Genomic DNA, 115,343 nt, shown 5'->3' on the forward strand with positions numbered 1-115,343 from the left:
TTATCCTATGCGGGAGAAGGGTTTGAGGTGCGGGCGAACGGTTGGACAAACAGCTCGGAGGGTTCATACGGAATGCGGTCTGCACCAAAGAGGCAACCGTCATACGACTCCACACATGCGCCAATAGCTGCGAACGTTGTGAAAGACATCGGTTTTTTTCTCAGCAAGTTTATTATGTGCAACTTTTCAAAAAGCACTTGACATTTGCCGGGTAACCATTAAGATAGGAGATAACTGAATAAACTTTCTTATCAAGAGTAGGTGGAGGGACTGGCCCGATGATACCCGGCAACCGACATTGTAACCCCCGAGGGGCAATGCACGGTGCTAATTCTTGCGGGAGCCGTATGAATAGCGGCTTCTGGGAGATGAGAGAGGAGCATGTTGCATAGGGATGAACAGGCCTTTCTCAACTTTTTGAGAGAGGCCTGTTTTAATTTCTTTCGAGGAGGAATGACCGATGCCGATTAAAATACCTGATAATCTTCCGGCTAAAGAAGTGCTGAACCAAGAAAATATTTTTGCGATGGATGAGACGGTTGCCTACCATCAAGATATCCGCCCTCTGCGGATTGCGATTCTGAATCTGATGCCGACAAAGGAAACGACGGAAACCCAACTGCTGCGCCTCCTGTCCAATACGGCTCTTCAGGTCGAATTTGTCCTGCTGCATCCTAAAACCCACACCTCCAAAAACACTTCTCCCGAGCACCTGGAGATGTTTTATAAAACGTTTGAAGATATCAAAGACGAAAGATTCGACGGAATGATCATTACCGGGGCGCCCGTTGAGCAAATGGATTTCGAGGATGTTCATTACTGGGATGAGCTGAAGAACATCATGGACTGGAGCGTAGACAACGTAACCTCGACGCTTCATATATGCTGGGCTTCCCAGGCCGGACTTTATCATCATTTCGACGTGCCGAAGTACACGGTGGACAAAAAAGTGTTCGGTGTTTTCCCGCACATGATTGCGGAAGAGAACGTGAAGCTGCTCCGCGGGTTCGACGAGTTTTTCTTCGTTCCCCAGTCGAGACATACGGAAGTGCGCCGTGAAGACATCGAGAAGGATGAACGACTCGTGATTTTATCGGAATCGGAAGAAGCCGGCATCTATATCGTGGCGACGAAGGACGGGAAGCAAATTTTCGTAACGGGACATTCCGAGTATGATCCGCTGACACTGAAATGGGAGTACGACCGTGACGTCAATAAAGGCATGGACGTGGAGATCCCCAAAAATTATTATCCGAACGATGATCCGAGCAAGAAGCCGATGATCACGTGGAGAGCGCATGCGAATCTCCTGTTCTCCAACTGGCTGAACTATTACGTTTACCAGGAAACGCCGTATGATCTTAATGCGGGTCGTGAACTCAGCGCGCTTAGTGCCTGTCTATAGTATAGAACGAATGATACCTTAAAGGAGAGATTCCACGCATGAACATCGAAAGTCGATTGGCCCAAATCGGTTCGGTTTCCGAACCTGTGACCGGAGCGGTGAGCTTCCCCGTATACCAGTCAACGGCGTTCCGCCATCCGCGTCTTGGAGAAAGCACCGGATTCGATTATGCCCGCACGAAAAGTCCGACCCGCAGTGTGCTGGAGGACGCGATTGCCGATCTGGAATCCGGAGATGCCGGCTTTGCCTGTTCCTCCGGCATGGCTGCGCTGCAGACCGTTTTTACGCTGTTCAGCCAGGGGGACCATCTGATTGTATCTCTGGACCTTTACGGCGGTACATACCGTCTGCTGGAGCAGATCATGTCCCGCTTCGGCGTGAGCGCTTCCTATGTGGATACCAATGACGTCGAAGCGCTGGAAGAAGCCTACCGTCCGAACACGAAAGCGATTCTGATCGAAACGCCGACAAATCCGCTCATGATGGTCACGGACTTGAAGCTCGTCTGCGGCTGGGCCAAGAGTAAACAGCTTCTCTCCATCGTGGACAATACGCTGCTCACTCCTTATCTGCAGCGTCCCATCGAGCTTGGCGCGGATATCGTCATCCACAGCGCGAGCAAATATTTGGGCGGCCACAATGATGTGCTGGCCGGACTGATCGTGACCAAGGGGCAGGAGCTTTCGGAACAAATGGCGTTCCTGCACAATTCCATCGGCGCCGTGCTCGGCCCGCAGGACAGCTGGCTGCTCATGAGAGGGATGAAAACGCTCGCTCTGCGCATGGAGCGGCATGAACATAACGCAACGACGATCGCCCGCTATCTGCAGTGGCATCCGCTTGTAACGGATGTATACTATCCGGCGCTCGAATCCCATCCGGGATATGCGATCCAGAACAGGCAGTCGTCCGGCAACACGGGAATTTTCTCCTTTAAAGTAACGGATGCGCGTTTAGTGGAGCCGATTCTGAGGCACGTTAAACTTATTGCGTTCGCGGAAAGCCTGGGCGGAGTGGAGTCGCTTATGACGTACCCGGCCGTTCAGACGCACGCCGATATTCCGCTGGAAATCCGGGAAAAAGTAGGCGTTGACGACCGGCTGCTGCGTTTTTCGGTTGGCATCGAACATGTGGACGATCTTATTACCGACCTGGCGCAAGCGCTCGAACAGGCACAGGCTGAGGTGGAAGGGGACAATCAGGCGTGAGTACCGACAAAAAGCTAGGAACGAAAATCATCCATTTCGGTGGAGAAATCGATAAAACGACGGGCGCTTCAAGCGTTCCGATCTATCAGGCATCTACCTTTCACCATTTCTCGCTGGATAATCCGCCGGAATTCGATTATTCCCGTTCGGGCAATCCGACTCGTCAGGCGCTGGAAGACTATATCGCTCTGCTGGAAGGCGGAGCGCGGGGATTCGCGTTCGCTTCCGGAATGGCGGCCATTTCATCGGCCTTCTTCCTGCTGTCGAGCGGCGACCATGTAATTTGTACGGAGGATGTGTACGGCGGAACGTACAGGCTGCTTACCGCGATTCTGACCCGGATGAATATCGAGACGACGTTCGTCGATATGACGGATCCGGAGAAGGTCAAGGCGGCGCTGAAGCCGAACACGAAGGCGGTCTTCTTGGAGACGCCGTCCAATCCGACGCTGAAGATTACGGATGTCGCGGTCATCTGCGCGTGGGCGAAAGAAAACGGGCTGCTCACGATGCTCGACAACTCTTTTATGACGCCGTACTATCAGCGTCCCATCGAGCAAGGTGTCGACATTGTGCTGCACAGCGCCACGAAGTTCCTGAGCGGTCACAGCGACGTGCTGGCCGGCCTGGCCGTGGTGGCTAACGAGAGTCTCGGCCGCCGCATGAAGCAGATCCAGAACGGCCTAGGCAACGTGCTCGGCCCGCAGGACAGCTGGCTGCTTATGCGCGGCATGAAGACGCTCAAGGTGCGCATGGAAGGCTCCGAGCAGAACGCCCGCCGCCTGGCCGAATGGCTGGACAGTCATCCGGCGGTCGGGGCCGTGTACTATCCGGGGCTGCCGGACCATCCGGGCCGCGAGATTCACGAGAAGCAGTCGAGCGGCTACGGCGCCGTCGTCTCGTTCGACGTGAACGGGGGCGAGCGCGCCAGGAAGCTTCTAAGCGAGGTCAAGATCCCGCTGGTCGCCGTCTCTCTGGGCGCGGTTGAGAGCATCTTGTCCTATCCGGCGATGATGTCCCATGCCGCGATGTCGCGCGAGGTGCGGCTGGAGCGGGGAATTACGGACGGGCTCGTGCGTTATTCCGTCGGTCTGGAAGACATCGACGATATCATTGCGGACCTGGACGCGGCTTTATCTCATCTGCAGGGATAAGCGGCTGTCTGAGGGCTCGAAGGAAGCAAGCGCAAGCGGTATATTCCGTTCGGATGAACGGATGCCGCTTCGCTTGCTTCTTCTTTTTTACCGAAATCAAGTATGAAAGATAGCCGAAAGGCCTATTTTTCCCGTAGCCGGATTTGGGGCGTTATGTTACAATGGTGATAATGTTTTTTTATACATGTAACTTTTTTCACATAGTATATCGTGAGCCGCGAATTCATACCTAAATTCGTGTGCGGAAGTCAGAAAGGAGTGAATGCCATGAATCCGATCGACCGCATTCTGGATAAATCCCTTGCAGGCGGACGAATTGATCTGGAGGAGTGTGTCACACTGCTCGAATCCGACCAGATCGAGAAAATGGGTCATGTCGCTAACCAAATTATGCTGAAGCACCATCCTGAACCGATCACCACGTTTGTAGTAGGCCGCAACATCAACTACACGAACGTTTGTGACGTTTATTGCAGATTTTGTGCATTCTATAGAGCTCCCGGTTCTACGGAAGGATACGTACTTACCAATGAAGATATTTTCCGCAAAATTCAGGAGACGCTGGATGTAGGCGGAACCGAGATTCTGATGCAGGGCGGCACGAATCCGGATTTGCCGTTCAGCTACTATACGGATCTGCTGCGCGAAATCAAACAGCGCTTCGATATTACGATGCATTCTTTCTCTCCGGCGGAAATCTGGAAGATGAAAGATGTGTCGGACGGCCTGTCGCTGGAAGAAGTGATCCGTCAGCTGCGTGACGCAGGACTGGACTCTCTGCCTGGCGGAGGCGCGGAAATTTTGGACGACCGCATCCGTATGAAAATTTCCAAGAAAAAAGGCTCCTGGCGCGACTGGATGGATGCCATGGAGACGGCTCACCGTCTGGGCATGAATACATCGGCGACGATGGTTTACGGTTTCGGCGAGACGATGGAAGAGCGCGCCATGCACCTGCTCCGCGTGAGAGAAGCGCAGGATAAGTGTATCCAGAACGGCTACGATTCGCTGGGCTTCCTGGCCTTCATCCTGTGGCCGGTACAGCCGGACAACACGAATTTGCGCGTAGAGAAAACGAAGCCGGAAGAATATCTGAAAATGCTGGCCATTTCCCGCATTATGCTCGACAATATTCCGAACTTCCAGTCTTCCTGGGTAACGATGGGCCCCGAAATCGGCCGCCAGTCGCTGCATTACGGCTGCAATGACTTCGGAAGCACCATGATCGAAGAGAATGTCGTTTCGGCTGCGGGAACTACCCATAAAGTGAACATTTCCTCCACGCTGGAAATGATCCGTGCCGCAGGCAAGATTCCTGCCCAGCGCAATACGAAGTATGAGATTCTCCGTGTGTACGACGAGAACTCGGTCGTTGAAAAAGATTTCATTATGCAGAACTAATCGTATCTAACATAGATTTTCCCTTTTTCAAAAAAGGAAAGAAACCCGGAAGCCGTCTACAATGGTCTTCCGGGTTTCTTTTTGTGTCAGTGGAGTCTGGCAATGAAGTCGATCCTTTAGAAATAGGAGGTACTTAATACCGGCGAAGTTTCACATGGAACATGATCGATTTGCCGCGGCTCTCCGCCCAAATGCGGCCGTCATGAGCTTCGACGATGCTGCGGGCGATGGCAAGGCCTAGCCCGGAGCCGCCTGTATCCGAGGAACGTGCGGCATCCATCCGGTAAAACCGGTCAAACAGGCGATCAAGCTCCGCTGTTTCCGAAAGATCACTTTCGTTGATCACCGTCACTTTGACGTCGTGGCCTTCTTCCTGGACGATCACCTCGATGGTGCTCGGTTTGGGGCTGTATTTGACCGCATTCGTAAGCAGGTTTTCGAAGACGCGGATCATCTGATCCGGGTCCATGGAGACGAACAGCCGCAAAGGCGGGAGAACGAGGCGGAGGGTGAGGCCGTTCTGTTCCGCGATCGTGATATATTCCTCCGAAAGCTGGTAGATCAGGTCGTTTACGCAGACCGATTTTTTGGCGAGCGGCACGCCCTCGTTCGTCATCCGGCTGAATTCGAACAGCTCGTCAATGAGAATTTTAAGTTTTTCCGCACGCCCGTAAGCGATTTGCATATAATTCGCCGCTTGCTCCTCGTCTCTATAATCCTTGTCCTTCAAAAGCCGGAGGTAACCGATGATGAGCGTAAGCGGCGTGCGGAGATCGTGGGAAACATTGGTGATCAATTCGTTTTTCAGCCGCTGGGATTTGCGCTCTTCTTCCAGAGAATGCTGAAGATCGAAAGCCATGGAGTTCATATGTCCGGCGAGCACGCCGAGCTCGTCACGGCTTCTTTCGGGAACCCGGTGGGCGAGATTACCTTGGGACATTTGAACAAGACCCTGCGCCATTTCTTCGATAATCTGCATTTTTCGCCGGGTGATCCAATAGAAGAGTCCCAGAAAGGTAGCGAGCCCGGCGATCAGGGGAAGAGAGGTATCCTGCTCGTAATAAGAGATCTGAGCTTCCGGAATCGCCTTGGCTACGAGATACGACTGGGTCCCGTTCAGGGTAATCGGGTACATGAACGTGAACTCGCGGTTTTCGCGACTCTCCCGGAATGTTCCTCCCGAATCCATGGCGCTGCCGATCAGCTGCGGGATATCGAACCGGCTTTCTCCGCTTCCTTTTGTTCGGTACAGTACCTTGCCGGCCGAATCGATAATATAGAGCGATTTTCTTCCGGGCCTGTCGGCTTCGTCGTCCAGAAGAGACTGAATATCCGCCGGATTTACCAGGAAAAAGGAGGGCGCCGGCTGCTCGTCGGACTTGCCCGGTGTCGGCGTTTTTTTGTCCGCTCCCGCTGCGCCTGGACCGGCAGGCTCCGGAGCCGTTTTGCCGTTCGTACCCGTTCCATCCGGGACGACGGATTCCGGCATAGGAGACGGGGCAGCCGATTTCGGCACGGCGGAAGCGGCAGAGCTTCCGAAGTCCGCCTGTTGATCCGGTCCGGAGCCGGTCCCGGTATCTCCGGTCTCCTTCGGGTCTTGAACTTCCGGATCGGAGACCGGCGACTCCTTCAGGACCGGCTCCTTTTTAGCGGCAGGATACTTGTCGGCATCTCCGCCGTACTTTTGAATCTGTTCGAGGCGTTCCACAAGGCGGTGAACCTGGTTCTCCGTAATCTCTTTGTCCTGAATATACGAAATGCTGCTTGCCGTCCGCCAAGATTTAGTAAGCTCGGACACCAGCCCCCCGGCCGCGGCCGCGACCCCTATACATAGAGCGAACGCCAGAATAAGCTGCATTCGTATGCTGCGCATCACATTCTGCTTGCACAAAATAACGGGACGAACGATGCCGCGCACCAGCAGTCCCCATATCTTCCCGAACTTCCGGCTTCGATTAGGTTTCAATTTTGTGACCTACCCCCCAAACGGTTTTGATGTATTTCGGCTGCCTCGGGTTGCTCTCCACTTTTTCCCGGATTTTGCGGATATGCACCATCACGGTGTTATCCGATTCGAAGTACGGGGTATTCCAGACCGTTTCATAAATGCGCTCCGTACTGAACACGATTCCCCGGTTGCGCCCCAGCAGCTCCAGGATTGAAAATTCCCGGGGAGTCAGTTTGACCGGCCGCCCCTCGACATGCACTTCGTGCGTAGCCGTATCAATGATCAGATCGTCCAGTTCGATACGGTTTGAAAGCGTTTCGGATGGCATGGGGGCGTTTAATCTTTTATACCGGCGCAGTTGGGATTTCACCCGTGCCATCAGCTCGAGCGGATTAAACGGTTTCGTTAAATAATCGTCCGCCCCGGCGGTTAATCCGAGAATTTTGTCCATATCCTCGCTTTTTGCGGAGAGCATCAAGATGGGCATGTTTTTCTCCTTCCGGATTTCCAGACACGCCTGGACACCATCCATACGGGGCATCATAATGTCGAGGATAATCAGATCGACCTCCCGGCTTTTCAGCACATCCAAGGCTTCAAGGCCGTCCCCGGCCGAAACCGTTTCATACCCCTCGTTGGTTAAATAAATACGGATGAGTTCCACGATCTCTTTTTCATTGTCCACGACCAGAATCGTCTCTTTTCCCATAACCTTGCGATCCTTTATATGCCGGAAAACGGATGCCGCCGCGTTAACCGGACCCTGCTTTTCCTTTATTCCATTCGTATAAAACAAGCTATTGTGACGTTAGCACAGGAAGAAGGGGTTGGCAATTCCGTTATTCGGGGAGCGGCACCTCCATCAACAAGTTTTCATAGGGATGATTATAAGAGATTGTTCTTAACAAAACCGCGCTGAATTTCTTAAGGAATGTTTAAGATCGGCCTTATTTTCCCGAATTGAACGGCCATTGGACATGTCAAGAGTTGGTTGTATATCCGCCTCCGGCCGACCATATACTTTTAGAAGGAATTCAGCGTCAGGAAGGAGTGAGCCCATGTCTTTCGTACAGTTTGTATTCAACAATTCCGCCGTATTTGATATTTCTGCGCTGCAAAGCCGGATAGAAAGCCGCCTAGCGCTTCTGAATCAGGAAGGAAACCCGGTCCGGGTCGTCCGTGACACGTTGGAACAGTGCACGATACTGCGGATAGAGGGAACGATAGGCGGTAAAAAGCATCAGCCGAAGCCCGAATCCGTTATCGAAGCCGCGGCTGCGGCCGCCGCCGAGCAAATCGTGGAGGGTGAAGAAGAGAGGCTGATCCGGAAGCTGCTGGTGAATACCTTTCATTATAAAGATCCTGAAGAAGCGGCTAAAATCGGCCGTTACTGCCGCCAATTCCTGAACGGAGAGGAAGAGGGGGGAAGCGCCGCGGGCGAATACGGCCTGGACGATTACCTGGACTGGGGGCCGATCGACGGCATGAAGCTCCGGGCGGGCAAGATCAGCGAGCCTTTGAAAGCTCTGCTGCAGGAAGGGCAGCCCGTAAACTTGCCGGGTTTCATTACGTTCCGGCTGCAGGAATACATGGACGAGCTGAAAGAGGTCGTCGAGTACGCCATCGACGAATATGTAATGGACCAGCAGTATCAGGAATTTATTTCTCTGCTCCAGTATTTCGTCTATATCCAGGAAACGAAGACGGCAGCAGCTCATTTGATACATAAGGAAGGCGCCGAATTTACGATTCTGGATGAACATATGCAGCCGATCGACACCAGTAAGATGGAAGCGTCCTTTACACTGGAAATGATCGAGAAGGATATCAGCTTCGAAGATATGATCGTCTCGACGCTGATTTCGGTATCGCCGGCGACGATTTATATTCACACGCGGGAACCGGATCTGCCCGTTATCCGCACGATTATGCAGATTTTCGAGTCCCGCGCCACTATCTGCTCCTACTGCGGAATATGCCGCACGAAGCTGGCGGGGAACTCGGACAGCGGGTCTCCGTCCCCCTTGACCTGATTCCGCGGCAGGCTTATAATGAGGGAATCAAAGGCTTTGACCGAAGATACGAACAGCTTGTAACACTGCTGCCAGAGAATGGGGCCCCGGCTGAAATCCCCTGCAGATGTACGGCATGTTTACCCCTTCGAGAGCCGCAAAGCGGAAACCGAACAAGAGCGGACGCAGGACGTCCGGTCCGGAAGTAAGCTTGGCCGATTCATTCCCGTTACCGGATGCTGAATGAGGATTCGTCCGCTTAAATCTAAGCGATGAATCGAATGAGGGTGGAACCACGAGTCGAGCGCACTCGTCCCTTTCGGGATGTGTGTGCTTTTTTGCGCTCTTTTTTTGAAATTTATAGAGCTAAGGAGCTGACGAATCATGATTAAACTAACTTTTCCGGACGGTTCCGTGAAAGAATACGCCCCGGGTACAACGGTTGAGCAGGTAGCGGAATCCATTTCCACGGGCCTCAGAAAAAATGCGGTGATCGGCGTAGTGAACGGCCGCCAGGTCGATTTGAACGCTCCGATCGAAGAGGATGCCGAACTTAAAATCGTCACGCTTGATTCCGAAGAAGGAGTCGAAGTGCTGCGCCACAGCACCGCCCACTTGATGGCCCAGGCAATCAAACGCTTGTATGGGGAGCGGGCCGTGAAGCTCGGCATCGGACCTGTCATCGAAGACGGATTCTACTACGATATCGATATCGAAAATCCGCTGACGCCGGAAGATCTGACGAAGATCGAGAAAGAAATGGCCAAGATCGTTCAGGAAAACCTGCCGATCGTCCGCCGTGTGGTCAGCCGCCAAGAAGCGATCGCGATTTTCGAGGAGCTCGGCGATCCGCTTAAGCTGGAGCTGATCCGCGACCTGCCGGAAGACTCCGTGCTGACCATCTACGATCAGGGCGAGTTTTTCGACCTCTGCCGCGGACCGCATCTGCCTTCCACCGGCAAAATCAAGGCCTTCAAGCTGCTGAGCGTTGCCGGCGCTTACTGGCGCGGGGATTCCAAAAACAAAATGCTTCAGCGCATCTACGGCACGGCATTTCCTAAGAAAGCGGAATTGGACGAGCATCTCCATCTGCTTGAAGAAGCGAAGAAGCGCGACCACCGCAAGCTGGGCCGCGAGCTGAAAATGTTCACGTTCTCCAAAGAAGTCGGCCAAGGACTGCCGATCTGGCTTCCTGCCGGAGCCAAAGTACGCCGCATTATGGAGCGCTACATTGTCGATCTGGAAGAACGCCTGGGCTACCAGCACGTCTATACGCCTGTCCTGGCTAACGTGGAGCTGTACAAAACAAGCGGACACTGGGATCACTACCACGAGGACATGTTCCCGAAAATGGTCATGGACAACGAGGAACTCGTTCTCCGTCCGATGAACTGCCCGCATCACATGATGGTGTACAAGAGCGACATGCGCAGCTATCGCGAGCTGCCGGTCCGCATTGCGGAGCTCGGCACGATGCATCGCTACGAGATGTCCGGCGCTCTGACCGGGCTGCACCGCGTACGCGCGATGACGCTGAATGACGCGCATATTTTTTGCCGTCCCGATCAGATCAAGGAAGAGTTCGCCCGCGTCATCAACCTGATCCGTCATGTGTACGAGGATTTCGGCATCAAGGATTACCGTTTCCGTCTGTCCTACCGGGATCCGAAGGATACTGAGAAATATTTCCCGAACGATGAGATGTGGGAAATGTCCCAGCGCATGCTCCGCGAGGTTGTGGAAGAAATGAACCTGCCGTTCTACGAAGCGGAAGGGGAAGCGGCCTTCTACGGTCCGAAGCTCGACGTTCAGATCCGCACGGCGCTGAAGAAAGAAGAAACGCTCTCCACCGTTCAACTGGACTTCCTGCTGCCGGAGCGTTTCGAGCTTGAATACATCGGCGAAGACGGCCAGAAGCACCGTCCGGTCGTTATTCACCGCGGCATTATTTCCACGATGGAGCGGATGACGGCGTTCCTGCTGGAAAACTACGCCGGAGCCCTGCCGACCTGGCTGATGCCGGTGCAGGCCAAAGTCATTCCGGTATCGCCGTCTTACGAGGCGTATGCCAATGACGTGACGGAGAAGCTGCTTGCGGCCGGAATCCGCGCGGAAGCGGACAACCGCAACGAGAAGCTCGGCTACAAGATCCGCGAAGCGCAGCTGGAGAAGACGCCGTACATGCTCGTTGTAGGCGAGAACGAAATGAACTCCGGCACTTTGTCCGTCCGCAAACGCGGCGAAGGCGATCTGGGCGTTCACAGCCTGGCGCATGTGGTCGGCCTCATTCAAGAGGATGTCGCGAACAAGTCCAGATAAGCAGGCGGCTGCTATAGCGTTTTGGAGCCATACGGCCGCAGCGCCGGTTTTCTGAAAATAGGTCTATAAAACCGCAAAAACAGGGGGAACCTCAATAGAGGCGCTCCCTGTTTTTTTTGTCATTGGACATTATCGAGTAATTAAACTATAATTACTTACAAAAAGTAACTAAATATATTTTGTCTCGTTCGCTGTGTTTTCTAACTACTATTGAAAGAAGGGTGACTGTTATGACGCCTGTTATCGACCCCCGAACTGAAATCGGATATGTGCATCTTAAAGTCGGCAGTCTTGCCCGGTCTCTTCCGTTTTACCAGGACGTGATCGGACTTAAACTGCTGAAACGGGACGGAGCTTTCGCCGAACTGACGGCGGACGGCAAGAAGCCTCTCGTTATTCTGGAAGAGATACCCGGTGCCGCTAAAGCACCGAAACGCGGCTATGCGGGTCTGTATCACTTCGCCATTCTGCTGCCCGGCCGCAAAGAGCTGGGATTCGCGCTGCGCAGCCTGATCCGCAGCCGGATTGAGGTCGGCCAGGGGGATCATCTTGTGAGCGAAGCGCTCTATCTGGACGATCCGGACGGCAACGGCATTGAAATTTATGCCGATCGCCCCCGGGAGACGTGGCGGAAGGACGCGAACGGCCATTACGTGATGGCGACCGATCCGGTGGACTGGGAAAGCCTGCTGGAGCTTGCCGGTGAGGAGCCGTGGGGCGGAATGCCTGCGGGAACTCAAATCGGTCACGTTCATTTCCATGTGAGCGATTTGCGGGCGGCGGAGGCGTTTTACTGCGGCCTGCTCGGCTTTGAGATCACGCTCCGCTTCGGACCGGCGGCTCTCTTCGTGGCGGCTGGAGGCTATCACCACCACATCGGGCTGAACACGTGGGCAGGCGCAGGGGCGCCGCCCGCACCCGCCAATGCCGCCGGAATCCGCTGGTTTACCGTCGTGCTTCCCGATAACGGCGAGCTGGACCGGGTTCTGGCACGCCTCCGGGAAGGAAGCGTGGACGCCGTATCCCGGGAAGACGGATGGCTCGTGACCGATCCTTCGGGAATCGGCGTACTGCTGACGGTACGGGATTAGCGGGAGCTGAATCGGCGGGCATCCGGCCCGCCGACCTATGAACAGGCCACAAAAAAATCACCCTGCCGGAAAGATCCGGAAGGGTGATTTTTTTGCTTTTTTTGCGTCTTACATCGAGATGTTATCGTGGTCCTTGCTGTTCTGTTTCTTATCCCAGAAGCGTTTGACGGCCGGAATGCTGCCGATACCGACGGAGATAATAAAGGCGGCGCCGAGAGCGACCATGACGACCATGTAACCGGACGTGATAATGACCGAACCCAGTCCGATTTCCGTCAGACCGATGACGACGGCCAGAACGATGATAACCGGCTGGACGAACCCTTTGAGCGGGTTGCCCGGACGAATCATGCGTTCTGCAAAGCCGGCCAGGATAATGCCGATCAGAACGATGATGACGATCAGAATAAATTTCGGCAGCATCACCATCAGAGCGGCGAATGTGGCGGAGATGAATTCCAGATCCAGCACGTTCGTGGATTCGACGAGGAAGAAGCCGAATACGAAGACGGCGATCAGAGTCGCGATCCATTTCGTGATAGGCAGAGCGGAAACGGATGCGGCCGGGTTTAAGCTGCCCGGCACGCCCGTTTCGGCGCCGGCATCGGCGGCTTTGCGGCGGAACATCGGCATCAGGCTGTTCAGCTTGCTGTCGATATCCATCGGCGAAAGCAGCGTAATGATGAGATTGCGGACGATTTTGGCCAGAATGTAGCCGATGTAGAGCAGGAACGCCGCAATGAGAATCTTCGGAATCCACGCCATAACGAGATTCAGAATGCCTTGAGCCGGAACCCGGATGGATTCGATTTGCAGCAGGTTAAGCGCTTGTACCGCGATCGGGAACAGAATCAGGAAGTACACGATGCTGTAAACGAATTGGGATACGTTCATGCCTGCTCCGATCCAGCGCTGAAGATTCAGCGAGGACGTGAGGGTGGAAGCCAGTTTGGCCACGAACTTGGCCACATAATGACCCAGCACGACAAGCAGAATCGCGCCTGCGAGCAGAGGCAGATAGCCGATGACCATATTGATGACCGCGCTGATCGGCACGGAAATGGCCGGAATCTGAAGCGAGGACAGAATGCTCGGCGCGAAGAGCAGGATCACGATGGCATAGGCGATGTTGCCGGCCACTTCGCGGTAATGCACCAGATTCGGCATTTTGCTTTTAATCGTATGAGAACCGAAGAATCCGGAAACCACACTTTTCAGCATTGAGCCGAGAATATGAGCGACTGCCCCAAGCAGCGCCGCAGCCAGCAGGTGAGGTATGTAAGAAGTGATGATGGCGATGAAACCGACGAACGGATTCAGCACATTCGTGAAATTCAGAAGTTCAAGCACGACGAGAAGTGTTACGAGAATGATGAAATACTTGACTACCTTGGACACAATCCGGCTGACGGAGCTGTCCGGCGGGAAAAATTTTCTTCCGCGGGCATCCACGTTCGCCTTTAGAAGTCCTTTATAGACGGCTTTCGAAGCAGCGCCTGCTATCCATAAACCAATGATCAGAACAAGAACGGCCCCAATGAGCCTCCAAATGGAATTTCCGTTCATCATGAGAAAGTTCCATTCGCCCCAATTCCTTACGTCCATTCGATCATCCGCCTTTCTTTATTAGGTTGTGATGGGAGTTTATTTCCCACCCTATTTACCCGGCCCCCCGCAAGTTAAACCCTGTAAAAAAATAGGAATTATGGCGTGCATAAAATTCGTCTTCCAGGGAAAACCTTACTTTGCAAAGATTGGAGAATGTTTAAACTCTTTTAAAATTGGACAAACTCTTATAGTAGGGGGAGGTATCGAACAAATGTTGCCTGATTCAAGCAATCCGACCAAATGGTTCAGTATGGTTATGATGTTGAACATCGCTCTTGTCTTGTGCGGTCAAGATCAAACAAGTCTGACAGGATTAACAGATACAGCGGCACTCGAGAAAAAAATCGCTCCCGCGATTTCGGGATTGGCATCCCGCCAAACATCCGAAGCACCCGAGAAGCCGGCCCAGTCACAAAACGGAACCGCCGATGCTCAAGCGGCTTCCGGTCAGTCACGCAAAGTCAGCTACAAGCTGATGCCCGATTCCAGTCAGGATCTATCCCGGTACAAGGCGGTAGAAGTGGTAGCGACCGGCTATTACTCGGGTATCGAATCGACCGGCAAAAATCCGGGGCATCCGGATTACGGCATCACCAAATCCGGCATTAAGGTCAAACGGGACGAGCATTCCCTGTCGACGATCGCGGCGGACCCGAGAGTGTTCCCGATCGGAACGGTCCTTTATATACCGGGTTACGGATACGGAATCGTAGCCGATACGGGCGGGGCCATTAAAGGCAAAAAAATTGACCTTTATTATGAAACGAAAGACCAGATCTACAAAGAATGGGGCAAGAAAACAGTCAATGTCTTTGTCGTCAAAGAAGGTACAGGCAAAGTGACCCAGATGATCTGGAACCAGCTCGTACAGGAAATTTTCAAAAACAATCCTGTCGATACACCGGAAGCCTAAACATTCACATATACCGCGCAAGAAGTAAGTACCGCACAAGAAGCGTCTGCGATTTCCGCAGGCGCTTTTTCTCGGTCTCGGGACCGAGTAAGGAATCAACCCTTTGTCTCTTTTCAGAAAAGATGGACAGAGGTACACTTAATTCAGGAAAACGAAATTCAACGGGGGAATAAGTCATGAACGGTTCTATATGGGGAAGATTGGCGGGAGGCTTTATCCTGATTGCGCTCGGCCTGCTTTTTTTTCTGAAACAGCTCGGTTTTATCACCTTGAGCATCGGAGAGCTCATTTCGACCTTTTGGCCGCTGTTTCTGATATACGCGGGACTAATGAGCGTGCTCTTTAACAGGAGAAGGCAGGACGGAGCCTGGGGGCTTATCCTGGTTCTGATCGGAGGCATCTTTCAGCTCCGTAATCTCGGATGGGCTCCTTACTCGCTTGGAGAAATGTTTCAGTTTCTCATCCCGGTCGTGCTGATCATTTTCGGAATCAAAATGATTTTCGGCCGGAAAAGCTCCCACCGTCACGATTCGGAATACGGCGGAAGCCCGGAAGGGCATCGGCACGGGGACGGACACGGGCATTGGGGAAGCGAGTGGGAACGTAAACTGGAGGACAAATGGGAAGAAAAAGCGCGTAAATGGCAGGAGAAAATCTCCAGACGCGAGGCAAGACGCGCCAGGAGATCCGATTGGAAGAACGACGGCGTTTATCCGGGAGCCGGTGAGGAAAGCGGGGAATCCGGTTATGCACCACCGCCACCACCACCGCCTCCGGCGGGAGGTTCTTATCGACCCGGGCCGGACTACCACTATGTGAACTCCTACGCCCCTCCCCAGAACAAGTCGGGTTTTATCGGGGATGTGTACTTGGGACAGGATTACTGGGAATTGACGCCTCTTAACATCTCGCACTTTATCGGCGACACCTCGCTGGATCTGACAAAAGCGAGTATCCCGATGGGAGAGACGCGGATCAACATCTCGGCCTTTATCGGGGATGTGAAGGTATTCATCCCGAACGATCTCGACGTGGAGATCAGCGTCACCACGTCATCTTTTATCGGCGATATGAATGTGCTGGAGCGGCGCGAGGATGGAATCATGCGCTCGATGAATTACCGGACGCCTTATTACCAGGAAGGCGCCAAAAAAATCAATCTTCACGTATCGATGTTCATCGGAGATATCGTCGTGAAGAAAATGGGTTAGGAGGCCGGACGCATGGTAAAGCTGTGGAGCATGAAATGGCAGCTCATGCTGTATTTCCTGGCCTCCAGCCTTCTGACCCTCGGCATCCTGGGCTTTTCGCAGCTCTATATGCCTTGGGAAACGGCAGGCGGCGGGTGGAAGTTCGGCCTGGCCGTTTTTGCCGTGCTGTTGGGGCAGGCGGTCGGTTTCGTGGCCTCCCGCTCCTTCCAGCGCAAGGTGGATGTGCTGCACATCGCCATGCTTCAGCTGGCGAAAGGCAACTTGAAGGATCGGATACAGATCGATCCCATCGATTCTTTCCATCCCGTCTACAAATCGTTCAACGAGATGGCGGGGGCGCTTGAAGAGCGGACGCGGCTGCTGCAGGAAATGGGCGAGGAACGCTCCGTGATGGAGCGCGGCTCCGTCGAGACTGCGGTAGTCGAGGAGCGCCGGAGGCTGGCCCGGGATCTGCACGATACCGTCAGCCAGGAGCTCTTCGCGATTCACATGTCGGCATCCTCTCTGCCGAAGGTGATCGGACACAATCCCGACGTCGCCAGCCAATTGATGGAGCAGCTGATCCAGATGTCGCACCATGCCCAGAAGCAGATGCGAGGGCTCATTTCCCAGCTGCGGCCGATCGAGCTGGACGGCAGCACGCTGGAGCAGGCGTTGGAGAAATGGTTCCCGGAATACTGCCGGGCCCATGAGCTTCAGGGCCGCCTGGATGTTGAGACGGAGCAGCCGATTTCCGAGGCGATCGAGCATCAGCTGTTCCTGATCATCCAGGAGGGGATGGCCAACGTCGTCAAGCATGCTTCCGCTACGGAAATCGAGCTGCAGCTGCATGACTCCGGGCGCCAATATGTGCTTCAACTGGCGGACAACGGCAAAGGCTTCGAGCGGAGCGCGATATCGTCCGCCTCCCACGGCTTGTCCACGATGCGCGAACGCGCGCAGAAGCTGGGCGGAGATGCCGAGGTCCTCAGCGGATCGGGCAGCGGGACGACAGTCCGTGTACGGATACCGAAATTTGTGAAAGAGCCGAAAGGGGAAGCTTCGTTGTGAAAGAACAAATAAAAGTGATGGTTGTGGACGACCACGATATGGTGAGGGTCGGTCTGCGCACGTATATTATGCTCGATGAGGAGCTCAGCGTCGTGGAGGAAGCGTCGAACGGGGAAGAAGCGCTGCGCAAGCTCGGAGCGCTGGACGCCGAACGTATTCCCGATGTGATTCTCATGGATCTGACCATGCCGGTTATGAACGGAATTGAGGCGACCCGGGAAATTACGCAGCTTTTTCCTTCTATTAAAATCATCATGCTGACCAGTTTCCTGGAAGAAGACAAGGTCGTCCAAGCGGTTGAAGCGGGCGCGATTTCTTATGTGCTCAAAACCATCTCCTCGGAGCAGCTCGCTCATGCGGTCAAGGGAGCCGCCGCCGGCATGCCGGTTCTTAACCCCGAGGTCTCTCTGGCGCTGACCCGCGGGCTTAGGCAGCGGTCGGCGCAGACGGAAGACGAGGGGCTGACGGCGCGTGAGCGCGAGGTGCTTTCCCTCATTTCGGACGGCAAATCGAACAAGGAAATCGCCGAGGCGCTGCATATCAGCATCAAGACCGTGAAGACACACGTGAGCAACCTGCTCATGAAGTGCGAACTGGACGACCGCACCCAGCTGGCTATTTATGCTCACCGCAAGGGCTGGGCCGGCACCGGGGCTTAACGCGGACTTCTGCGCAGCCGGACCGGAGACGGTTCCGGTGTTTTGCCTTGTCCCGGCAGAATTTCCGGCGGGCCGAGGGGACTATGCAGCCGCCGGGCTGCGGCCCAGCCTCCTTGCCTGTCCCGATCGTAATGCGAGGGCCAGCCGGTCTTGCCCGTCCCCCGGGCAGCGGCCCCGCTCTCCCGTCCGGGCCGGACTGCGATACCTGCACCCCTCCGCTTTTTCCAACCGCTCATAAAAGAAGGCAGAAATACGCAACCTATTGCTGCGCGGGTTCATTTTCAACGGCGCGATGAAGAGGAGGTTGCCTTGTGAAAGCTTTGAATTCCTCACTCCAGGAAACGGTAGAAGCGTTCGACAATGTCCGGGACTATTTGCACACGTTCGAGTTTACATTAGGCGGGAACTGGGAGTACGATCACGGTTCGTTCGACCGTTATCTGGACGAGGCGCACAAAGTGTGGCTGCGTATCCCTTTTGAAGTAACGGAAGGGACTCTGGACGGCGATACGGACGAAACCGACGCGATGGTGAAAATCGGGGCGCCCTACGTGCTGAAGCACGTTTATAATGAAGGCAATGATCCCGAAGCCCATATGATGACGGTTTCCGCGCTGGTGAACCAGTTTCAGACCCCGCTCGATCCGGACGCCGAGATCGAAAGCGAGTGGATCGGTAAAGCGGAGAAACTTCTGCGGGATGTCGAACGGAAATGGCTGCACTGAGCGTCCCCGCCCCATGTTTTTAGTTAAAAGGACCCAGATCGACACGATGCCGGCCGGCGAGCCGGCTTTTTTAACTCCATTTTATTGAATTTTAAGGTTTGCTTAAGGAAGGAAGTCCATTATAAAAGTACAGAGACGGTGAACAACACGAATTACAAAAAAAGCCTTCATGTCAACCGTCCTTCGTTTTTTATACTCTTTTTCCTAACTTTTATAAATGGAGGAATTGCCATGGATGATTATAAAAAAGAATTCGGCCCTGACCGCAGCAACGATTCGGATTTGAACCGCGACCGTCACCGGGAGCGTGAACTGGAAAGACGGGAGGCCGGCTACGAACCCGGATACGACTCCGGGGGCGAGGAAGCGGCGGCGCAGGAGAAACCTTCCTACTACTATTCTTACGGTCCCCACAAGACGGGCATGACCGAGGAAACCCACCACACCGAATCGGACACGACCGCCTACTCGAACCGCGAAGGTTCGGCGCCTGTGGAAGTGACGCCTCCGAAGCCGGTAAGATCCTTCTCCTTCAGCAGAGACGGCGCCTCTAAGCCGGGCGGAGGCTGGAACGGCAGCGGACCCGCCAAGAAGCGCTCGTCCCTCCGCAGCGGATTTGCCGCTTTCCTGGCCGGTGCGGTCGTCGTGAGCACGCTCATGTTTGCGGCGGACAAAACGAACCTGTTCACCGGCAAACAGCCGATGACCCTGCCGGGCGCGCAGCCTAATTCTTCTCAGACGGTAGCGGCGGGCAGCGCAAGCAAAGTTTCGCTGGACTCGGCCCGTCCGGACAACATCGCTCAGATTTTCGCCCAGGCAAGTCCGGCAACCGTTAAGATCGAATCTTACGTCAAGACGAAAAGCAGCTCCCAGAAGAACCAGATGAACGATCCTTTCTACCGGTTCTTCTTCGGCGACCAGGGAGACTCCGGGAAGCAGGACAGCGGTTCGGGCAAAAGCGACGGCGCCCTTCAACTGGCGGGCAGCGGAACCGGCTTTATCTTCGAGAAAAGCGGCTACATTCTGACGAATGAGCATGTAATCGACGGAGCCGATGAAATCCGCGTCACCGTTCAGGGCTACGACAAGCCGTTCGTCGCCAAGCTTCTGGGCAACAGTTACGACCTTGACCTGGCCGCGATGAAAATCGAAGGCGACAAGGACTTCCCGATTCTGCCGATCGGTAAAGCGGACAGCCTGAACGTAGGAGACTGGGTGGTCGCGATCGGCAACCCGTACGGATTCGACCATACGGTAACGGTCGGGGTGCTCAGCGCCAAGGAGCGTCCGATCACGATTCAGGATGAGCAGGGCACGCGCAACTACAAGCATCTGCTGCAGACGGACGCGTCCATTAACCCCGGGAACTCCGGCGGCCCGCTGCTCAATATGAACGGCGAAGTGATCGGGATCAACACGGCCGTAAGCTCGCAGGCGCAGGGGATCGGGTTCGCTATTTCGGAAAGCACCTTCTCGACCGTTCTGGATAACTTGAAGAACAACGTGACGATTCCGAAGGAAAAAGCTCCGTATATCGGCGTGAGCCTTCAGAACGTGGATAAAGAATGGGTCAGCGAGCTGAAGCTGCCGAACGCCGAAGGCGCAATTGTAGCCGAGGTTACGCGCAAGAGCCCGGCCTTCCAGGCAGGCATGCGCCCCTATGACGTCATCGTCGACGTGAACGATCAGAAAGTGACGAATTCACAGGACGTGACGACCAAGATCCAGGCCCTGAAAGTGGGGGACAAAGCCAAAATCGGCGTGATGCGTGACGGCAAACGTGTCGAAATCAACGTCACCGTCGGAGACAAAAACGCAGCGGATACGACCGAGAAGAAGTAACGGTCGGACTGCCGCACCATGCGGAGCAGAGAACGGCAGCGATGCCGTTCTCTGCTTTTTTTTCGGCAGCTAGTCGTGCTTCAAGGGCGGAGGGCGTCCGAGATTTTGCTCCAACGCCGAATTTGATACAATAGAGGGTAAAAGCGTCCCGCGAGGCTGCCTGCAGCCCGAATCCATCTACAGAAGGGTGAAAACATTCATGCGTGAAACGATATTGGTAATAGATGACGACGAGAAAATTACGTCCATGCTGCGGCGCAGCCTGGCCTTCGAGGGCTATACGATCGTAACGGCCAACAACGGCAACGACGGCTTGAAAAAAATGCTCGAGCAGGAGCCCCATCTGGTCATCCTGGACGTGATGATGCCCGTCGTGGACGGGTGGGAGGTTTGCCGGCGAATCCGCGAAAGCGGAAGCGGCGTGCCGATTCTCATGCTGACAGCCAAAGACGAAGTCACCGACCGGGTGAAGGGGCTTGATCTCGGAGCGGACGACTATCTCATCAAGCCATTCGCGCTGGAAGAGCTGCTGGCCCGCGTGCGGGTGCTGCTGCGCAGACGGAACGAACGCGCCGAGCAGCCGACGAACCGGCTGCACTACGACAACGTCACGCTGGATATGGATACGCGCGAGGTGTTCCGCGAGAGCCAGCTTATCGAGCTTACGACGAAGGAATTCGACCTGCTGCACCTGTTTATGCAGAATCCGAAGCGGGTTCTCTCCCGGGACATCATCATGGAAAAAATATGGGGCTACGATTACAGCGGGGAATCGAATGTGCTGGAAGTGTACATTGCCCTGCTCCGGCAAAAAACGGAGGAGTACGGCCATAAGCGCATTATTCAAACCGTGCGCGGGGCCGGTTATGTGCTGAGAGGAGAGAACTAGATGTCTATCCGCCTCCGGCTGACGCTGTGGTATTCCGGCATTTTGTCGGTTACGCTGCTGCTGTTCGGCTTCGGCCTCTATTTATTTCTTTCCTTTTACATCTACAACGATCTGGAAAAACAACTGGGCCGCACTTGGACGGAGACATACGAGCGGATCAAGCCGCTTGCCGCCCCCTCGATCCGGGGAAGGGTTCCGATCAAGCTGGAGCTCGACAACGTGGACATGTTTTCGGAAAACACGCTCCTTCAGCTTGCCAGTTTGAACGATAAGGAAGGCCCCGTTATTCACGACCGGTCTTCCGTTCTTAAAAATTTGGAGCTGACGCTGCCCATTACAAACAATGCGGCCCAGAAGCTGCGGGGCAAAGATTCGCTTGTGGTCGAGCGGCTGAACTTGAAGGTGATGGACAAGTCCTATCCGATTATTCTGGTCAGCCGGGGGTTCGACATCACCGATCCGGTAACCGGGAATAAGCTGACTCGGGGCGTGCTACAGGTCGGAGCGACCATCAACTACTACGAGAACTTTTTCAACCTGCTCCAGTATACGCTGGCGATTCTGGCCATGCTGACGGTGCTGATCGCCGGAACGCTCGGCTGGTTCCTGGCGAGGAAGGCCCTGCGGCCGATTGAGCAGGTCATCGTGGCTACGCAGCAGATCGAGAAGGGCACGGACCTCGACAAGCGGATTCTGTACGACGGGCCCGAAGACGAGATCGGGCGGCTCACCGTCACGATCAACGGCATGCTCGGCCGGCTCCAGCTCGTGTACAGCGAGCTGGAGGAAGCTTACCGCGCCCAGCGTCGGTTCGTCTCGGATGCTTCCCACGAGCTGAGGACCCCGCTGACGACGATTCGCGGCAACGTGGAGCTGCTCGAGAAGATGTGGAGCCGCACGCTGACAAGCGGGCAGGGCGGCGGCCAGGACAAAGAGCAGATGGAGATGTCCATCGAGGCGATGCAGGATATCGCCGGAGAAGCTCACCGGATGAGCCGGCTCGTCAACGACATGTTGTCGCTGGCGCGGGCGGATGCCGGCTTCGAGATGCAGCGTCAGCCTCTTGAGCTGAGGCCGCTGGTCGAGGAAGTCGCCCGGCGCGCCCAGTTTCTGCCGCGCCAGGTGCAGTGGGAAGTGGGAGACCTGGACCCGCTGACGGATGTGGTCGTGGTCGGCAACAAAGACTATGTCCAGCAGCTTTTGTTCATTTTTATCGAAAATGCCTTCAAATACACCGAGCAGGGCAGCGTCCGGCTGGATGCGCTCCGCTCCGGGAATCAGATCGGTCTGCGTATTGCGGACACGGGGATCGGGATGGACAAGGAAGAGGTTCCGCATATTTTCGACAGGTTTTACCGGGCGGACGTTTCCAGGGGAAGGACGGCGGGCACCGGACTCGGCTTGTCGATCGCGAAATGGATTATCGACGAACATAAGGGCTCCATTGAGGTAAAAACCCGCCAGGGAGAGGGCTCGACCTTTATCATTTGGCTGCCCGTTGTCTTTCTTCCCGTCTCCTGATCGGCTATAATGAAGGTACGAACGACAAAAAAGGTGGTGCTTTCGTTGAAAGTCGTCAAAATTTCCCCAAGGGGCTATTGCTACGGCGTGGTGGATGCAATGGCGCTTGCAATGCAAACCGCCAAGAATCTGGATCTGCCGCGGCCGATTTATATACTCGGTATGATTGTTCATAACTCGCACGTAACCCGTTTCTTCGAAGACGAGGGGGTTATCACGCTGGACGGTCCCAACCGGCTCGAAATTCTGGAGCAGGTGACGGGCGGTACCGTTATTTTTACGGCACACGGCGTTTCGCCGGAAGTCCGCCGCAAGGCACGCGAGAAAGGCTTGACGGTTGTTGACGCAACTTGTCCGGATGTAACGAAAACACACGATCTGATCCGCGAGAAAACGGCGGAAGGATACGAGATTATTTATATCGGCAAGAAAGGCCATCCCGAGCCGGAAGGCGCCGTCGGTATCGCTCCCGAGCACGTTCATCTGATCGAGACGCTGGCGGACGCGGAGGAGCTCGATATCGCTTCGGCCAAAATTCTGATCACGAATCAGACGACGATGAGCCAGTGGGACATCAAGCATATTATGAAGAAGCTGCTGGAGAGTTTCCCGACGGCTGAAATTCACAACGAGATTTGTCTGGCGACGCAGGTCCGCCAGGAAGCGGTTGCGGAGCAGGCTAAGGAGACGGATCTAGTCATCGTGGTCGGCGATCCCAAGAGCAACAATTCGAACCGACTGGCCCAGGTGTCGGAAGAAATCTCCGGCGTCAAAGCATACCGGGTTTCGGACGTTTCCGAAATCGACAAGAGTTGGCTGATGGGCGTCCGTACGGTCGGCGTCACTTCCGGCGCTTCCACGCCGACTCCGATTACGAAGGAAGCAATCGCTTATCTGGAGCAATTCGATCCGGCTGATCCGGCTACATGGGGCGTTACACGGACCGTGAATATGAAGAAATTGATCCCGATGGCCAAAACAAAGGCTGCCGCCGAATAACCGGCCTAATTTACAGGATAGGATGAGGCACCATGCAGGTTAGTGAAGGGGCACTCCGAAAGAAAAAGTTTGATCTTAAACAGACGGGTCGCTGGTTTAAATACAAATATCTTCTGCTGCTTCGCGCCAAGGGCGGGCCTTCAATGGTCGCCACCGGATTTTCCATCGGACTGGCCGTCGAGATGTTCACTCTTCCGACGGTCGGGCTGGCTTTTTTTCTTATTTTTCCCCTCGTGTGGCTGCTGCGAGGCAATTTTGCGGGTGCGCTGATCGGGTTCGTGTTCGGTAAAATCATTTACGTGCCGATGGCGATCCTGTTTAACAAACCGGTGGGTTCCCTTGTCGTTCCTCCGGGCTTCAAGGAGTACCTGATTCACCACGTTCCTGCTTTTCTTGCGAATGTCCTGAAAGGAAGCCTGGAGCTGATCGTAGGCGGAATGATCGTCGGGGGCGTTCTCGGCCTGATCATGTACTTCCCGATCATGCTTCTGCTGAGGCTCCATGCCAGCCGGCGTAAGGACAGGCGCAGACTGCGCAAGGAACATCAGCACGCTATGGCTTCCGGGCTTCCGGGTGACGCGGATTGACGCCGGCCTCGCGGCTTAATACGATAAACAGACAGATGCAGGCTTGACGGATAATCGTCAAGCCTGTTATTATTATTTTAGCGAGTTACTTTAATGGATAAAAGCGTAGAAGCTAAAAAGCTTAAAAGCAAACAAGCGTTGAAGTGAGAAGGTAACCCATTACTCTACATTCAGGAGCGTGAGCGGAATGATCGTCATTCTTTCAAATAAGGTTGAAGAAGCGCGTATTCAGGAAATCGTACACATCATCGAGAAGCATGCAGTAAAAGCACACGTATCGCACGGAGAAGACCGTACGGTTATCGGCATCATCGGGCAGGCCGATCCGGTATTGGCCGAGCAGCTGCGCCAGCTGAAGGGAGTCGAGCAGGTGGTCAAAATCTCGAAGTCCTACAAGCTGGCAAGCCGCGACTTCCATCCGGCGGATACCGTCATCCGCATCAAGGATGTGGAGATCGGCGGCGATCAGCTCGTCGTTATGGGCGGCCCGTGCGCCGTCGAGACTTCCGAGCAGATCGACGAAATCGCCCGCCTGGTCAAGGCGGCGGGCGGTCAAGTGCTCCGGGGCGGCGCCTTCAAGCCGCGCACGGGCCCTTACAGCTTCCAGGGCGTCGGCGTGGAAGGGCTCGTCATGATGGCGGAAGCCGGACGCAAGCACGGTCTTCTGACGATTACGGAGGTCATGACGCCGGAATACGTGGATGTCTGCGCGGAATACGCCGACATTCTGCAGGTGGGCACCCGCAACATGCAGAACTTCGATCTGCTGCGCAAGCTGGGCTCGATCCAGACGCCGGTGCTGCTCAAGCGCGGCTTCAGCTCGACGTACGACGAATTCCTTAATGCGGCGGAATACATCCTTGCGGGAGGCAACCCGAATGTGATGCTCTGCGAACGCGGAATCCGAACATTCGAGACTTATACCCGCAACACGCTCGATCTTTCGGCGATTCCGGTGCTTCAGAGCTTGAGCCATCTGCCGGTCATCTCCGATCCGAGTCACGGAACGGGACGCCGTGAGCTGGTCGAGCCGATGACGAAGGCTTCCGTGGCCGCCGGAGCGAACGGCCTGATCATCGAAATGCATACGGATCCGGACAATTCGATGACCGGAGACGGCGTCCAGTCCCTGTTCCCGGACCAGTTCGCCAAGCTGCTTCAAGATCTGGAGAAGCTGGCTCCGCTTTGCGGCAAAAGATTCGATACCGCCAAAACCCCCGTACTTGTCTAATCCGACAGGTTGTCCGAAAATCCCCGAAAATCCCTCAGAAACAGCTTGAAAACCGGAGAAATCCGGTTTTTTTGTTTTTCATGTAACATTACCTAACATTCTTTAAAAAAATACCTGACATGAGTATTGACGACATTTCTTCGGCCGCTATATAATATGAAAAAAGATCGAATGAAAACTGGAACATTACACAGGGAAAGCATTGTGAATGTACGGAATTAGGAGGGTTTACACATGTCAGTACAGGACGTTTTGAACATCATCAAGGAAAAAAACATTGAGTGGATCGATTTTCGTTTTGTGGATCTTTTAGGTAAGGCGCACCACATTTCTCTCCCGGCTTGCGAAGTCGAGGAAGAAACTTTCGAGAACGGAGTTGCCTTTGACGGTTCCTCCATTCATGGTTTCCGCGGCATTGAAGAGTCGGATATGGTCATGATGCCTGATACGGAGTCGGTTTATGTCGATCCTTTCACGGCTCACCCGACACTGATCGTAATGTGTAACATCCACACGCCGGACGGCGAGCGTTACGAGCGCGATCCGCGCAGCATCGCACAGAAGGCGGAAGAATTCCTGCAAACAGCCGGCGTAGGCACGACGGCGAACTTTGCTCCCGAGTCCGAGTTTTTCATTTTCGACGATGTCCGTTACGAAAGCGGCATGAATACTTCTTACTACTCCGTTGATTCCGAAGAAGGCGCATGGAACACCGGACGCAAAGAAGAAGGCGGCAACCTGGGCTTCAAAATCGGCGTTAAAGGCGGCTACGTGCCGGTTCAGCCGGTCGATACCCAGCAGGACATCCGCAGCGAAATGTGCCGTCTGCTTCAAGAAGCGGGCCTTCGCATCGAGCGTCATCACCACGAAGTGGCGACAGCCGGTCAAGCGGAAATCAACTTCCGTTTCGATACGCTGACCAAAACGGCCGACAATCTCATGAAATACAAATATATCGTTCACAACACGGCGAGACAGTACGGAAAAGTCGCAACCTTCATGCCGAAGCCGCTCTTTGGCGATAACGGATCGGGTATGCACGTTCACCAAAGTATTTTCGACGGCGACACGCCTCTGTTCTACGACAAAAACGGCTACGCCAGCCTGAGCGAAATGGCTCTGCACTACATCGGCGGTATCCTGTACCATGCCCCGGCTCTGCTCGCTCTGACGAACCCGTCCACGAACTCGTTCAAACGTCTCGTTCCGGGTTACGAAGCACCGGTTAACCTGGTGTTCTCCAAAGGAAACCGTTCCGCGGCGGTCCGTATTCCGGTTGCGGCCGTAACGCCGAAAGGCTGCCGCATCGAATTCCGTACGCCGGATTCCACGGCTAACCCTTACCTGGCTTTCGCGGCTATGCTGATGGCCGGTCTGGACGGCATCAAGAAGAAAATCGATCCGCGTGCACTCGGCTACGGTCCGCTGGATAAAAATATCTATGAACTGTCCGACGAAGACAAGTCCGAAATCCGCAGCGTGCCGGGTACACTGGACGAAGCTCTCGACGCTCTGCAAGCCGATCACGACTTCCTGCTGGAAGGCGACGTGTTCACGCAAGATTTCATCAACAACTATGTCGACATCAAACGCGGCGAAGCGAAAGATGTTGCGATCCGCATCCACCCGCACGAGTACTCCCTGTATTTCGGCTGCTAATTAACCTCTTTTCTCCTCCCTCAAAGCAGGCAAAACTCCCGGACATTTCCCAAATGTTTCGGGAGTTTTTGTTTTCCTAACATTCTCTTAGCATGTTCCTAAATCCGATGTCATATTTTGGTTGTATAGTAAGTAGGAAGTAAAAGAATTAGGTGGTGTACAACATGAAACCCTGGACCGAAAAGGAAGTCCTCCATCTGCTGGGGAGAGCTTCTTTTTCCGCTACGCCGGGAGAAGTGGATAGATGTCTGAAGTTAGGCCGGGAAGAGACGGTTCGCAGGCTCACCTCGGGCCAGCCTCTGGCCGACGGAGCCGCTTCCGCCCTTGTGTTCTCGGAGGTAAAGGCCGACGACAAGCCGCTGATTGTCACGGGTGTGGGCGATCAGCAAACGTACTGGCTGTACCGGATGGTTGCTTCGCCGACTCCGCTGGTGGAGAAAATGACGTTGTTCTGGCACGGTCATTTTGCTTCGTCCCAATATAAAGTGAGCGATATCAAGCTCATGGTGCGGCAGAACGACCTGTTCCGGCAGCACGCCCTGGGCAGCTTCCGCAAGCTGACCGAAGAAATCGGCCAAGACCCGGCCATGATGCTGTATCTTGATTCTTACACGAATCAGAAGGGGAGTCCCAACGAGAATTACGCCCGCGAGATGATGGAGCTGTTCACACTCGGCATCGGCAACTATACCGAACAGGATGTGAAGGAAGCGGCAAGGTCCTTGACGGGCTGGAGCTATAACCGGAAAACCGATATCGTCCAGTATCAGGAAACGCGGCACGATGCCGGACATAAGGTTTTTCTGGGCGAAGCCGGATATTTCGATTCCGCCGATGTGGTGCGCGTCGTTTTCAAGCAGGCGGCGCTCCCAAAGTTTCTGGCGACGAAACTGCTCCAATATTTTGCTGCGGAAAATCCTCCCGATGCCTGGATAGACCGGGTCGCCCGCAATATCGCGAAGATGCCGACGATCGGGGACGTGCTGTACGATTTGTTCGCTTCCGACGAATTTTACGAGGAAGCCTACCGGCTGTCTCTTGTCAAAAATCCGGCGGAGTACGTGGCGGGCACGATGCGGACGCTGGGGCTTCCCCTAACGGCGGTGTTCCGTGCGAGTATGGGGCTCATGGGCATGGAGCTGTACGCGCCGCCGGATGTCTCCGGCTGGAAGGGCGGGGCTTCCTGGCTGGCGACAAGCCGCCTGATCGCACGCTACCAGTTCGCCGAAAAGGTGGCCAAACGCGTCACGGAAGACCAGCTCCAGTCTTTGGCTCCGCAGGGGGCGCAGGCCGGTCCGGAAGCTTATGTGGAGGGGTGCAGACGCGGCGTAGGGCTGGCTCCGCTCGGCAAGAACACGATGAATGTGCTGACGCAGTATGCGGCGGAGACGATCGTGAGTTCGAAAAAACCGGCCGTCGGCAAACGGAGCCTGCTGCAGCTTCTGCTCATCAGCCCGGAAGCGCAGATGAAGTGAGCGGAGGATAACGGATATGAATTTAACGAGAAGAGATTTTCTGATCAAGGGGACGGCTCTCATCGCGGCCATCGGCTTTGGCGGCCCCCTGCTTTATGCGGACAGTAAAAATATGCTCAAGCCCGGACCACCCGCGGGGGCGAAAGACCGGGTTCTTGTCGTGGTCCAGCTTTCCGGCGGCAATGACGGCCTCAATACACTGATTCCATACGGAATCGGAGCGTATCACGACGCGAGGCCGCGTCTTCGTCTCCAGCAGCATGAGGTGCTGGATATCAACGGCCAGCTTGGCCTGCACCCGAGTCTCACGCAGCTTCACGGACTGTACCAGCGCGGAAAGGTCGCGATTGTCCAAGGTGTGGGCTACCCGAAGCCCGACCATTCCCATTTCCGTTCCATGGAAATCTGGCATACCGGGGAGCCGGAGAAGCGGATCAGCGACGGCTGGCTGGGGCGCTACGCTTTTTCGTCCCTGGATACGGCGAATCCGCTCCGGGCCGTCCAGCTCGGGAAGACGGAGACGCGTGCTCTCCGTCACGATTCCATTTCGCTTCCCGTTGTGTCCGCGCTGGATTCCTATAAGATCTTTACCAGCAAGCCCCCCGATCCGGACAGAGGCCGTCTGAACAAGGCTTTCCTGGATATGTACAACCTGAACAAGCAGGCGGCTCCCTTGCGGGTTGCCTGCTCCAGCGGAATTGAAGCTTACCGCAGCGTGGAAGCGATCGGCTCTCTGCGGCCGGGGTATGCGGCAGGCGCGCCTTATCCGGACACCTCGTTCGCCAAGGATTTGCAGCTTGCCGCGCAGCTCATGGCATCCGGCTCCGGCACCCGGGTCTTCTACACGCAGTTGGGTCCGTTCGACGACCATGCCAACGAGAAGGCGCACCATGCGGCTATGCTGTCCACTCTGGACGGGGGGCTCGGCGCGTTCTACCGCGATCTGGAAGCTCACGGCCTCCAGGATCAGGTCATGGTCATGGCGTTCTCCGAATTCGGCCGGAGAATGAAGGAGAACGGCAGCGGCGGGACGGATCACGGTACCGCGGGACCGGTTTTTCTGCTGGGAGGCGGAGTGAGCGGCGGGCTTTACGGGGCCTATCCGAGTCTCACGAAGCTGGATAAGGGGGATTTGAAGGCGGAGCTCGACTTCAGATCGGTGTATTATACCGTCGTGGAGAACTGGCTGAACGGAGACGCCCGCAGTGCGGTCGGGCGCTTGTACGAGAAGCTCTCGTTCGTTTAGCCCGGCACAACGCAATGAAAGAAAGACCGTTCCCCAAGGGGGAACGGTCTTTCTTGTCGTTCAAGCTTCAGCCGGTTTGAGCTGAATTAGTACAGGAACGATCTGCTGATGATAACCAGCAGAATGAACAGAACCAGAATGGCACCTGTGCTTGTAAAACCGCCGCCGTATCCGCCAACTCCTGACATTTCGCATGACCTCCTTCGTAATGGAGTACGTGATATCGTATGCACCGCGAAACCGCAGGGTCTGGGTGGGCAGTGCCCAAGTATGCGGACGGCCCGAAATTCGCACGTTTTGGCTTCTGCGGCCGTATGATAGAAATCAGATGAATAGATCTAACAAAATCGCCGGTTTACTTGCCGGATTTCGCTTACACGTCAACTTGCATATGGAGAAAACGGGAGGCTGGCCATGGATTCACAAAACGTTCTGCCCAATACCAAACTGGGTAAAACCCAATTTCTGAATCGGCACTCGGAGCTGAAAAAGTTTCAACCGGATACGGCGCAGGCAACGAAAGATCATCTGTACGACTTTCTTAAACGGTACCGGATGGTGTACGTCAAGCCCAACAACGGGACGGGCGGGCGGGGCATTTTCAAGGTCGAATACAGCCCGAAGGGCCGGTACCGGTATCAGATCAATGAGACGAAAAAGAAATTCGACACGTACGATGAGCTGTACCGCACCATGTCCAAGCATTTCGGGGACACGAAGCATCTCGTTCAGCGGGGCATTCATCTTCTGACGAGCAAGGGCCGGCCTTTCGACATCCGGATCATGGTACAGAAAAATTTGCGGGGCGATTGGGAAAACACCGGTATTATCGGCCGTGTAGCGCACCCGGATAAGATTGTGACCAATTATCACCGCGGCGGAACCCCGACGGAAATTTCGAAGCTTTTGAAAGAGTACCTGAAAAAGGAACAAGTGCCGGATTACGTGTCAAAGCTGAACCGGCTTGGCCATGAAATCGCCGAATATATGGAGACCGGTTATCCCAAAGTAACGGCGATCGGCGTGGATATCGCGCTGGACAGCGAGCTGAAGCCCTGGATACTCGAAGTGAACACCAAGCCGGACGCGTCTATTTTCAAAAAACTGGACGACAAGAGCATCTACCGGAAAATATGGAAGTACAAAAAAGCAAACCGGATCATCCTCCGCAGAAGGAGCGTCGACAATAGTCTTAAATCCCAGCCTCTTACCAGGGTATAGACACCAGGACCGGAACCGCTCGGAAAAAACGCATAAAAGGGGTGCAGGAGATTCTCCTGCATCCCTTTATGCGTTTTAGCCGCAAGACCGCTTATGAAGGAACGCCCCGTCGGATTTGCGATCCAGTGACGAGGCGCCCCGGTTATTTTTCCTGCTCCTGCTTCTGCTCCTGCTTCTGCTCCTGCTTCTGCTCTTGTTTCTGTTCCTGCTTCTGCGCTTGTTCGTACAAATGGAGCGCGTACTGCAGCGGCCGGCGAATGGATTGCTGGTACAGATCTTTGCGGCCCATCTTCTTGAACAGTTCACGCCCCGGCTTCGGATTTACTTCGATCAGCCACACGCTGCCCTGCTTATCGATCCCGATATCGAGCCCGTATTCCAGCATTCTGCCGAAATGCTTCTCGATGACGGTGACGACCCCATGGGCCAAATCGTGGCACTCGGCGATGATCTCGCGTGTCTTCTCGGGCGTGAAACGTTTGTGAAGCACGGCTTCCGTGGAGGACGCGCGGCCGCCTCCGTGCAGGTTCGAAGTGGGATTATTAACGGCGCCTATGCGCATGCCTTCGCCGGTAACTTCCCACTTGCCCTTGTCGTTTTTCTGGATGAGCAGCCGCATGTCGGAGACGTGGCCAGGCAGAAGATCCAGATCCAGTCCCTGCTGGATCATAAAGCTGCCCTTGCGTATCCTCTCCTGGCGGACCCACTGGTTGAGCCAGTTCGTGAGCGAGGTGAGGTTGCGGAAGAGGACGTTGCGTTTCGCGTACCCTTTCGTCCGTCCGAGCAGTCTGTAGCCGCCCTTCACCCGTGAAATCTTCACGATGCTTTTGCCGCCGGTTCCGTTTCCGGGTTTGATGTAAACAATCTGGTGATTTTTAAACATGCGCACGAGGTTTTCGGCGTTATAATCGACGGTAGCCGGAATCCATTTCTTGAGTGCTTCCTCGTTCGAAAAAAGCCGGGTCGCGCTCATTTTGTTCGTAAACGTATGATTGGCGTACACAAAATGCTTTTGTTTGCGGAATTCGCTGTAGCCTTCCTGTGCCGTTCGGCACCGGTCGATGACGACGTCCGGCCAGGGGAAGATACGGCTGGTCCAGCTTCCGTTTCCGACCGGTACATAGCCGCGGACCTGTTTTTTATCCGGGAACGCATCTTTGTGAGAGAAGATAAATACGGTGGCGTCTAACTTCTGGCCTTCCCTCACCAGCGAGCGAAAATAGCCGGGTTCCTTGAAGGAGTGCCCCTCCCGCCAGGTGAGGATGCCGATTACGGGCTTTGCCATTACGATTCCCAGTCCCTTCTTGTTAAACTGTATTATCATATGGCCGGCGGGAGCGGTTTGTGAGTTTGAAACGGGGGGCGCGGCGCCTATCCTTCCCCGGCGGGGGAACGGTCCGGAACCTTTTGACATACAATGAATGTACGAGTAGGGATTGGAAGTCCGCATACGCAAAAAAAACCGGGAGCCAAGCTCCCGGTTTAGAAGGCCATGACGCATTATTTGAGAATGCGGGCCGATGCGACGTAGTGATTTTTCTGCCAAGTGTTGTTGAGATCACCGATTACGACATCATCCTTTGGGTTTACGTTATGGATGAATTTGTTATTCCCGATGTAGATACCCACATGGCCGATTTTGTTGACGGTATCCTTGTTCTTAGCTGTAGCCGTAGTGGAGAAGAAGACGAGATCGCCTTTGCGCAGCTCGCTCTTGCTGACAGGCGTTCCCAGCTTGTATTGGGCACGTGCGCCCCAAGGCAGGTGGATACCTTCCTTATTGAAGACATACTTCGTGAACGAAGAGCAGTCGAAAATGAGCTTATTCGTATCGTTCTTGGCGTAAGCGTATTGCACCTTACCTTGAAGAGACTTGGCGAACGAGAGAATGCTGTCCGCCTGCTTGCTCCAGGTTGCGCTGCTGGAACCGGAAGTTCCGGGTTTAGAAGGAGCCGGAGCCGTAGAAGTTCCGCCGCCGACCGCCTTTAAGTACAAGGTGGAAATATAGCCGGTTTGACCGTTATAGTTCACCTTGACGTAATACTGGTTTGTATTTTCGAGCACAGTCAATTTGGTGCCTTTAGGCACGGTTCCATAAATTTTTCCTTGGCTGGAATAAGGAAGTTGTTTCAGATATGGATTGCCTGTGGTAATAATAGTAGATGATGTTGTTATTGCTGGTGCCGTCGCTGCAAAGGCGGCCCCGGCGCTAAGACTGCTTCCTGCAAGAAGACTTAGTCCCAGCACAAGCTTGGCTATTTTTTTCATAGAAAGAATCCTCCGCTAGTAAAAAGATTGTGTGAGTTACTTGATGACTCTTACTGCGGTCACGTAATGGTTGTCCCACCAGCCGGAACCCATGTTGCTGTAGGTGACGCCCCCTTTTCCAAAGGTGTGAAGGACTTTATTATTGCCGGCATAAATCCCGACGTGACCGATGCGGTTAACGGAGCTTGCGGAATATTTCATTGTTTTGGTCGTGGAGAAGAAAACGAGATCTCCCGGTTTAAGCTCGCTGCGTTTGATCTTGACTCCGTTTTTGGACTGATCGCGTGCGCCGCGGGCAAGTTTGATTCCGTTCTGCTGATATACATATTGAACGAAAGAAGAGCAGTCGAAGGAGCTCGTGTTGCCTGTCTTGGCTCCGAATTTGTAAGGTCTGCCGAGGTATTTGTTACCCAGTGTGATGATCTTATCGGCTTTCGCTTTGAAAGCGGAAGAAGAAACGGCGGCGTGCGATTGCTGAGGAAGAGCAGTAAGTCCTCCCGAGAGGGCGATTGCGGCGCTCAGACTTGCGATGATGAGTTTCTTTCCTAGTTGTTTTTTCATGTCTTGTACCTCCATCTCGTGATGTGTCTCAGTATAGCACACACAAAGATGGGGTTAATTGGATAAAAAAGCGCAAACCCAGACCTCGTCTGGGTTTGCGCCGTTTAATTAGAAAACTATTAGAAATAGCCCGAAAGGAACTACTGAGCGGATGAGAAGCCTTTCATTCTGTTTTCTCTCCGCTATCCTCTGTTTATCTCGGGTTTTCTTGCGCTTACATTAATGATTCGCCAAATACTTGGAGTAGCGGATGACCCTGCGGACGGACGGCCTGATTTTACTGCCCCCGTCCAGGGCGGTATTGTCGTTCTTCGACGGCTTCGAATTGATCTCCAGCAGCCACACCCGCCCGCCGGTATCGACAGCCAGATCGACCCCGAGCTCGCCGAACAGGGCGGGGATACGCGTCTGGATGCCTTCCGCTACGGCAAGGGCCGCTTTACGGATCTGCGCCGAGATCTTCTTGTGGTCTGCCGCCGGCAGAGAGGTTTGGGTGAGCGCCTCCTTGACCGTGCTGAGCGATCCGCCGCGGGCCAGGTTGGAGACGAAGTGGTTGGCCCCCGCAATCCGGGCGACGACGGAGGTAATCGCCCATTCTCCCTGCTGGTCCTTCTGGACGAGGGCGCGGAAATCGACGGGGCGGCCGCCGACCTGCACGAGCTGAAGACCCTGCTGGATCTGGTAGCGGCTCGTTTTCAGCTTCCCGGCCTGGGCGTTGAACAGCTTCAGCAGACTCGGGTACACTTTGCGGCTCGTGCCGTTCAGCGTAGGGATATCACAGCTGTACGATCCCCCTCCCAGCGCGGAGATACGCAGAATGCCTTTGCCGAGGCTTCCCAGCACGGGCTTGAGGAAGACCGTGGCGTGCTTTTTGCACATAGACTGCAGCATGGCATAGTTTTTGAAGAGATACGACTCGGGAAGAAAGCTTTTGCACGCCGCTTCGTCTTTTAAAGCTTGAAACACTTCCGTTTTGTTCAAATATTTCTCGTTAAACACTTTGGCGCCGTAGTTTGCTTTGGCATCCCGGAAAAATTGCTGGACCTTCGGCCGGTTTTCCAGAATGCGCGAGGTGAGCCGGTTATAAATAACGGAAGGCATCGGGAAAGTTTCTTTTTTCCAGCTCCCGGAGGCATAGTGCCAGCCGTTTATTCGCGGGCTTCCCGGCTTTATGCCGTCAACGGAGAAGAAAAACACGCGGGCTCCCTGCTCCTTGCTCGCTTCATCCAGCTCTTTGCAAAAAGCCGTAATTCCTCCGAACAGGTTCGGTGAGGAGGGCTGAAGCGTTTTGACAAGTACGCCGATCAGCGGGTTGGAGGGGCCCGTTTTCGCAGTGATTTGTGCCTCAAGAAGTTCATCTTCGGTCAACCCGTTGAGACAGCCGGTCTCCGCGGAACGGTGCTGCTGGCTTTCGGCGGTATCCAAGGCGGAGATTGCTTCCTCCGGTCCCGTTGAGCCGCCGGGGGGCGGGGTTTTGCTCCCGGGGGAATGCGGATCCACCCGGAGCAGTCCCGCCGGAAGTGGTGATGCTTGCCGCTTTTTGCGGGACGGAACCTGTTTGGCCATATATAATCCCCTTCTCCAAACGAATCTCCTGCAAGCATTTTATTAGAAGGGGAGGGTTGGTGTGCCTGTACGATGCCGCGGATTTACCAGACGGAATACCGGAGGAAATAATGGGCGGCCAGCGCCAGCAGGCCAAGCGCCAACTGCACGATCCCTAGCCATAGCGTAAACGTCTTTTCCTTGCGCCAGCCGCTTATGGCATAAATCCGCTTGTCGATCCAGAGGAGCATCAGCCCCGATACCGCAAAATAACCTCCGAGATAATGCAAAAAGCCGATTTTTAGGATGAAAACCGCCTCCTATCTGAACTGCATGCCGGTCCGGTTGATGCGGACCGTGGTCTGAACCTCGACGGGGAGATCGGCATAACGGGTTTCCCATTTTTCTTTTGAACCGATGCGGGCGGACCAGTATGCGTGCTCTTTCGCCCGGATGTACTCCCCGAAGCCGAAGATATCCGATTTCATCCGCTGTGTTTTCCGGATAAAGTTTAGGATGATTTTGTTCACTTCTTTGCTTATCGCTTCTTCGATTTTGGAGATGGCCTTTTCGTCGATTACGCTGTCTTCCAAGTACTTCTCTTCCAGATCCTGCTCCAGATAGATCATCACTTTGAAGCGGGGAGAACCGTCCTTCATCTCCAGATGAATCCTCGATTTTCTTAGTGTAGTCGTTGCCATGACCGGGCCTATCCCGGGCACATCCACAAGCGGGGAATAGCCGCCCGGATTCATCTCTTTTACGGACATAAAGGCCCCGATTTCAAGAGGTTCGGAAGTTCCTACCATTTTATTGTTGCGGAAAAGAGCCATGCCCCCGATCAGGATGTTCTCGTTCCGGCGAATATCGACATAAGGAAGATAACCTTCCTGCCCCTGCTTGGACTGGGTGCTCCAGAACGTCCCGATATAATCGCGGGGGAACTTGCCGAGTTTGACCGATTTATCGAGCATGGCCAGGACATAGAGCGTCGGGACTCTTTCCAGGGGAGGGGCCACGTTAAGGAAGCGGGCGGCCTCTCCTTTGGAAATAAGCAGCCATGTTCTTCTGCGCACCTCGGAATCGCGGCGGAAATAATCGTTGATGTGTTCGAGGGTATCGTAGGCAACCTCTTCGCTGACGACTACCACCCGCAGATGGATCAGAAATTTGGGATCGGCAATCTGCTGCTGCAGATTGTTCAGGGCGTCGTTGACTGTATGACCGAACACGGAAACGATCCAGACCGGCTTGGTCGTGTCTTGTCCGCCGCTGCCTCCTCCGCCTTCGCCGGGGCCGAGCGGAATGCGGCCGGGCACGGCAATAGAAGCGGTCACGCGGATCATTTTGTCGGCCGGAATCGGATTGGGCTCCAGATGATTAACCCGGTCTTTGCTCTGAATATTGGGCGGATTTTCCGCCCGGTCTATGGCCATGCCGAGAATGAGAGCGCGGTCCTCGACCTCCTGCTGATCCCAGCAGCCGGCCAGGAGCAAAGACAGCAGCGGCACAGTCAGAAGCAGAAACGGCAGCCTAGTCCTTGTCGGGCGCATGGGCGACGCCTCCTTTGCCGCGTATGCCCGCTATAAGCAGCAGAGCAGACGGAATCACGATCATGGCGATCAATCCCCATGGGAGAATGTGGGTACTGAGCCTGTACAACTGGATCACGTTCTGCGGCATCATGGCCGCCAGAAACATGAACGGCATCAGGAAGGTCGCCAGCATCCGGTGATCTTTGAGCCCTAATTCTTCTTTTATAATAAGGAGAATCAGGTAGTATCCGCTCAGGAGGGAATTAAAGACCGAAATAATCCATGTGACGAGGAAAATGGCATCCATTCTCTCCAGAAATTCCCCGGGAACGATCGTCGCTCGTCCAAGCTCCAAAGTGGGCCAGACGAGTCGTTTGATTTCCTCCGCCCCGAAAACGCCGACCGTGGTGATTACGATCACCAAATAAAGTCCTCCGGAAATCGCCGTTCCGGTTAACCCGACCTTGAGCGCTTTCTGCGGGTTTCTCATGCGCGGTACGATAAACGTGTAGATCACCACGTTCCGGAACAAGGTGGTGATGCCCAGAGAGCCGATCCAGAACGTGAAGTCCGGATTTGTCGTGAAGGGCTGCAAATTCAGCAGTTCCACTTCCTTAAACGAGAGCATCATGATAACCACGACAGGACCTACCACGAAGGGAGTATAAAACGCGTGAATCAGCGTAAACGAGTAAATATCTTTGCGTGCGGATAGCACAACGAGCAGCAGCATCATAAACAGGATGACTTCAAGCGGTGTGCGCCGCAGAACGAAAGTTCCGGTTACTTCGCTGAATTCCCGGAAAGAAAAGGCCGTCGCGACGAGATAGAACAGCGCGATGACAACTAACAGCGCGCCGGATGCCCATTTGCCGAGTATCAGCTTGCTGTAAGCCACGGGGGACAGGTCCGGAAACCGCATCCCGAGCAAGGACCAGAGCATGACAAGCAGGGCGCCCAGCAGGATGCCGCCGGCCGTTATGAGCGGCGCGGCCGTTTCGCCTGCGGTAACGGCGAGTCTCGGCAGGGGGAGCACGCCTACTCCGGCTATCGTGCTGATGAGAATGCACATGGCCTGCCAGTTCGTTAAGCGCTGGTCATTCATCCGGCACACCCCCTTGGTCCGGGTCTTCGGGAATCTTGTCCCAGGAGCTGGACGGCGACCGGTAATACCGGTCGATATGCTTGCGTCTTTTGGTCTGAAGCGATTTTAAATGTCCCGGCCTGTCGCTCATCCACCAAATCGGTCCGCGCAACAGCGTATCTTTCCATTCCTGCGCGTTAAAAGGAGTGACCGGGGTCATATAGGGGACGCCGAACGAGCGGATGCTGAGCAGATGATTGGTAATGAGAATCATCCCGAACATGATGCCGTACAGCCCAAAGCAGCCGGCAAGCACGATAAGCGGAAACCGGAGCATCCGCAGAGCGATGGCGGCGTTGTAAGCCGGCGTAGCGAAAGAGCCGACGGTGGTCATGGCGATGATGACGACCGTAATAGGGCTGGAGAAACCGGCCGATACGGCCGCCTGGCCGATGACCAGGACGCCCACGATGGAAAGCGCCCCGCCGATAAGCTGGGGCAGGCGGATGGTGGCCTCGCGCAGCACTTCCATAGAGATTTCCATCAGGAGGACTTCGACCATGGCCGGGTAAGGAACCCCCGCTCTGGAGCCGGCTACCGCCACGGCAAAGTCCGTCGGGATCACTTCCGGATTGAAGGAGATCACGGCCACGTAAAGCGAGGGGAACACCAGGGAAAAAAGCAGCGCAACCAGCCGGATGAACCGGGTCATACTGCCGATCAGGAACCGCTCCGTGTAATCGTCTACGGTCTGGTAAAACTGGCTGAACACAGTCGGCGCTATAAGCGCAAAGGGGGAACCGTCGACCATAATGACGAACTTGCCTTCCACAAGCGCGGCGACGGTCTTGTCGGGGCGCTCCGTATTCTGAATCTGCGGAAAGGGCGAGAGCGGATGATCCTCGATGAACTGCTCGATATACCCGGCATCCAGGATGGAATCCGTATCGATGGAGGACAGGCGCTTCTTGGCTTCATGGACCAGTGCCGGATGGGTAATTCCCTGAATGTAACAGAGCGCCACCTTCGATTTGGTCACGCGCCCGATGTGCATCGTATGTACACGGAAATCGGCGGTTTGCAGCCGGTACCGGATCAGGGCGAGATTGGTCTGTAAATGCTCGATGAAACCTTCCCGGGGACCGCGGATCACCTGCTCGGTCTGCGGCTGCTCGATCGAGCGTTTTTCGATCTTCCGTGTATCCGCCAGGAAGGCCGTCGCGATTCCGTCCACCAGCAGCACGGTTTCCCCCATGGTCAATTCGTCGATGATCCGGTCAGGGGCCTTTTCCTCCGTGATCCGGCTCACCTGAATGACCTTCTCCGTCAGGTAGGAGGCCAGCGATTCGGAATCGACAATCAAATCTTCCTGCTCCGTATGAGTCATAAGCGGCTTAATCAAATAAGAACGGATCATCTCCTGGTCCGCAAAAGAGGAGAAGAACACAAGAGCGGCGGAAGTTCCTTCGAACAGCTGAAAACGGCGGACGGTCAGATCATCGTTGTATTGAAGAACATCTTGAAAAAGCTTCAGATTTTCCTCGATTCCCGCGGAAAGCTGCTTGCCGCTCAAAATTTCTTCTATATATAGGCTCGGTACCGCTATCCGCGGCTCGGGCATGGGGCTGCCGGTTTTACGGTTTTTCATCCAGTTCCACATCATCGTTCTCCTCCTTTCTTGGGCGGGTTAGGGGAATGGACCGGACGTTCGTTCCTCAACCAGGAAAAATCACTTGGATATGGGGCTTAATATTGATCATTCCAGCCGCTTTCATTCATAGGGAGGCGGATAAGAAGTTCAACAGAAATAAGAAAAAAGCGGAAACCTCCCGCTTTTTCTTTGCTTATCTTTATGATTTACTGGGCAACAAAGTCCAGGGATAAAGGCAGGTTGTTTGAAGGCTGAACGATAGTATGAAGCGTATAAGTCGGTGTATCGTTAATGACAATGCCATTCCCCTTATCTACATGGCGATTAGTCACTGTACTGATTTTATAATTGATAAATGCGCCGCTGGTTCTGCTGCCATACAAGGTATAAACATTCGGAAGTCCGCTGGAATTGGTAATGTTAATGTGGTACGTATAGTCCGTACACCAGTAAGCGCCCCTGATTTTACCGTTGAAGGATGCAGGAGTTTGATCTTGCGGGTTTCCGTCGATATTCCATCTGGACAGGAGAATGTCTTGTTCATTTATATACCCGCCATCGTCGCTTTGCGTAATAAATCTAGCAGGTGCAGCGCTCGTCAAGGTAAGATGGATATCCGCAGTTCTTCCCGAATATTGCAGCAGACCCCGATAATCGTCTTTTGTTTTGGCATTGTAGTTGGTCGAGGCAATGGTTGCCGTATTTGCGTAGGCGGCTAAATTCGTCGTTCCCGTATTTGTTGAAATATCTGAAATTTTCACATTAGCGTCACTGCCCGTAGTTACATCTACTGCTCTGAAATCCGCGATATGTACAATCGCTTTCTGACTTGCAATTCCTCCCGCTGCGGAATATTCATAAGCGTATCCTTGACCCGGCGCAATAGTTGCTAGATAGGTTCCGCCGGCATTTTTGCTCATAAAGCCCGAAGTGGCCGTAGAAGCCGCTTTCGTAACATCCCCGCCCGCATTGGAATCTCCATAACCATCCTTTATCAAATACAATTTAACGGAGTTTGTGGCAGACGGGTTTTTAACGTACAAAAAGAATTTTACGTTTTCGGTCGTCATATTTCTGTGGGAGGACCAAAATCTAAACGTACCATTCAGGGTGTCCCGGTATAACGTCTTGTTGACTTGATGATCATAGATGGATTCCGGCGCATTTGAAACGAATACGGGATGCCCCGTTTTGGAAAAAGTAACATCGCCGGAGGTATAGGATTCCTTGACTGATGGAGTTGGAAAAGGTGTTTCCGTTCCTATGGTGTAAGCAGCAAAGGCGTTACTAGGTACTAATAAAATTGTACACATCAACAGTAATAAACTGGCTGTGTTAATCATGCGTTTTCTCATCCTATACACTCCTAACCGTATCGGTTTATTTGGCATGCTTATGTAGATCAAGCTTGTCTTGTAACCTGTGATATCGTTTTTAAACGACTAAACGAACTCCCTTCCTTATTGAATTTTATACATCTGTATCTTAAATAGAAAATATTTCCAATACAACTAACCAGATGGTTTAAGTCATTGATTTACCAAAAAATGTCATCACTTTGCTATACATAGCCTTGTTTATTATCGAATTGTTCCATTGTCTGACCATGGATGAAATGAAAAGTCTGCTAGACTAAGACAAACAAAAAAAGCCTGTGCATGAAGCACAGGCTTTTGCGTAAGCGAACTCAATAGGATGCCGGAACCGACGGTTACAAAGAAATAAGGATGTTTATTAATGTCTGACCGGTGGTTTAAACGAGGCCTAATTATACATACATCGGCCGGTTCATTGGAGTTATTTCTCGTAAGGCTTGTTCTGGTAATAGAAATTCGGGGTTTTCCAGGTGTTCTCATACTTGCTGTGAAAAATAGGCGTAGTCGCCGGAGATACCGGGGGAATCAGCCACGTCCAGTCTCCCGTTACTTCCCTTCCCGCCTGGGCTTCCTGCTGCTCGAACAGCTGAAACTGCTGGGCTGCCGTATGATGATCGACAATGGATACGCCGGCGTTGCGGTAGGAATGATAGACGGCGGCATTCAGCTCGATCAATGCGCGGTCCTTCCAGAAGGTCGCATTCGAACCGGTATCCAGCCCCATGAGGGAAGCCGTCCGCGGAAGCAGGTTGTATCTTTGTTCGTCAGCCAGGTTGCGGGCACCGATTTCGGTTTCCATGTACCAGCCGTTAAAAGGGGCGGCGGGATAAGAAATGCCGCCGATTTCCAGGCGCATGTCGGCGATAATGGGCACGGCGTACCATTTCAGCTGCAAATCCTCGAAACCCGGCAGTTCGGGATGACGGAGGGGAACCTCCAGAACGAGGTCGCGGGGAAGCTCGAACCACCGGGGAGCATCGTCGCCGATCTGGATGACCAGCGGAAGCAGATCGAAGTGCGTTCCTTCGCCTTCCCAGCCCAGCTCCCGGCAAATCCGTGTGAAGGGGATGGAGTTCGGATCGCCGACCGGTCCGTTCTCCGTCTCGTAACCGGCGTAACGGATGAGCTGGTGGTTCCAGAGGCGTACGGGACCATTGCCGTCCTTCCCGGCGGGCGGGAGAACGGTGATGGCCGGACGGATTTTTCCGTCATTCGTGGCAAAACGGATATGCGTAAGCAGAGCGTCGCGCACTTCTTCGAAGGTGCCGGTATGACGGCCGTCAAATACACTCAGCGTGTTCCAGAACAAACGGCCGATGCAGCGGTTGCTGTTGCGCCAGGCTAATTTGGCGCCGTACTCCAGTTCTTCCGGCCTATGTACGTAAGTGCCGGTTTCTTCGATTTGGGCGCACACGTCGAGCCACCGTTCTTCGGCTTCCTGTTCGCTGCGGCCCCATTCGCTGTAACAGGTATAGAGGAAGGCGCGGGCTTTGTCCGCGATGTCGTTAGTTGAGTTCATTCGAATGCCTCCTTGGTTCAAGGATCGGCACGGGGTAGTCCGTTAGTCCTTGCTATGTAATGAGCGTAACATAAATTCGGACGCGCAAAATCGACAGTTTTGGGAACGCGTGCGCCGCCCTGTCAGGATGTCTCCCGGCGGCGGTTTTCATACGGGACGGAAGGGAGCGGGCGTGTGCCGAAGAGTGGGGCGGTAGCGCATGGGCGAAGCCGGCGAGGGAGCCGGGCGGCGACGTCGAGCGCGTGGGTGCGCAGGATGCGCCAGGCGGAGCGAGCAGAAGCGGGGCTGCTGCGCATGGGCGAAGCCGGTGAAGGAGCCGGATAGCGATGTCGCGCGCATGGGAGCGCAGGATGCGCCAAGCGGAGCGAGCAGAAGCGGGCGAGGGAGCCGAGCGGCGACGTCGAGCGCGTGGGCGCGCAGCCGCGGCAAAAAGGCCGCCGTAACGTCCCCGGCGGCCCTTCCTTCACCCGCGCAGAGCAAAAGCTCCTGCGCGTTCATACATCGGTGACCGGCCCATATGGGTCCGGTACACCACGATCTCTTCCGCCGTCCAAGAGGCGGAAGGAGGCTCACCCGGCGCGTCCAGCAGGTCACGCGCCCATTTGCGCCCGCCTGTACAGCGGCGGGCGAGCGTGATGTGGGGCCGGTAGGGCCGGTCCTCCGGCTCGAAGCCGAGAGACGAACAGGCCGCTTCCACATCACGCTGAAGTCTTTGCAGGGCGTCCAGATCGCCCTGCAGACCGGCCCAGAGGATGCGCGGGGCATCCTTCGGGCCGAAGGTTCCCGCACCCGCTGCGGTAAGCTCCAGCGGAGTATGAGCCTCTGCCGCTTGTTCGAGCAGAGGGGACAGGGCGGGCAGGGTAGACCGGGGCGTGTCCCCGATAAACTTCAGCGTGATATGGAAGTCCTCCGGATGAACCCATTTGTGGAAGGGGGTTCCTGAATCTCTCAGCCTCTCGGTCCAGCCGCTCAGATTCTCCCTGACGGGTCCGGACAGCGGAACGGCGACGAACAGGCGCTCTAACGGATCGGTCATGTCGGATCTGCTCCTTTTGCGTAAGCTTCTTTTAATTTTGGCGGAAAGGCCCGTATCCATGCAACTTTCTCTTGATGGTGCTGGCGAATACTGCTATCATAGCGATAAATCAAATGAAGCAGAGGGTGTGGAGAGAAAAATGGGAAACCGTGCTTACAATTTTAACGCCGGTCCGGCGGCTCTGCCGCTGGAAGTGCTGGAACAGGCGCAGAAGGAATTTGTCGACTTCCGCGGCATCGGCATGTCGATTATGGAAATTTCGCACCGCAGCGCAGAGTACGAAGCGGTGAACAACGAAACGCAAAACCTGCTTAAAGAATTGTTCAGCATTCCGGACGGCTACAAAGTGCTTTTCCTCCAAGGCGGAGCAAGCACACAATTCACCATGATTCCCATGAATTTTCTGCAAGCCGGACAAACCGCGGCCTATGTTCAAAGCGGCGCGTGGGCGGACAAAGCGATCAAGGAAGCGAAGCTTTTCGGGGAAACCGCGGTTGTGGCGAGCTCGAAAGATCAGAAGTTCATGCGCATGCCGGATCTCGGTGCGCTTAACCTGTCCGATCAGACGGCTTATCTGCATGTCACATCGAACGAAACCATCGAAGGCTCGCAGGTTCAAAGCTACCCGGACACCGGCAGCATTCCGCTCATCGCGGATATGTCCAGCGATATTCTCAGCCGTCCGGTCGACGTCTCGAAGTTCGGCCTGATTTACGCGGGGGCTCAGAAGAATCTAGGTCCTTCGGGCGTAACGGTCGTTATTTTGCGGGAGGACATGCTGGAGCGCGCGAATGCGAACCTTCCGACCATGTTCCGCTACGACACCCACGTGAAGAACGATTCGCTTTACAACACACCGCCTTCTTATTCGGTGTATATGATCAATCTGGTGCTGCACTGGATCAAACGCCAGGGCGGACTTGCCGCACTGGAGAAGATCAACCGCGACAAAACCGACCTGATCTACAACGCTATCGATGCCAGCGGCGGCTTTTATCAAGGCTGCGTCGATGCGGACAGCCGTTCCAGAATGAACATTACGTTCCGTCTGCAATCGGAAGAGCTGGAAAAACTTTTCGTCAAGGAGTCCCAGGCAAACGGATTTGTCGGTCTCAAAGGTCATCGCAGCGTCGGCGGTCTGAGAGCCTCGACTTACAATGCGGTTCCTTACGAGTCGTGCCAGGCACTCGCCCAGTTTATGAACGATTTCAGCAAGCGCAACGGGTAATGGTTTACAAACAGGCATTCTTCTTTATCATGACCGGAAAACGGGGCCCCGCAAAGGGCCTCGTTTTTGTGCTTGAACGTCCGCTTTGCAGGACTTGAACAAGCGTTTGAAAGTCGCGTGCGCTTCTGTCCCGGACTGCCCGCGAAGCGATTTGGCCCGTAAAGCCATACAAAAGGAACGGCGGAATCATCCGCCGTTCCTTTTTACTCCTTGTGTATGCTTGTATTCCGGGAGGCCCTCAGGCAAAACTCTCTTTAATGGCGGGTTCGGTCAATTTGTAGCCGACGTTGCGGATGGTCATAATATATTCGGGTGTCCGGGCGTTGGCCTCGATTTTATCTCGGAGATGTGAGATGTGGACATCGACGATACGGGTATCGCCGAGGAAATGATAATCCCAGACGCCGTGCAGCAACTGCTGGCGGCTCAGTACTTTGCCTCTGTGTTTGCAAAGGAACACAAGCAGCTCGAATTCTTTGGGGGTCAGATCAACCGGCTTGCCCGCGCAGGTTACCTCGCGTTGATCGGGACGGATGCTGAGCTGACCGATCGTGATCGGAGCTTCTTCGCCCGAGGCCGGGAGGGTCTGGATGCGGCGGATGATCGCCTGAATGCGCGAAATCAGCTCCTGCGGACTGAACGGCTTGGTCATGTAATCGTCGGCACCGTTATCCAGTCCGGCGATTTTATCCGATAAATCTTGCATGGCGGTGAGCATAATGATGGGAACGAGATTGTTCTGGCTGCGCAGCTTGCGGCAGACCTGCAGGCCGTCCATTTTGGGCAGCATCAGGTCGAGAACGATAATGTCGGGACGGAACTGGCCGATGACGTCAAATACGGCCTCACCGTCATATACACACTGGACTTCGAAGCCTACGAGCTTCAGATTGAACTCGATGAGCATGGAGATCGAAGGTTCGTCGTCTACGACTAGCACTTTTTTCTTCATGAATCGGTCTCCTTTGGGTTCGGTTATTAACTCTATTATCGCACCTATGTATCACGGTCATATTAAGAACACGTAAAACGAGTGTTAAAATTGCGGAGCGGAAAGTGGTATACTAGCAGAGGAAAGAGGTGAACGTGCAGCATGGCTTTTCACATCGTATTGGTTGAACCAGAAATCCCCGCGAATACGGGCAATATTTCCCGGACCTGCGCAGCGACAGGGACTTACCTGCATCTGGTGCGGCCGCTCGGATTTTCAACGGACGACAAAACACTGAAACGGGCAGGGCTCGACTACTGGCATTCCGTCAAACTGGAATATCACGATTCTTTTGACGAGGTCAAAGAGAAATATGCCGGAAGCCGGTTCTTTTTTGCCACCACGAAAACCGATAAGCGGTATACGGATTTCGAATTCCGCGACGGCGATTTTTTCGTGTTCGGCAGAGAGACGAAGGGGCTCCCGCCCGAAATTCTGGAAGCCCACCCCGGCCAGACCATGAGAATGCCGATGTCGGATGCGGTCCGCTCGCTGAACTTGTCGAATTCGGCGGCTATCGTCTTGTTCGAAGCGCTCCGCCAGAACGATTTTCCGGGACTCCGGTAAACAGAGGGGTTTATCATGTTTTGAGATCATTCATACATTACATGAGACAAATTATAGGTTCGTGGATACAGCTAGAACAAAAGATAACCCCTTGATTTACAAGGGGTTATCTTCTTTTTTTGAACAAAGTTATTTTCAAATATCAAGCCTTATTCGGCAAAAGGGGAAATAATCATTTCCTAATACTTGCATTCATATTTATGAGAGTCTAAATGGAGATTAATGACGATATAAAATAACCCTCCATAAGAGATTTTTGTCATACAGATATTTGAATATTAGGAACTATTTAAAATAATAGGGAAGAAGAATTATAATGAAAGCGGGGATTTAAAAATTCAGGAGAAGAGCAGTCTTATGATAAGAAAGTTTCTTGTTTTAATCTCTGTTCTAATAATCCTGGCGGTAGAGTCCTCTATTTCAGTTTTTGCGAAGTTCGAAGTAACGGGAAGATATCCTTTTCTTACAAAGTTTGATTGTGCTACAAAAATTGGCTTTGATAATCCTCCCGCTGGTACATTGATTTGGGTTAAGAACAAAGATAATAACCTGACAGCAGGTCTTCAAAAATGGGATACTGGTAAAATGGGTGGGCCCAGCTCCGGCGTGATTTTAGATGTAATGCCCGAAGTTTTTACACAAGCACTAGGTGGAAAAACCATAGATGGATTTCTGTAAAATGGGTATTACTGGCATAATTAATTTACCTTATTTAAATAAATCCCAAACCTCTTATACAAAGTGGATTGGGGTTTTTTTGATAAAAAGTAAGCATGCAAAAATTAGAAATAGATCATGACGAGGAGCAAATGGGATGAAACTTAAGATAATAATCATTCTTGCAGTATTTATAACAATTGGAACTGTCCTTGTCGTACATAAAAATACTTCTAGTGAATCTGACTATCAAGATATGCTTATCTTGTTTACAGATCAAAATCTTACGGTGAGCTATTTTTTCCACCATAAAAATACGGATGATCTGGTTAACATAAAAAAAGCGGCAGATTTCCCTACTGCTGTGCTGTCAAACAATAAAAATGAACTTTATTACACGGATTTTGATTCGAATAGTGATACTCAACTATTCAAAAAAGATTTGAAGACAAGTAATATATCTCAACTTACTAAAAATTTGAAATCAGTTGACACCCTTAAATTAGATGAAGAAAATCAGAAAATGTACATGAGGGTTCTTCTTAAAGGAGATAAAAACTTTCATATAGCTACCCTAGATCTTAAAACTAAAAAAATGGTTGTATGGAATGAAGGAAATAAAGATAGAAGTGTTAAGTTTTTTGATTTCAATAAACGAACAGGCTTGGTATATGCAGTTATTTACTCCGAAAAAGAACTCTATCATAATCTTGTGGAGTTCAACAATAATCATACAACATTTAAATCCCCCCTACATCGCTTCGTTATGTTTGATGATAAAGGCAGACAACTAAAAGAGATTGGACAGATTAATGTACAAGTTCAAGATATTTCCGTATCAACAAGTGGAGAAAAGGTACTGTTTACATCCGTGAGTAATCCTAATGAAGATTCAAATTATGTCATTAATGAAATGAGAACTGATGACGGAACATATTTTTCTATATTTGAAAGCGCCCAAAATAAACTATCCAATTTGCAACAGGCACAATATTTACAGGAAGGAAGGAAAATTTATTTTCTTGCTGCCGCAAATGATGCAAAGGTACTAAAAGATGAAAGTGGTACTACGGCCAAATTGAGGTCAATTTATCAATATAATTTGATCGACCAAAAACTCACTATGAAATGGTCTAAGAATAATGGAATAATCAACGGTTTCTTATTATTTAATAAGTGAATAATTTTGGATCTGGGTAGCCTGAAAAAAACCTAAAGAGTGAGTGCCGAGAAAAGTGAGAATCATCATCGGGATAAGGAATTCATCCATGTCTGATTTCACCTCCCTTCTTTCCGAAAAGAAGGAACTTACGAACGGAACCTAGCTTTCCTAGTTTTTTTCTTCCTTTATACTTGTCTGTTATATTTAGTTGGAATGTATGTTATGTTTATGGAAGATGGCAGGAACTAAGCTTTATCCAATTTCGCCGGTTTCAACGATTCCCTCTCCTTGACAAATGGTTTGATGGGGCAGATGCCTTACCGTGCTACATAAAAGGCCGGATGGTGCCGCGGGATAAACGGGATCTCGTTACAGGCGGACGTGGGCCGGAAGGTTCATTTCGGATTCTTGAAAAACCGGAGAGCCCGGGATTCGTTACGGGATTGCATGAGCCTAAAGCAGCAGTGCGGTATTCGTGGAAAGGGAAGCCGGACGATTTTCCGGGAAAATTTACTAGGCGTATAGGCATATCCGGGCTAATTTGCGAGCCGGACAAAGGTTCTTTTGCTCTGGTGCTTTGGAATCTTGCAATCTTCTCCGTTTTATATCCCTAATTAAAAAGAATATAACGAAGTTAGAAGGAATTAGCAGAAATTTGGCGAATAAAAATGGGTAAAGATTGTAAAGCCGATTATACTTCGGTGAAATGAGGTGAGTGGCACAATGATGAAACCAGCTGGGGTTGTCCGTAAAGTGGATCAGCTTGGACGTATCGTATTACCTAAATCGCTGCGTAAAAGATACCAAATGAACGAAGGCGATCCGGTCGAAATTTTAGTACAAGGGGACCATATCATCCTAGAGAGATACCGCCCGAAATGCGTGTTCTGCGGTGAGATGGATCATGTTAACGAATTTAAAGAGCGTCACATCTGTTCCAATTGTCTGGGTGAAATGAACGCAATGAAACAACCGAGAGTTTAGTTAGGGCTTATTGCCTATTTTTACCGAGAAGATCGAACACAGAAGTTAAAAAGACGCCGTTTCCTTCGGGAGACGGCGTCTTTTTATGGCATTGTCTTTTTTTTGACCCCCTAAAAGCAAGGGGATATGGTAAAATCAGGACAGATCTTTCAGATGCGGAATAGAGAGGAGAGAGAGCCGTGATAAACATAGATGGCATAGGATTCGGAGACGGACCGGGGATGTTCGGTCTCATATCGGCGTTGTTCCCTATCTTTTTCATCGCCATTCTGGCTTTTATCGGATTTACCTTGGTGAGGAGCATTCTGCAGTGGAACCATAACAACAAGCAGCCGATACTGACGGTAGAAGCGCGGGTCGCCACGAAGCGCACGCAGGTATCCCACCACCATTCGGCTTCGAACGAATCCATGCACAGCCACTCCACGGACACGGCATACTTCGTCACGTTCGAGGTGGAGAGCGGCGACCGGATCGAGTTTCGGGTCAGCGGGTCCGAATACGGCCAACTTGTGGAGGGGGATATGGGGAAGCTGAATTTTCAAGGCACCCGTTATCTCGGTTTTGCGCGGCACCGGGTGGTCAGTTATCCCTAAGCCTTGGCGATCGGATTCTGATGCAGGCCGAATCGACTAAAGGAGCTGAGAAATCAGCCCCTTTTTTGCCCGGTACATTCTTGTTCAATGCCGGAAATGATTTCGAAAGCTCCGCCCGATTTGTTGGAACAAACCACGATAGAACGTGCCTCTTCGGGATAATAAACAGACCTGAAGTTCACGCCAGGATCATACCCCATTAAAATATACTTCTCTACGTCCTGCTGCCGAAGCTTCATTCGAAGTCCGTATCCATAGTAAATATCGTTAGTTATATGCACATGGGGCTGCAGCAGCGCAGCGGTCGTTTCTTCGCTCAATAATTCAAATGTCATTAAACTTTCCCAGAATCTCGTCATATCCGGTGCCGTTACATAAGCGCCGCCGTCCGGGCCGCCTTTGGCGGGAAGCGAAAATACATTGGTTTTCCAACTTCCGTCTTCTTGATCGATATAACCGACTGCCGCACGTTCAGGCAAACAATCCGCTTCGAAGTATCCGGAATCCATCATGCCCGCTTTGGCAAAAATAAATTTCTCTACATAGTCGCTGAATGCGAGTCCGCTGAGGTGTTCAACGACCAGTCCCAAAACAATATAGCCTCCGTTGTTGTAATGGAACACACGACCGACCTCATGCTTCATCTTCTTATCCGCAAACAAGGGGAGGAAATCTTGAGGCCGTCTGACGCGGTACATGGGATAATGGGTCCATAAGTCTTCGAAATTATCCATAGTCTCTTCATCGAAATAGTCGGGTATTCCGGAAGTATGCGTTAACAAATGATGAATCGTGATTTCTGGATCAAAATGTTTGAACTCTAAAGGGAGACAGTCCTGCAGCCTGGAATCGTAAGAGAGTTGACCTTTCTCCACTAGTTGGCAGATTGCTACGGCTGTAAACAGCTTGCACCCGGATGCTATTCCAAAGCGGGTATCTGCCCGATTGCGAATCCCTTCGGAACGATTGGCATAGCCGCCGCTGAAGTTCACGAGCATCTCGTCCTTGTTTCTTGCGAGGGCTGTACCGGAAAATCCGATTGCTTCTTTAAGGCTTTTCATGGACTCGGTGATGATTTCTTTCATGTCGCTTTCCTCCGCTCTTTGTACAGGAAACGGTATCGTTCCCATGTCTCCCTGCTCCCATAAAAAAATCCCCACCGCAGCCTGACAGAACAAGAAATTCATTCTGCTTGCTAGGGTGGGGATCATTTCATATCCAGGGCTTTCGTTTATTTCCGCATAACAGGCGAAACTTACAGGCCTTTGGTTTTATCCTCGTTGTACGAAGATGTGAAGATGGCCACGATAAACATGGTAAGCACTGCAATAATGATCCAGAAAGCATGAGACATCCAAGCGCACCTCCAAGTAAACATACGTTAGCCTAATTATACCCAATCACCGTTCAAAAGAAAATGACAAAAATGTGAACAAGGTTATTACATCATCGGCTGGTTGGCTTTCCGGTATTCATTCGGCGAGCAGCCGGTCACTTTTTTGAACACTTTGCTGAAATATTTCTCATCGCCGTACCCGACCATTTCGCTGACCTGGGAAATCCGCAGGTTGGGATTCATCATGAGCAGCTTCGCTTTGTCGATGCGGATGGCGCCCAGATAGTCGGACAGATTCGTGCCGAATTCCTGCTTGAACTTGCGCGAAATATATTCACGGGAGAGGAAAAAGCGGCCGGCGATATCCTGCAGGGAAATTTCCTCGTGATAATGCGTCTGCAAATATTTCGCGATGTCGTAGATGACGTTCTTCTCGCGGTGCTGCCTTTTGAGCAGCTGCTTCGAAAGCTGGACGAACGAATGCGTCAGCTCCTGCTGCCAGTCGGCAAGCGAGAGCGTGCCCTGCTCGTTCAGCGGGACGATGGTCTGTCCGTTCCCGGTTTCCGAGCGCAGCTCCGCGAGCAGCTCTTCGGGACCGTCCGGGAAGAAGTCCTCGATCCATCGGCCCCGCATGGTGTCCGCTTCGCGGCGCCACTGCTCGATCTGCTCGAGCGTAATGGCGCTCAGGCTCCGCACGCCGTCGAACCACGCCTGCACGGCGGAGGAGATCTCTTCGGCGCTGCCGCTGCGGATCGCCGTCCGGATCACCTCCTCGAAATCGCTGAAGCGCAGCCGCCGGGCCTGGAGGCCTTCGGGCCGGACAGCCTCGTGAATCCAGCCGACGCGGCTGAGCAGATTGCGCTGGCGCAGCGCGTCGCGGGCTTCGCGGTAAGCCGCCGGAAGGCCGTCCGGGAAGGCGTGGGCTCCGCTGAGCCCGAAATCGAGCCGGCTGTGCAGGGCGGTCAAGATGCCTTCGTTGATGTCTCCGAGAAGGGCGGGGACCTTATCCGGCTCGCCCCACACCAGGAGCACGATCTCGTTGGAGCTCCAGTAGCGGAAGGCGGCCCCGCGGCTGCGGCGATGCAGAAACTCGTTGCAGATGTTGATCAGCGAGAAGAAGAGCAGGTCCGTGTTGCGGCCGAATTTGTTCTTCAGCTTCGTCTCCATTGTGACCATGCTGAGGATGGCGATACGGCACGAGCCCGTTCCCGCCGGAAGGCCCCAGTCGGCCTGCAGATCCCGGACGGCGCCCGGATTCTGCGCGGGCTCGTCGAGCAGCCCGGACAACTGCCGGTCCCAGTAGACCGGCTTGATGCGGTTCATCTCGATGTTCCGCTCCAGGCTCCGGGAGCGTTCACTCTCTTCTTTGTTCCAACTGGCGACCGCTTTGGCCAGCGCCTCGTTAACCTGATCCGGATCGATCGGCTTCAGGATATAGTCGGTTCCGCCGTATTGGATCGTATGGCGGACGAGAGCGAAATCGTCGTGGCCGCTGATTACGATTGATTTGGCGGAAGGGTCGTTGGCCTGCAGCCATTGGAGCAGCTCCACGCCGCCCCTTACCGGCATCATCATATCCGTGATGATGATCTGGGGCTTTTCGCGCCCGATCACCTCAATGGCTTCTTCTCCGTTCTCCGCCTCGAATATTTGCGAAATGCCGTGTTCTTCCCATTTGATCAGCATCCGCAGAGCATTGCGGACGTGTTTCTCATCGTCTACGAGTAATGCGATCATGTTGTGGTATCCTCCCCGAGCGGAATGCGCATCGTAATCCGGACGCCGTGCGGGTCCGTATTTTCAAGTGTCAGCGAAGCTTGCGGATCGAAGTAAAGGCGCAGTCTCGTCCTCACGTTGCCGATCCCGATTCCGCCTTCTTCGTCCATCCCGGTCTCCTCGCGCATAACGGCAAGTCCGGCTTGCAGCTCCGTCAGCTTGTCCTCCGGGATGCCGCGTCCGTTGTCCTCGACTTCCACGAAGAGGACGGGCCTAGCGCGGGGCCCGCCGGAAGCGGGCGACGCGTCCGCCGCAGCGGAATCTTCGTCCGTCCGGGATTCCGGCGCGTTTCTCAGAGCGGCGTCGCCGTCGGCTGCGGTTCCTCTCTCTGCGCCGATCCCGACTGGACCCGCTTCTCCGCCCGGTTCGAGCGGGATCTCATCGGGTCCCGTCTCACCGCCGGGTTCGAGCCTGACCCGTACAGTCAGATGCCCGGGGCCGAGCTTCGGATCGAAGCCGTGCTTGAAATAGTTTTCCACCAGCGGCTGAATGATCATCTTCGGAACCTCGATGCCGAGAGCGGCTTCGTCCAGTTCGAAGTCCGTGCGGAATTTGCCCTCGAACCGCTCCTTCTGGAGTTCCAGATACGCTTTCACATGGCCGATTTCCATGGAGAGCGGGACGGCTTCCTGGTTCGTGTTCATGCTGTAGCGCATCATTTTCGCCAGCGAGTTGATCAGCGAGTAGATGCGCGGGACGTTATGCTGGAGAGCCAGCGTGCCGATGGACTGCAGCGCATTGTTCATGAAATGCGGGTTGATCTGGGCCTGCAGCGCCTTCAACTGGTTCGTTTTATTGGCAATGTTCAGTCTGTACTCCCGCAGAATCAGGTTGTTGATCGTCTCCATCATCGTGCGGAACCGGCGGACCAGAATGCCGATTTCATCCTGCCCTTCGCCGTCTACGCGGGCCGTCAGATTACCGGCCTGGATCTGATTGATCGTTCCGATCAGTTTTTTGATCGGGGCGGTAATGCGGATCGTCACGAACAGAGTGGCCGCAATGACGAGCAGCAGGGAAACCGCCGCGATGATGATATTGATCTGGGTCAGGCTCCGCGCCCCCTCATACAGATAGCTGTGCGGGATTTCCTTCACGAGCGTCCACTTCATGTAAGGGGTGTCCATTTTTTCGTACAAATAAACCGACTTGTTCAGTTCCAACTGCCCGCGCGGTTCCTTCGACTCCAGAATCGGGCCCGTCCAGGCAGCGGAGAGGGGTTTGCCGATCAGAGCGCTGTCCCCGGAATACACGACCATGCCCGACTGGTCGAGCAGGTAAAGACGTTCGTGCTGCTTGTTAAAAAGCTGGTCGGCAATGTCCTGAATCGCCTCCAGCTTGATATCGATCGACAAAGTCCCCAGCCATTCCGTCGTCGGGACGTTGTAGATGGCCCGGTGTAATGTAATGACGGGGCGGGGGTCATAATAAGGTGGACTCTGCCCCAGGCCGTAAATGGAACTCATATGCGTGGGCTCCACGACGGAAGACGGGTTGCCGGTCGTATATGGCTCGCTGAAATTATCCGTATCGTAGCCGCGTTTCGGGATATCCCCGATGAGCAGCGTAGACCTGCGGGCTTTTGCCATATAGAAATAGATCTGGTAAATGCCGTCTACGGAGTGAGTCATATTTTGCAGCAGGGTATAGGTCTGGGCTTCGTTCGTGTAATCATGCACATTCCGCCGGAGCATCAGTAGAATGCCCGGATCGTTATAGAGGGAGAGCGAGTTGCGGTTTAGCGTATCCATGTACGCTTGTACATTCGTTTTGCCCTGGTAAATCAGGTTCGCGTTCTCCTGAATCAGTTTCGTTCCGACCGAACGGGTGGTGTAGAAATACGTGACGATCATGGAGATGACGATCGGAATGACGGTTGCGGCCAGCATGAGCAGGATGAGGCGTGTACGAATGCTGCTTTTGTTCATCGGGCAGACTCCTCAGATCAATATATTCCACCTAACGGTTCACCTCGTGCGGTAGTGGGGAGCGGGTGGAGCGCCCTATACTAAATACACAACCTTCCGTAGAAAAAGGAGGAAGACAGATGCATAAGCGTTCATCGCAATGGGGTCAGCAATTATTTTTTCTCGGACCTGCGGTCCTGTTCTTTACCCTGATCATTATCATCCCTTTCCTGCTCGGCATGTACTACTCGTTCACGAACTGGAACGGGGTATCCGGCGAAGTCAGTTGGGTGGGCTTTGATAATTTTAAAAGAATCTTTACCCAGGATCAAGATTTCTGGAGTGCGTTCTGGTTTACCGTCCGGTTTACGATCGTGGGCGTCGTGCTGTCCAATCTGGTCGGGTTCGTTCTGGCGTATCTGCTGACGAGACCGCTTAAGACCCGGAATTTCCTGAGAACCATCTTCTTTATGCCGAACGTAATCGGCGGGCTTCTACTCGGGTTTATCTGGCAGTTTATTTTCGTAAAAGGGTTCTCCGCTATCGGTGAAATGACGGGAATCGGTTTCTTCAACCTTCCGTGGCTCGGGGATTCGACCACCGCCTTCTGGGGCATTGTCATCGTATTCGTCTGGCAGACAGCCGGGTATTTGATGGTCATTTACATCGCGGCTTTCAGCAATGTGCCCAAAGACGTGATCGAAGCGGCACAGATCGACGGAGCTACGCAGGGACAAGTTCTGCGCTCCATTATGATTCCGCTCATCATGTCGGCCGTTACCGTCTGCCTGTTCCTCGCCATCTCGTGGACGTTCAAGATGTTCGATCTCAATTTGTCGCTGACGAAAGGCGGACCTTTCCGCTCGACCGAATCCGTCGCGATGAATATTTACAGCGAAGCGTTCCAGAACAACCGGTACGGTCTCGGAACAGCCAAGGCGCTGGTGTTCTTCATCGTCGTTGCGGTCATCACGTGGCTGCAGGTCCGATTCACGAAAAGCAAGGAGGTCGAAGCGTAAATGGAAGCACAAAACCGTTACTCCGGGCGTGTGTTTATCGCCGAAATCGTAACGTTTGTCATCGCTCTTCTGTTCCTTGTCCCGTTTTACTTCCTTCTCGTGAACTCCGTGAAAAGCTTCGGCGACCTGCTTTCCAATGCCGCCAGTTGGCCGGAATCGTTTCACTTCGAGAATTACAAGCGGGCCTGGAGCATCACCAAATTCCCGACCGTCTTCTGGAACTCTCTGATCGTTACCGTGATCAGCAACATCGGCATCGCGCTCATCAGCGCCATGGCGGCTTACCGGCTGGTGCGCTATAAAAGCCGCATCAACCAAGTCCTGTTCGGCATGTTCGTGGCCGCGATGGTCATCCCGTTCCAGTCGATCATGATTCCTCTCGTGAAGGTCCTCTCCGGCGTAGGCTTGATGGACAGCCTGTGGGGCCTGATCATCTGCTACCTGGGATTCGGGGCGCCGATGGCGATCTTCCTCTTCCACGGATTCGTGAAATCGATTCCTTTGGAGATCGAAGAGTCGGCTGTCGTGGACGGAACGTCCCCTTACGGCGTGTTCTGGCGCATCGTGCTGCCGCTGCTTAAGCCGATGTTCGTAACCGTCATCATTCTCAACGCTCTCTGGACGTGGAACGATTATCTGCTGCCGTCGCTCGTCCTGCAAAATCAGTCCCTGCGGACCATTCCGCTGGCCACGTTCTCGTTCTTCGGCCAATATATGAAGCAGTGGGATCTGGCTCTGCCGGCGCTCGTGCTCGGGATTACGCCGATTATCATTTTCTTCCTGGCCATGCAGCGCTATATTATCGAAGGCATTACGGCCGGATCGGTTAAAGGCTGACATACGGATCTGACAAAGCGCGTGAGGTCAATTTGTTCCACTCAACAGATCAACAGCCTACGTGTTAACGGCTTTTTCCGGTCTCTATAATGAAGAAGAAGTCATCGAGAAAGAAGCAAGACCATAAAGGGAGGTTTCACCATGAAAAAGCTTTCTACACTCGCACTCGTTTCCGTATTCGCGATGTCCACCGTGCTCGCAGGCTGCGGAAGCGGCGATTCCGGTAAAACCGCGGATGGCGGCAATGCGGCCGAAGGCGGAACGAAAACGATTAAAATTTTTCAATTTAAAGTTGAAATCGCGGAAGCGCTGAACAAAGTCAAAGCCGAATACGAAAAAACGCATCCCGGCGTGAAGCTGGACATCCAGACCGTAGGCGGAGGCGCGGATTACGGCGCGGCGCTTAAGGCGAAGTTTGCCGGCGGCGATACGCCGGACATTTTCAACAACGGCGGCTTCCAGGAAATGAACACGTGGATGGAACATCTCGAAGATCTCTCCGACCAGCCCTGGGTAAAAGACCTTGTTCCGGTTGCGAAAGAACCGATGACCAAGGACGGCAAAATCTACGGACAACCGATGGGACTGGAAGGCTACGGCTTCATTTACAACAAGGACCTGTTCAAGAAAGCCGGCATCACCGAGCTTCCGAAAACGCTGACTCAGCTCGACGAAGCCTCGAAGAAACTTCAGGCGGCGGGTATCACGCCGTTCGCGAACGGCTACCAGGAATGGTGGGTGCTGGGCAACCATACGCTTAACGTCGCGTTCGCCAACCAGCCGGATTCCAACAAATTTATCGCCGGCCTGAACGCCGGAACCGAGAAATTCAAGGGAAACCCGGTCTTCGAGCAGTGGACCAGAATGGTGGATCTGACCCTGAAATACAGCAACAAAAATCCGCTGACGACCGATTACAACACGCAGGTCACGATGTTCGCGAACGGCCAGGCCGCTATGATGCAGCAGGGCAACTGGACGCAAGTTCAGATCGACGGCATCAACAAAGATCTGAACATCGGTATTCTGCCGATGCCGATCAGCGACGACGCGGCTCAAACGGACAAGCTTTATGTGGGCGTTCCGAACAACTGGGTTATCAACAAGAACTCCAAAGTCAAAGCCGAAGCCAAAGAATTTTTGAACTGGCTCGTCTCTTCCGATGCGGGCAAAACGTTTATCACCCATGACTTCAAATTCATTCCGGCCTTCACGAACATCGAAGCCAAAGCAGAAGATCTCGGCGACTTGGCCGCGGATATTATGACGTACAGCAAAGAGAACAAAGTTCTGGGCTGGAACTCCTCCAAGTATCCGGAAGGCGCCATGCAGGAATTCGGAGCCACGATGCAGGCTTATGTAGCCGGCAAGAAAACGAAAGATCAAATGTTCGACGACTTCCAGAAAACGTGGGACAACCTTAAGGGGAAAACCGCGCAGTAAGGAAAAAGCTTAAGAAACGCTTGCGATGTGAATCGCAGGCGTTTTTTTGTGTGTGGTAAAGCTTGCGGATGTATGGCGGGGAGCGGCTCTCGGTAAGGGAAGGAAGCGTAAGAATGCAGAACGAAGATTAAGGAAGAACCGGTAAACGGAGGAAAGGCGGTCCCTTATCCGTAAGGGGACCGCTTTTGTTTATTCGGAACCACGCCCTCGTGTAAGGGCCCAAAAGAGAAGGGCCAGCCCGCTGACGGCAGCGCCGAAAAGGCATACTCCGCTCCAGCCGCCGATAGCGTACAAGCCAGTCGATACAATCGCCCCGGTGGCGCTGCCGAGCGAGTAGAAGATCATGTATCCGGCAGTTAACCGGCTGCGTGCTTCGGGGCGTACGGTGAAGATTAAGCTCTGGTTCGTCACATGGACGGCCTGGACGGCAAGATCGAGCAGGATGACGCCGATGACCGCGGCTGCCAGTGAATGGGGCGTGAATCCGATAAAGCCCCAGGACGCCAGCAGCAGAACCAGAGCCAATCCGGTGGTTCGCTGTCCCAAGCCCCGGTCGGCCAGCCTGCCCGCTCTGGCGGCAGCTAAAGCCCCGGCTGCTCCGGCAAGGCCGAATGCGCCGACAGCCGTATGGGAAAGCGACAGCGGAGGCGCGCTGAGAGGGAGGACAAGGCCGGTCCACAAGGTGCTGAACGCGGTAAAGATCAGGAAAGCCAGGACAGCGCGTATCCGCAGCAGGCGTTCTTCCATAAACAAAGCGAAAACCGACCGGAGCAGCTGCGGATAAGAGAGCTCCGTCTTTTTGTGAAGAACATCCGGCAAAATCCGGTACAGGGCGGCGCCCGTCGCGAACATCAGCAGTGCCGAGGTGAGATAAACCGATCTCCAGCCGGCCAGATCCGTCAGAGTGCCGGCGAAGGTTCGCGCCAGCAGGATGCCGATTACGATGCCGCTCTGCACCACGCCTACGACGCGCCCCCGTTCAGCGGAGGAGGCAAGGGTGGAGGCGTAGGCGACAAGCACTTGAGTCACGACGGCGAGCAGCCCGACAGCGGCCATTCCGGCCAGCAGTACCGGAGCGGACGGGGCGGTGCCGACGATCAGGAGAGCGCCCGCCGAGAGCAGCATCTGAACGACGATCAGCCGTCGCCGGTTCAGCAGATCCCCGAGGGGGACGAGCAGCAGCAGGCCCAGAGCGTAACAAATCTGAGTTACGGTAACGACAAGGCCCACGGCAGCGGGAGCTACCCCGAATTCGGACGCAAGAGCGTCGAGCAGAGGCTGCGCGTAGTAAATGTTGGCTACGGCAAGCCCGGATGCGGCGGAGAAAAGCAGCGCCTTCGAAGCGGACAAGGAAGACGGGGCCGATGCCGGAACGGGGAGTGAGGCTGGAGCCGAAGGCGATGCGGAATGGGATTGCGCTTTCGATTTCCATTTCGGTGGCGACTTTGGTGACGATGCCGAAGCAAATAACGAGGTCGGTGCCGGTTTCAAATCCGATGCCGACGTCTGATTTTGATGGTGAGCCGCAGCCGGAGTCGGGACTGAAGCATCTACAACGGCAACGTCTGACGCTGCTTTCGCATCGGATGCGCCATCCGTTTGTCCGGCGGGAGAGCCGATTTTGCAGGGGGGAACCATGTTCATTTCACTCCTTTGGGTGAATTTCAATGTTTATAATATACCGAATGGTACATAATGATTGTTAAATTACCAGCAAAAAATACATCTGTCAAGGGACGTTTGAAGACGCAGCGTAAATTAAAAAGAGCTGTAACACATATTTTCAACCAACACTAGGGGTGTCGTCAGGTGTCATACAACAGAAGCCCTTGATTTATTGACAAGAACCAGAAGGGAAACTAAAATGATAACATACTGAACGATATATTAAGGGGTGTTCCTATGGTCCGGCAAAGAGAATTCGATGAGGACGCTGCCTTGGATGCGGCCATGCGGTTGTTTTGGGAAAAAGGATACGAGGCCGCTTCGTTAACCGAATTGACGGCCAGAATGGGCATCCAGCGGCCGAGCATGTACGCCGCTTTCGGCAGTAAGAAAGAGCTGTTCGAGGCCGCTCTGCGCAGCTATACACAGGATCACGCCGCCCGCGTCCGGGCCAAACTGCAAAGCCGCACTTCCGTAAAAGACGCCTTTTGCGCTTTGTTCGAAGGAATCGTAGCGGATGAATACGAGGGAAACCTGAACCGGGGATGCTTCAGTATTAACACGATGGTGGAGCTGGCGCCCCACGATGAGAAATTCGAGATTCTTACCAGGGAGCATCAACTGTACCTCTCGGTAATTTTCCAGGAAACGATTGAACGGGGCATACGAGCGGGGGAGCTGGATGCGGCACTGGAAGCAAGAGGAACAGCCCAGGCTCTGCTGGTTTCGCTGATCGGGCTTACCGTCATGCTGAAATCCCGCCCGGACCGGCAATTCGCAGATAACACGGTAAAGACGGTGCTAACTTTGCTTCGCTGACCGGCTGGATTGACACCGGACGTTTCAAACCGCGTGCAGCTCTCGGCATGTGGTGCGGCGCCCGGAAAAAGGCTGCCTGAACCTGATGAGCGTGTAATCGAACCGATTACATTTTGTAAGCGAAGGGTATAGTAAAGAGAAGGTTTGACGTCGTTTCACTTGTCTCTCTACTATAAAAGAAGGTGACTTATGACATACGATTCGATTATTGTCGGAGGAGGAATTGCGGGCCTGCAGGCGGCCATTCAGCTTGGACGCTACGGTCATCGCGTCCTGGTTATTGACGCGGGATACGGCCGCTCCACTCTGTGCGCCAACTACCATAACGTGCTCGGCTACCCCGACGGGATATCCGGCGAAGAGCTGCGACGCACGGGCCGGGGGCAGGCCGAGGCGCTGGGCGTCGCGTTCGCCGAAGGACTGGCCGTCCGGCTTGCGGGCTCGCTGGAGTCCGGCTTCCGCGTCGGCGTGCGGAAGCTCCTGCCGGACGAGCGTGGCGGACGGCATCCGCTGGCGGCGCACGATCCCGGCGGGCAGGGGCTGCCCGATGAGTCCGGTGCCGGGCCGGACGCCGAATACACCGGTGCCGCGCTGCTGCTGGCTACCGGGGTGATGGACCGCTTCCCGGAGCTGCCGGGGCTGCGGGAATGCCTCGGACATACGGTGTACGTATGTCCGGACTGCGACGGCCATGAGGTGGCGGGCCGGCGGACGCTCGTGCTGGGCGCGGGAAACCCCGGCGCCGGCATGGCCTTGACCCTGCGTCCGCGGACGGACAAGCTCACGTTCGTGAATCACGAACGGAGCCCCGTTAACGCGGACCTGCAGGAGAAGCTGGAGCACGCCGGCATCGACACCGTCGCCGGGCCGATTGCCGCCATCCTGGAGGATGGCGGCAAGATCGGCGGCGTGGAGTTGGCCGGCGGCGAGACGCTGTCCGCCGAGAGAGGGTTTCTCGGCTTCGGCGGCAATGCCGTCCATTCCGGTCTGGCCGCGCAGCTCGGCGTGGAACGGATGGAGAACGGCCATCTGCTGGCCGATCCGCGCAGCAAAGAAACGAATATCCCGGGCGTCTACGTTGCCGGAGATATCGGGGTGCACGCCGAGCAGCTTACCGTTGCGATGGGCGAAGGCGCCATGGCGGCTATCTGGATGAACAAAGCGATCCGCAAGAAGAATAACTGACCGCACGAAAAAGGCGGAGGACGGCACCTGTCGGACAGGAGGCCGGTCCCTCCGTCTTTTTTAGTGCCCGCGGCGTTGGAAGACTTGGATTACGCGAGAGCTTGGCTAGGCGTGGCGTGACAATCCGGCCGATTTCTTTTTTTAGATAAAAAAATTTCAAAAGAAGGTTGTAAAAGCCGGGCTCCGTTCACCTTATTAAGTGAAGGAGCAAAGCCGTGCCTTTTTTCAAGGCTTGGCTGTCCGGCGGGAGACGCCCGGATTAGCTCCTACCTTTAGAATGAACCTGAGGAGGAACCAATCTATGGCGGAGTATGCGAAAATTTTACGGTGGACCAAGAGCGATGCGGTTTACGGGCTGAAAACGAACATCCAGCTGCCTTCCGGCGCATCGATCGGAACGACCGGCGGTTTTATTAATTTTTACCTGGGGGCTTACGGGTCCAATACGAATTACGAGTGCGGCCTGTCCACGAACTATACGGAAGCGCAAAACGGCAAGTGGCACTGGTTCTGGAACACGGGAGCCGCCAACGACGGCGGCGCCTTCAATCTTGCGGCCGGAAGCACCGTGCCCATCGAGCTGTCCGTCAACAGTTCAAACAAGCTGGACTTCAAAGTAAACGGCACCGTGGTGAAAACTTTTTCCGGCGCGACGGGCACTTTCGGTTCGCTTACGAGTGCGCGGCTGGTAGTCGCGGCCTGCGACCGGTCGTTTACGACGATTCCGAATCCCTTGCCGAACTGGAATACGCTCCATAACCAGGTGGTGTGCAGCGGCATCAGCTTCCGAAACAGCGCGGGTGCGTGGACGGTGCTTTCCTCCGCGAACTCGACGCCGCCTTCTTCGACCACGTTCTGGCCGGACGGCTACACCCATACGGGAACACCGGCGGATTACACCAAGGTCGTGTCCACCGGCCAGTTGATCGCTTCGCTCAAGCGTTAAAACGAAAAAGAGTCTTCCTCGGTTCTCTAAGCCGGGCGAAGGCTCTTTTTGCAACCGGCATGGCGGAACAGGCTGCAGGGAAATAAGCGGGAAGCCGTGCCTGCGCGATGATTCGGGCGGATTTTGAAATCTATCGCGCTTAATATCTAGAAAAGATGTATGATATTTCTATAAATACAATTAATTGAATGAGGTGAATGTTGTGACCGAACGCTCGAACCTGAAACTGAAGAAGGGGAAAAACCCGTGGAGCCTGACGATCCGGCTGCTCAATATTTTGCTGATACTGGTTATAGTGGGCATAGTCGTTTTTGTAGGCTTATGGTTTGTAGGTATTTATGGAATGAATGCAAGGGGGTAAAAAGCTTCTTTACTTAAAATAAATGTGTAGCATCTCAGCAGTGTGCCTTTCGGATTTTGAAAGAACATATTCAAACGCCAAAGTCCCACGGCTAGGAGCGGCACGTTGTGCTGCAATGATGCTTTGCGTCTACAGGCAAGCGCAGGGCTGCTGCTTCTGTAACCTCAACGGGAGAAGGTGTTACTTATGGTGTACTTGATAACGCCAGTCGGAATCATATTTTTAACGATTATTATAGTAATAATAATTGCTGCAATTTTATTTCTAATAAAGAACTTATATAAAAAATAAAAGCTATCGGTGTACTTATATCAGTTAGAAGTATATGAATGTAAAGTACTTCCCTCGGTTCTCTAAGCCGGACGAAGGCTCTTTTCGCATCTGGTATGGCGGGATAAGCTGCAGGGAAACAAGCGGGAAGCCGCGCCTACGCGATGATTCGGGTGGATTTTGAAATCTAACGTTCGTAATATACGGAAAATATGTATTATATTTCTATAAATATAATGAATTTAATGAGGTGAATATTGTGACCGAGCGCTCGAAACTGAACCTGAAGAGGGAGAAAAACCCATGGAGCCTGACGATCCGGCTGCTCAATATTTTGCTGATACTGGTTATATTGGGTATTGCGCTTTATGTGGGCTTATGGATTGTCACCATACTTGGAATCAACATATAGGGGCAAGGGGCTTCTTGGAGAGAAGCCTTTTTCTATGCAATGAATTACCCTCTATTCAAAAAATGGGGATTCGTATATGCTGGGATAGTAAATTTTACCCAATTGCTAGAGCGGTCGTAAAATTTGCTGCTTGTAAAACGTTTATGGGGGAATTTTTCGAATGAGAAAGCTTGTCAGTTTTTTATTTGTTTTTACCTTAGTTTTCAGTATGATGGCCGTTACAAATGCAAACGAAGCTTCAGGCAGCGGGAGTGTTCCACAACCTGGCTATCTGCCATATGCAGAGGTAGGTGTTCTATCGGAAGGACTAGCCTGGTATATGGAAGCCGGGGAAGAGACCGATTCCTTCGGATTCATCGATACATCTGGGAAAATCGTGATCAAGGCCCGGTTTGAAGCTGCGGGAATATTTCATGACGGGCTCGCTCCCGTCCGAATCGATGGATTATGGGGCTATGTCGATAAAACCGGACAGTTTGCTGTGCCACCTATTTATACGGGAGTGGGAAGAGTATTTGAAGAGGGGTTTGTCCAAGTAGTAAAAGACGATAAATGGGGGTATGTGGATAAAACCGGAAAAGAAGTGATTGCGTTTGATTATGAGGATACCAACCCGTTTAATAACGGGCTTGCTCCCGTGAAAAAAAATGAAAAATACGGTTACATAAATAAAGAGGGCAAAGAGGTCGTTCCGTTCCGATACGAAGCCGCTTCAGTTTTTAGTGAGGGAAGGGCTATGGTTAAGATCAAGGACAAGTGGGGCGTTATCGACCAAAATGGCATAGAAATCGAAAAGCCAAAGTTTGAGGAAGCTTTTCCGTACAGCCGCGGCTTGGCAGCTGTCAAACATGAAGGAAAGTGGGGATACATCGATTTGTCGGGTAGAGAAGTCATCCAAGCACATTATGATGAAGCCCGACCCTTCCAAGAAGGTGATCTGGCGCCCGTTCAAATCGACGGCAAATGGGGGTATGTAAATAAAGAGGATACGATGATCATCCAGCCGCAATTCATTGATGTATATACTGTTTTTTCTGAAGGACTTGCCTTGGTGTCCATCGAAAACGAAGATGAAAATGAAATGTTAGGCTACATTGATCAAACGGGAAAAGCCGTTGTGTCTTATAGCTACGATTTGATGGGTTCCTCTTTTAGCGGTGGTCTTGCTACCGTAGCGGACGGCGGACAAGGAAGTTTTTATTTTATGCCGAATCCGCTGAATGTCCAAACTCAGGAGCCGCAAACTCATTCCGCTTTGCCTTCCGCGTCCAAAGTAATGATAAACGGGCGGGAAGTTTCCCCGGAGGCTTATAACATCGGCGGGAACAATTTTTTCAAGCTGCGCGATTTGGCTATGCTTTTGAACGGGACGAACAAAGGGTTTGAAGTCGGCTGGGATCAAGATGCCAAGGTTATTCGCCTCATCTCGTCAAAAGCTTACACCGAAGTGGGGGGAGAACTTGCCGCAACCGGCCAGCATTCCGTCAAACAGGCGGCCCCTGCTACGGCAAAGCTGCTTGTAAACTCGGAGGAGGCCCGCTTCACAGCCTACTCGCTCGATGGCAACAATTATTTCAAACTTCGGGATCTTGCTCAAGCGCTTGATTTTAACGTTTCGTGGGATGCTGCCTCAAACGCTTTAACGATCGATACGAAATCCGGCTACCAGCCCGAGTAAGATGACATAGAAACAGATTCAACAAAAAAGGAGGCTCACGTCGAGCCTCCTTTCTTTGCTTTGGCTGAATTCCTTCTCCGCGTAGACGGGGCCTGCTGCAAACCGGATGCGTTCGGCTTATCCCGCTTGTCCGTCTGAGCGGTAATGCCCCGCTGACTCGATGCGTCCCGCAGGCCCTGCGGGTCCGGAGGCACCGACACGCCCTGTGCGTCACGCACGTCCGCAGATCGCGGCACGTCCTGAAGCTCTGCCGTAGCGGCCACTCCCGCCTCCGGCCGCTCGTTCAGCTCCGGCAGTCGGACGCGCGTGGCCGGTCCTGCCCCGGCAGCCGCTTCCCGCTCGTCCGCCGCGTCCGCACCCGCCTCCGGCCCGCGAAGGCTGCCGGCTTCCCCTTCGCGGGGCACGAAGTGCGCCGCCACGTGGGCGAACGTGTCCAGCGCTTCTTCGCCCGAGCGCGTCAGCCCGTACAGCCCGCGCCTGACGCGCGTGAACCAGCCGTACACGTTGCGCTGGAGCAGGGCCGCCGTCTTGGCGTTGCCCGTAAGCTCGCGCAGGCGGCGGGGAGAGAGCGGTCCCTGCTCGCGGAGCAGCAGGGCGCAGTGCAGCGCCTTCTCGCGGTAAGCCGTGACGAGCTTGAGCCCGCGGCTGCCGCCGACGTTGTAGTCGGCGCTGCGCTCGCGGAACTCGCCGAGCACGCGCTCCGCGGCGCGTTTTCGCACGGACGTCTTCCGCGCGGGAGCGGCGTCGCCGAAGCCCGGAGGCTCACACACCACCTCGACGGCGGGCTTCTTCGTTTTGTAGAACTGCACCGTGATAAGTCCGAGACCGAGCCGGCCGCACAGCTTGCGGATGTCCGCCCAGGTCATCCGATGGGGGACACGTCCTTTGGCGGGAAGCTCGATCGCGATATAGACGCGGTGCGTCACGTCCTGCCGCCGGAGTCCCTGAATCAGCAGGGGGACGGTCAGGCTGCGTTTGAGCTCGACGACGACGGGCGGCTCGCCTTCCAGGACGGCGACGAGATCGCAGTGCCGCACTTCTCCCCGGACGTCGTAGCCGAGCTTCTCCCAGTAGGCTTTAACCGGGCCGTACAGCTCCGTTTCGCTCCGAATCGCCACTGTTTTATGCGCCCCCTTCCTTCTTAAACGGTTTTTCCGGTTTCTTGATTATAGCATGAAAAAGACGTGCGGGACGGGTACCGGCGGTAAAGACTTCCACCGATCTCCCACCGGTTGTGAGGCTTGTTTTTCCTTTGTTCCTGTACAAATTTAGTGGCAAGAATTGTCCTTGGACCGCATAGGATTGTAGTACCCTAAAATCACTATCACGAGCTATCCGCTCTTTTGAGTCAATGGCAGTGAGAGGAGGTACCCATGGATATTTTCAAACGCATCACGGAGCACCGGACCGAGAAGGAACAGCTTGCATGGTCGGGCACGCTCCGGGAGTATCTCGAGCTCGTGCGGCAAAATCCGGGTCTAGCGATGACAGCCCATGCGCGTGTATATGAGATGATCGCTTCTCACGGCATCCAACAGAACGACGGGCACGCCCGGTACAACTTTTTCGACCAGGAGATCTTTGGGCTCGACCGCGCAGTCGAAAAGCTGGTGGAGGAGTATTTCCACTCCGCCGCACGGCGTCTGGATGTCCGCAAACGGATTTTGCTGCTGATGGGGCCGGTAAGTGGAGGCAAGTCGACGATCGTAACGCTGCTGAAAAGGGGTTTGGAGCAGTTCTCCAAGACAGACCGGGGAGCCGTCTATGCGATTAAAGGCTGCCCGATGCACGAAGATCCGTTTCACCTCATTCCAAGTGAATTGAGGCCGGAAATAGAGGCCGAGCTGGGTATCCGCATCGAAGGGAACTTGTGCCCGTCCTGCCAGCTCAGGCTGAAAACCGAATACGGCGGCAACATCGAGAACGTGCTGGTCGAGCGGGTGCTGATCTCCGAGGACGACCGGGTGGGGATAGGCACGTTCAGTCCGTCCGATCCGAAGTCCCAGGATATTGCGGACTTGACCGGAAGCATTGATTTTTCCACGATCACGGAGTACGGCTCCGAATCGGACCCGCGCGCCTACCGTTTCGACGGGGAACTGAACAAGGCGAATCGCGGACTAATGGAGTTTCAGGAAATGCTGAAGTGCGACGAGAAATTTCTCTGGAATCTGCTGTCCCTGACGCAGGAGGGCAATTTCAAAGCGGGCCGCTTCGCGCTTATCTCGGCGGATGAGCTGATTGTGGCGCATACGAACGAATCCGAGTACAAGGCGTTTATCGCGAACAAAAAGAACGAGGCTCTCCAGTCGCGGATGATTGTCATGCCGATTCCTTATAATCTGAAGGTAACGGACGAAGAGAAAATTTACACGAAGCTTATCAAGCAGAGCGACATGTCGCATATCCATATTGCGCCGCACGCGCTGCGGGCCGCCGCTATTTTCTCCATTCTGACACGGCTTAAGGAAACGAAGAAACAGGGCATGGATCTCGTGAAAAAAATGCGGATGTACGACGGCGAAGCCGTGGAAGGCTACAAGGATGCGGACCTGAAAGAGATGCAGAACGAGTATCTGGAAGAAGGAATGAGCGGCATCGATCCCCGCTATGTCATCAACCGGATTTCCAGCGCGCTCATCCGCCACGATCTTCAGTGCATCAACGGACTCGATGTGCTGCGGGCGCTGAAGGAAGGACTGGACCAGCATCCGTCCATCACCCGGGACGAACGGGAGCGGTACCTCAACTTTATTTCGGTCGCCCGCAAAGAGTACGACGATATCGCGAAGAAGGAAGTGCAGAAAGCGTTCGTGTACTCGTTCGACGAGTCGGCCAAAACTCTGTTCGATAACTATCTCGACAATATCGAGGCGTACTCCAACTGGGGCAAAATCAAAGACCCTCTGACCGGGGAGGAGATGGACCCCGACGAGCGTCTCATGCGTTCGATCGAGGAGCAGATCGGCATTTCCGAAAATGCGAAGAAGGCGTTCCGCGAAGAAATTCAGATCCGGATTTCGTCTTACTCCCGCAAAGGGAAGAAGTTCGATTACAGCACGCATGAACGGCTGCGCGAAGCGATTGAGAAGAAGCTGTTCACCGATCTGAAGGATATCGTCAAAATTACGACCTCCACCAAGACGCCGGACGAAAGACAGCTGAAGAAAATCAACGAAGTGACCCGGCAACTGATTGACGGGCACGGCTACTGCCCGGTTTGCGCGAACGAGCTGCTGCGGTATGTCGGCAGTCTCTTGAACCGGTAATTTTTTTCTTAAACCAAGATAACCGAAGAATACCGCCTAACTATCGTGAATTGACGAGGTAGGCGGTTTCTGTTGTCCGCACAGGAACTTCGCTAATCGGGTTTACGCTATGGTAACATTAGGATATCGGTTTGCTGCGGTTGGTTTGATTCCCGAGAGGGAATTATACAGGCGCGGCTCATTTTATTAGGAGGAAGCACCCCGCCATGGCGAAAAACGAAGCACAAATGGATTTGACCCAAGGCCCGATTGCGAGAAAATTGCTCCTGTTCTCCCTGCCCGTGCTGTACGGGAATGTGCTGCAATCACTGAACGGGACGGTTAACAGCATCTGGGTCGGTAAATTTTTGGGTGAAAGCGCTTTTGCGGCTACATCCAATGCGAACAATGTCATGTTTCTTATGCTCAGTTCCATTTTCGGCATAGGAATGGCATCCACGATTATGATCGGGCAGAGCATCGGAGCGGGCGATATCGCCCAGGCGAAGCGGGTGGTGGGAGCAAGCGCCCTGTTTTTCTTCACCCTTTCGCTGGTCGTAGGTCTCCTGGGCGTGCTTTTGTCCCCGCAAATTTTGCAGTGGATGCACACTCCCGCGGATGCGATGGACATGGCCAACGCTTATCTGAGAATTATTTTTATGAGCATGCCGTTTATGTTCTGCTATAACATGATTATGACGATCCTGCGCGGCGCGGGGGATTCCAAAACGCCCTTCCGGTTTCTCGTGCTGTCCATCATTCTGGATATCGCGCTGAATCCGCTGCTTATTTTCGGCTGGGGTCCGATCCCCGCTCTCGGCATTTCGGGCTCCGCGCTGGCTACGGGCATCTCGCAGCTTGCCGCTCTCGTCGCTATATTAGGGTCGCTGTACCGGAAAAAATATTTTCTCCGCATTACGCGCGAAGACCGGCATCTGCTGCGCTTCGACGGGGCCATCATCGGATCGCTGGTAAAGAAAGGCGTTCCCATGGGGCTTCAAATGATCGTGGTTTCGACAAGCTCGCTGGCTATGATCAACCTCGTAAACCGGTTCGGATCGGAGGCGACGGCGGCCTACGGGGCGGCGATCCAGTTGTCTTCTTACATCCAGATGCCGGCTATGGCGATCGGCGGAGCCGTTTCGTCGTTTGCGGCCCAGAACGTGGGCGCGGGCAGGTGGGACCGGGTGCACCGCGTAACGGGCGTCGGGGTCATGTACAATGTCCTGATGACGGGCGTTCTCGTCTGCCTGATCTATTTGTTCAACCGCAGCGCCCTGAGCCTGTTCCTGCCGGAAGGCCAGGCCATCGAAATCGGCATGCGGATCAACCTGCTGACGCTTTGGAGTTTTATCATTTTCGGCATTACCTTCGTGGTCTCGGGTGTCGTTCGTTCGACGGGGGCCGTCATGTTCCCGCTTCTGATCACGTTCCTGGCGCTTTGGTGCGTGCGCATCCCGCTCTCGTATTATCTGGCCGATTCCTACGGTCTGGATGCCGTATGGTGGAGTTTTCCGGTCGGATTTACGCTGGGTTCCCTCCTTTCGGTCGCCTACTATTTCTGGGGCAATTGGAAAAAAGCAAGCATGCTCGCCGGCGGCGTTCAAAAAGCGTAGCGTCCGCTGCGTCTGTACCCTTTTCCAAGCTAAATTCCAAGCTAAATTCCATAGGCTACATTCATCCGGATTTATCTAGGCAGGCGCCCAAGTTTGGGCGCTTTTCTCACGTTCTGGGCATCTGTTCATACGATGTGTTAGATGCAAAATGCCTTTGGGCACAACATACAGAGGGTGAGGGATTGCTTATGACATTTGAAACTCAAGGTCAGGGCACATACGGTCAGGACATGTACAGTCAGGGCACATACAGCCAGGACATATACGGTCAAGGCACATACGGCCTGCAGCAGGAATGGAACCAAAACGAATGGAGCAGTACGGAAGCGGAAGAAGAAGCGCGTAAGCAGGGAGAATACGAAAGTCCCGCCGGTTATCATGGAGGTCAGGGCGGCTACCATTGGGGCCAAGGAGGTTATCATGACGGCGGTTACCATGGAGGTCACCACGGCGGCTATCCTTACTATCCCTATTATCCGTACTACCCGCAGTCTTACTACCCGTACTATCCGCCTTACTACAACTATCCTCCCTACTATCCGTATCCTTATAAAAGATAACGCAAAGGATATAGGCGTAAGGCCGCAGCAGGCTGTCCGCGGAAGCGGGCGGCCTTCCTTTCTTCAGGCGGACAGCAGGGGGAAGGACGGAAGAGGGAGATTCTATTGAACAAATGAAGTATAATAGAGACATAACCCGTAATCGGACAAGATAAGGATGGTCGCTTGTGCTTAGATCAATTTCGGATACGTTATTTTTACTGGCTTTAATTCTGCTCATTGTGTCGGCAATCGTGAGCGGCATCGGTTTCCAGGCTTTTACGATGAGAAGAAAAGACAATGACCCGCGTCAAATCGAGGTTCCTAACAAGCAAAAGCAGCTCGAAAAGCAGAACAAAGGCATGGCCGGATTCATTCGTTCCAAAATTACGCTGACGGCGGTCGTATTTGCTTTGGTGTCTGTCGTTTTGTCCTATTTGGAGCGGTATGTGTAAAATAGAGAAACAAATCCGCAGGCGTAGAAATGCGCTTGTCCGGGATTTGTTTATAGGTATAAACTATAATGAAAGTAGTTTTTGTGTATTAGACATTATAAGTGTTTCTCTTCATACTGAATGTACTACCCGCACAGACGGGAACGGGAGGCGTTCGGAATGAAGGAAGCGGAACAGGGAAAATGGGACGCGGGGCATTATGACACGCAGATGCATTTCGTATCCAAGTTAGGCAAAGGAGTGGTGGAGCTGTTAAACCCGGCGGCGGGGGAATCGATTCTCGATCTGGGCTGCGGAACGGGCAGTCTGGCTCATGAAATGGCCCTTCTCGGCGCGAAAGTGACGGGCGTGGATTTCTCGGAGACGATGATCGAGGAGGCGAGGCAGAAGTATCCGGAGCTTGCTTTTGAGGTGGGGGACGCGAGGACATACCGGAGCGGCCGGACGTTCGACGCGGTATTCTCCAACGCCGCGCTGCACTGGGTCCCGCAGGCCGATGAAGCCGCGCGGACGGTAGCGGAAGCGCTGCGGCCGGGAGGGCGGTTCGCGGCCGAATTCGGCGGCTTCGGCAACGTGGCCCGGATCGAGCGGGCGATCCACGAGGCCGTTCGCGAAGCCGGGATCGATCCCGAGCCGCGAAACCCCTGGTATTTCCCGACTATCGGGGAATATACGGGCGTGCTGGAGAGGGCCGGGCTCGATGTCCGCTGCGCGGAGCTCTTTGACCGGCCGACGCCGCTGCCGGGAGGAGAGCAGGCCATCCGGCACTGGCTGCATGCGTTTGCCGGCAGCTTCTTCGCCGGAATCGACGCGGCGACGCAGGAGCGCATCACGCAGGGCGTGGAGGAGCGTCTGCGCCCCGCGCTGTTCCGAGACGGCGTCTGGACCGGCGATTACTGCCGGATCCGGGTGCTGGCCCGGAAGCCGCTGGGCTGAGGCGGGCGGGGGCCGGCAGGCCGAAGGGCGCGCTCTCCGCGTGAAGCTCGCGGCAGGCACGCCGGGCACAGGTCCGCGCCGCAAGATTCGCCGCGGCTGTGCTCACGCCCACGGCATGCGCCTGCGCTAGCCCGACGCCCGCGCGATAAACTCCGGCGCGAGGACGATCTTCTCGTGAGCGCGGCCGGGATGGCGCTTGCGGTACAGGAGCGTCTCTACCGCCCGGATGCCGAGGAGCTCCTTGCTCAGCTCGACCGTGCTGAGCGCAGGCGACGAAGCGGCCGCCGCTTCGATGTTGTCGAAACCGATCACGCGGCACTGTCCGGGGATGTCGAAGCCCCGCTGCTTGAGCAGAGCCATCAGCCGCAGCGCAATGTGATCGTTCGCGCAGATGAAGCCGTCCGGCAGCTCGCTCGTGGAGACGGCGCCCACGCGGACCGCCAGATCGTGGGGCCACGTCGGACTCAAGTAAGGCACGTTCCACTTGCTCAGGCAGACGGGACGGCCGGATTCCGCCGCTTCCTCGGAGGCAATCCGGCAGCCTAACGCGCGTTCCCTGAAGCTGACGGAGAAGGAGTCGCTCCCCACGAAAACGAGCGAGTCGCAGCCTTCCCGCAGAAGCTGCTTGGTCGCGGCCACTGCGGCGTCGACATTGCTGTTGACGACGCAGTCCACGTTAACGAGCGGCTCCTCGTGGTCCACGAGCACGAGCGGCAGTCCGGTCTGCTGCAAGGAGATGACGGCCCGCGTCGAAAAGGTGCCGAGCAGAATGTGGCCCATACAGCGTGCGGGGTCCAAAAATCCCGGCATGGCCAGCTCGTCTTCCCGGTGAGGCGGGACGGAAATCAACATATAGTGCGCTTGGAGGTCGCGGCACGTTTGAGCGAGGCCGTCGATGACCTTTGGCCAGAAGAACGGGTCTTGCTGCTTGGCGCTGTGTATCCATACCAGCATATAAGGATCGGAGGAAGAAGAGGTTATTTCTTTTCTTCTGCCATCCCACTCCTGGAAAAGTCCGGCCGCGGCCGGGCTTTTGTTTATTTTTTTTCGGTAGCCCATAGTCCGGGCGGTTTCCATGATTTTCAGCCGCGTTTCGTCGCTGACCCCGTCTTTTCCTGAAAGCGCTTGTGAAACGGTGTATTTTGAAATGCCAAGCCGGTCGGCAATGTTTTGCATGGAGACGTGTTTACTCATCGTGCACCGCCTTTAAGTGGGTTCGGTTTGACAGCTCTGCCCCCTCATTTTTCCTTCAAAAAAAGGTTCTGTCAATACCCGCGGCGCAAATAGTTGCGGGATTTTTTCCGGCTTTCTTTTCTCCCTGTTTGGAAAACTTGTGCTAAACTAGCAGAGGAATGGATTCCGGGCATGCGAGGACGCCTGGAACCTCCGAAAGCTGAAGGGAGGGTTTCCCATGATTCGATCCGTACGTCACGGGATTCGGCAGCTGCTGCTTTTCGGCTGGCTGGAAGCTCTTTCGTGCCTGTTTCCCGTTCTTATTTTTATCAGTCTGGCTGTTCTGAAGACGGCCGATGTGCCCCACATGTATGACCTTATGCTGGTCATTTGTCTGCTGATTCAATGGGCGATGGTCCGGACGGGGCTTGAAACAAGGGATGAAGTGAAAGTGATCTGCCTGTTCCATCTGATCGGGCTGGCGCTGGAGATTTATAAGGTGAATATGGGCTCCTGGTCGTATCCGGAGGAAGCCTGGACGAAAGTATGGGGCGTACCGCTTTACAGCGGGTTTATGTACGCGAGCGTGGCGAGTTATTTGTGCCAGGCCTGGCGGAGATTGCATGTGGAGCTGACCCGCTGGCCTTCGCCTTGGTTTGCGGTTCCGCTCGGAGCCGCGATCTATCTGAATTTTATGACCCACCATTATATCTGGGATTTGCGCTGGGTGCTGACCGTGCTGCTGTTCGTGCTGTTTTTCCGGACTGCGGTCCTGTTTACCGTCGGCAGGAAAACGTACCGGATGCCGCTCGTCCTTTCTTTTTTTCTTATCGGCTTTTTTATTTGGCTGGCGGAAAATATCGCAACCTTCCTGGGGGCGTGGCAGTATCCGAACCAGAGGGAAAGCTGGCAGCTCGTTTCTTTCGGCAAAATGAGCTCGTGGTTCCTGCTTGTCATCGTGAGCTTTCTGATTGTCGCGCAGCTTAAGCGGGTCAAACAATCGGAAAATAAGCCTGACGGGAGAATGGCACCGGCGGCGGTTCCGGAGGAGTAGTCTATGTTTACAAATTGGGGAATGATTTTGCGGCTTGCGGTTCCGTCGATCGTGTCGTTCGCGGCCGCGACGCTGACGGGTACGATTAATTTGATGATGGTGGGCCCGATGGGAGCCCTCGTCATCGCTGCGGTAGGAATTTGCAACATTATTATGTATAATGCCTGGGCCGCCTGCTCGGGGATCGGTCACACGGTGAATTATCTTGTGGCTCAAAATTTCGGGGCCGGAGATATGAAGAAAGGCGTGGAGCGCACATACATCGCGCTTTATCTTTGCCTGGCTCTCATTGCCGTCATCCTGGCTGCGGGGTGGTTCGGAAGCGAAGGGATTCTGCGGCTGATGGGAAGCTCCGAAGAACTGGTTGCCGCTGGGAAGGAATATCTGGAGCTCCGGTTTTATGCGATGGCGTTTTCCGTGCTGAACTTTGTCCTTTTCGGGTTTCTGAGGGGAATCGGAGATACCCGGTCTCCTATGGCTCTGACGATTCTGGGGAATGCGGCAATGATCGTGTTCACCTACGGGTTGACGTACGGTCATCTCGGATTTCCCGAGCTGGGGCTCCCGGGCGCGGGGCTGGCCGTTCTGATCGGGGAAGCCATCTGCAGTATCGGCTCCTTGTATATCGTGTTTTTCCGGCTGCATGACAAATACCGGACCCGCACGCGGGTCAAACTGGACCGCAGGGAAGCGCGTCTGATTGCAGGCGAAAGCGGGAAGCTCGGCATGCAGGAATTCGCGATGAGCCTGGCGATGTTCGTCTTCACGATGTTCGTGACCCGCCTGGGGACGGAGGCGCTGGCCGCCAACGAGATTGCCCTGAACGTGATGTCGCTCGGCTTCATGCCGGCTTTCGCCTTCGCCTCCACGGCGACGATCCTCGTCGGACGCGAAGTCGGCAAGCACCGGCCCGACCTGGCCCGCCGGTACGGCACGGACACGGCGGTGCTAGGCAGCATCTGCCTGCTTGTGCTGGGTGCGGTGGAATTCGTTTTCGCGGTTCCGATCGCGAGGCTGTATTCCCAGGACCCGGAGGTTTACGCGCTTGCCGCCGATCTCATCCGGATTTCCGCGTTTTTGCAGCTGTTTGACGGTCTTCTGAATTTCTACGCGGGAGGTCTGCGGGGAATCGGAGATACGACCTTTCTGCTGGGAACTTCGCTTGTGCTCAGCTGGGTCTTTTTCGTGCCGCTCGCGTATTTGCTCACCTTTGTGTGGGGATTCGGTTCGGCCGGCGCGTGGATTTCGCTGTATGCGTTTATTGCCGCCTTCGGCCTTGCCGTCATGTACCGGTTCTACCGGACGGACTGGGCCGCGGTGCGGATTAAAGAGGCCGAAGGCCGCTGAATGGACGGCCGGGTTCCGGCTGTCCTTTTTTTATGGGAGATGTGCAGCGAAGACCCGGATTGCTCGCGGGACACGCGGGGTAAGAATAGGTAACAGCACAGGCGTGCACGGGAGGAGGGGGAAATGATGATGGGATGGCTTTGGGCCGTTCAAGTGATCTTGTTTGCCGCCGGTACCGGTCTTGGAATGTCGGACGCCCGGCGTAAAAGTACGGAGGTCCGGCTTCCGTTATGGGTGCGGATGCTGATCAGTCTGACGCTTACCGCGGCCGCTTTTGCTTTGTGGCGGGACGATCCGGCCTCTTCCTCCAAAGAGTGGATTTTCTGGGGAATGGCCTGGTCGTTTATCGGGGATTTGTCCATGGCCGGGATCATCCCCTGGAGGCACCCGATGATCGGCGGAATGCTGACGTTCGCCGTGGCGCACGTCTTCTATATCGCGGCGTTTGCGGCTGCCCTGCATCGTGAGGGATTTGACCTTATGAACGCGGGCCTGGCCGTCGCTGCCGTGTTCTACGTTCTGGTGCTGATCGCCGCCTGGCTGCTCCTGATCCGCAATCCCGACGCTCCGCGCCTGTTCAACACCGGCTCGCTCGTTTACGGCTTGTGGATCGGGGCCATGGCGTCGGCTGCGGCTGCTATGGCCTGGTCCCTTGGCGGGGCGCTCTGGCTGACGGCTGTCGGCGGGCTGCTCTTCGTCGTATCGGACACGATCATCGGGGCCGCAGCCATCGGCGGCAGGTCGCTCCGGCATCAGGGTTACTGGGTCTGGCTGACATACGTGGCGGCTCAGATGTGCATCGTTTACGCGTTTACCCTGTGACCCCGTCTTTAGGCAGCGTCTGCACGAACCGGGCAAAGGCGGCGGTATGGTCGATTTTCTGCTTGACGGACCAGTCGCCGATGCTTTTGTTGTGACGGGCGAACTGCTTTTCAATGGCTTCGTAATCGCCGTAAAATATTCTCCCGTCCAGACCGGCCCAGTTAATGGCATGCCTATATTCCACAGGGCCGGTTTTGAACGGAACGAGGTATTCCACGAGAATATGTTTGCGCCTCAGAATCTCATATTCACTGCTTGCGACGATTTCTTCCGTGAGACAAATTTCGTCTATAACGGCCCCGGACCATTGCTGGATGTTTTCGAGGTTGTACGCATTTGTGATTCCTTTGCCGAAAATGTTTTTCTGATTCTCCGATTCGTGAACGGTGACGGGACCTTTGGAAATCGCGCCTCTGAGCGGGGCGCCCCGCTGCATAAAAAACAGCAGAGCGCTGAAAGCCGCGTTCACGATGTTCACGAACTGGACGGGCGAGGTTCCTTCCGTCCACATGATGATGCTGTCGGACACCGACAGCACTTGAATAGCGCTGGGCATGCCCAGCTCGGAGTTTACATCGTCCATCATTTTTTTCGTCCGGTTGATGTTGTGCATAATGTCGTTGGAAAAGATGGTTTGCAGGTCGAGGTGACTGTTCTTATCCACCAGATCTTTAAAGCCGAGAATGTCCAGGAACGCCACGTAACTATCCTCGATCGTTTTCAATTCCCACACCCCCCGCTTTAAAAATGCCCTTTGAATTCGTCGCCTTACAAACGTTTGCCGCAATAAACCGGCTCAGCCGGCTGAATCAGGAACTGCTGCATGACGAGCTGCTGCATGAAGACGAGCTGCTGCAGGACGAACTACTGCAGGACGAGCTGCTGCACGAAGACGAACTGCTGCAGGAGCTGCCGTCGGACGAGCCGCTGCAGGACGAACTGCTGCCGGACGAATTGCTGTCAGACGAGCCGCCGCAGTCCGAAGAGCTGCAGTTCGAGCTGCTGCAGTCCGAATCGCCGGACCCGTTCCCGCCGCTCCCCTCGCGGTCGTCGTCCCCGTTCAGGATGGAGTAGAATAGCAGGGCGCTGAGGGCGCCGTAACCCGCGCCGGAGACGTCGCTCGCGTTAAATGAAGAGGCCGGCGTCCTCCCGGCCGAAGACATCCTGCGGGAATCTCCGGCTGCAGCGGCCGGCGGGGCATTCTGGATGCCGTTGAAAAGGTGGTACACCAACTCCTGAACGGCATCTTCATAAATGCCGATCGTATTCGGCTTGAAATAATCCCGCCGGATGCGATTCCAGTCAAAAGCGCGGGCATATGCGACAAATTCGGGGTGAAGCTTGCGCTGCCCGAACTTCCCGAGCAGTTGCTCATTTTCCGGGTGGAAGCGGAACACAAGGGAGTAAACGAGCTCGAACAGGGCTCTATCGTGCTCGCCCGGTTGAAGCGCATCGCCGACATGCGGCGAATGGTGAATCATTTCCCCCAGAAGATCTCTGCAAAACTCCTGATAATCGCGGGTGAACATCAAAGCTTCGTGCCAGATTTCATCCACGGACGTGCTGTACATGCCCACATTATTCAAGTAAATATTGATCGCCAGAAAGCGTTTGAACTCCAGGAAGATCCAGGAATACTCGGTTTCGGAAATGTCCGGATGCTCTTTCAGCACGCGTGCTTTTACATGGTCCCAATACCGGGGGTATTTGCCGAAAACCTCATTGAACCGGGCTTCTACCGGTTTCAGGCTGTCGTTCTCCAGCACGCCCAGCCCATACGGAGCGAAAGAGGAAAACAACTGGACGGGCGGCGTTTTTGGCTGCTTTTGCACAGGCTGTGATTTCATACTAGTAAAAAACCATTTAAAAAAAGACACGTGAAACCTCCAAAATCAGGGCGCTACCTGTTTAGTTCGTTGCTCGGTTAGTTGCTTTGTTTATGGTTCTGCTAGATCCATGCTCCGGAACGTCAGCTGCTATCTTTGTGCGGTCGTAGTACTCAAACGCCGCGTTAAGAAACTCCAGCAGTTCGGGCTCGAACGGGTACAGGTTCATCGGATTTCCCTCCGCGCCGTGCAGCTCCCAGTACTTGTTCATCAGAGCCTCATTGCCGTCAAAAGCCTCTAAGGCCAGCGCCGTGATCCGTGCAGCCACTTCCTGAGCGGCCGGAGAAGCCGGATTTTCGTGCATGAAGGCCCTTGCCTGTGCAACCTCTTCCGTCCAGCGCACGGTGAGGGGGTCGCCTTTGTTCAGATTAGGCAGCTTGCGAAGCAGCTTCCGCTCCTCGGACGTGAAATGCTCGCGGATGAAGCGCTGCTTGGCCGCGGGATCTTTTTGGCTGAGCCGGATCATTGAAAACATCGTGTTCCAGTTCAGGGTGCCTTCTATTTGGACGGAATGGATCGTAACGCGGAGCATGCCTTCCAGTTCTTCGAGTTTCTCTTTCTCGCGCTGAACCATTCGAAGCTGATCTTCCAGGCAGGAGAGCCAGTCGGTTCCGTAACTGTCGAGCATTTCATGGACGGCTTTTAACCCGAGTCCCATTTTTTTGAGAATCGAAATCTGTTCCAAGCGCATAACATCCTCGTCGGAGTAAAGCCGGTGGCCGCCTTCCGTGGAGCCGGAGGGCTTCAGCAGCCCGATCTGATCGTAATGGTGCAGGGTGCGCACCGTGATGTTCGCTTTACGTGCAAGTTCACCAACGGAATACATGTCATCCGGATTTCCTTTCCCGATAGGGTTCTTTTCCTATTCTTATATCCTAAATCGTTCCAGTTCGAGCTTCAAGCTGTTTTTTATCCGGAGGCGGAGACCGGAGCCGGAAAACCGAATAAAGGAAACTGAAGTTTGCAAGTGGCCGCATCCGGAAACGGATGTAAAAGTAAATCGGCCGAATAGAGCGGCCTTCCCCGGGCGAAAACTAGGAGGGCAGAGCGGAGAATCGACTCGTCGACGAACCGTACCCCTTTACGAAAAGGAGTGTCGTTTCATGACCCAATCGAAAAACCGGAAGGAAGGCTTGGCCAAAAGCCGCAAGCAAAGACAGAATCCCCACGGAAAAATCCGCTCGCTGAAAGAAATTGCCGCCGAAACTCATCAGGGAATAGAGGATTAGGAAAAAAAGTTCTGTCCGCCCAGCGGACATCTCCCAGGCAATCCGGCCTCCCGGCGGCAACGCAAAAAAGCCCGCGCATTATGCCGCGGGCTTTTAATTTAGACCGTTATGCAGCCTTGCGGACCGCCGGACAGCGGCTTTCCCGCAAGGCTGTGCTGAATCCGCGCATCGCGTACAGAGGGATGCGAACATGCCGGTGAGCAGGCGGCCGGGACATGCGGTGCGGTTCTTAGATGCTGAACTCCGCATGCTTCAGATGGCGGGTCTCTACCTGAATGGTGGCATGCCGGATTTTATACTCGTTCTCCATACAGGTAACGGCCTGCTGGAGAACCTCCTGGCTGTCGGCTTCATCGTCGATGAGCAGATGACAGCTGAAAGAATCCATGCCGGACGTGATCGTCCAGATGTGAAGATCATGGATGTCGCGGACGCCGGGAATACGCAGCAGGGTATTGCGGACATCGTCTGCGTCGAGGCGCGAGGGGACTCCTTCGAGCAGGATATGCGTGGCGGATTTCAGCACGCCCCAGGCGCTGCGCAGAATGAGCAGCGAGACCAGAATGGAGATAATCGGGTCCGCCTGATACCACTGGAACGCCTGCATCAGAAGCCCGGCGATTATCGCCCCTACGGAGCCGAGCGCATCCCCGAGGACGTGCAGATAAGCGCTTCTGATGTTGAGGTTGTCTTTGGCGCCGCCCATCCGGGTCAGAAACCAGGCGCTGACGAGGTTGGCGGCCAGGCCGACGACGGCGATAAGCGTCATCGTGCCGCTCGCGATTGCAGGCGGGTGCGAAAAGCGTTCGACGGCCTCCCGGATGATCAGGATGGAGAGGACGACGAGGGTGACGCCGTTCAGCATGGCCGTTAAAATCTCCACGCGGTAGAAGCCGTACGTTCTTCTGGGCGAGGCGGGACGGGCCGCAAACCACATGGCGACCAGACTGAGCAGCAGAGACGCCGCATCGCTCAGCATATGCCCGGAATCCGACAGCAGGGCCAGACTGTTCGTCAGCAGACCGCCGACGAATTCCAGTACCATAATGCCCGTTGTGATGAGAAAAGCGATAAACAGCCCTTTTTTACTGCTGGGGCCGTGATGATGCCCGATTCCGCCATGTTCGTGATCATGTGAATGATCGTGGGAATGCCCGTGATCGTACCGGTGAATTTGGCCGCTTGCGGCACCGGCTGCTTCCCGTTTTTTTAAGTCGCTCATACCGCTATTCCTCCTTTGCGTGACGCATGTTTGATAAAATTTGGATGCCTTATCTTTGAATAAGTAAGGAAAAATAAGAATCATACTGGATTTAAATTAATATATGAGCAAATATTCATATGTTATTTTTATAGTAACCAATTCAGAAGATTTTAACAAGCCCAAATTTTTATGAATGACGAGAAAAAAATTTCAGTTTAAAGGTTATTGAAATACCCCCATGGGGTATGTTATGCTGTTTATGAGGGAGGTTGAACAAGATGGTACTCCATTCCGAAAAGGATAACGGCAGCACCGCAGGCGAAACGGGCATCGCTCCGCTTGCTACGGCAGATGCCGGAACTTCCTGCCATACACATACGCGCGACGACGATACGGAAAGAAGAAGCCATCACAGCGACAAGGTGAAGAATAACTTGATTTCCAGGCTGAACCGGATCGAAGGTCAGATCCGCGGCGTCAAAGGCATGATCGAGAAAGACACGTACTGCGACGATGTGCTCAACCAGATTGCCGCTGTGCAGTCCGCCTTGAACAGCGTGGGCAAACTGCTGCTGGAAGGGCATATGAAAAGCTGTGTGATCGAACGGATTCAGGAAGGCGATACGGATGTGATCGACGAACTGCTCGTTACCGTCAACAAGCTTATGAAATAAACCCGAACTAATCGGAAGAGGAAGAAAGGGGCAAGAAAAATGGAAAAACTGACTTTGAAAGTGGAGGGCATGTCCTGCCAGCATTGTGTAAATTCGGTAGAAAAAGCGGTTGGAGGGCTGGGAGCGAAGGCTCAGGTTCATCTGGCCGAAGGCCGTGTCGAAGTGGAATACGATGCGGGTGCCGTGAAGCCCGAGCAAATTAAAGAAGCGATCGAAGAGCAGGGCTACGACGTCGTATAAACCGGCTAAGCGCCAAGCCTGCCCGAAGAATCACCGCGCTGTCTAAGCAAGGCGGCAGAGCCTTCCCGCGGGCTAAATGAGAACAAAAACACCCGAATTTTTCATTCCGGGTGTTTTTTTGTTCTACCGGTAGCCCAGGCCGAACGAAATGTTGCGCGTCGTCAGGAGAACCTGCTGCAGGAAAGCATCCTGCTGCGGAATGACCCGGTCCGACGGCCCGATAAGGCTGACGGACGCGACAATCTCGCCCGTCGCATCCCGGATCGGAGCCGCCATCCCCGTCACGCCGACGTTGCGCAGATTCGTCGAAATCTCGTAGCCGCGGCTGCGGATAGCCGCAAGCCGTTCTTTGATTTCGTCCGGCGACTGTATGGAATGCGGTGTATACGTGCGGATTCCGTCCGCGAGCACACTGTCGATAAACGCCTCCGGCCGGTAAGCCAGCATCACGCGAGACGCGGAGGTGGCATACAGCGGAAAGCGGCGGAACGCGTCTACATTAAAGCGGATCGGATGCTGGGAATCGATTTTATCCACATATATGGCGTCTTTTCCGTCGACGACGCACAGGCAGGCCAGCTCTTTCGTTTTTTCGGCAAGCTGCTGCAGGTAAGGTTTGGCGAAGTCGACGAGATTATGATCACGAAGCACTTTCGTGCCGAGTTCGAGCAGAGTAAAACCGAGCGAGTACTGCTTCGTACTCGGATTTTGCGAAATAAACCCGTCGCTTTCGAGCGTAGCGAGCAGCTTATGAACGGCGCCTTTAGACAACTGAAGCCGTCGGCTCAGTTCGGTGACTCCGAGCTCCTTCGGACCGTCCAGAAACTCTTTGAGCAGGCGGCTGCTGTTTTTAACGGAAGACAAATGGTGCTCCATGAACAGACTCCCCCAGGCGGTCATATCGTCGGAATATCCCGACATGCAAGCAAATTATTGCTATTGTAGCATACTTATTTTGGGTTTCCTAGAGGTGCTTTAGAGGTGCTTCGGACGAGTTCCGCTCCGGAAAAATAATCTTTTTTTAAACCTGACATATGTATTGCTAGGCTGGAAAGAGCGTGATAGAATCACTTTAAGATTTCCTTATAGGAAACATTGTTCACATATAGTGAACGATCACAGAAAACCAATTAGAAGGGATGTCCATCCATGAAAAAGAAAATCGGGGTCTTGGTTTCAGTTGCCGCTCTGTGCGGATCACTTCTTGCAGGATGCGGATCTTCAAAAGAGCCGGCAAAAGAAGCCGCTGTTTCGCCGGGAGCATCGACTTCAGCGCTGCAGCCGGAGAAAGAACTTGTTGTTGCGGGTAACGGAGCTACGGTAGAAGAGCTGATGAAAGACGAAATTTTCAAACGTTTCAAAGCGAAATATCCCGACATCAAACTGACGTATGTATCCGGCGTATCGACCGAAATCGTCGCCAAAGCGAAAGCGGTTAAAAACGATCCGCAGACGGACGTGGCCATCATTGAAGGCGGCGAGCAGGAAATCGGACGCAAAGAGGGTCTTTTCGAACCGCTGAAAGAAGCGGATATTCCGAACATGAAAAACGTGATCGCCGATCTGAAAGTGGCCGAAGACAGCGGGGTCGCCGTCAACTTCACGCCGATGGGCATCTCCTATAACGAAGCAATTGTGAAAGAAAAAAATCTTCCGATTCCCGAGTCCTGGAACGATCTGGCCCGTCCCGAAATGAAAGGCAACCTCACCCTGACCGAGATTTCCAGCAACTTCGGCCGTTCGGCTCTGATCATGCTGGCTTATGCGAACGGCGGGTCGGAGAAAAATATGGACCCCGGCTTCGAAAAACTGAAAACGATTGCAGGATACATGCCGACCTTTGCCAAAAGCGCCGCGCAGCTCCAGCAGAACCTGCAGAACAAATCGGCGGCGTATACGTCCTGGACGATGGCCCGCAGCATTGTGCAGAAGGACCAGGGGGTCGAGCTGAAGTTCGTCGTACCGAAGGAAGGGGCTAACCTGGTGCCGAACGTGGCCACGATGACCAAGAACGCGAAGCACCCGAACGCCGCGAAGCTTTTCATCGACTTCCTTTTAACGGACGAAGTTCAGACCTTGTACGCTTCAAAGCTGTATTATAACCCGGCCACATCCGTAAAGCTCCCGGAAGATATATCCAAAAAAATCGAATTCGACCGCTCCAAAATCGTGAAATTCGATTACGAAACCGTAGGCGGCAGCACCGCCGGATGGATTGACCGCTTCAACAAGGAAATCGCACCTTCGGTAGGCAAATAGATTCGGAAAACAGGTGATTCAGTTGGAAAAGAGGATAGATGTCGAACTTAAAGCCGTCCGTAAAACGTTCGGTTCCAACGTGGTCGTCGATAACTTTGACCTGCAGATCGAGAAGGGGGAGTGCATCTCCTTTCTCGGCCCTTCGGGGTGCGGCAAGACGACGACGCTGAACATGATTGCCGGGTTCCTGGACCCGGACGGCGGTGAAATTTCGATCAAAGGCAAGCGTATGAACGGCGTTCCTTCGAATAAACGGGACCTGGGCATGGTGTTTCAAACTTATTCGCTGTTCCCGCATATGACGGTTGCCGAGAATGTAGCCTACGGGCTCAAGCTGCGCAAAATGCCGAAGGCGGAAATCAAAGACAAGGTGCGGAAGGTGCTGGAGCTCGTCAAGCTGCCCCATGTGGCCGACCGCTATCCGAAGCAGCTTTCCGGCGGGCAGCGCCAGCGGATCGCGATCGCCCGGGCGCTGGTGATCGAGCCGTCGCTGCTTCTGCTCGACGAGCCGCTCAGCAACCTGGACGCGAAGCTGCGGGAAGAGCTTCGCGAAGAGCTGAAGCGTCTGCACAAAGAGACGGGCGTCACGACGATTTTCGTCACGCACGACCAGGAGGAAGCCCTGTATTTGTCCGACCGGATCGTCGTGCTGGATCACGGCAAGGTCGAACAAATCGGCACGCCTTGGGACATATACAACCGTCCCGCCTCCGAATTCGTGCACACCTTCATCGGCAAATCCAACCGCCTGCCCGGCACGGTCCGGGGATCGGCAAACGGCGGGATGGCCGTGCAGACCGACGCCGGATTCGTGCTGGAGGCGTCCGCGGACGGACGCACGTTTACGACAGGGGAAACCGTGGTCGCCTATGTGCGTCCGGAGAAAATCCGCCTGACGGATCCCGGCGCGCTTGCGGATACCGTACGGGCCGCGGGGACGATCCGGCAGCTCGCTTTCCTCGGTTCCTTCGTGGAATGCGAGGTGGAGGTCGGCTCCGCGCTGCTTACCGTAAGGATGCAGATGCAGGACGGACTGGCGGACTACACCGCGGGCCAGCAGGTGGGACTGACGTGGAATCCGAAGGACGTCTTCGTATTCCCGCGGAAGGAGCAGTAGGCCATGCAGGCGAAATCCTCCCGCTTCCGCCGCCTGTCGTCCTGGACGGGGCTGTTTCTTCTGGCCCCCAGTCTGATCGTTCTGCTCGGCGCGTTTCTCATCCCGATGATCTACATCCTGCTCCAGAGTTTGCAGGACGCCGAGCAGCAGTTCTCGCTGCACAATTACCTGCTTTTCGTACAAGACTCGTATTATGCGGGCATCTTGTGGCGGACGATCAAGCTCAGCTTGTATACCGTCCTGCTGACGCTCATTCTCGGTTACCCGGTTGCGCTCTTCATGTCCAAGGCGTCGGGCAAAATGCGCGGACTCGTCACGTTTCTGATCATTTCGCCGCATCTGATCTCCGTGGTCATCCGCAACTTCGGCTGGGTCGTCATTCTGGGCGACAAAGGCTGGGTCAACAGCTCTCTGATCAAGCTCGGACTGATCGACAAACCGCTTAAGCTTCTGTACAACGAGCTTGGCGTGGTCATCGGACTCACGGATTCCTTTATCGTGTACATGGTGCTTGCGCTGGCGACGAGCTTGTATGCCGTCGACCAGTCCCTGTACAAAGCGGCGGGAATTCTGGGCGCCTCGAAGGCCCGTTCGTTTTTCTCCATCACGCTGCCGCTCAGCCTGCCGGGCATTTTTGCCGGGACGACATTGGTGTTCAGCTTGTCCATGAGCGCTTTCGTCACCCCTGCCCTGATGGGCGGAAGCTCGGTTAAAGTCATGCCGGTCATCACGTACGAGAAAATTATGGCCACGCTCGACTGGCCGCTCGGTTCGGCGCTCGCCTTCCTGATGCTGGCTTCCACCTATGCGCTCGTGACGGTATTTACGAAAATCGTGGAAACGAAGCGCTACCGGGAGGTGTTCTCGTGATCAGACGCATCCCGTGGCTCGGCATCGTTACATTTATCGTGCTGCTTTTCGTCATTTCACCGCTGCTGGTCATTATTCCGACCTCGCTTACGTCGGCCAATTATTTGTCCTTCCCACCGGAAGGCTTCTCGCTGAAATGGTATGAGAAAATTTTGGACCGGCCGGAATTTATCGAATCGTTTATTTTCAGTTTGGAGCTGGCGGCTCTGTCGGCCGTTTTGTCTACAATCATCGGCACGCTGGCCGCCATGGCGATCCACAAATACAAGTTCCCGGGGAGCGGCTTCGTCAACGCGCTGCTGCTGTCTCCGCTCACCGTTCCTTCTATTATAATAGGGATGGCTGCGCTGCTCTTCTTCACCCGGATCGGCCTGGCGGGAACCTTCACGGGACTGCTGATCACCCACATGCTCATTTCGATCCCGTATGTGGTCCGGCTGACGATGACGGGGCTGAGCGCTTACGATTACACCTTGGAGCGTGCGGCTTACATTCTGGGGGCCAGCCCGTTTCAGGTTTTCCGCGACATCACGCTGCCGCTGCTTCGTCCGGCCATTTTGTCCGGGATGATCTTCTCGTTCCTGACTTCGTTCGATAACGTGACGGTTTCGCTGTTCCTGGTCTCCCCGGAGACGACGACTCTGCCGATGGCGATTTTCAGCTATATGCAGGAAACGCTCAATCCGCTAGTCGCTTCGGTTTCGTCCGTCGTCATCCTGCTCAGTCTGGTGTTTATTTTCATTCTGGAGCGGGTGTACGGGCTCGATAAGCTCTTCGGCACGAATTCGCATTCTCATTAAGATTTCTTTATTCAGGCAAGTCCGGATTCACTCCATAAAAAAAGAGGGGCGGCATGCGGATTGCATGCCGTCCGTTTCTTCCGCAGCGCGTTCGTACGGACGTACCCGTTTATTTTGCGCAAAGAAAGGTTTATTTCGTATGTCAGACGTAACTCTTGTGGAAAAATACATGCCGGAGCTGCTCCGGCTCTTGGAAGAAAGCGTAAATATGGACTCGCCTTCACGGAATAAGGCGCTCTGCGACCGGATGGCGGACTGGTACGAGATCCAGTTCCGGCGTTTGACCGGGGGAACGGTAACGCGCCTTCCCCATGAGGTCGCGGGCGACCGGCTGCTCTGCGAGTGGGGCGCCGGCAGCCGGCGCATTCTGCTGCTGGGCCATTACGATACCGTGTGGCCCGAAGGCGAAGCGTCGCGGCGGCCCTACGGCGTCCGCGGGGGCAGAGCTTTGGGGCCCGGCGTGTACGACATGAAGCTGGGGCTGCTTCAGGCGATGTTCGCGTTGAAGCTGCTCGGTGACGAGGGACGCGGTCCCGCGGAAGATGTTACCGTCGTGCTGCTGATCAACAGCGACGAAGAGATTTCCAGCCCCAGCTCGCGCGGGCTGATTGAGCAGACCGCCCGGGGCTGCGAGGCGGTCTTCGTGCTGGAGCCTCCGATGGAGCCGGAGGGCGCGCTCAAAACCGGCCGCAAAGGAAGCGGCCGCTACAAGCTCATCGTGGAAGGAATTGCCGCCCATGCGGGCGTGGACCCTTCCAAGGGCGTTTCGGCCATCGAGGAGCTGGCGCACCAGATCCAGCATCTGCACGGCCTCACCGATTACGGCATCGGCACGACGGTGAACGTCGGCATCGTGCACGGAGGCATCGGCACGAACGTGGTCGCGGACCGCGCCGAAGCCGAGATTGACGTGCGCGTGAAGACGTCGGCCGAGGCCGAGCGGGTGCACGCGCTGATCGCGGGCCTCCGCTCGCACCTGCCGGGAGCCCGGCTCCGCATCGAGGGCCGCATGATGCGCCCGCCGATGGAGCGCACGGACGCGATCGCGCGGCTGTACGGCCTCGCGCGGAGAATCGCCGCGGACGAGCTGGGCTTCGAGCTCGGCGAGACGGCGACCGGCGGCGTCAGCGACGGGAACTTCACCGCGGCGTGCGGGGTCCCGACGCTGGACGGCCTCGGCGCGCGGGGAGATTTCGCGCACTCGCCGGACGAGTATGTGCGGCTGGACGAAATCGCGCCGCGTACGGCTCTGCTCGCGCGGCTGATCGAGACGGTCGCGGCGGGGGAGAGGCGGTAAGCTGGCGTGAGGAGTAGGCTGTCCTGCCGCAGGCTGTGGAGTCACACAGCCGGTTCCGCACGGTTTGGTGTGCATACAACCCGTTCGACAGACTTTGTTCTGTCGGACGGGTTTATTTTTGTTGGGCAAAAGTAAAAAAAAGCAAACACCCATTCGAGACAAACAGGTGTCGCATCGAAGTGATAACCTAAATAATGGAATTGATATCATGATCTGGGGAAGGGGATTGTGCGGAGAGATGGATACGGGGAGAAAACTTATGCTGGATGTCGGCGTCATCTGTGAAGAACTGGGGCTGAGGAAGGACTACATAGAGAATGTCGTGAAGAAGAACGGACGTATGAAACCGGGGGCGCAGGAAGCGGAAGACGGACAGGAAGACGAACAGGAAGACGGAGAGGAGGACGAACAAGACAAGGACAAGAAGGATACGGATAAGGCAAAAGAAAGGAAACAAAAAAGGAGTTGGGACAAGAGGAAGGCCGGGAGTAAGGGCTGGAGCAATGACCCGAGCAATGACCGGAGCCAGGTCAAAGAAATTCCTCAGCCTTGTCCGAAAGCGGGGGACGGCTCTCCCGAAGCCTCTTCCGGTTTTCTGTTTTTATGGAAGAAGTAGGAAGGTCCGGGGCCGGTGTCGAATTAACTCCAATAGGCACATAGACCTAACGGAATGGAGTGAGACAAGCCCTTATGATGGACAAAGTCATCCGATTGTTTCATATTATCCTGGCCATTCAAGCAAATCCCGGAATTTCGGCTTCGGACATCGCCCGTAAATGCGGAATTAATCCCCGGACGGTTTACCGGGATCTCGCTACATTAAGCCTGATAGCGCCGATCACCAACGACGGCAGGGGGACCGGGTACCGGTTTATGGGGAAGTTTTTCTTGTACCCGTTAAACTTTACGGAGCAGGAGGCGCTCGTTTTCTCGATGCTTCCTTCGGTCCTCGATACGGAAAAGCTGCCGCCTGGGTTTGACCAGGCTTATCATAAAGTAATGGCCACTCACGGGAAGGAAAAGAGCCATCACCGCGACATCGTGCAAAATATTACGGACATTATTCAGATGGGAGCGCCCGCTTACCGGCAGGAGCATCCGAATTTTTTGGAGACGATTATCTGCGCCATTCTGGATCAGAAAACCATTTCTACCGTTTATCATACGATGTCCCGCAACAAAACGACGGAGAGGAACATTGATCCGTATTACCTCGTGCCGCGTGAACGGCGCTTTTACCTCATCGGCTACTGTCATTTGAAGCGGGAAGTGCGCACGTTCCGGATGAGCCGTTTTCAGCAGGTGGAGGTGACCGGGCAGGCTTTTGAAAAAGGGGATTTTAACATCCGGCAGTACCTTAAGAACACCTGGTCCATCGAGCGCGGGGACAAAAACATGACATTCAAGGTGAAGTTTAACGCGGAAGTGGCGCGGTACGTCAAGGAAGAGGAACTGTTCGTTCACCCCCGTATGCGCGACCGCAAGGATGGGAGCCTCATTTTCGAGGTGACGGTAAACAATGAGCGCGAGTTTCTCAATTGGGTGATGCAGTACGGTCCGGCGGCGGAAATTTTGGAGCCTAAAGCCGTGCGGGAGAAGCTCAAGCAGCAGCTGAACCAATGGGTGGAGCTGTACAAGTGAAGGGGGCGGTACTGTAGGCGCCGCACGGATTCCGGCTATGGCAGCCAGCCATGGCATAAGGCAGACGGACTAGATTTCAACGCTTGGAGATAGTCCGTCCAGAGCCTTCCGCCCTAACATAAAAAACCTGCCCCGCGGCCTATTGCCAAACAGCCGGGGCAGGTTTTTGTTTAGGAGATAAGACCGGTTTCGCGCCCTATTTTTTTGAGCGCCTCCAGGGCAAAGTCCAGATCGTCCTGAGAGTGGGCCGCCGTAATGATCAGCCGGATGCGGCCTTTGTCGGCGGCAACGGTCGGGAAGACGATCCCCTGGGCGAAGACGCCTTCCTCCAGCAGGCGGTTGGAGAAATGCATGGTAGCCGCGGCGTCCCCGATAATGATGGGGATAATCGGCGTCTCGCTGGCTCCGGTATCGAAGCCGGCTTGAATCAGCGCCTTGCGGAAACCGTGGGCATGAGACCACATCCGTTCCACCAGCTCCGAGCTGCTGCGAAGAACGCGGATGGCCTCCAGACAGCTGGCCGCAACGGAAGGCGGATGGGACGTGCTGAACAGAAACGGCCTCGCCTTGTGGATCAGCACTTCCTTCAGCGCCTGGCTTCCGGCCGCGTAACCGCCGACCACGCCGATCGCTTTGGACAGGGTGCCGATCTGGATATGCACCCGCCCGTGCAGGTTGAAGTGGTCGGTGGAGCCTTTGCCGTTGCGGCCGAGCACGCCGCTGGCATGGGCATCGTCGACGCATACGATGGCGTCGTAGCGTTCGGCCAGTTCGACGATGGCCGGCAGGGGCGCGATGTCCCCGTCCATGCTGAACACGCCGTCCGTCACGATAAAGCGCTTCCGGTACTGGCCGCTGGCGCGGAGAACGTCTTCGAGCGCGTTCATGTCCTTGTGCCGGTAGATTTTGCGCGCCGCTTTCGACAACCGGATTCCGTCGATAATGCTCGCATGATTCAACTCGTCGCTGATCACGACATCGCCATCCTGCAGCAGTGTGGAGAACACGCCGAGGTTCGTCGTAAAACCGGACTGGAAGACGAGTGCGGCTTCCGTTCCTTTGAACGCGGCAAGCTCCCGTTCCAGCTCGTCGTGAATCTTCAGCGTTCCGGCTATCGTCCGTACGGAACCGCTGCCGGCGCCATATCGGTATACCGCATCCGCGGCGGCCCGCTTGAGATCGGGATGATTGGCAAATCCGAGATAGTTGTTCGAGGAAAGCTGAAGCACCCGCCGGCCGTTCAGTTCCATCCAGACATCCGAGGCACTTTCCCATACGGCGGGCAGCCGGTACCGGCCTTCCCGTTTAAGCTGCTCCAGTTCTTCCGCCAAATAATCCAATCCGCTCATATGTTCATCCTCCGTTTTCTAAATATGAGTAAAGACGACCTTGGCGCATTGGCCCGAAGCCATCAAGTCAAAAGCTTCCTCGTACCGGTCGAGTGTAAACGTATGCTGGACGAGCGGCTGAAGGTCGATGCGGTTTTGGTCCAGCAGCCCCTTAATCTGGTGCCAGGTGTTGTACATGCGCCGTCCGGTTATCCCGTGGACCTGAAGGCCTTTGAAAATAACATGCCGGGACAGGTCGATCGGCACGGAATGAGCCGGAATACCCAGAAGAGAGACGCGGCCTCCGGGTGACATCGCTTCCAGCAGGTCGTTGATGGCGCGGGCATTGCCGGACATTTCGAGGCCGACTTCGGCTCCTTCGCCGCCCGTCATCTCCCGGATCCGCTCCGGGGCGGAGACCGCGGGAGACGACTGGATCGTCGCGTCGGCGCCCAGCTTCCGGGCCATATCCAGCCGGTAGGCGTTAAGGTCGACGGCGATGATTTTGCCTGCGCCCGCGGCCTTCGCTACCTGGACGGCCATGAGGCCGATCGGGCCCACACCCATGACGACGACGGACTTGCCCACGATGTCGCCCGACAGTACGGACTGGACCGCATTGCCCAGCGGGTCCTGCAGGCAGGCCAGCTCGAAGGGCAGAGACCTGTCGTTCGGGATGATGTTGACCGCCTTGGTCACCGCATAGTCGGCAAAACAGCCCGGCGCGGTTATGCCGAAGCTTCGCGTATGAGGGCAGACATGAGCGTTGCCCGAACGGCATTGTTTGCACATTCCGCAGACGATGTGGCCCTCGGCGGACACATAATCCCCGACGCGGACGCTGCTCACCTGCGAGCCCACCTCATGCACGACGCCCGCAAATTCATGGCCGAACACATTGGGGGTCACGACGTGCTGTTCGGCCCAGTCGTCCCAATGATAAATATGCATATCCGTTCCGCAGATCGAGCTCGCTTTCACCCGGATCAACACTTCATCCGGCCCGCATTCGGGGACGGGCACCTCCATCAGAACGGCTCCGGCTTTGCGGTGCGCTTTGACAAGTCCAACCATGGTTTGGGTCATGACCAGCATTCTCCTTTTGAGAAATGATCGTTATAAAGTACTTATGTGCGTTATGAAGTACCTGAATGCTGCTATAGTAACCCAAACTATATTAGCGTGTAAATAAAAAAATTCCCGCAGGAACCAAAACATTCCTACGGGAAAGGATAAAACCTGAAACACCGGACTAGAACGGAGCCGGTATAGAGCGGTACCGAACTAGAATGTAACCGGACTAGAACGGATACAAAATGACGCTCTGGATATGAACGACTTCGTCCGTGCTGTTTCGGTAAATGTGGCTCTGGTCGGCGTGAAACCGGATGGCGTCGCCGTTTTCCGCTACGATCACCTGCTCGCCGATCTGCATCTCAAGGGTGCCGCGGGTGACCGACACGTATTCCTCCACTCCCTCGTGATGAGGGTCGGATTCATATTCGCAGCCGGGCTGCAGCTCCACGGAATAAATCTCGAAGCGGGAGCTTCCGTCGTACGGAAAGAGTGGATAAGCCGTATATTTTCCCTCTTCCGACGACATCGGAAACAGCTCGGATTTCTTCACCAGCGTAACCGACGGCTTCTCATCCTCGATGAGCGCCGAAACCGAGATATGCAGGCCGTGGGCGATTTTCCACAATATCGTGATGGTGGGGTTCGATTCCGCCCGTTCGATCTGGGCCAGCATCGTTTTGCTGACGCCCGTCAGTTCCGCGAGCTTATCCAGGCTGAGCCCGCGCGAACGGCGGATTTTTTTGAGATTGCCCGCCACCCGTTCTACCATGTTATCCATCTGTGTACCTCCGTAGTAAACGTTCTGCGCTTTCCCTCCATCATACCATCATCGGGCTTTGCGGAAAACGGCTGTCCGGGACAGTGTGATCGTCTGGGCCCAATTGCCTATAACGGTTGCCTGCCCGAGGCTTGTGTGTGATAAGATGGGGAGGATGAGAAGGAACAGGAAGGAGGGGAGAACCCTTGACCAGGCTTAAAGATATTGCGGATGTGATCGGCGTCTCCATCTCCACCGTGTCCAGGGCGATCAGCAACGATACGAGCCGGCCGGTGAGCGAAGAAACGAAACGGAAAATAAGGGAAGCCGCCTTGAAGCTCGGTTATCCGCTGGACGATACCCCGGGAGCGGCCGCGAGCCGGACCCAGATCGCCTGCGTGATTCCCGGCAAGCTGCTGGGCAATCATCCGTATTTCTCGGAGGTGCTCCAGGGATTTCACGGGAAGATGGCCGAGATGGGGCAGCCCGCCGCCATCGTCCGGACCTTCGAGGAAGTGAACGACGCGGAACGTTTCCAGGCTATGCTGACTGAGTCGGGGGCACGGGGAGTGCTCGCGCTGGGCTGGTACGACAAGGAGCTTCACGAGCTGCTGGAGCAGCAGGGCATTCCCATTCTCGGCGTCAGCCTGAACGACGATTCCCTGAGAATGCCCATCGTGGACTGCGACCGGGTGTCGGCCGCCCGGATGGCGGTGGGGCATCTGCTTGATCAGGGGCATACGAAGATCGGGTATGTGGGCGGCCCCGCTTTTTTCAGAAAGCTGGAGAACGACGAACGGTTCATCGGCTTCCAGTTCGCGATGCTCCAGGGCAACCTGCCGATCCGCAAGGAGTGGATCGTCAATACGAACTGGGACGTGGACCTGAGCTACCGGCTCGTGACCGCCATGCTGCAGGAGCTGCCCCGGGCGGACTGGCCGACCGCCATGTTCTGCGCCAGCGATATGCTGGCGATCCCGGCGATGAGGGCGGCGCTCGAACAGCAGTGCCGTATCCCCGAAGACATCGCCTTCGTTGGCATGGACAATATCGGGTTCTCGCAGTATACGAGCCCGCCGCTCACTTCGATCGACGTGCCGCGGCAGGAAATCGGCAAGCTGGCCGCCAAATTCCTCTGCGACTACGTAGAGGAGGACTACCGGATTCCGCCGCGGATTTTGCTGCCGTGCTCCCTGATCGTCCGGGAATCGTCGGTCCACGATATCCGGCCTTAGAAGGGGAGTAAAGAGAGTGTGCGTACAAGCAAGAGTCTGACAGAACGATGTCAGGCTTTTTTAGCTGCGCTTTTTTATCCAAAAAATTTGGATTCATTTTAGCCAAAAAGTTGTTGCATTCCTCGGGTCGATTTGGTAAATTAGGGTCAACAAGTTTCTTGTAAGCGTTTTCTAAGACGATTAATGTTCTGCCTGTCTTACAAAATCGTTGAATCACCCTGATTTCCGACGAAAATGATTCCAAAAATTATCCAAATATAAAAATAATTTTGGATAAGCGTTTTGCAGTCCTAGAATCATTTCGTGGGGCTGAAAGCGAATCGAACGCATTTCATTCCCGGAAGGAGAATTAACGTGGCTGAAACTATTCTCAAACGCAGCGGCCCGGAAACGGGGGCGCATCCTCGCCCGGTTCCGCGCAAACTGACGCTGGGCAGGCGGATTCTCCGCAATTGGCAGCTTTATCTGCTGATTTCGCCCGTCGTGCTTTATTACATCGTGTTTCACTATGTGCCGATGTACGGCCTGCAAATCGCTTTCAAGGATTTTGTGGCGAACAAGGGAATTTGGGGCAGCGCCTGGGTCGGATTCGACCATTTCCAGCGTTTTTTCAACAGTTACTTTTTTCAGCGTCTGATTACGAATACGATCGGTCTCGGTCTTTACACATTGGCGCTCGGATTTCCGATCCCGATTATTCTTGCCCTCCTCATGAACGAAGTCCAATCCCAGAAGTTTAAAAAATTCGTTCAAACCGTCACCTACGCGCCCCACTTTCTTTCCACGGTCGTCGTTGTAGGCATGATGATGATGTTCCTGAATCCCAGATACGGCCTCGTCAACACCTTTCTCGGGATGTTCGGCGTCAAGCCCGTCAACTTTCTGGCCGATCCTTCCTGGTTCAAAACGCTCTATGTGCTCTCCGATGTGTGGCAGACGATGGGGTGGAGCTCCATTATTTATCTGGCGGCTCTCGCCGGCGTAGACAATCAGCTTCACGAGGCGGCGCGCGTGGACGGGGCGACCCGGCTCCAGCGCATCTGGCACATTAACCTTCCCGGCATCCGCCCGACGATTGTCATCCTGCTTATCCTGAATTTGGGGAGCGTCATGTCCATCGGTTTCGAAAAAGTGCTCCTAATGCAGAACACCCTCAACATGCAAAGTTCCGATATTATCGATACCTACGTATACCGCAGCGGGATTCTCGACGCGGATTACAGTTTTTCCGCCGCCGTCGGCCTGTTCAGTACGGTAATCAACTTCATTCTGCTGATCAGCGTGAACTGGATCTCCAAACGCTTCAGCGGATCGAGCCTATGGTAGGGAGAGGGAGAAGAGATGGAAAATACCCGTGAAGACCGCTTGTTCAACACCGTCATTTACCTGGTTCTCGGGCTGGTGCTGCTGATCGTCCTGTACCCGCTGGTATTCGTGCTCAGCGCTTCGTTCAGCGAACCCCAATACATTATGAACGGGGAAGTGCTGCTCTGGCCCAAGGGGCTGACGCTGGACTCGTACACCAAAATTTTCGAGGACGGCCAAATTATGAGGGGCTTCGGAAATACGCTCCTGTATACGACTACGGGGACGTGCCTCAACGTGATCATGACGATTCTGGCGGCGTATCCCCTTTCCCGCAAAGACTTCGTGGGCCGCAACCTGTTCATGGGCCTGTTCGTGTTCACGATGTTTTTCAGCGGCGGGCTCATTCCGACCTACATCCTGATCAAAAATCTCGGCCTGCTGAACTCCTTCTGGGTCATGATTTTGCCCGGCGCCGTGTCCATCTGGAACATCATCATCATGCGGACCTTTTTCCAGCAGACGATTCCCGGAGAGCTTGAAGAGGCGGCGACCATCGACGGCTGCTCCAATATGCAGATCCTGACGCGGGTCATCCTGCCGCTGTCCATGCCGATCATCGCCGTCACCATTCTGTTCTACGCGGTCGGGCACTGGAACTCGTTCTTCAACGCCCTGCTGTACTTGTCCGACAAAAGCAAGTTTCCGCTTCAGCTCGTCCTGCGCGAAATTCTCATTCAAGGGCAGACGGACAGCCTGGTCAAAATGTCGACGGAATCGGCGATCAAGCAGCAGCGGGCGGTGGAAGGCATCAAATATGCCGTTCTCGTCCTGGCTAACCTCCCGATGTTCCTGCTCTATCCGTTCCTTCAGCGGTACTTCGTCAAAGGAATTATGATCGGCGCCATCAAAGGCTGATCGTTCATCCTATACATGCTTCACGATATTCGCGATAGTTACGATTAAACAAGGGAGGTTAACGAGATGAAGAGAAAGAGAGCGATGAAACTCGTTTTGGCTTGCGCGCTGACGACGGCGGTGCTGTCCGGATGCAGCAGCGGAGGTGAGAAAGGCGCCGGGGAAGCGGCAGAGGCGAAAGGCGTAAATGCGACGGGGTTCCCGATCGTCCAGGAGCCGGTTACGGTCAACGCTTTTGCCGCCAAGTTTTTCGCCAATGCCGACTGGAACAAATTGAAGCTGTGGCAGGAATACGAGAAGAAAACGAACATCCACATCAACTGGGAGACCGTCCAGAAGGACGCCTTGAAAGAAAAACGAAATCTGCTCATGGCGAGCAGCGGGTATCCCGACCTGTTTTACGCATCCGCTTTCTCGAAATCCGACTTGTTTAAATATGGCAAGCAGGGTGTATTTCTGCCCCTGAACGACTACATCGATCAATATGCGCCGAACCTCAAGGCTCTGATGGAGAAATACCCGGTCATTAAAAAGGGCATCACCATGCCGGACGGCAAAATTTACAGCCTGCCGACTTTGTATGACCCGGAATTCCGGTCCGTTTTCTTCAATACCCCTTGGGTTAAGACGGAATGGCTGACCAAGCTGGGACTGAAGGAACCGGAGAACCTCGACGAATTTGCGGCGATGCTGAAGGCATTTAAGCAGGGAGATCCGAACGGGAACGGCAAACCGGATGAAATCGCGTGGGGCGGAGTCGGGACGACAGGAATTGTCGGTTACTTGAGAGGTTCCTTCGGTCTAGGCAACCACGGCAACGCCAACCAGTATGTCGATACGGAACCGGATTCGGGCAAAATCCGCTTTATCCCCGCCGATCCGCGTTACAAAGAAATGCTGGAATACATCCACAAGCTGTATAAAGACGGCCTGCTGGAGCAGGATATCGCCTCCGTGAAAAGCGAGGAGATCGACGCGAAGGGAACCGCCGGGCTGCTGGGCATCGTGGATAACGTAGACCCTGCGGCGATCTATAACCAGAAAGGATACGCCGGCCTGCCAGTACTGAAAGGACCGCACGGCGATCAGCTCTACACGTATATCGGTTCTCCGCTCGGCAATATCGGGATGTTTATTCTGACCGATAAAGCCAAGAATCCGGCCGCTATGGTCCGGTGGATGGATTATTTTTACGGCGAGGAAGGCATCAAGATGTTCTTCATGGGCTGGAAAGACGACACGTACAAGGAAGAGAGCGACGGAACGGTCGATTATGTGGACGCCATCAAAAACAACAAGGACGGTCTCAGCCTCGACCAGGCGGTCAGCCAATATCTGATCTGGCCGGGCGGGTATTACCCGGGATTCGTCAAGCAGGCGTACTTCAAAGGAGCGGAAGGGCTTCCTACCTCCGTAGCCAATTCGAAGAAAGCCGATCCGCACGTACTCAAGCCGGAGGAAATCTGGCCGGCCTTCAATTTCACGACGGAAGAACAGCAGGAATTGACGACGCTGGCCAATGACATCGAAACGTATGTCACGGAAATGAAAGACAAATTCATCGTCGGAGATGCGCCTCTGTCCCAGTGGGACGACTATGTGGCGACCCTGAACAAAATGGGACTGGACCGCTACAAGCAAATTTATCAGGCTGCACTGGACCGCTACTCCAAGAGCAGTTAAGGGAGAGAGAGAACATGAGCGAATTGACCGCAATATTAATCGGCGCGGGCGCCCGGGGAGCGGGCGGCTACGCCCCTTATGCCCTGGATTATCCGCATGAGCTGCAGTTCGTGGCCGTGGCGGAGACAGATGCCGAACGCAGGGAGAAAATGGCGGAGAAGCACGGCATTCCGGCAGAGCACCGCTACGATACGTGGGAAGAGCTGCTGAACCTGCCCAAAATGGCGGATATCGCCGTCATCTGCACCCAGGACCGGATGCACTACGAGCCGACGATGCGGGCTCTTGCCGCCAAGTATCACGTGCTGCTGGAGAAGCCGATGTCCCCGGACCCGCGCGAGTGCCTGGACATGGAGCAGGCCGCCCGGGACAACGACCGGCTGCTCACGATCTGCCACGTGCTGCGCTACACGCCGTTCTGGACGGCGGTCAAGACGGCCATCACGGAGGGAAGAATCGGCGAGGTGGTATCCATCCAGCTCAACGAGAACGTGGGCTACTGGCATATCGCCCACAGCTTCGTGAGGGGGAACTGGAACAACTCGCACAAAGCCAGTCCGATGATCCTGGCGAAATCTTGCCACGATATGGACGTCCTGTCGTGGCTGATGGATAAACCGTGCAGCCGGGTAAGCTCGTTCGGCTCGCTCATGCACTTCAACGGGGCGCACGCGCCCGAAGGCTCCGCGGACCGCTGCCTGGACTGCGCGGTGGAGCCGACGTGCCCGTATTCCGCCACGCGGTTCTATCTCAGCCGGGAATTCAGAGGCTGGGCCGGGCACTTCACAAGCGACCTTTCCAAGGAGAGCATCGTAAAAGGGCTGCGCGAGACGGACTACGGACGCTGCGTGTACCGCAGCGACAACAACGTCGTCGATCACCAGGTGGTGAACATGGAGTTCGAAGGAGGCGCCACGGCCATGTTCAGCATGTGCGGTTTTACGTTCGAACAGGAGCGGCGCATTCAGATCATGGGCACGCGGGGAGAACTGAGGGCGGAGGGCGACTCGATTATCGTCTACGATTTTCTGACGCATCAGAAGACGGAGATTACGATCCCCGTCCAGACGGCGGGACACGGAGGCGGGGACAGCGGCATCGTCCGCAGCTTCCTCCAGGAAGTTCGGAATTACAGCGGCCAGGAAGGCCTCACCTCTGCGGCTGCTTCCGTCCGCAGTCATCTGATGGCCTTCGCGGCCGAAGAATCCCGTCTGAACGGCGGAGCGCCGATCGAATTGACGGAATACGCCCGGACGCTCGCGCAAAACGCGGGCGGGCTGAGCGGTTAAAACGGCGGCGGCCCGGTTTTTACGTAAGCGCTGATGGGCCAAGGCGACAGCGGAGATTGGACATCCGGCAGGGCGCAGAATGAAGCGGCGCAGTTCGAATCCATTCATTAAAGGAGGTTGTTTTAATGAAGAAGTTCATTGCCATGCAAGTGCTTGTGCTGATGATGCTGTTGTCCGCGGCCGGTCCGGTTATGGGGGCCAGTGCGGATAACGTGTATGTGAACCCGGTCAATCCGTCGCCGTCGGACATCGTGATGAGCGACTGGATGGCGGTGCAGACGACTCCCTATACGTACTGGGCCACGCAGAACTGGAACCAGGGCGCCGAAGGCGGAGGGTATGCCGGCTTCCAACAGGACGACGGGAATAGCTTCGCCCCGCGCCGTGTTCATTTCGCGATCTGGGACCCGATCAATTCCACCCTTCCGATCACGGCCAAATACGTTACGCCCGGCGGACGGCTGTCCCCGTTCGGAGGAGAAGGCACGGGCATGAAGGTCATGACGCCGTATGCCTGGCAAACCGGCCAGTGGTACCGCATGGTTGTGCGCACCTGGAGCGAAGGCTGCACGGGTACGTGCTTCGGACAGTGGGTGAAGGATGCCGGGAAGAACGAATGGAAGCTGATCGCCGTTCTCGATCATCCGGTCGCCGGATTGTCCCTTCACGGGGGACTGGGCCTGTTCCAGGAAGACTGGAACGGGACGGCTCAGAACGTGAGAGAAGGCCGGATCAAGAACGGCTACAACCGGAAGCTGGACGGCACCTGGAATTCGTGGGCCGGCCAGCGAATTTCGACCAACAGCTCTCTGGGCAACTGGGACGGAGGAACCGCAGGCGATTACTTCTGGTTCCGGGCCGGCGGGTCTACAACACCCTCCATTGCGAGCAACACGGTCAAAACCGTTAATCAGCCGACCGCTCCCGCGTACGACAGCATCGTGCTGGCTTCAACCGGCGCGGCTTACAAGAACGGCCAGTTGACCGTAAATTGGCAGCTGCCGGCTTCCAGTTCTCCGCAGTTTAAAGTGTCCGCTGCCGTGTACGGCAATGCCGCCCTCGCGGGAAGCCCTCTTGCGGGCAAAACGGAAGTCAGGCCGGAGGCAGTTTCGCAGTCTCTCGCGGTGAGTCTTAAGGCGGGCAGGACGTATTACGTCAAACTGACGATCACCGATCTGTTTGACCGCACGCGGTCCGTCACGATTCCGGTGAAAGCCTGATCCTTGCCGGGCTGTCCGGGCACCCGGCTGTCTGCCGTTTCCCTGTTGGGCGGGCATTGCGTTCCGGCGCGAAGGATGTGAGTAACGGTTATAATTGAAACGGATTTGATCGATAAATGAGACAAATTCGGGTATATGATTGAGACAAAAGTTAATTAGCCTAGAAGAATCAAGTGCTTGATTCTTCTAGGCTTTTTTATATTTTAAAATAATATGTAGTGTTTGGTCATGTTATATAGCCCAAAAAGAAAGGTGAACAATAAAGGAAGTCATTATCATCCGCATATCATTGGAAGTTTCTATAGCTCTAAAAATCAACGGCCGGTAGAATTTGAATAGTCTAAGATGTGGGAGTATTCCTTGGGAAATTTGAAGGAGTACTCCTTTTTTTTACGCATTCTTTTGCAACAAGAAAAATCTAAATATTTTAATGATTTATATACATTTTTTAATATTCTTGAACTGCAGGTAATGATAAGGCTCGTTGAATAACGTCAAACATCTGAAAAAGTGAAGGATTTACCTATATTTCTTTTCTTCTGCAAATTGAAAGCGCTATCTATAATAAAAAGGCAAGGCATCGTAATGATAAAAATCACATCTTGGTTTCAGGTAAGTAAAAAGGGAGGTTGTTTAAAGTGAATGTAAAGAAAGTAACTGCATTAACCCTTAGTACGGTCATGTTAGGAGGCCTCCTGGCAGGCTGCAGTTCTTCCAAAGAAGCCGAGCCGGCCAAGACAGGCAGCAGTAAAGATCCGGTAAAGCTGACGTTCTGGTTTCCGGGTGCGGATAAAGCGAATGATGAGTATTTCACCAATGCGGCAAAGGAATTCGAGAAACTTCACCCTAATGTGCAGGTCGAAACTACCGTATTGCCTTCATCCGCGGAGGATATCGACACCAAACTGAACGCAGCCAAGCTTAGCGGCACGATGCCCGACGTTTTCTCCGCGTACCTGGCTTTCATGGGATCCCGGGGGGCCAAAGGCGATTTCGCGCCGTTGGACGAGTACATCGCCAAGTGGGATGAAAAAGGGGATGTAATGGAAAGCGCGCTGACGGCTGGCAAATATAAGGATAAAACGCTGGGCCTGGGCTTTTTCCCTGCACCGGAGATTCTGACTTACCGTAAGGACTTTTTTCAGGAAGCGGGCTTAGACCCTAACAAGCCTCCGGCTACCTGGGAGGAACTGGAAAGTTACGCCGAGAAGCTGACCAAAAGGGATCCCAACGGCAACGTCACACGCTCCGGGTTTGACATTCCGCTTACTTCCGCGGACGTATTTGTTGAGCCCTTCTTGCGGCAAAATGGCGCTAAATTAATCGATGAGCAGCAAGGGGTTCCGGTTTTGAATGACAGTAAAGCGGTAGAAGGCTTGAAGTTTCTGGTCGATCTGAATAATAAAAAAGTCAGCATTCCTTACAATTATCAGAAAAAAGATGAAATTCCGTTTGTAAGCGGCAAGTCCGCCATGTCCTTTTTGCAAACAAGCGGCATTAGCAATCTCATCAAGAACAACCCGGATCTGAAGGACAAGCTGGGTTATGTGCCTGTGCTTAAGAAGGAAGCGAAAGTCGGTTTCAACGGTTACCGTCTATTTACGATCGGAAATGCGAGCAAGCATAAAGAGGAAGCGTTCGAATTCATCAAGTTCATGATGTCCAACGATCAAGTGTGGAAGCGCTATACGGACTTGAAAATTCCGGTAGTGAAAAAATCCCTGGAAAAACAATTTACTGATGTGGATCCGGAATTTAACGGCGTTCTCATGGACTATGTGAAAAACGGAAAAGGAAAACCGGTTGTTCCTTGGTTAACCCTCTACAACAAATACATCATCCAGTCTTACGAGGAAGCAATAAGCATGAAGAAAACGCCTGAGCAAGCCTTGAAGGATGCGCAAGAGAATGTTGAAAAAGAATTGAAAAATATCAGCCAATAAATGAGAGATAGACTGGTTTGTAAAGCTTAGAAGTCTTAAGTTCTACAAACCTTCTTCTTAGGATAGCGGGATATTTGGCTGGAAGGAGAAACACAATGAATGCAAGCACAGTTCCACATAAAGCGGCGGCAGGACAAAAATCGAAGAAACGGCGGCTAGATCATGATCCGATCGGATATGCGTTAATCACACCGTTTTATCTGTTTCTATTCGTCTTCGTCCTGCTTCCCATTTTGATGAACATTTATTTAAGTTTTACGAATTATGACATGAATAGAATGGATTTTATCGGATTCAAAAATTATAAGGTGTTACTGTCGGATACTTTTTTCTGGATATCCCTCAAAAACACAGTGATATATACCTCTTTTACGCTCTTTTTCACATTGGCGCTCGGTTTGGTCTTTGCCGTGCTCTTAAATAACAAATTGGTCGGTCTTCCCTTTTTCAGAACGGGATTTTTTACGCCTCACGTAACCTCGATGGTCGCGGTATCCATGATCTGGCTGTGGATTTACGAACCGTCGCGCGGGATAGCCAACACGGTTCTGGGCTTTTTCCAAATTCAGGGGAAGCAATGGCTCTATGACGCAAATTGGGCGATGGTTGCCCTGATTATTATGGGCATATGGAAATTCGTAGGCTACAATATGGTCATTTATTTGGCCGGATTGCAAGGGGTTCCGCGTGATTTATATGAAGCGGCTTCCGTCGATGGCGCGAATTCCTTGCAGAGGTTTTTTTACATCACGGTCCCCATGTTGAAGCCGATCACATTCTTTCTATTGATTACAGGCTTGATCAACAATTTCAACGTATTTGAACAAATTAAAATTTTGACCAACGGCGGGCCCATGAATTCCACGACTACAATTGTTCATCAAATCTATAACCGCGCCTTCGGCGAATTTCAGCTTGGTTATTCATCGGCGATGGCCACGGTATTACTGGGGATTATTGCGGTTATTACCATCGTCAATTTCAAATACGGACAAGGTAATGACATTGATTAAATAAGGTGGTTGTTGAAGCATGGAAAATTCAAAAACAAGGATAGGGCTTTCTGTCATTGTATTAATCTTTTCATTGTTCATGATCTTTCCCTTTGTATTGATGGTAATCACATCGCTGAAAACGATGGGGGATATCATGTCTCCGCAGTTTATTTTCTTTCCTAAAACATGGGTCTGGCACAATTATGTCGAGGCTATGAGCAGGGGAAACTGGGGGAGATATTTTTTTAATTCTTTGTTTGTAACGGTTATTACCGTGGTTATAAGTTTGGTTCTTAACTCGATTGCCGGCTACAGCTTCGGCAGATTGAATTTTAAAGGCAGAGATATCTTGTTCGTAATCTCTCTGATCGGCTTAATGATTCCACCTCAAGTAACAATGATCCCGGTATTCTTGATTTTGAAGCATGTTCCTTTTGCAGGCGGCAATGATATGTTCGGACAAGGCGGATTAGGCTGGATCAATTCGTATATGGGTTTAATTGCTCCTTACGTTGCAGGCTCCTTCGGGGTGTTCCTGTTCAGACAGTTTTATCTCGGCTTTCCGAAAGAATTGGATGATGCGGCGAAAATCGACGGTTTAACCCGGTTTCAGACGTTCATGTACATTTACGTGCCTGTCAGCAAACCGATCTTTGCGACGCTTGTTGCTTTGAAGGCTACTCAAGCATGGAATGAGTACACATGGCCACTCATCGTGACTAACGTGGATGAGATGAAAACCGTTCAACTCGCATTGACGATGTTCCGGGACGAGACGCAAGTACAGTGGAACCTTCTGATGGCCGCGACGACTATCATTATCCTGCCGCTATTAATTCTGTTTTTGTTCACGCAAAAATACTTTGTCCAAGGTATTGTCACATCAGGAATAAAGGGCTAATTACGTAGATAAAGGAGAAAGTATTATGAAGGCAATCGTATTGCTCCTGGATTCGGTTAACAGGCATTATCTCAGCGCTTATGGCGCAACGGGCGTGGCAACGCCCAATCTGGACAGGCTGGCGGAGAAATCCGCCGTTTTCACGAACCACTGGTCAGGTTCCCTGCCGTGCATGCCTGCCCGGAGGGATATGCTGACGGGGCGGCTGGGTTTTCTTGAACGCAACTGGGGGCCGATAGAGCCATTTGACCATACGTTGCCGCAGGTGCTGCGGGATAACGGCGTATTTTCTCATATTGCAACGGATCATTATCATTATTTCCGGGTAGGCGGGGAGAATTACTGTCAACAATTCGATACTTGGGATTTTATCCGCGGCCAGGAGCTCGATTGTTTGGTTTCCAGGGTCAATCAGCCGGAGAAACCGGAGCAGATCGGCAAATTTATGCCGCAATACGCGCTCAACAGAACGATGTTTCACGCCGAGGAAGACTATTCTTCGCCAAAAACGATTCGCTCCGCTCTGAATTGGCTTGAGGATAACCGGGAGGCGGACAACTATCTCTTATGGGTTGAGGCATTCGATCCCCATGAGCCGTTTGACCTGCCGGAGAGCGAATTGGAAACCTACGGGGACGATTACAATGGGCCGCCCTACTATTGGCCGGAGTACGGTCGCGTGAATGTGCCGGATGATGCGATCAAGCATATCCGGAAGCGGTATGCCGCATTGCTGACGATGACGGACCGCTGGGTCGGCAAGCTGCTGGATGCCATGGACCGTCAGGGGATGTGGGAGGACACCTTGCTGATCTTTACTTCCGATCACGGTTATATGCTCGGCGAGCATAACTTTATGGCCAAAAATGTAATGCCGGCGTACAACGAAATCTGCCATATACCGCTCATGGTGCACATGCCCGGAGGCAAGCATGCCGGGAAGCGGATTGATGCCCTGACGCAGAACATCGATGTGTTCCCGACCTTGCTGGAGCATTTTGGCGTGGACGCAAGCCGCTGCCAAAACAAGCTGCATGGGAAATCGTGGCTGCCTTTGATACGCGGAGAAGTTCCCGCTATCCGAGACTGCGCCTTATACGGCTATTTCGGGAAAAATGTGAATGTTACAGACGGAGAATACACTTACTTTAGAGCATCGTCCCGGGAAAACAATTCACCGATTCATCTGTACACGGCAATGCCCACAACGATAGGACATTACTACGGACTGGATCATATTATTGACCCGGGCCGAATCGAGATGGGACCGTTTTTGAAATGGACAAATTTCCCTGTTTACAAAATACCGGGCGATAATGTGCAAATGAAAGACCAGACCCAATCCTTCCATATCAACGGCTCATTTATCCAAGAAAATCTGCTCTTCCATAACATAGACGACTATGGACAGAATCATCCGATTCACGATGAGGAGATAGAGCGGAGGATGATCCAGCTGTTGCACAAAGCGTTGGAGGATCATGATTCGCCGGATGATCAGTATTTGCGGCTAGGTTTGCAATAGAATCGAAGGGTATGTCTCGACAAGAGACATCCAAAAGAGGCATACCCTTCGTTCCTATAAATATTAAATATTTGGGAGGTCAACAATGAAATTTTTCAAGAAAAATGTAAGCGGATTCATGAGTTTGTTGTTGAGCGCATCCGTGATCGGAGCAGGCGTCACAGCCCCTAATGCTGCAGCTGCTGCTGATGCCTCGGGCACCAAAATAACGGTGGACTCCGGCAATGTCCTTCATGCCATTCAACCTGGTTTGTTCGGCGTGAATCACCGCTACTTCGTCAATGGCGTCGGCATGTGGGATCCGGTGACGAAAAGCGTGTATTCCGAGTTTGACCAAAATTTATCCGAACTCGGCCTAAAATCGCTCCGGTATCCGGGCGGGACTACAGCCAACCTGTTTTGGTGGAAGCGTGCCATCGGCCCCGTCGAACAAAGAATCAATCAGGTCAACCCTTATTTAGGCAATGGTCCGGAGAAAGCGAATTTCGGACTGGATGAAGCTATGCGCTATTCCGAAAGCCACGGGTTCCTGACGCCTTATGTATATAATATAGGGAACGGAAACCCGCAAGATGCCGCTGAGCTGGTCGAGTATTTGAACGCTCCTGCCGACGCTGCACATCCGTGGGCAATGAAGCGTGCCGAGAACGGACATCCGGCCCCTTATAATATCAAAACGTTTGAATTGGGTAATGAAATTAATTTTGTCGGACAAATTTATTGGATGACTGGACAAATCGTTTCCCAAGATCCCGCCGTGCTTGCTCTAAACAGCAATGCCGATCTTAAAGCAGCCTACTTGTATGCCAACGGAGGCACAGTGCAATTTACCCTCCAGAAAACGGGGCTAATTGACGACTGGAGAGAAGCCGATCCTACGGACGCTTCCAAAAGCAATGGCCAACCTAACCAGGTCAAGTATGCCAAGTACGCTCCGATTGATGCTGGATCAGCGGTAGAAGTATCCGTGGGCAAAAGCGTGTACAACCCGGCGTCCGGCAAAATGGATCTCTGGCAAGGACAGACGTGGACTCAGGTACCCGACATCTCCTCAGCAGGAGCAACCAATTCTTATGAGCTGGATTACGCAACCGGGGCCATTCAGTTCGGCGACGGTACGAACGGGTCTATTCCTGCTGCCGGCACAGAAATCAAAGTCAGCTATCAGACCACACACGCCGGGATCGGTGAATATTACACCAAAATGAAAGCGGTTGATCCTTCAATTAAGATTTACAGTGCCATGGACCAGAGTTATGCCTTAGCTGCATTCGGCAATACGGTTCCTTATGACGGGGTTGTCATTCATCCTTACACGGGAATAGTTAAGGAGCCGACACTGGGCTTTTCCATTAAGACTCCGTATGACCCGAATAACGTTCCTAAGTATCATTATGCCACGATTCTGGATTCGGAGGCCAAAGTGCAAGAAGTGAAGGAGATCGGGCACGCTTCCGCTACGATATCGGGGCGCAACATCAAACCTATTGTAACGGAATACGGCGCTCACGACCCTGAGTATAAGACATATCAGGAGAATGGCGTAACCAAAACCGCCCTTTTGTATGAGGGATCTTTGGGAGCAACTCTGCAAACGGCGAATATGCTTATGCACTTCATCGATATGGATTTGGAATACGCATTGCGCCACTCTCTCATTGATAGAACGTTCGAGAACAAATCAGCCGTGCCTATGGCGCTTTTTGATACCTACACCTTCTTGCCGTCAGCTTCCGCTTACATGTACAAAATGTTTACGCATATGAGCGGCGCGAACGAAGTGAAGTCCACGATCGAAAATAATCCGGTAAGGACAGTGAACATTGACAATAAGGATCAAAATATCAACAAGTTGATGACGGTGGCTTCGAGAACAGGCGACGATCTGTATCTGATCGTTCTGAATCAGGATGCAACGGATGCGGTAACTTCCGCTGTGCAGTTGTCCGGGTATACGGCACAATCGGCCGAAGTGTGGACATTGAACTCGGAGAAGCTGGAAGACATCAATACGAACGATAATCCGAATAAAGTGGACATTGATACGAGCGCTCTTGCGATTAACTCGAGCACTTTCAATTACACGTACCCGGCTCACTCGCTTACCGCGTTTAAGTTTACACCTTTAAAATCCGGCGGTTCCGACTCCCAAGGGAGTCAAGGCGGCGGTGGAGCAGCCGTATCTTCACCGAATTCTAACAGCGTATCCATTGCTGCCGGAGGTTCCGGGGAAGTCAGCCTGGGGAATGAAGCATCGGTTAAGATTCCTGAAGGAGCTTTGAACGAGGCGGCTAAAATCAGCATTCAAAAAATTGATAGGACGGACAACTTAAAAACCGATAAGATGAAGCTGATAAGCCCGATTTTCGAGTTGTCGAAAAATGTCAATGGAGATTTGAAGCATCCGGTTGCTCTTACGCTTCAGGTAGATTCGGCTTTACTGGCAGACAATAAGGCATCTATTTTCTACTATGACGAAACAGCCAAGAAATGGGTGGAAGCAGGCGGTACCGTTAGCGGCAATCAAATTACTGCGCAGGTCGATCATTTTGCCAAATATGCCGTATTTGCGCTGGAGCAAGAAGCCGGCAAACCGTCGGACGGCAACAAGTGGGGAGATATTCAAGGCCATTGGGCCGAAAAGCAGATTAAAGAGGGCGCGGATAAGGGCATCATTAACGGCTACGGCGATGGCACCTTCCAGCCTGACCGCACGATAACCCGGGCGGAGTTCACCGCTCTGATGTCACGGGCCATGCATGTGCCGGGAAGCAAGACGAAAGTTGACTTCGTGGATGCCGATCAGATACCGGGTTGGGCGCTGGATAGCGTCAGCAGCGCTGCTCACGCCGGTTGGATATCGAGTTATGAGGACAACAGCTTTAGGCCGGATCAGCCGATTACTCGGGCAGAGATTGTGACGATGGTCGGCCGGGCCATGAACCTGACGAATCAAGAGTCGGTTCAGACAAGCTTTGCGGATGATGCGGCTATCCCTTCCTGGGCCAAAGGGTTTATAGCGAATGCAGCGGCCCAAGGAATCGTAAACGGCAAGAACGGCAATCTCTTCGAGCCTAATGAAAAGGCGACGAGAGCAGAGGTTATCGTTACTGTGCTGAGAATGCTGCAAACTGCTTCCAAGTAATATCGCAGGTGAATGGAACTGAAATATAGACAAAGAGGAGCCGAAGAAATTCGGCTCCTCTTTGTCATGCCTGAAAGGGCTTGGGTTTATTTTGTGTATAGTTTACTGTATTCGGACGGCTTCATGCCGACGATTTTTTTGAAAACTTGTCCAAAATAGCTCGGGTTTGTGAAGCCTGTCGCTTCGCAAACTTTATTGATGTTAAGGCCGGGCTGTCTTAGCAGTTCCTTGGCCTTGGTAATGCGAATCTGCGCCAGGTAGGTGTTGAAGTTCTCGCTGGTTTGCTGCTTGAACAATTGGCTTAGATAGCTCTTGTTCAAGTGAAATTGCTCGGCAACGGACTGCAAGGAGATGTCCTCATGATAATTGCAATGCATGTATGTCACAATGGATTGAATGGTAGTATGGTAATTCATGTTTCTACTGGCTTGAGCGAAGCTTTGAATATCCTCCAAGACGCCCCGCAGATGCAGGAAACATTCCTCGAGGTTTTGACTTCTCTCCAAATTTTTGAAATACATCATTTTTCGGCTGTTCAGTTCATGAATCTCAACGTTCATTTCTTCAAGATGGTGAATGATATAATAGCAGGCTTCGATAAAGCCGTTTTTAACGGCAAACGGCTCCACGTAGCACCCTTCAGCAAGTCTGGCGGTTACACTGGCCTCCAACCGCTCGTATAGTCCCGAAATCTCCAGCTTCTCGATCGACTCATTAAAGTGCTTAAGCGTGAGATCCAGCGCCGCAACCCGATGAAGAAAGTCCTGCTCGTACAGGCATGAGCCCGGAGATTGGTAAAACCGGTAAGGACTTAGCGCCTGGAGCCGTGCGTATGCCGCGCTGATGCCGTCAAATCCGGAAAAAATGCCGCTGACGAAAACCCAACAAGCCCCTCTTTGAACACCCGGGATCTGTTGGGCGATATCCCCAATCCATGCATTGGCAGGAGTCCCGGCTTCTATGTTGCAGAGCAGGATTAACTGTCCTTCTCCCGGTGAAAAGCAGCAGCTTCCAACAAGGGCCGGGAACTTGCTTTGCAGCCTTGTTACGATGGCTTCCTTGGCTTCATCGAAATCGAAGGCTTCCATGATTCCCGTTGAATCGTTGATGGTTGGAGGCTCCAGTTGGATCAACACGCAGCATAGGGACTCTTCCTGCAGATGAATTTGATATTGATCCAATTGCTGTTTAACAGCTTCCGTTGAAAGCGATTGCGTTGTAATCAGATTTTTCAGAAACGCCTTCTCTGAAGCCTGGTTTTGCCTGACCGGAAGGACAAGATGCCCTGCTGCCGTTTTCTTGTTCATTGCTTTATCCATAGCGGCAACCAAATCCGTGTACTGCATTTTGGGCTTTAAAATATAGTCCGATGCCCCGAGCTGCAAAGTCTCTTTTACATAGTCGAAATCGTTGTAGCTGCTTAAAACAATAATTTGAATATCCGGGCGTTCATTTCTTAAACGGCGCGTAAGTTCAATTCCGTCCATGCCAGGCATGCGAATGTCGGTAACGACAATATCCGGGCTATATTTGTTAACAAGCTCCAGAGCCTCCAGACCGTCAGATGCTTCTCCTATAATCTCAAAACCGTATTGGGACCAGTCCACCATATGAATGAAGCCTTGTCGAAGCAGCTTTTCATCATCCACAATAATTACTTTATACATGGTGCTCTTTAACCTCCGTGCTCTTCATAAGTTTGGGCAGGGTAAGGATGACGGAAGTACCGAAGTCAGGCTGGCTGTGTATGGTCAGGCCATAGGAGGGTCCAAAGTTTAGCTTTAACCTCTCGTGAACGTTCCGGACGCCTATGCCGCTAAAGCGGGAGGAAGAAGGGGAAGCGGTTTCATTGAATACGCGGGCGAGTTCTTCCTCATTCATGCCCACTCCGTTGTCGATAATCTCGATTTTTAGACTGTCTTGATGGATGGAGCCGAATACGTTAATGACACCGGGTACTTTGCTCGGTTCGATACCATGGAATAAAGCGTTTTCGATAATGGGCTGCAACAAGAGTTTTGGTATTGTGCAATCCAGCATTTGAGGATCAATATTGTAACGGAGCGTGATGGCTTCGTCGGTACGTATTTGTTGAATGTATACATATTGTTCGATATTGTTGAGTTCTTCTTGAATGGTGATGAATTCATCGTTCCGGTTGATCGTTTGTTCCAATAAAGTTACAAGCGCATGGATAGTCGGCTCAATCAACTCCGTTTTGTTCACCCATACCAGACATTTAATGGAATTCAAAGTATTATACAAAAAATGCGGATTAATCTGCATCTGCAAAGCCTGCAGCTCGGCGATCCGCTTCTCTTCCTGGTTAATGACCAGAGCATTAATCGTCTTTTCCAGCTTTTCGATCATTTTGTCGTACTCAATGTTTAACAGTTTAACCTCATTGACGGGATAATCAGGCTCGACCGTCCCTTGGAGCCAATAATTCTGTACGCGCCTGGAAAGCTTGCGTATCGGCAATGAAATGGAGCGGGATATAAAGAATGCTGCGACCACAGACAATAAAATGCAAACAAAGGCCACGATGAGAATGGTTTGCTTCAAGGCGTCGATATCTTGAAAGATGCTGTTCATCGGGATGTTTTCTACGATGTACCAATCGACGCGATCTATTTTTTTGTACAGGGTCAGAAACTTTTGATTATGAATGGTTGATGATATTTTATAATTCTCTTCTGTTGCCAGCAGCTTTTGTACGTACGGCTCGTTCAGTATTTGTCCGACCCGTGACCTGTCGCTATGAGAGATAATATGGTTTGAACGATCCACAATCATGATTTCGTTTCCGTTTTGCAGCAGATTCTTATAAATAGTATATAAATTTTGCTCTTTTACGCTAATTAAGAACACACCGTAGTTTTTATTCAGCGCGTTGGTCTGCAGCAGCTTGGCTGCGGTAAATACCTGGGAATCCTCTTGATTCTTTAAATAGCTTCTGTGCGTGCTTAGCCAGGTGATTCTATCCGGGTTTTGGGCGAGTATGTCCTTCAACGGGAAATTCAGTAAGCGTTCCGGGTCCACAATATTATTTTCATAGTTTTGGGTATAGATTAAGCCGTTGTTTCCGATAAGAAACGACTGGAAACTGAGCCAATCGAACGCAAAGGAGTATCTCAACATGTTGTTCTCAACCTTGGCTTGATCGAGAAGCTGGTCGTAGGGGTTCGTGTACTGCTTGGTCAGCAAAGCTTCCAACTCGTTATTCATATTGTAAATATTGACGATTGCACTGACTTGATCGATCAGCACGTTGATGTTTTTGTTGATTTGTTCCAAAGTATTGATATTGGATTTACTGATCTGCGCATCAAGAAGCTTCTCGGACATTTTGAAGGATACGAGACCGATTAACGCTACAGGAATGATGCTGAGCAGAATATAGGTGATCAGAAGCTTGCTGAACATTGTTTTATTGGGAAACATTTTTTTGTACATAGGCTCTGGCTTCCATCCCTGAATCATGATGCATTTGATTATACATTTATTATATTCTCTTTTAGAGAAAGAACCTACTTAAAATCTTTTAATCAGCGTCAGCAGCGCAACGAAATCCTATGTTTCCTGTCGAGCTGTCCGGTGTATTTTGACTGCGGGCCGCTACACGGTAGCGGTTGCAATATGATTTATGGCATAAGTAGGAACCGCCGCGCAGAACCTTGGCATCTCCTGACAGAGGTCCTGCCGGATTATCCCTGGGACCATGGATGTGATAAGTTGGGCTAAACCAATCCGAACACCATTCCCACACATTGCCGGAGACGTTATACAGGCCATAACCGTTTGGATCGAAGGAGTGCGCAGGCGCTGTGCCCGCATATCCGTCGCTTGCATGATTTTTCACGGGAAATTTCCCCTGCCAAATGTTGCATAAATGCCGTCCGCCCTGCTTAAGCTCGTCTCCCCAGGGATAACGCTTCTGCACAAGGCCGCCTCGAGCGGCAAACTCCCATTCCGCTTCCGTGGGTAACCGCTTTCCTGCCCAATTGCAATAAGCCATTGCATCGTTCCATGAGATATGAATAACCGGATGATCCAACCGGTCTTCAATGCCGGAATCACGTCCGTCAGGATGGCGCCAGTCTGCTCCTTCTACCGCCCACCACCATGGTGCTTGCTGAACGCGATTTTGCACGGTCATCGCTGTAGCTTCGGAGACAAACAGATGAAACACAAAAGACCATCCGAAGATTTCCGCTTCCGTCCTATAGCCGGTTTCGTCGGCAAACTGTTGGAATTCACGATTCGTTACCGTGCAAGGATCGATATAGAAGGGTTTAAGCGTAATCTCTCTGACGGGTCCCTCTCCATCAGCCGGAAAACCTTCTTGATCGTTTGTTCCCATTAAAAATTTGCCGCCAGGCAATAAAATCATTTGTTCTTTGTTACCGGAATAAGAGCCAACTTTCAAAGACTGCGCGGCATTCATGGGGGGACGGTGATTGAAAAGGTTGGTATTTCTGCTTGCCGAGCAGCATGATGGCTTATTGGAATCCATAATGATAGTCACCGCTTTCTGGTTGGTTAGGGCATGGTTAGCCAAAGAGATGCGTCAATTTCGATCCGTACCGAATCGTTTTAGTATATAGAAGCACTATAGCATTCTTTAAATCTTTTTGGAATAAACTATTAATTATTTTAGCTAATTCATGTCTTTAATCGTCTTTATATATAGTGAAAATACATATTTCTGCGTTCTTTTGATCGTTATGAATTTAAGTTGGTAATTTACCGACAAAATAATTATATATTATTAAGTTAATGATTTCATTCTTAGAACATTAATAGAGATACATCGTAGATTGAATAGTTCTGACGGTAATCTCTTAAAGCAAACATTTTATGAATTAACAAAGAACAAACCTAAATGAAAGAGATTGCCAGTTGAATAGAAAAATAATGCGGAATGTTATACGCTATGCTGGTAAAAGAACATAAGCACGCCATAGCTGCTCCGGCGTTTTTTTGCCGGCCGGCTAGGCGAATCCGAAACGGGAAAGCAGGTGTCATGGCGTGAAACCGATTCTTATTTTTGATTTCGACGGGACGATTGTGGATTCCAAAGGGCTGGCGGTGCAGCTTTTTAATGAACTGGCGGTCAAATTCGGGGGCAGGCGAATCGAAGAGGCCGAAATCGGCAGACTTTCGGGCCTGTCCGTACCGGACCGTCTGAAGGCGCTGCACGTGCCGCTTTTTAAACTGCCCGCTCTTCTGCTGGAAGCCAAACGAAACTACAAACAAGCGGCGGTAAGCCTGCAGCCGGCAGACGGCATGAAGGAGCTGCTTCTGGCGCTAAAAGAACAGGGCCGAACGATGGGCATCCTGTCTTCCAATACGGCCGAAAATATCCGGCATTTCCTTGATCTGCACGGACTGGATGTATTCGATTTCGTTCATTCGGCAACGAATCTGTTCGGCAAGGACAAGGCGATCCGCGGCATGCTCCGCGCTCATTCGCTTCCCGCGGACCGGATTATTTACGTGGGGGACGAGCTGAGAGATGTCGAGGCCTGCCGAAGGGCCGGAGTGAGGGCGGCCGCCGTCACCTGGGGCTTCGATTCCGAAGAGCTGCTGGCCGGCGCGGGGCCCGATTATGTGTGCCGTACGGCGGAGCAGCTGGCGGCGGTTTTGCGGTAGAACCTATCGGGACAAGCGGGAAAGCATCTCCCGGCAAAGCCCCGGCCCCTCCGCTGCGGCGGCGATATCCGCACAAGCGGATGCTTCCGCCGCAGCGGCCTGGGCACACGGAGCCGCGAAGGGGGAGCGCAACCGCAACCGCAACGTGCCCGCATGGAAGCGGATGAAGACC

The 115,343-nt window shown here is 53.6% G+C and carries 100 protein-coding genes and 1 riboswitch; of the genes, 67 read left to right on the forward strand and 33 right to left on the reverse strand.

The features are described from left to right. Positions 1-245 precede the first annotated feature (245 nt). A riboswitch (SAM riboswitch) is annotated at positions 246-375 on the forward strand. A gap of 85 nt (positions 376-460) precedes the next feature. The 4 genes from metA to mqnC all read left to right on the forward strand — a co-directional run bounded on the left by metA (position 461) and on the right by mqnC (position 5,168). After that, positions 461-1,405 carry a homoserine O-acetyltransferase MetA gene (gene metA, locus ABH899_RS03995; protein ID WP_009676235.1) on the forward strand — a complete coding sequence of 315 codons (945 nt, stop codon included), beginning with the start codon at positions 461-463 and terminating at the stop codon, positions 1,403-1,405. Positions 1,406-1,443: 38 nt separating this feature from the next. Continuing rightward, on the forward strand, positions 1,444-2,613 hold the full coding sequence (locus ABH899_RS04000) for an aminotransferase class I/II-fold pyridoxal phosphate-dependent enzyme (RefSeq protein WP_369994197.1): 1,170 nt from the start codon (positions 1,444-1,446) through the stop codon (positions 2,611-2,613). Next, positions 2,610-3,767 (forward strand): trans-sulfuration enzyme family protein, encoded by a 1,158-nt coding sequence (locus ABH899_RS04005; RefSeq protein ID WP_369994200.1) that lies wholly within the window; start codon positions 2,610-2,612, stop codon positions 3,765-3,767. The genes ABH899_RS04000 and ABH899_RS04005 overlap by 4 nt, the downstream gene beginning before the upstream one ends. A gap of 267 nt (positions 3,768-4,034) precedes the next feature. Further along, positions 4,035-5,168, forward strand: a complete 1,134-nt coding sequence (mqnC, locus tag ABH899_RS04010) for a cyclic dehypoxanthinyl futalosine synthase (RefSeq protein WP_009676122.1) — start codon at positions 4,035-4,037, stop codon at positions 5,166-5,168. A gap of 133 nt (positions 5,169-5,301) precedes the next feature. Here mqnC and ABH899_RS04015 read toward each other — a convergent pair whose 3' ends face one another. Further along, the gene (locus tag ABH899_RS04015) at positions 5,302-7,134 is read right to left on the reverse strand and encodes a sensor histidine kinase (RefSeq protein ID WP_369994202.1); all 1,833 of its coding nucleotides are present in this window, start codon (positions 7,132-7,134) and stop codon (positions 5,302-5,304) included. Continuing rightward, positions 7,124-7,825, reverse strand: coding sequence for a response regulator transcription factor (locus ABH899_RS04020; protein WP_369994204.1), 702 nt, complete (start codon positions 7,823-7,825; stop codon positions 7,124-7,126). The genes ABH899_RS04015 and ABH899_RS04020 overlap by 11 nt, the downstream gene beginning before the upstream one ends. Positions 7,826-8,174: 349 nt before the next feature. Between ABH899_RS04020 and ytxC the strand changes: the two genes are divergently transcribed. From ytxC to ABH899_RS04035, 3 genes are all read left to right on the forward strand, one after another. After that, positions 8,175-9,149, forward strand: coding sequence for a sporulation protein YtxC (gene ytxC / locus ABH899_RS04025; protein WP_369994205.1), 975 nt, complete (start codon positions 8,175-8,177; stop codon positions 9,147-9,149). Positions 9,150-9,512: 363 nt separating this feature from the next. Further along, positions 9,513-11,447 carry a threonine--tRNA ligase gene (gene thrS, locus ABH899_RS04030; protein WP_369994207.1) on the forward strand — a complete coding sequence of 645 codons (1,935 nt, stop codon included), beginning with the start codon at positions 9,513-9,515 and terminating at the stop codon, positions 11,445-11,447. Between the two features lie 230 nt (positions 11,448-11,677). Next, positions 11,678-12,538, forward strand: a complete 861-nt coding sequence (locus ABH899_RS04035) for a VOC family protein (protein WP_369994208.1) — start codon at positions 11,678-11,680, stop codon at positions 12,536-12,538. Between the two features lie 108 nt (positions 12,539-12,646). Here ABH899_RS04035 and ABH899_RS04040 read toward each other — a convergent pair whose 3' ends face one another. Further along, positions 12,647-14,143 carry a mechanosensitive ion channel gene (locus tag ABH899_RS04040; protein WP_369994210.1) on the reverse strand — a complete coding sequence of 499 codons (1,497 nt, stop codon included), beginning with the start codon at positions 14,141-14,143 and terminating at the stop codon, positions 12,647-12,649. 214 nt (positions 14,144-14,357) lie between these two features. On the opposite strand from ABH899_RS04040, the gene ABH899_RS04045 reads away from it, so the two are divergent. The 14 genes from ABH899_RS04045 (at position 14,358) to ABH899_RS04110 (ending at position 30,153) form a co-directional block, all read left to right on the forward strand. Beyond that, entirely contained in the window at positions 14,358-15,059 is a 702-nt protein-coding gene (locus ABH899_RS04045; protein ID WP_369994212.1) for a 3D domain-containing protein, read from the forward strand. 176 nt (positions 15,060-15,235) lie between these two features. Then, a complete protein-coding gene (gene liaF, locus ABH899_RS04050; RefSeq protein WP_369994215.1) occupies positions 15,236-16,270 on the forward strand; it encodes a cell wall-active antibiotics response protein LiaF in 1,035 nt (344 codons plus the stop codon). A 12-nt stretch (positions 16,271-16,282) separates the two neighbouring features. Next, entirely contained in the window at positions 16,283-17,320 is a 1,038-nt protein-coding gene (locus ABH899_RS04055; RefSeq protein ID WP_009676084.1) for a HAMP domain-containing sensor histidine kinase, read from the forward strand. After that, positions 17,317-17,979 (forward strand): response regulator, encoded by a 663-nt coding sequence (locus ABH899_RS04060; protein WP_369994217.1) that lies wholly within the window; start codon positions 17,317-17,319, stop codon positions 17,977-17,979. Before ABH899_RS04055 ends, ABH899_RS04060 begins: the two co-directional genes overlap by 4 nt. Before the next feature lie 311 nt (positions 17,980-18,290). Then, positions 18,291-18,704, forward strand: a complete 414-nt coding sequence (locus ABH899_RS04065) for a YugN family protein (RefSeq protein WP_326054491.1) — start codon at positions 18,291-18,293, stop codon at positions 18,702-18,704. Positions 18,705-18,935: 231 nt separating this feature from the next. Then, entirely contained in the window at positions 18,936-20,546 is a 1,611-nt protein-coding gene (locus ABH899_RS04070) for a S1C family serine protease (RefSeq protein ID WP_369994220.1), read from the forward strand. 199 nt (positions 20,547-20,745) lie between these two features. Beyond that, complete coding sequence (locus tag ABH899_RS04075; RefSeq protein WP_009676185.1) at positions 20,746-21,435, forward strand: response regulator transcription factor; 690 nt, start codon at positions 20,746-20,748, stop codon at positions 21,433-21,435. After that, entirely contained in the window at positions 21,436-22,956 is a 1,521-nt protein-coding gene (locus tag ABH899_RS04080) for a sensor histidine kinase (RefSeq protein WP_369994223.1), read from the forward strand. Positions 22,957-23,001: 45 nt separating this feature from the next. Further along, a complete protein-coding gene (locus tag ABH899_RS04085) occupies positions 23,002-23,955 on the forward strand; it encodes a 4-hydroxy-3-methylbut-2-enyl diphosphate reductase (protein WP_369994226.1) in 954 nt (317 codons plus the stop codon). A gap of 32 nt (positions 23,956-23,987) precedes the next feature. Further along, on the forward strand, positions 23,988-24,542 hold the full coding sequence (locus ABH899_RS04090) for a DUF2062 domain-containing protein (protein ID WP_369994228.1): 555 nt from the start codon (positions 23,988-23,990) through the stop codon (positions 24,540-24,542). 187 nt (positions 24,543-24,729) lie between these two features. Next, positions 24,730-25,773 carry a 3-deoxy-7-phosphoheptulonate synthase gene (aroF, locus tag ABH899_RS04095; RefSeq protein WP_369994231.1) on the forward strand — a complete coding sequence of 348 codons (1,044 nt, stop codon included), beginning with the start codon at positions 24,730-24,732 and terminating at the stop codon, positions 25,771-25,773. Between the two features lie 234 nt (positions 25,774-26,007). Then, positions 26,008-27,432, forward strand: a complete 1,425-nt coding sequence (gene glnA, locus ABH899_RS04100) for a type I glutamate--ammonia ligase (protein ID WP_218229098.1) — start codon at positions 26,008-26,010, stop codon at positions 27,430-27,432. A gap of 164 nt (positions 27,433-27,596) precedes the next feature. Beyond that, a complete protein-coding gene (locus ABH899_RS04105) occupies positions 27,597-28,907 on the forward strand; it encodes a DUF1800 domain-containing protein (RefSeq protein WP_369994234.1) in 1,311 nt (436 codons plus the stop codon). Between the two features lie 16 nt (positions 28,908-28,923). Further along, complete coding sequence (locus tag ABH899_RS04110; RefSeq protein WP_009676117.1) at positions 28,924-30,153, forward strand: DUF1501 domain-containing protein; 1,230 nt, start codon at positions 28,924-28,926, stop codon at positions 30,151-30,153. 86 nt (positions 30,154-30,239) lie between these two features. Here ABH899_RS04110 and ABH899_RS04115 read toward each other — a convergent pair whose 3' ends face one another. Then, positions 30,240-30,341 (reverse strand): hypothetical protein, encoded by a 102-nt coding sequence (locus ABH899_RS04115; protein ID WP_016423864.1) that lies wholly within the window; start codon positions 30,339-30,341, stop codon positions 30,240-30,242. Between the two features lie 226 nt (positions 30,342-30,567). On the opposite strand from ABH899_RS04115, the gene ABH899_RS04120 reads away from it, so the two are divergent. Further along, a complete protein-coding gene (locus ABH899_RS04120; protein WP_369994238.1) occupies positions 30,568-31,374 on the forward strand; it encodes a YheC/YheD family protein in 807 nt (268 codons plus the stop codon). Positions 31,375-31,516: 142 nt separating this feature from the next. On the opposite strand, the gene ABH899_RS04125 is transcribed toward ABH899_RS04120, so the two are convergent. From ABH899_RS04125 to thpR, 11 genes are all read right to left on the reverse strand, one after another. Next, positions 31,517-32,659: a YheC/YheD family endospore coat-associated protein gene (locus ABH899_RS04125; RefSeq protein WP_369994240.1), complete on the reverse strand. Its 1,143-nt coding sequence runs from the start codon at positions 32,657-32,659 to the stop codon at positions 31,517-31,519. Positions 32,660-32,874: 215 nt separating this feature from the next. Beyond that, on the reverse strand, positions 32,875-33,642 hold the full coding sequence (locus ABH899_RS04130; protein ID WP_218229102.1) for a C40 family peptidase: 768 nt from the start codon (positions 33,640-33,642) through the stop codon (positions 32,875-32,877). A 36-nt stretch (positions 33,643-33,678) separates the two neighbouring features. After that, positions 33,679-34,203, reverse strand: coding sequence for a C40 family peptidase (locus ABH899_RS04135; protein ID WP_009676065.1), 525 nt, complete (start codon positions 34,201-34,203; stop codon positions 33,679-33,681). A 219-nt stretch (positions 34,204-34,422) separates the two neighbouring features. After that, positions 34,423-35,769, reverse strand: coding sequence for a YheC/YheD family endospore coat-associated protein (locus tag ABH899_RS04140; protein WP_369994243.1), 1,347 nt, complete (start codon positions 35,767-35,769; stop codon positions 34,423-34,425). 83 nt (positions 35,770-35,852) lie between these two features. Beyond that, a complete protein-coding gene (locus ABH899_RS04145; RefSeq protein ID WP_009676224.1) occupies positions 35,853-36,038 on the reverse strand; it encodes a CLC_0170 family protein in 186 nt (61 codons plus the stop codon). Between the two features lie 30 nt (positions 36,039-36,068). Continuing rightward, positions 36,069-37,301 carry a Ger(x)C family spore germination protein gene (locus ABH899_RS04150; RefSeq protein ID WP_369994246.1) on the reverse strand — a complete coding sequence of 411 codons (1,233 nt, stop codon included), beginning with the start codon at positions 37,299-37,301 and terminating at the stop codon, positions 36,069-36,071. Continuing rightward, positions 37,282-38,388 carry a GerAB/ArcD/ProY family transporter gene (locus ABH899_RS04155; RefSeq protein WP_369994248.1) on the reverse strand — a complete coding sequence of 369 codons (1,107 nt, stop codon included), beginning with the start codon at positions 38,386-38,388 and terminating at the stop codon, positions 37,282-37,284. Before ABH899_RS04155 ends, ABH899_RS04150 begins: the two co-directional genes overlap by 20 nt. After that, positions 38,381-40,030 (reverse strand): spore germination protein, encoded by a 1,650-nt coding sequence (locus ABH899_RS04160; protein WP_369994250.1) that lies wholly within the window; start codon positions 40,028-40,030, stop codon positions 38,381-38,383. Before ABH899_RS04160 ends, ABH899_RS04155 begins: the two co-directional genes overlap by 8 nt. A gap of 194 nt (positions 40,031-40,224) precedes the next feature. Then, on the reverse strand, positions 40,225-41,373 hold the full coding sequence (locus ABH899_RS04165) for a hypothetical protein (protein WP_369994252.1): 1,149 nt from the start codon (positions 41,371-41,373) through the stop codon (positions 40,225-40,227). A gap of 442 nt (positions 41,374-41,815) precedes the next feature. Beyond that, entirely contained in the window at positions 41,816-42,913 is a 1,098-nt protein-coding gene (locus ABH899_RS04170; protein ID WP_369994254.1) for a nitric oxide synthase oxygenase, read from the reverse strand. Positions 42,914-43,376: 463 nt separating this feature from the next. Beyond that, positions 43,377-43,949, reverse strand: coding sequence for an RNA 2',3'-cyclic phosphodiesterase (gene thpR / locus ABH899_RS04175; protein WP_369994255.1), 573 nt, complete (start codon positions 43,947-43,949; stop codon positions 43,377-43,379). 139 nt (positions 43,950-44,088) lie between these two features. Here thpR and serC point away from each other — a divergent pair, with 139 nt between their 5' ends. Next, positions 44,089-45,177: a 3-phosphoserine/phosphohydroxythreonine transaminase gene (serC, locus tag ABH899_RS04180; RefSeq protein WP_042229309.1), complete on the forward strand. Its 1,089-nt coding sequence runs from the start codon at positions 44,089-44,091 to the stop codon at positions 45,175-45,177. Between the two features lie 238 nt (positions 45,178-45,415). Here the strand turns inward: serC and ABH899_RS04185 are convergent, their stop codons facing one another. Beyond that, positions 45,416-46,129: a response regulator transcription factor gene (locus tag ABH899_RS04185; RefSeq protein ID WP_009676211.1), complete on the reverse strand. Its 714-nt coding sequence runs from the start codon at positions 46,127-46,129 to the stop codon at positions 45,416-45,418. Positions 46,130-46,270: 141 nt separating this feature from the next. Between ABH899_RS04185 and trmL the strand changes: the two genes are divergently transcribed. The 5 genes from trmL (at position 46,271) to ABH899_RS04210 (ending at position 50,134) form a co-directional block, all read left to right on the forward strand. Beyond that, positions 46,271-46,735: a tRNA (uridine(34)/cytosine(34)/5-carboxymethylaminomethyluridine(34)-2'-O)-methyltransferase TrmL gene (gene trmL, locus ABH899_RS04190; protein WP_218229110.1), complete on the forward strand. Its 465-nt coding sequence runs from the start codon at positions 46,271-46,273 to the stop codon at positions 46,733-46,735. A 357-nt stretch (positions 46,736-47,092) separates the two neighbouring features. After that, complete coding sequence (locus tag ABH899_RS04195) at positions 47,093-47,413, forward strand: hypothetical protein (protein WP_369994259.1); 321 nt, start codon at positions 47,093-47,095, stop codon at positions 47,411-47,413. Positions 47,414-47,549: 136 nt separating this feature from the next. After that, complete coding sequence (locus ABH899_RS04200) at positions 47,550-48,572, forward strand: hypothetical protein (RefSeq protein WP_369994261.1); 1,023 nt, start codon at positions 47,550-47,552, stop codon at positions 48,570-48,572. Between the two features lie 708 nt (positions 48,573-49,280). Then, positions 49,281-49,538, forward strand: coding sequence for an AbrB/MazE/SpoVT family DNA-binding domain-containing protein (locus ABH899_RS04205; RefSeq protein ID WP_170318711.1), 258 nt, complete (start codon positions 49,281-49,283; stop codon positions 49,536-49,538). 179 nt (positions 49,539-49,717) lie between these two features. Beyond that, complete coding sequence (locus ABH899_RS04210) at positions 49,718-50,134, forward strand: DUF2500 domain-containing protein (RefSeq protein ID WP_369994262.1); 417 nt, start codon at positions 49,718-49,720, stop codon at positions 50,132-50,134. 53 nt (positions 50,135-50,187) lie between these two features. On the opposite strand, the gene ABH899_RS04215 is transcribed toward ABH899_RS04210, so the two are convergent. From ABH899_RS04215 to ABH899_RS04225, 3 genes are all read right to left on the reverse strand, one after another. Beyond that, positions 50,188-51,219: a serine hydrolase domain-containing protein gene (locus ABH899_RS04215; RefSeq protein ID WP_369994263.1), complete on the reverse strand. Its 1,032-nt coding sequence runs from the start codon at positions 51,217-51,219 to the stop codon at positions 50,188-50,190. Positions 51,220-51,575: 356 nt separating this feature from the next. After that, positions 51,576-53,207 (reverse strand): response regulator, encoded by a 1,632-nt coding sequence (locus ABH899_RS04220; RefSeq protein ID WP_369994266.1) that lies wholly within the window; start codon positions 53,205-53,207, stop codon positions 51,576-51,578. Further along, positions 53,204-55,174: a cache domain-containing sensor histidine kinase gene (locus ABH899_RS04225; RefSeq protein WP_369994267.1), complete on the reverse strand. Its 1,971-nt coding sequence runs from the start codon at positions 55,172-55,174 to the stop codon at positions 53,204-53,206. Before ABH899_RS04225 ends, ABH899_RS04220 begins: the two co-directional genes overlap by 4 nt. Before the next feature lie 119 nt (positions 55,175-55,293). On the opposite strand from ABH899_RS04225, the gene ABH899_RS04230 reads away from it, so the two are divergent. From ABH899_RS04230 to ABH899_RS04240, 3 genes are all read left to right on the forward strand, one after another. Continuing rightward, positions 55,294-56,172 carry a carbohydrate ABC transporter permease gene (locus ABH899_RS04230; RefSeq protein ID WP_009676154.1) on the forward strand — a complete coding sequence of 293 codons (879 nt, stop codon included), beginning with the start codon at positions 55,294-55,296 and terminating at the stop codon, positions 56,170-56,172. Further along, a complete protein-coding gene (locus ABH899_RS04235; protein WP_369994269.1) occupies positions 56,173-57,009 on the forward strand; it encodes a carbohydrate ABC transporter permease in 837 nt (278 codons plus the stop codon). Positions 57,010-57,150: 141 nt separating this feature from the next. Continuing rightward, entirely contained in the window at positions 57,151-58,452 is a 1,302-nt protein-coding gene (locus ABH899_RS04240) for an ABC transporter substrate-binding protein (protein ID WP_009676202.1), read from the forward strand. Between the two features lie 189 nt (positions 58,453-58,641). Here ABH899_RS04240 and ABH899_RS04245 read toward each other — a convergent pair whose 3' ends face one another. Then, complete coding sequence (locus tag ABH899_RS04245; protein WP_369994273.1) at positions 58,642-60,090, reverse strand: MFS transporter; 1,449 nt, start codon at positions 60,088-60,090, stop codon at positions 58,642-58,644. Positions 60,091-60,354: 264 nt separating this feature from the next. On the opposite strand from ABH899_RS04245, the gene ABH899_RS04250 reads away from it, so the two are divergent. From ABH899_RS04250 to ABH899_RS04275, 6 genes are all read left to right on the forward strand, one after another. Continuing rightward, positions 60,355-60,936, forward strand: coding sequence for a TetR/AcrR family transcriptional regulator (locus ABH899_RS04250; protein ID WP_369994276.1), 582 nt, complete (start codon positions 60,355-60,357; stop codon positions 60,934-60,936). Positions 60,937-61,125: 189 nt separating this feature from the next. Continuing rightward, the gene (locus tag ABH899_RS04255) at positions 61,126-62,121 is read left to right on the forward strand and encodes an NAD(P)/FAD-dependent oxidoreductase (protein WP_369994279.1); all 996 of its coding nucleotides are present in this window, start codon (positions 61,126-61,128) and stop codon (positions 62,119-62,121) included. Between the two features lie 301 nt (positions 62,122-62,422). After that, the gene (locus tag ABH899_RS04260; RefSeq protein WP_369994281.1) at positions 62,423-63,067 is read left to right on the forward strand and encodes a hypothetical protein; all 645 of its coding nucleotides are present in this window, start codon (positions 62,423-62,425) and stop codon (positions 63,065-63,067) included. Between the two features lie 202 nt (positions 63,068-63,269). Further along, positions 63,270-63,428, forward strand: a complete 159-nt coding sequence (locus ABH899_RS04265; RefSeq protein ID WP_369994283.1) for a hypothetical protein — start codon at positions 63,270-63,272, stop codon at positions 63,426-63,428. A 573-nt stretch (positions 63,429-64,001) separates the two neighbouring features. Further along, positions 64,002-64,274, forward strand: coding sequence for a hypothetical protein (locus ABH899_RS04270; RefSeq protein ID WP_369994286.1), 273 nt, complete (start codon positions 64,002-64,004; stop codon positions 64,272-64,274). Next, positions 64,271-65,788: a WG repeat-containing protein gene (locus ABH899_RS04275; RefSeq protein ID WP_369994287.1), complete on the forward strand. Its 1,518-nt coding sequence runs from the start codon at positions 64,271-64,273 to the stop codon at positions 65,786-65,788. The genes ABH899_RS04270 and ABH899_RS04275 overlap by 4 nt, the downstream gene beginning before the upstream one ends. A 35-nt stretch (positions 65,789-65,823) precedes the next feature. On the opposite strand, the gene ABH899_RS04280 is transcribed toward ABH899_RS04275, so the two are convergent. Beyond that, a complete protein-coding gene (locus ABH899_RS04280) occupies positions 65,824-66,906 on the reverse strand; it encodes a DUF2161 family putative PD-(D/E)XK-type phosphodiesterase (protein ID WP_369994289.1) in 1,083 nt (360 codons plus the stop codon). Between the two features lie 255 nt (positions 66,907-67,161). Between ABH899_RS04280 and ABH899_RS04285 the strand changes: the two genes are divergently transcribed. The 5 genes from ABH899_RS04285 to ABH899_RS04305 all read left to right on the forward strand — a co-directional run bounded on the left by ABH899_RS04285 (position 67,162) and on the right by ABH899_RS04305 (position 72,582). Further along, positions 67,162-69,057, forward strand: a complete 1,896-nt coding sequence (locus ABH899_RS04285) for a PrkA family serine protein kinase (protein WP_009676078.1) — start codon at positions 67,162-67,164, stop codon at positions 69,055-69,057. A 206-nt stretch (positions 69,058-69,263) separates the two neighbouring features. Then, positions 69,264-70,652: an MATE family efflux transporter gene (locus ABH899_RS04290; RefSeq protein WP_369994292.1), complete on the forward strand. Its 1,389-nt coding sequence runs from the start codon at positions 69,264-69,266 to the stop codon at positions 70,650-70,652. A gap of 188 nt (positions 70,653-70,840) precedes the next feature. Then, positions 70,841-71,212, forward strand: a complete 372-nt coding sequence (locus ABH899_RS04295; RefSeq protein ID WP_369994295.1) for a hypothetical protein — start codon at positions 70,841-70,843, stop codon at positions 71,210-71,212. Positions 71,213-71,379: 167 nt separating this feature from the next. After that, positions 71,380-71,646 carry a hypothetical protein gene (locus tag ABH899_RS04300; protein WP_009676200.1) on the forward strand — a complete coding sequence of 89 codons (267 nt, stop codon included), beginning with the start codon at positions 71,380-71,382 and terminating at the stop codon, positions 71,644-71,646. A gap of 159 nt (positions 71,647-71,805) precedes the next feature. Then, the gene (locus ABH899_RS04305) at positions 71,806-72,582 is read left to right on the forward strand and encodes a class I SAM-dependent methyltransferase (protein WP_009676180.1); all 777 of its coding nucleotides are present in this window, start codon (positions 71,806-71,808) and stop codon (positions 72,580-72,582) included. 126 nt (positions 72,583-72,708) lie between these two features. On the opposite strand, the gene ABH899_RS04310 is transcribed toward ABH899_RS04305, so the two are convergent. Next, positions 72,709-73,776 carry a LacI family DNA-binding transcriptional regulator gene (locus ABH899_RS04310; RefSeq protein WP_369994296.1) on the reverse strand — a complete coding sequence of 356 codons (1,068 nt, stop codon included), beginning with the start codon at positions 73,774-73,776 and terminating at the stop codon, positions 72,709-72,711. 217 nt (positions 73,777-73,993) lie between these two features. On the opposite strand from ABH899_RS04310, the gene ABH899_RS04315 reads away from it, so the two are divergent. From ABH899_RS04315 to ABH899_RS04325, 3 genes are all read left to right on the forward strand, one after another. Continuing rightward, on the forward strand, positions 73,994-74,809 hold the full coding sequence (locus tag ABH899_RS04315; RefSeq protein WP_369994297.1) for a DUF817 domain-containing protein: 816 nt from the start codon (positions 73,994-73,996) through the stop codon (positions 74,807-74,809). A 3-nt stretch (positions 74,810-74,812) separates the two neighbouring features. Beyond that, complete coding sequence (locus ABH899_RS04320; protein WP_369994300.1) at positions 74,813-76,156, forward strand: MATE family efflux transporter; 1,344 nt, start codon at positions 74,813-74,815, stop codon at positions 76,154-76,156. Between the two features lie 123 nt (positions 76,157-76,279). Further along, complete coding sequence (locus ABH899_RS04325) at positions 76,280-76,978, forward strand: lysoplasmalogenase family protein (protein ID WP_369994303.1); 699 nt, start codon at positions 76,280-76,282, stop codon at positions 76,976-76,978. Here ABH899_RS04325 and ABH899_RS04330 read toward each other — a convergent pair. From ABH899_RS04330 to ABH899_RS04340, 3 genes are all read right to left on the reverse strand, one after another. Beyond that, a complete protein-coding gene (locus ABH899_RS04330; protein ID WP_369994305.1) occupies positions 76,968-77,702 on the reverse strand; it encodes a hypothetical protein in 735 nt (244 codons plus the stop codon). The two genes, ABH899_RS04325 and ABH899_RS04330, sit on opposite strands and share 11 nt — an antisense overlap. Positions 77,703-77,787: 85 nt before the next feature. Beyond that, positions 77,788-78,855, reverse strand: coding sequence for a glycine-rich domain-containing protein (locus tag ABH899_RS04335; RefSeq protein WP_369994306.1), 1,068 nt, complete (start codon positions 78,853-78,855; stop codon positions 77,788-77,790). A gap of 31 nt (positions 78,856-78,886) precedes the next feature. Then, a complete protein-coding gene (locus tag ABH899_RS04340; protein WP_369994308.1) occupies positions 78,887-79,690 on the reverse strand; it encodes a MerR family transcriptional regulator in 804 nt (267 codons plus the stop codon). A gap of 277 nt (positions 79,691-79,967) precedes the next feature. Between ABH899_RS04340 and ABH899_RS04345 the strand changes: the two genes are divergently transcribed. After that, complete coding sequence (locus tag ABH899_RS04345) at positions 79,968-80,093, forward strand: DUF6254 family protein (protein ID WP_009676143.1); 126 nt, start codon at positions 79,968-79,970, stop codon at positions 80,091-80,093. Positions 80,094-80,322: 229 nt separating this feature from the next. Here the strand turns inward: ABH899_RS04345 and ABH899_RS04350 are convergent, their stop codons facing one another. Then, positions 80,323-81,315, reverse strand: a complete 993-nt coding sequence (locus tag ABH899_RS04350) for a cation diffusion facilitator family transporter (RefSeq protein WP_369994310.1) — start codon at positions 81,313-81,315, stop codon at positions 80,323-80,325. Between the two features lie 260 nt (positions 81,316-81,575). On the opposite strand from ABH899_RS04350, the gene ABH899_RS04355 reads away from it, so the two are divergent. Further along, positions 81,576-81,971 (forward strand): metal-sensitive transcriptional regulator, encoded by a 396-nt coding sequence (locus tag ABH899_RS04355; protein WP_369994312.1) that lies wholly within the window; start codon positions 81,576-81,578, stop codon positions 81,969-81,971. 39 nt (positions 81,972-82,010) lie between these two features. Next, positions 82,011-82,211, forward strand: coding sequence for a copper ion binding protein (locus tag ABH899_RS04360; RefSeq protein WP_009676142.1), 201 nt, complete (start codon positions 82,011-82,013; stop codon positions 82,209-82,211). Positions 82,212-82,334: 123 nt separating this feature from the next. On the opposite strand, the gene ABH899_RS04365 is transcribed toward ABH899_RS04360, so the two are convergent. After that, positions 82,335-83,087, reverse strand: a complete 753-nt coding sequence (locus ABH899_RS04365) for an IclR family transcriptional regulator (RefSeq protein ID WP_369994314.1) — start codon at positions 83,085-83,087, stop codon at positions 82,335-82,337. Positions 83,088-83,360: 273 nt separating this feature from the next. Between ABH899_RS04365 and ABH899_RS04370 the strand changes: the two genes are divergently transcribed. The 7 genes from ABH899_RS04370 (at position 83,361) to ABH899_RS04400 (ending at position 90,195) form a co-directional block, all read left to right on the forward strand. After that, positions 83,361-84,470 carry an ABC transporter substrate-binding protein gene (locus ABH899_RS04370; protein ID WP_009676137.1) on the forward strand — a complete coding sequence of 370 codons (1,110 nt, stop codon included), beginning with the start codon at positions 83,361-83,363 and terminating at the stop codon, positions 84,468-84,470. Positions 84,471-84,492: 22 nt separating this feature from the next. Then, entirely contained in the window at positions 84,493-85,587 is a 1,095-nt protein-coding gene (locus ABH899_RS04375; RefSeq protein WP_369994316.1) for an ABC transporter ATP-binding protein, read from the forward strand. Between the two features lie 3 nt (positions 85,588-85,590). Further along, positions 85,591-86,457, forward strand: a complete 867-nt coding sequence (locus ABH899_RS04380; protein WP_009676077.1) for an ABC transporter permease — start codon at positions 85,591-85,593, stop codon at positions 86,455-86,457. After that, positions 86,454-87,257 (forward strand): ABC transporter permease, encoded by an 804-nt coding sequence (locus ABH899_RS04385; protein WP_369994320.1) that lies wholly within the window; start codon positions 86,454-86,456, stop codon positions 87,255-87,257. Before ABH899_RS04380 ends, ABH899_RS04385 begins: the two co-directional genes overlap by 4 nt. 139 nt (positions 87,258-87,396) lie before the next feature. Next, a complete protein-coding gene (locus tag ABH899_RS04390; protein WP_369994321.1) occupies positions 87,397-88,554 on the forward strand; it encodes a M20 family metallopeptidase in 1,158 nt (385 codons plus the stop codon). A gap of 238 nt (positions 88,555-88,792) precedes the next feature. Then, positions 88,793-89,170: a hypothetical protein gene (locus ABH899_RS04395; RefSeq protein ID WP_369994323.1), complete on the forward strand. Its 378-nt coding sequence runs from the start codon at positions 88,793-88,795 to the stop codon at positions 89,168-89,170. Between the two features lie 74 nt (positions 89,171-89,244). After that, positions 89,245-90,195, forward strand: coding sequence for a helix-turn-helix transcriptional regulator (locus ABH899_RS04400; protein ID WP_009676219.1), 951 nt, complete (start codon positions 89,245-89,247; stop codon positions 90,193-90,195). Positions 90,196-90,365: 170 nt separating this feature from the next. On the opposite strand, the gene ABH899_RS04405 is transcribed toward ABH899_RS04400, so the two are convergent. The 3 genes from ABH899_RS04405 to ABH899_RS04415 all read right to left on the reverse strand — a co-directional run bounded on the left by ABH899_RS04405 (position 90,366) and on the right by ABH899_RS04415 (position 93,378). Beyond that, positions 90,366-91,544, reverse strand: a complete 1,179-nt coding sequence (locus tag ABH899_RS04405; RefSeq protein WP_369994326.1) for a glycine C-acetyltransferase — start codon at positions 91,542-91,544, stop codon at positions 90,366-90,368. An 18-nt stretch (positions 91,545-91,562) separates the two neighbouring features. Next, a complete protein-coding gene (gene tdh / locus ABH899_RS04410; RefSeq protein ID WP_009676103.1) occupies positions 91,563-92,609 on the reverse strand; it encodes an L-threonine 3-dehydrogenase in 1,047 nt (348 codons plus the stop codon). A 214-nt stretch (positions 92,610-92,823) separates the two neighbouring features. Continuing rightward, complete coding sequence (locus ABH899_RS04415; RefSeq protein ID WP_009676228.1) at positions 92,824-93,378, reverse strand: helix-turn-helix domain-containing protein; 555 nt, start codon at positions 93,376-93,378, stop codon at positions 92,824-92,826. Positions 93,379-93,563: 185 nt separating this feature from the next. On the opposite strand from ABH899_RS04415, the gene ABH899_RS04420 reads away from it, so the two are divergent. The 11 genes from ABH899_RS04420 to ABH899_RS04470 all read left to right on the forward strand — a co-directional run bounded on the left by ABH899_RS04420 (position 93,564) and on the right by ABH899_RS04470 (position 109,516). Then, the gene (locus tag ABH899_RS04420) at positions 93,564-94,592 is read left to right on the forward strand and encodes a LacI family DNA-binding transcriptional regulator (RefSeq protein WP_369994330.1); all 1,029 of its coding nucleotides are present in this window, start codon (positions 93,564-93,566) and stop codon (positions 94,590-94,592) included. A 354-nt stretch (positions 94,593-94,946) separates the two neighbouring features. Then, a complete protein-coding gene (locus tag ABH899_RS04425; RefSeq protein ID WP_218229134.1) occupies positions 94,947-95,918 on the forward strand; it encodes an ABC transporter permease in 972 nt (323 codons plus the stop codon). Between the two features lie 15 nt (positions 95,919-95,933). After that, positions 95,934-96,815: a carbohydrate ABC transporter permease gene (locus ABH899_RS04430; RefSeq protein WP_009676096.1), complete on the forward strand. Its 882-nt coding sequence runs from the start codon at positions 95,934-95,936 to the stop codon at positions 96,813-96,815. 66 nt (positions 96,816-96,881) lie between these two features. Next, the gene (locus tag ABH899_RS04435) at positions 96,882-98,498 is read left to right on the forward strand and encodes an extracellular solute-binding protein (protein ID WP_369994334.1); all 1,617 of its coding nucleotides are present in this window, start codon (positions 96,882-96,884) and stop codon (positions 98,496-98,498) included. 14 nt (positions 98,499-98,512) lie between these two features. After that, the gene (locus tag ABH899_RS04440; RefSeq protein ID WP_369994337.1) at positions 98,513-99,787 is read left to right on the forward strand and encodes a Gfo/Idh/MocA family protein; all 1,275 of its coding nucleotides are present in this window, start codon (positions 98,513-98,515) and stop codon (positions 99,785-99,787) included. Positions 99,788-99,912: 125 nt separating this feature from the next. Next, positions 99,913-101,007, forward strand: a complete 1,095-nt coding sequence (locus ABH899_RS04445; protein ID WP_369994340.1) for a DUF3472 domain-containing protein — start codon at positions 99,913-99,915, stop codon at positions 101,005-101,007. Between the two features lie 638 nt (positions 101,008-101,645). Beyond that, entirely contained in the window at positions 101,646-102,950 is a 1,305-nt protein-coding gene (locus ABH899_RS04450) for an ABC transporter substrate-binding protein (protein ID WP_369994341.1), read from the forward strand. Positions 102,951-103,045: 95 nt separating this feature from the next. Further along, entirely contained in the window at positions 103,046-103,963 is a 918-nt protein-coding gene (locus tag ABH899_RS04455; protein ID WP_369994342.1) for a carbohydrate ABC transporter permease, read from the forward strand. Between the two features lie 19 nt (positions 103,964-103,982). Further along, positions 103,983-104,846: a carbohydrate ABC transporter permease gene (locus ABH899_RS04460; protein ID WP_369994345.1), complete on the forward strand. Its 864-nt coding sequence runs from the start codon at positions 103,983-103,985 to the stop codon at positions 104,844-104,846. A gap of 25 nt (positions 104,847-104,871) precedes the next feature. Beyond that, positions 104,872-106,371 (forward strand): sulfatase, encoded by a 1,500-nt coding sequence (locus ABH899_RS04465; RefSeq protein WP_369994347.1) that lies wholly within the window; start codon positions 104,872-104,874, stop codon positions 106,369-106,371. An 85-nt stretch (positions 106,372-106,456) separates the two neighbouring features. Then, on the forward strand, positions 106,457-109,516 hold the full coding sequence (locus ABH899_RS04470; protein WP_369994348.1) for an S-layer homology domain-containing protein: 3,060 nt from the start codon (positions 106,457-106,459) through the stop codon (positions 109,514-109,516). Positions 109,517-109,602: 86 nt separating this feature from the next. Here the strand turns inward: ABH899_RS04470 and ABH899_RS28575 are convergent, their stop codons facing one another. From ABH899_RS28575 to ABH899_RS04495, 3 genes are all read right to left on the reverse strand, one after another. Next, positions 109,603-111,183: a response regulator transcription factor gene (locus ABH899_RS28575; RefSeq protein ID WP_483312610.1), complete on the reverse strand. Its 1,581-nt coding sequence runs from the start codon at positions 111,181-111,183 to the stop codon at positions 109,603-109,605. Then, complete coding sequence (locus tag ABH899_RS04490) at positions 111,176-112,972, reverse strand: sensor histidine kinase (RefSeq protein WP_369994351.1); 1,797 nt, start codon at positions 112,970-112,972, stop codon at positions 111,176-111,178. Before ABH899_RS04490 ends, ABH899_RS28575 begins: the two co-directional genes overlap by 8 nt. A gap of 88 nt (positions 112,973-113,060) precedes the next feature. Next, on the reverse strand, positions 113,061-114,032 hold the full coding sequence (locus tag ABH899_RS04495) for a formylglycine-generating enzyme family protein (RefSeq protein ID WP_369994353.1): 972 nt from the start codon (positions 114,030-114,032) through the stop codon (positions 113,061-113,063). Positions 114,033-114,547: 515 nt separating this feature from the next. On the opposite strand from ABH899_RS04495, the gene ABH899_RS04500 reads away from it, so the two are divergent. Continuing rightward, positions 114,548-115,171 carry an HAD-IA family hydrolase gene (locus ABH899_RS04500; protein ID WP_369994355.1) on the forward strand — a complete coding sequence of 208 codons (624 nt, stop codon included), beginning with the start codon at positions 114,548-114,550 and terminating at the stop codon, positions 115,169-115,171. Positions 115,172-115,343 lie beyond the last annotated feature (172 nt).

This window comes from Paenibacillus sp. RC84, assembly GCF_041260495.1.
Taxonomy (GTDB): Bacteria; Bacillota; Bacilli; order Paenibacillales; family NBRC-103111; genus Paenibacillus_F.

What these genes read in the sequence shown, in the direction of transcription:
- ABH899_RS04390 (WP_369994321.1), top strand. Translation starts at nt 87,397, where the DNA reads ATGTCAGACGTAACTCTTGTGGAAAAATACATGCCGGAGCTGCTCCGG.
- ABH899_RS04165 (WP_369994252.1), bottom strand. Translation starts at nt 41,373, where the DNA reads ATGAGAAAACGCATGATTAACACAGCCAGTTTATTACTGTTGATGTGT.
- ABH899_RS04225 (WP_369994267.1), bottom strand. Translation starts at nt 55,174, where the DNA reads ATGAACAAAAGCAGCATTCGTACACGCCTCATCCTGCTCATGCTGGCC.
- ABH899_RS04405 (WP_369994326.1), bottom strand. Translation starts at nt 91,544, where the DNA reads ATGAGCGGATTGGATTATTTGGCGGAAGAACTGGAGCAGCTTAAACGG.
- ABH899_RS04455 (WP_369994342.1), top strand. Translation starts at nt 103,046, where the DNA reads ATGAATGCAAGCACAGTTCCACATAAAGCGGCGGCAGGACAAAAATCG.
- ABH899_RS04465 (WP_369994347.1), top strand. Translation starts at nt 104,872, where the DNA reads ATGAAGGCAATCGTATTGCTCCTGGATTCGGTTAACAGGCATTATCTC.
- liaF (WP_369994215.1), top strand. Translation starts at nt 15,236, where the DNA reads ATGAACGGTTCTATATGGGGAAGATTGGCGGGAGGCTTTATCCTGATT.
- thrS (WP_369994207.1), top strand. Translation starts at nt 9,513, where the DNA reads ATGATTAAACTAACTTTTCCGGACGGTTCCGTGAAAGAATACGCCCCG.
- ABH899_RS04185 (WP_009676211.1), bottom strand. Translation starts at nt 46,129, where the DNA reads ATGAAGAAAAAAGTGCTAGTCGTAGACGACGAACCTTCGATCTCCATG.
- ABH899_RS04125 (WP_369994240.1), bottom strand. Translation starts at nt 32,659, where the DNA reads ATGGCAAAGCCCGTAATCGGCATCCTCACCTGGCGGGAGGGGCACTCC.
- ABH899_RS04325 (WP_369994303.1), top strand. Translation starts at nt 76,280, where the DNA reads ATGATGATGGGATGGCTTTGGGCCGTTCAAGTGATCTTGTTTGCCGCC.
- aroF (WP_369994231.1), top strand. Translation starts at nt 24,730, where the DNA reads ATGATCGTCATTCTTTCAAATAAGGTTGAAGAAGCGCGTATTCAGGAA.
- ABH899_RS04290 (WP_369994292.1), top strand. Translation starts at nt 69,264, where the DNA reads ATGGCGAAAAACGAAGCACAAATGGATTTGACCCAAGGCCCGATTGCG.
- ABH899_RS04235 (WP_369994269.1), top strand. Translation starts at nt 56,173, where the DNA reads ATGGAAGCACAAAACCGTTACTCCGGGCGTGTGTTTATCGCCGAAATC.
- ABH899_RS04470 (WP_369994348.1), top strand. Translation starts at nt 106,457, where the DNA reads ATGAAATTTTTCAAGAAAAATGTAAGCGGATTCATGAGTTTGTTGTTG.
- ABH899_RS04415 (WP_009676228.1), bottom strand. Translation starts at nt 93,378, where the DNA reads ATGGATAACATGGTAGAACGGGTGGCGGGCAATCTCAAAAAAATCCGC.
- ABH899_RS28575 (WP_483312610.1), bottom strand. Translation starts at nt 111,183, where the DNA reads ATGTATAAAGTAATTATTGTGGATGATGAAAAGCTGCTTCGACAAGGC.
- thpR (WP_369994255.1), bottom strand. Translation starts at nt 43,949, where the DNA reads ATGACCGATCCGTTAGAGCGCCTGTTCGTCGCCGTTCCGCTGTCCGGA.
- ABH899_RS04395 (WP_369994323.1), top strand. Translation starts at nt 88,793, where the DNA reads ATGGATACGGGGAGAAAACTTATGCTGGATGTCGGCGTCATCTGTGAA.
- glnA (WP_218229098.1), top strand. Translation starts at nt 26,008, where the DNA reads ATGTCAGTACAGGACGTTTTGAACATCATCAAGGAAAAAAACATTGAG.
- ABH899_RS04240 (WP_009676202.1), top strand. Translation starts at nt 57,151, where the DNA reads ATGAAAAAGCTTTCTACACTCGCACTCGTTTCCGTATTCGCGATGTCC.
- ABH899_RS04435 (WP_369994334.1), top strand. Translation starts at nt 96,882, where the DNA reads ATGAAGAGAAAGAGAGCGATGAAACTCGTTTTGGCTTGCGCGCTGACG.
- ABH899_RS04490 (WP_369994351.1), bottom strand. Translation starts at nt 112,972, where the DNA reads ATGTACAAAAAAATGTTTCCCAATAAAACAATGTTCAGCAAGCTTCTG.
- ABH899_RS04215 (WP_369994263.1), bottom strand. Translation starts at nt 51,219, where the DNA reads ATGAAAGAAATCATCACCGAGTCCATGAAAAGCCTTAAAGAAGCAATC.
- tdh (WP_009676103.1), bottom strand. Translation starts at nt 92,609, where the DNA reads ATGACCCAAACCATGGTTGGACTTGTCAAAGCGCACCGCAAAGCCGGA.
- mqnC (WP_009676122.1), top strand. Translation starts at nt 4,035, where the DNA reads ATGAATCCGATCGACCGCATTCTGGATAAATCCCTTGCAGGCGGACGA.
- ABH899_RS04370 (WP_009676137.1), top strand. Translation starts at nt 83,361, where the DNA reads ATGAAAAAGAAAATCGGGGTCTTGGTTTCAGTTGCCGCTCTGTGCGGA.
- ABH899_RS04035 (WP_369994208.1), top strand. Translation starts at nt 11,678, where the DNA reads ATGACGCCTGTTATCGACCCCCGAACTGAAATCGGATATGTGCATCTT.
- ABH899_RS04200 (WP_369994261.1), top strand. Translation starts at nt 47,550, where the DNA reads ATGAAACTTAAGATAATAATCATTCTTGCAGTATTTATAACAATTGGA.
- ABH899_RS04105 (WP_369994234.1), top strand. Translation starts at nt 27,597, where the DNA reads ATGAAACCCTGGACCGAAAAGGAAGTCCTCCATCTGCTGGGGAGAGCT.
- ABH899_RS04360 (WP_009676142.1), top strand. Translation starts at nt 82,011, where the DNA reads ATGGAAAAACTGACTTTGAAAGTGGAGGGCATGTCCTGCCAGCATTGT.
- ytxC (WP_369994205.1), top strand. Translation starts at nt 8,175, where the DNA reads ATGTCTTTCGTACAGTTTGTATTCAACAATTCCGCCGTATTTGATATT.
- ABH899_RS04270 (WP_369994286.1), top strand. Translation starts at nt 64,002, where the DNA reads ATGGAGCCTGACGATCCGGCTGCTCAATATTTTGCTGATACTGGTTAT.
- ABH899_RS04150 (WP_369994246.1), bottom strand. Translation starts at nt 37,301, where the DNA reads ATGCGCCCGACAAGGACTAGGCTGCCGTTTCTGCTTCTGACTGTGCCG.
- ABH899_RS04170 (WP_369994254.1), bottom strand. Translation starts at nt 42,913, where the DNA reads ATGAACTCAACTAACGACATCGCGGACAAAGCCCGCGCCTTCCTCTAT.
- ABH899_RS04380 (WP_009676077.1), top strand. Translation starts at nt 85,591, where the DNA reads ATGCAGGCGAAATCCTCCCGCTTCCGCCGCCTGTCGTCCTGGACGGGG.
- ABH899_RS04070 (WP_369994220.1), top strand. Translation starts at nt 18,936, where the DNA reads ATGGATGATTATAAAAAAGAATTCGGCCCTGACCGCAGCAACGATTCG.
- ABH899_RS04140 (WP_369994243.1), bottom strand. Translation starts at nt 35,769, where the DNA reads ATGGCCAAACAGGTTCCGTCCCGCAAAAAGCGGCAAGCATCACCACTT.
- ABH899_RS04250 (WP_369994276.1), top strand. Translation starts at nt 60,355, where the DNA reads ATGGTCCGGCAAAGAGAATTCGATGAGGACGCTGCCTTGGATGCGGCC.
- ABH899_RS04355 (WP_369994312.1), top strand. Translation starts at nt 81,576, where the DNA reads ATGGTACTCCATTCCGAAAAGGATAACGGCAGCACCGCAGGCGAAACG.
- ABH899_RS04155 (WP_369994248.1), bottom strand. Translation starts at nt 38,388, where the DNA reads ATGAATGACCAGCGCTTAACGAACTGGCAGGCCATGTGCATTCTCATC.
- ABH899_RS04160 (WP_369994250.1), bottom strand. Translation starts at nt 40,030, where the DNA reads ATGATGTGGAACTGGATGAAAAACCGTAAAACCGGCAGCCCCATGCCC.
- ABH899_RS04120 (WP_369994238.1), top strand. Translation starts at nt 30,568, where the DNA reads ATGGATTCACAAAACGTTCTGCCCAATACCAAACTGGGTAAAACCCAA.
- ABH899_RS04195 (WP_369994259.1), top strand. Translation starts at nt 47,093, where the DNA reads ATGATAAGAAAGTTTCTTGTTTTAATCTCTGTTCTAATAATCCTGGCG.
- ABH899_RS04205 (WP_170318711.1), top strand. Translation starts at nt 49,281, where the DNA reads ATGAAACCAGCTGGGGTTGTCCGTAAAGTGGATCAGCTTGGACGTATC.
- ABH899_RS04440 (WP_369994337.1), top strand. Translation starts at nt 98,513, where the DNA reads ATGAGCGAATTGACCGCAATATTAATCGGCGCGGGCGCCCGGGGAGCG.
- ABH899_RS04075 (WP_009676185.1), top strand. Translation starts at nt 20,746, where the DNA reads ATGCGTGAAACGATATTGGTAATAGATGACGACGAGAAAATTACGTCC.
- ABH899_RS04040 (WP_369994210.1), bottom strand. Translation starts at nt 14,143, where the DNA reads ATGGACGTAAGGAATTGGGGCGAATGGAACTTTCTCATGATGAACGGA.
- ABH899_RS04245 (WP_369994273.1), bottom strand. Translation starts at nt 60,090, where the DNA reads ATGGTTCCCCCCTGCAAAATCGGCTCTCCCGCCGGACAAACGGATGGC.
- ABH899_RS04460 (WP_369994345.1), top strand. Translation starts at nt 103,983, where the DNA reads ATGGAAAATTCAAAAACAAGGATAGGGCTTTCTGTCATTGTATTAATC.
- ABH899_RS04340 (WP_369994308.1), bottom strand. Translation starts at nt 79,690, where the DNA reads ATGTATTCCGTTGGTGAACTTGCACGTAAAGCGAACATCACGGTGCGC.
- serC (WP_042229309.1), top strand. Translation starts at nt 44,089, where the DNA reads ATGGGAAACCGTGCTTACAATTTTAACGCCGGTCCGGCGGCTCTGCCG.
- ABH899_RS04345 (WP_009676143.1), top strand. Translation starts at nt 79,968, where the DNA reads ATGACCCAATCGAAAAACCGGAAGGAAGGCTTGGCCAAAAGCCGCAAG.
- ABH899_RS04255 (WP_369994279.1), top strand. Translation starts at nt 61,126, where the DNA reads ATGACATACGATTCGATTATTGTCGGAGGAGGAATTGCGGGCCTGCAG.
- ABH899_RS04495 (WP_369994353.1), bottom strand. Translation starts at nt 114,032, where the DNA reads ATGGATTCCAATAAGCCATCATGCTGCTCGGCAAGCAGAAATACCAAC.
- ABH899_RS04315 (WP_369994297.1), top strand. Translation starts at nt 73,994, where the DNA reads ATGATTCGATCCGTACGTCACGGGATTCGGCAGCTGCTGCTTTTCGGC.
- ABH899_RS04275 (WP_369994287.1), top strand. Translation starts at nt 64,271, where the DNA reads ATGAGAAAGCTTGTCAGTTTTTTATTTGTTTTTACCTTAGTTTTCAGT.
- ABH899_RS04020 (WP_369994204.1), bottom strand. Translation starts at nt 7,825, where the DNA reads ATGGGAAAAGAGACGATTCTGGTCGTGGACAATGAAAAAGAGATCGTG.
- ABH899_RS04110 (WP_009676117.1), top strand. Translation starts at nt 28,924, where the DNA reads ATGAATTTAACGAGAAGAGATTTTCTGATCAAGGGGACGGCTCTCATC.
- ABH899_RS04285 (WP_009676078.1), top strand. Translation starts at nt 67,162, where the DNA reads ATGGATATTTTCAAACGCATCACGGAGCACCGGACCGAGAAGGAACAG.
- ABH899_RS04295 (WP_369994295.1), top strand. Translation starts at nt 70,841, where the DNA reads ATGACATTTGAAACTCAAGGTCAGGGCACATACGGTCAGGACATGTAC.
- ABH899_RS04135 (WP_009676065.1), bottom strand. Translation starts at nt 34,203, where the DNA reads ATGAAAAAACAACTAGGAAAGAAACTCATCATCGCAAGTCTGAGCGCC.
- ABH899_RS04310 (WP_369994296.1), bottom strand. Translation starts at nt 73,776, where the DNA reads ATGAGTAAACACGTCTCCATGCAAAACATTGCCGACCGGCTTGGCATT.
- ABH899_RS04365 (WP_369994314.1), bottom strand. Translation starts at nt 83,087, where the DNA reads ATGGAGCACCATTTGTCTTCCGTTAAAAACAGCAGCCGCCTGCTCAAA.
- ABH899_RS04260 (WP_369994281.1), top strand. Translation starts at nt 62,423, where the DNA reads ATGGCGGAGTATGCGAAAATTTTACGGTGGACCAAGAGCGATGCGGTT.
- ABH899_RS04080 (WP_369994223.1), top strand. Translation starts at nt 21,436, where the DNA reads ATGTCTATCCGCCTCCGGCTGACGCTGTGGTATTCCGGCATTTTGTCG.
- metA (WP_009676235.1), top strand. Translation starts at nt 461, where the DNA reads ATGCCGATTAAAATACCTGATAATCTTCCGGCTAAAGAAGTGCTGAAC.
- ABH899_RS04445 (WP_369994340.1), top strand. Translation starts at nt 99,913, where the DNA reads ATGAAGAAGTTCATTGCCATGCAAGTGCTTGTGCTGATGATGCTGTTG.
- ABH899_RS04220 (WP_369994266.1), bottom strand. Translation starts at nt 53,207, where the DNA reads ATGATCGCATTACTCGTAGACGATGAGAAACACGTCCGCAATGCTCTG.
- ABH899_RS04090 (WP_369994228.1), top strand. Translation starts at nt 23,988, where the DNA reads ATGCAGGTTAGTGAAGGGGCACTCCGAAAGAAAAAGTTTGATCTTAAA.
- ABH899_RS04000 (WP_369994197.1), top strand. Translation starts at nt 1,444, where the DNA reads ATGAACATCGAAAGTCGATTGGCCCAAATCGGTTCGGTTTCCGAACCT.
- ABH899_RS04305 (WP_009676180.1), top strand. Translation starts at nt 71,806, where the DNA reads ATGAAGGAAGCGGAACAGGGAAAATGGGACGCGGGGCATTATGACACG.
- trmL (WP_218229110.1), top strand. Translation starts at nt 46,271, where the DNA reads ATGGCTTTTCACATCGTATTGGTTGAACCAGAAATCCCCGCGAATACG.
- ABH899_RS04230 (WP_009676154.1), top strand. Translation starts at nt 55,294, where the DNA reads ATGCATAAGCGTTCATCGCAATGGGGTCAGCAATTATTTTTTCTCGGA.
- ABH899_RS04350 (WP_369994310.1), bottom strand. Translation starts at nt 81,315, where the DNA reads ATGAGCGACTTAAAAAAACGGGAAGCAGCCGGTGCCGCAAGCGGCCAA.
- ABH899_RS04045 (WP_369994212.1), top strand. Translation starts at nt 14,358, where the DNA reads ATGTTGCCTGATTCAAGCAATCCGACCAAATGGTTCAGTATGGTTATG.
- ABH899_RS04055 (WP_009676084.1), top strand. Translation starts at nt 16,283, where the DNA reads ATGGTAAAGCTGTGGAGCATGAAATGGCAGCTCATGCTGTATTTCCTG.
- ABH899_RS04320 (WP_369994300.1), top strand. Translation starts at nt 74,813, where the DNA reads ATGTTTACAAATTGGGGAATGATTTTGCGGCTTGCGGTTCCGTCGATC.
- ABH899_RS04130 (WP_218229102.1), bottom strand. Translation starts at nt 33,642, where the DNA reads ATGAAAAAAATAGCCAAGCTTGTGCTGGGACTAAGTCTTCTTGCAGGA.
- ABH899_RS04400 (WP_009676219.1), top strand. Translation starts at nt 89,245, where the DNA reads ATGATGGACAAAGTCATCCGATTGTTTCATATTATCCTGGCCATTCAA.
- ABH899_RS04115 (WP_016423864.1), bottom strand. Translation starts at nt 30,341, where the DNA reads ATGTCAGGAGTTGGCGGATACGGCGGCGGTTTTACAAGCACAGGTGCC.
- ABH899_RS04430 (WP_009676096.1), top strand. Translation starts at nt 95,934, where the DNA reads ATGGAAAATACCCGTGAAGACCGCTTGTTCAACACCGTCATTTACCTG.